General features: G+C 41.4%; 68 protein-coding genes and 1 pseudogene (1 of these 69 only partly in view). 14 read left to right on the top strand and 55 right to left on the bottom strand.

The annotated features are described in order from the left end of the window. The coding region (locus ABJV04_RS04020) for an Ig-like domain-containing protein (protein ID WP_348490017.1) at positions 1–1,302 on the top strand (1,302 nt) is incomplete at its 5' end. A 93-nt stretch (positions 1,303–1,395) separates the two neighbouring features. Here the strand turns inward: ABJV04_RS04020 and ABJV04_RS04015 are convergent. Further along, complete coding sequence (locus tag ABJV04_RS04015; protein ID WP_348490016.1) at positions 1,396–2,244, bottom strand: transporter substrate-binding domain-containing protein; 849 nt, start codon at positions 2,242–2,244, stop codon at positions 1,396–1,398. Between the two features lie 195 nt (positions 2,245–2,439). On the opposite strand from ABJV04_RS04015, the gene ABJV04_RS04010 reads away from it, so the two are divergent. Both ABJV04_RS04010 and hemN read left to right on the top strand, forming a co-directional pair. Further along, positions 2,440–3,855: a TonB-dependent receptor gene (locus tag ABJV04_RS04010; protein ID WP_348490015.1), complete on the top strand. Its 1,416-nt coding sequence runs from the start codon at positions 2,440–2,442 to the stop codon at positions 3,853–3,855. Positions 3,856–4,029: 174 nt separating this feature from the next. Continuing rightward, positions 4,030–5,397 carry an oxygen-independent coproporphyrinogen III oxidase gene (gene hemN / locus ABJV04_RS04005; protein ID WP_348490014.1) on the top strand — a complete coding sequence of 456 codons (1,368 nt, stop codon included), beginning with the start codon at positions 4,030–4,032 and terminating at the stop codon, positions 5,395–5,397. 22 nt (positions 5,398–5,419) lie between these two features. Here hemN and ABJV04_RS04000 read toward each other — a convergent pair whose 3' ends face one another. Genes ABJV04_RS04000 through ABJV04_RS03965 form a run of 8 tightly spaced genes read right to left on the bottom strand, consistent with a single transcriptional unit; the run spans position 5,420 to position 14,042 of the window. Continuing rightward, positions 5,420–6,757 (bottom strand): DUF58 domain-containing protein, encoded by a 1,338-nt coding sequence (locus tag ABJV04_RS04000; protein WP_348490013.1) that lies wholly within the window; start codon positions 6,755–6,757, stop codon positions 5,420–5,422. Continuing rightward, positions 6,754–7,800, bottom strand: coding sequence for a MoxR family ATPase (locus tag ABJV04_RS03995; protein WP_348490012.1), 1,047 nt, complete (start codon positions 7,798–7,800; stop codon positions 6,754–6,756). The genes ABJV04_RS04000 and ABJV04_RS03995 overlap by 4 nt, the downstream gene beginning before the upstream one ends. Then, positions 7,797–8,972, bottom strand: coding sequence for a DUF4350 domain-containing protein (locus tag ABJV04_RS03990; RefSeq protein ID WP_348490011.1), 1,176 nt, complete (start codon positions 8,970–8,972; stop codon positions 7,797–7,799). Before ABJV04_RS03990 ends, ABJV04_RS03995 begins: the two co-directional genes overlap by 4 nt. Continuing rightward, the gene (locus ABJV04_RS03985; RefSeq protein WP_348490010.1) at positions 8,969–10,531 is read right to left on the bottom strand and encodes a hypothetical protein; all 1,563 of its coding nucleotides are present in this window, start codon (positions 10,529–10,531) and stop codon (positions 8,969–8,971) included. Before ABJV04_RS03985 ends, ABJV04_RS03990 begins: the two co-directional genes overlap by 4 nt. After that, positions 10,528–11,514: a stage II sporulation protein M gene (locus ABJV04_RS03980; RefSeq protein WP_348490009.1), complete on the bottom strand. Its 987-nt coding sequence runs from the start codon at positions 11,512–11,514 to the stop codon at positions 10,528–10,530. The genes ABJV04_RS03985 and ABJV04_RS03980 overlap by 4 nt, the downstream gene beginning before the upstream one ends. Continuing rightward, the gene (locus tag ABJV04_RS03975; protein ID WP_348490008.1) at positions 11,511–12,191 is read right to left on the bottom strand and encodes an RDD family protein; all 681 of its coding nucleotides are present in this window, start codon (positions 12,189–12,191) and stop codon (positions 11,511–11,513) included. The genes ABJV04_RS03980 and ABJV04_RS03975 overlap by 4 nt, the downstream gene beginning before the upstream one ends. 15 nt (positions 12,192–12,206) lie before the next feature. After that, entirely contained in the window at positions 12,207–12,902 is a 696-nt protein-coding gene (locus ABJV04_RS03970; RefSeq protein WP_348490007.1) for a hypothetical protein, read from the bottom strand. 21 nt (positions 12,903–12,923) lie between these two features. Further along, a complete protein-coding gene (locus tag ABJV04_RS03965; RefSeq protein ID WP_348490006.1) occupies positions 12,924–14,042 on the bottom strand; it encodes a succinylglutamate desuccinylase/aspartoacylase family protein in 1,119 nt (372 codons plus the stop codon). Positions 14,043–14,196: 154 nt separating this feature from the next. Here ABJV04_RS03965 and ABJV04_RS03960 point away from each other — a divergent pair, with 154 nt between their 5' ends. Together ABJV04_RS03960 and ABJV04_RS03955 are read left to right on the top strand one after the other, a co-directional pair. Next, positions 14,197–15,627, top strand: a complete 1,431-nt coding sequence (locus ABJV04_RS03960; RefSeq protein WP_348490005.1) for a deoxyribodipyrimidine photo-lyase — start codon at positions 14,197–14,199, stop codon at positions 15,625–15,627. 23 nt (positions 15,628–15,650) lie between these two features. Then, the gene (locus ABJV04_RS03955) at positions 15,651–17,192 is read left to right on the top strand and encodes a cryptochrome/photolyase family protein (RefSeq protein WP_348490004.1); all 1,542 of its coding nucleotides are present in this window, start codon (positions 15,651–15,653) and stop codon (positions 17,190–17,192) included. A gap of 317 nt (positions 17,193–17,509) precedes the next feature. Here ABJV04_RS03955 and ABJV04_RS03950 read toward each other — a convergent pair whose 3' ends face one another. The 3 genes from ABJV04_RS03950 to ABJV04_RS03940 all read right to left on the bottom strand — a co-directional run bounded on the left by ABJV04_RS03950 (position 17,510) and on the right by ABJV04_RS03940 (position 20,255). Beyond that, positions 17,510–19,753 (bottom strand): YgiQ family radical SAM protein, encoded by a 2,244-nt coding sequence (locus ABJV04_RS03950; RefSeq protein ID WP_348490003.1) that lies wholly within the window; start codon positions 19,751–19,753, stop codon positions 17,510–17,512. A gap of 57 nt (positions 19,754–19,810) precedes the next feature. Continuing rightward, on the bottom strand, positions 19,811–19,951 hold the full coding sequence (locus ABJV04_RS03945; protein ID WP_348490002.1) for a hypothetical protein: 141 nt from the start codon (positions 19,949–19,951) through the stop codon (positions 19,811–19,813). A gap of 112 nt (positions 19,952–20,063) precedes the next feature. After that, the gene (locus ABJV04_RS03940; RefSeq protein WP_348490001.1) at positions 20,064–20,255 is read right to left on the bottom strand and encodes a CPXCG motif-containing cysteine-rich protein; all 192 of its coding nucleotides are present in this window, start codon (positions 20,253–20,255) and stop codon (positions 20,064–20,066) included. 142 nt (positions 20,256–20,397) lie between these two features. Between ABJV04_RS03940 and ABJV04_RS03935 the strand changes: the two genes are divergently transcribed. Both ABJV04_RS03935 and ABJV04_RS03930 read left to right on the top strand, forming a co-directional pair. After that, complete coding sequence (locus ABJV04_RS03935; RefSeq protein ID WP_348490000.1) at positions 20,398–22,557, top strand: exonuclease domain-containing protein; 2,160 nt, start codon at positions 20,398–20,400, stop codon at positions 22,555–22,557. Positions 22,558–22,821: 264 nt separating this feature from the next. After that, positions 22,822–23,448 carry a hypothetical protein gene (locus ABJV04_RS03930; RefSeq protein WP_348489999.1) on the top strand — a complete coding sequence of 209 codons (627 nt, stop codon included), beginning with the start codon at positions 22,822–22,824 and terminating at the stop codon, positions 23,446–23,448. A 32-nt stretch (positions 23,449–23,480) separates the two neighbouring features. On the opposite strand, the gene yjjX is transcribed toward ABJV04_RS03930, so the two are convergent. The 10 genes from yjjX to ABJV04_RS03880 all read right to left on the bottom strand — a co-directional run bounded on the left by yjjX (position 23,481) and on the right by ABJV04_RS03880 (position 34,666). Next, positions 23,481–24,023: an inosine/xanthosine triphosphatase gene (gene yjjX / locus ABJV04_RS03925; RefSeq protein ID WP_348489998.1), complete on the bottom strand. Its 543-nt coding sequence runs from the start codon at positions 24,021–24,023 to the stop codon at positions 23,481–23,483. A gap of 16 nt (positions 24,024–24,039) precedes the next feature. After that, the gene (locus ABJV04_RS03920) at positions 24,040–25,278 is read right to left on the bottom strand and encodes an ABC transporter permease (RefSeq protein ID WP_348489997.1); all 1,239 of its coding nucleotides are present in this window, start codon (positions 25,276–25,278) and stop codon (positions 24,040–24,042) included. Next, the gene (locus ABJV04_RS03915; RefSeq protein ID WP_348489996.1) at positions 25,275–26,465 is read right to left on the bottom strand and encodes an efflux RND transporter periplasmic adaptor subunit; all 1,191 of its coding nucleotides are present in this window, start codon (positions 26,463–26,465) and stop codon (positions 25,275–25,277) included. The genes ABJV04_RS03920 and ABJV04_RS03915 overlap by 4 nt, the downstream gene beginning before the upstream one ends. Further along, positions 26,462–27,466, bottom strand: coding sequence for an HlyD family efflux transporter periplasmic adaptor subunit (locus tag ABJV04_RS03910; RefSeq protein WP_348489995.1), 1,005 nt, complete (start codon positions 27,464–27,466; stop codon positions 26,462–26,464). Before ABJV04_RS03910 ends, ABJV04_RS03915 begins: the two co-directional genes overlap by 4 nt. Position 27,467: 1 nt before the next feature. Continuing rightward, positions 27,468–28,478 (bottom strand): HlyD family efflux transporter periplasmic adaptor subunit, encoded by a 1,011-nt coding sequence (locus ABJV04_RS03905; protein WP_348489994.1) that lies wholly within the window; start codon positions 28,476–28,478, stop codon positions 27,468–27,470. After that, positions 28,468–29,136, bottom strand: a complete 669-nt coding sequence (locus tag ABJV04_RS03900) for an ABC transporter ATP-binding protein (RefSeq protein WP_348489993.1) — start codon at positions 29,134–29,136, stop codon at positions 28,468–28,470. The genes ABJV04_RS03905 and ABJV04_RS03900 overlap by 11 nt, the downstream gene beginning before the upstream one ends. Positions 29,137–29,257: 121 nt before the next feature. Then, positions 29,258–31,012, bottom strand: coding sequence for an ABC transporter transmembrane domain-containing protein (locus ABJV04_RS03895; RefSeq protein ID WP_348489992.1), 1,755 nt, complete (start codon positions 31,010–31,012; stop codon positions 29,258–29,260). Between the two features lie 137 nt (positions 31,013–31,149). Then, positions 31,150–32,172, bottom strand: a complete 1,023-nt coding sequence (locus tag ABJV04_RS03890; protein ID WP_348489991.1) for a hypothetical protein — start codon at positions 32,170–32,172, stop codon at positions 31,150–31,152. 103 nt (positions 32,173–32,275) lie between these two features. Further along, complete coding sequence (locus tag ABJV04_RS03885) at positions 32,276–33,088, bottom strand: transporter substrate-binding domain-containing protein (RefSeq protein WP_348489990.1); 813 nt, start codon at positions 33,086–33,088, stop codon at positions 32,276–32,278. A gap of 399 nt (positions 33,089–33,487) precedes the next feature. Further along, a complete protein-coding gene (locus tag ABJV04_RS03880) occupies positions 33,488–34,666 on the bottom strand; it encodes a thiolase family protein (RefSeq protein WP_348489989.1) in 1,179 nt (392 codons plus the stop codon). Positions 34,667–34,935: 269 nt separating this feature from the next. Here ABJV04_RS03880 and ABJV04_RS03875 point away from each other — a divergent pair, with 269 nt between their 5' ends. Both ABJV04_RS03875 and ABJV04_RS03870 read left to right on the top strand, forming a co-directional pair. Continuing rightward, entirely contained in the window at positions 34,936–35,610 is a 675-nt protein-coding gene (locus ABJV04_RS03875; protein ID WP_348489988.1) for a nitroreductase family protein, read from the top strand. A gap of 63 nt (positions 35,611–35,673) precedes the next feature. Continuing rightward, positions 35,674–36,141, top strand: a complete 468-nt coding sequence (locus ABJV04_RS03870; protein ID WP_348489987.1) for a CreA family protein — start codon at positions 35,674–35,676, stop codon at positions 36,139–36,141. A 103-nt stretch (positions 36,142–36,244) separates the two neighbouring features. Here ABJV04_RS03870 and ABJV04_RS03865 read toward each other — a convergent pair whose 3' ends face one another. The 11 genes from ABJV04_RS03865 to ABJV04_RS03815 all read right to left on the bottom strand — a co-directional run bounded on the left by ABJV04_RS03865 (position 36,245) and on the right by ABJV04_RS03815 (position 53,669). Further along, positions 36,245–38,536: a DnaJ C-terminal domain-containing protein gene (locus ABJV04_RS03865; protein WP_348489986.1), complete on the bottom strand. Its 2,292-nt coding sequence runs from the start codon at positions 38,534–38,536 to the stop codon at positions 36,245–36,247. A 336-nt stretch (positions 38,537–38,872) separates the two neighbouring features. Next, a complete protein-coding gene (locus tag ABJV04_RS03860) occupies positions 38,873–41,335 on the bottom strand; it encodes a protein kinase (protein WP_348489985.1) in 2,463 nt (820 codons plus the stop codon). Between the two features lie 93 nt (positions 41,336–41,428). Next, a complete protein-coding gene (locus ABJV04_RS03855) occupies positions 41,429–43,999 on the bottom strand; it encodes a M4 family metallopeptidase (protein ID WP_348489984.1) in 2,571 nt (856 codons plus the stop codon). Between the two features lie 12 nt (positions 44,000–44,011). Next, positions 44,012–46,012 carry a PP2C family serine/threonine-protein phosphatase gene (locus ABJV04_RS03850; RefSeq protein WP_348489983.1) on the bottom strand — a complete coding sequence of 667 codons (2,001 nt, stop codon included), beginning with the start codon at positions 46,010–46,012 and terminating at the stop codon, positions 44,012–44,014. A gap of 23 nt (positions 46,013–46,035) precedes the next feature. Beyond that, on the bottom strand, positions 46,036–46,923 hold the full coding sequence (locus ABJV04_RS03845; RefSeq protein WP_348489982.1) for a serine/threonine-protein kinase: 888 nt from the start codon (positions 46,921–46,923) through the stop codon (positions 46,036–46,038). A gap of 15 nt (positions 46,924–46,938) precedes the next feature. Then, positions 46,939–47,754 (bottom strand): vWA domain-containing protein, encoded by an 816-nt coding sequence (locus tag ABJV04_RS03840; protein WP_348489981.1) that lies wholly within the window; start codon positions 47,752–47,754, stop codon positions 46,939–46,941. A gap of 60 nt (positions 47,755–47,814) precedes the next feature. Then, the gene (locus ABJV04_RS03835; RefSeq protein WP_348489980.1) at positions 47,815–49,332 is read right to left on the bottom strand and encodes an FHA domain-containing protein; all 1,518 of its coding nucleotides are present in this window, start codon (positions 49,330–49,332) and stop codon (positions 47,815–47,817) included. Between the two features lie 19 nt (positions 49,333–49,351). Next, positions 49,352–50,125 (bottom strand): protein phosphatase 2C domain-containing protein, encoded by a 774-nt coding sequence (locus ABJV04_RS03830; protein ID WP_348489979.1) that lies wholly within the window; start codon positions 50,123–50,125, stop codon positions 49,352–49,354. 2 nt (positions 50,126–50,127) lie between these two features. Continuing rightward, positions 50,128–50,889, bottom strand: coding sequence for a hypothetical protein (locus ABJV04_RS03825; RefSeq protein ID WP_348489978.1), 762 nt, complete (start codon positions 50,887–50,889; stop codon positions 50,128–50,130). Between the two features lie 18 nt (positions 50,890–50,907). After that, a complete protein-coding gene (locus ABJV04_RS03820) occupies positions 50,908–51,717 on the bottom strand; it encodes a MotA/TolQ/ExbB proton channel family protein (protein WP_348489977.1) in 810 nt (269 codons plus the stop codon). Positions 51,718–52,286: 569 nt separating this feature from the next. Beyond that, the gene (locus ABJV04_RS03815; protein ID WP_348489976.1) at positions 52,287–53,669 is read right to left on the bottom strand and encodes an MFS transporter; all 1,383 of its coding nucleotides are present in this window, start codon (positions 53,667–53,669) and stop codon (positions 52,287–52,289) included. 236 nt (positions 53,670–53,905) lie between these two features. Here ABJV04_RS03815 and ABJV04_RS03810 point away from each other — a divergent pair, with 236 nt between their 5' ends. Beyond that, positions 53,906–54,595 carry a VIT family protein gene (locus ABJV04_RS03810; protein ID WP_348489975.1) on the top strand — a complete coding sequence of 230 codons (690 nt, stop codon included), beginning with the start codon at positions 53,906–53,908 and terminating at the stop codon, positions 54,593–54,595. 47 nt (positions 54,596–54,642) lie between these two features. After that, positions 54,643–55,173 (top strand): DUF3750 domain-containing protein, encoded by a 531-nt coding sequence (locus tag ABJV04_RS03805; protein ID WP_348489974.1) that lies wholly within the window; start codon positions 54,643–54,645, stop codon positions 55,171–55,173. Between the two features lie 20 nt (positions 55,174–55,193). On the opposite strand, the gene ABJV04_RS03800 is transcribed toward ABJV04_RS03805, so the two are convergent. From ABJV04_RS03800 to ABJV04_RS03730, 15 genes are all read right to left on the bottom strand, one after another. Then, positions 55,194–57,386 carry an ATP-binding protein gene (locus ABJV04_RS03800; RefSeq protein WP_348489973.1) on the bottom strand — a complete coding sequence of 731 codons (2,193 nt, stop codon included), beginning with the start codon at positions 57,384–57,386 and terminating at the stop codon, positions 55,194–55,196. Positions 57,387–57,647: 261 nt separating this feature from the next. Further along, positions 57,648–58,877, bottom strand: a complete 1,230-nt coding sequence (gene nhaD, locus ABJV04_RS03795) for a sodium:proton antiporter NhaD (protein ID WP_348490022.1) — start codon at positions 58,875–58,877, stop codon at positions 57,648–57,650. A 103-nt stretch (positions 58,878–58,980) separates the two neighbouring features. Continuing rightward, entirely contained in the window at positions 58,981–59,517 is a 537-nt protein-coding gene (locus ABJV04_RS03790; RefSeq protein ID WP_348489972.1) for a hypothetical protein, read from the bottom strand. A 39-nt stretch (positions 59,518–59,556) separates the two neighbouring features. Further along, on the bottom strand, positions 59,557–60,723 hold the full coding sequence (locus ABJV04_RS03785) for a DUF6607 family protein (protein ID WP_348489971.1): 1,167 nt from the start codon (positions 60,721–60,723) through the stop codon (positions 59,557–59,559). 57 nt (positions 60,724–60,780) lie between these two features. Then, on the bottom strand, positions 60,781–62,130 hold the full coding sequence (locus ABJV04_RS03780) for a tetratricopeptide repeat protein (RefSeq protein WP_348489970.1): 1,350 nt from the start codon (positions 62,128–62,130) through the stop codon (positions 60,781–60,783). Next, positions 62,127–62,780: a hypothetical protein gene (locus tag ABJV04_RS03775; RefSeq protein ID WP_348489969.1), complete on the bottom strand. Its 654-nt coding sequence runs from the start codon at positions 62,778–62,780 to the stop codon at positions 62,127–62,129. The genes ABJV04_RS03780 and ABJV04_RS03775 overlap by 4 nt, the downstream gene beginning before the upstream one ends. Position 62,781: 1 nt before the next feature. Next, positions 62,782–63,186: a biopolymer transporter ExbD gene (locus ABJV04_RS03770; RefSeq protein WP_348489968.1), complete on the bottom strand. Its 405-nt coding sequence runs from the start codon at positions 63,184–63,186 to the stop codon at positions 62,782–62,784. Beyond that, on the bottom strand, positions 63,176–63,565 hold the full coding sequence (locus ABJV04_RS03765) for a MotA/TolQ/ExbB proton channel family protein (RefSeq protein WP_348489967.1): 390 nt from the start codon (positions 63,563–63,565) through the stop codon (positions 63,176–63,178). Before ABJV04_RS03765 ends, ABJV04_RS03770 begins: the two co-directional genes overlap by 11 nt. Before the next feature lie 19 nt (positions 63,566–63,584). Then, a complete protein-coding gene (locus ABJV04_RS03760; protein WP_348489966.1) occupies positions 63,585–64,922 on the bottom strand; it encodes a MotA/TolQ/ExbB proton channel family protein in 1,338 nt (445 codons plus the stop codon). Continuing rightward, the gene (locus ABJV04_RS03755) at positions 64,912–65,664 is read right to left on the bottom strand and encodes a DUF3450 family protein (protein ID WP_348489965.1); all 753 of its coding nucleotides are present in this window, start codon (positions 65,662–65,664) and stop codon (positions 64,912–64,914) included. Before ABJV04_RS03755 ends, ABJV04_RS03760 begins: the two co-directional genes overlap by 11 nt. Before the next feature lie 92 nt (positions 65,665–65,756). After that, entirely contained in the window at positions 65,757–66,185 is a 429-nt protein-coding gene (locus tag ABJV04_RS03750) for a transcriptional repressor (protein WP_348489964.1), read from the bottom strand. A gap of 85 nt (positions 66,186–66,270) precedes the next feature. Continuing rightward, positions 66,271–68,658 (bottom strand): TonB-dependent hemoglobin/transferrin/lactoferrin family receptor, encoded by a 2,388-nt coding sequence (locus ABJV04_RS03745; protein WP_348489963.1) that lies wholly within the window; start codon positions 68,656–68,658, stop codon positions 66,271–66,273. A 146-nt stretch (positions 68,659–68,804) separates the two neighbouring features. Beyond that, entirely contained in the window at positions 68,805–70,145 is a 1,341-nt protein-coding gene (locus ABJV04_RS03740) for a DUF2271 domain-containing protein (RefSeq protein ID WP_348489962.1), read from the bottom strand. Positions 70,146–70,263: 118 nt separating this feature from the next. Next, a complete protein-coding gene (locus tag ABJV04_RS03735) occupies positions 70,264–71,205 on the bottom strand; it encodes a hypothetical protein (RefSeq protein ID WP_348489961.1) in 942 nt (313 codons plus the stop codon). A 35-nt stretch (positions 71,206–71,240) separates the two neighbouring features. Then, positions 71,241–72,032 carry a DUF4198 domain-containing protein gene (locus tag ABJV04_RS03730; protein ID WP_348489960.1) on the bottom strand — a complete coding sequence of 264 codons (792 nt, stop codon included), beginning with the start codon at positions 72,030–72,032 and terminating at the stop codon, positions 71,241–71,243. 136 nt (positions 72,033–72,168) lie between these two features. Here ABJV04_RS03730 and ABJV04_RS03725 point away from each other — a divergent pair. Then, positions 72,169–72,806 (top strand): annotated as a pseudogene (locus ABJV04_RS03725) (ferredoxin--NADP reductase); the annotation flags it as partial. Positions 72,807–72,844: 38 nt separating this feature from the next. Here the strand turns inward: ABJV04_RS03725 and ABJV04_RS03720 are convergent. The 7 genes from ABJV04_RS03720 to ABJV04_RS03690 form a co-directional block, all read right to left on the bottom strand. Further along, positions 72,845–74,221 carry a class II fumarate hydratase gene (locus ABJV04_RS03720; protein ID WP_348489959.1) on the bottom strand — a complete coding sequence of 459 codons (1,377 nt, stop codon included), beginning with the start codon at positions 74,219–74,221 and terminating at the stop codon, positions 72,845–72,847. A 13-nt stretch (positions 74,222–74,234) separates the two neighbouring features. Further along, complete coding sequence (locus ABJV04_RS03715; RefSeq protein WP_348489958.1) at positions 74,235–74,576, bottom strand: hypothetical protein; 342 nt, start codon at positions 74,574–74,576, stop codon at positions 74,235–74,237. A 716-nt stretch (positions 74,577–75,292) separates the two neighbouring features. After that, positions 75,293–75,859, bottom strand: a complete 567-nt coding sequence (locus tag ABJV04_RS03710) for an ankyrin repeat domain-containing protein (RefSeq protein ID WP_348489957.1) — start codon at positions 75,857–75,859, stop codon at positions 75,293–75,295. A gap of 67 nt (positions 75,860–75,926) precedes the next feature. Then, positions 75,927–77,516, bottom strand: a complete 1,590-nt coding sequence (locus ABJV04_RS03705) for a catalase (RefSeq protein WP_348489956.1) — start codon at positions 77,514–77,516, stop codon at positions 75,927–75,929. A gap of 112 nt (positions 77,517–77,628) precedes the next feature. After that, a complete protein-coding gene (locus ABJV04_RS03700) occupies positions 77,629–78,891 on the bottom strand; it encodes an alanine racemase (RefSeq protein WP_348489955.1) in 1,263 nt (420 codons plus the stop codon). A gap of 34 nt (positions 78,892–78,925) precedes the next feature. After that, positions 78,926–81,967, bottom strand: a complete 3,042-nt coding sequence (amt, locus tag ABJV04_RS03695; protein WP_348489954.1) for an ammonium transporter — start codon at positions 81,965–81,967, stop codon at positions 78,926–78,928. Positions 81,968–82,208: 241 nt separating this feature from the next. After that, positions 82,209–83,168: a hydrogen peroxide-inducible genes activator gene (locus ABJV04_RS03690; RefSeq protein ID WP_348489953.1), complete on the bottom strand. Its 960-nt coding sequence runs from the start codon at positions 83,166–83,168 to the stop codon at positions 82,209–82,211. Between the two features lie 152 nt (positions 83,169–83,320). Here ABJV04_RS03690 and ABJV04_RS03685 point away from each other — a divergent pair, with 152 nt between their 5' ends. Together ABJV04_RS03685 and ABJV04_RS03680 are read left to right on the top strand one after the other, a co-directional pair. Then, entirely contained in the window at positions 83,321–83,965 is a 645-nt protein-coding gene (locus ABJV04_RS03685; protein ID WP_348489952.1) for a carbonic anhydrase, read from the top strand. 19 nt (positions 83,966–83,984) lie between these two features. Next, positions 83,985–84,526, top strand: partial view of a SulP family inorganic anion transporter gene (locus ABJV04_RS03680; protein WP_348489950.1) — the 5' portion only. The gene runs 1,105 nt beyond the window's last position; 542 of the gene's 1,647 nt are visible here — the first part of the coding sequence; it begins with the start codon at positions 83,985–83,987; its stop codon lies beyond the right edge, outside the window.

Raw genomic sequence — 84,526 nt, 5'->3', positions numbered from 1 at the left:
TTGGACGATGCAGGTAACTTGGCCACCGCTTCCACCTCAGGTTTAATTGACTTAACGCTTCCAGAGCTGGCGATCAATCCGCTTTCTGCCCTCAACAGTGCTAACCCAATCATCAGCGGAACTTGTGATGAAGTTGGCGCGACCATATCAATTAGCTTAACCGACGGTGATGGGGATATTCAGTCCTTTACCACGACGGTATTGGCGAACAATACCTATAGTATTGCGGTTCCCGATGCCATCTCCGAAGGCTTGCTAAACGTTGAAGTCTCAGTGTTAGACGATGCGGGTAATTTGGCGACGGCTTCCACCTCAGGTTTAATTGACTTAACGCTTCCAGAGCTGGCCATCAACCCTTTGTCGGCACTCAACAGTGCAAATCCGGTGATCAGCGGAACTTGTGATGAAGTTGGTGCCACCGTATCAATTAGCTTAACCGATGGTGATGGGGATATTCAGTCCTTTACCACCACCGTGTTAGCCAACAATACCTATAGTATCGCGGTACCCGATGCCATCTCCGAAGGCTTGCTAAACGTTGAAGTGTCAGTATTGGACGATGCGGGTAATTTGGCCACCGCTTCTACCTCAGGTTTAATTGACTTGAGTATTCCTACATTAGATATTGCAGCGTTGGGTTTAATCAATGACGCTACACCAACAATTTTTGGTACATCTGATGAAATTGGCGGGACGGTTACAATTACCACCACAGATTTCGCCGGTGATGAACAAACTACCTCTGCGATAGTTGACGAAAATGGAGACTTTGAAACTGACTTACTGTTTGATGTTTCAGAAGGTCTACTTAATATAGATTTGTCAATTTTTGACGCTGCTAATAATGAGGCAACTGCATCAACTACTGCAACGATAGATACAATAGCCCCTAATCTAGAGATCTCCTCCTTCCCAACAATTTTGAGTCCAATATTAACAGGAACTACAGATACGGATATGAGTGGCAGAACGCTGAATATAGATTTAGCGGTCAAAGTGCTCGGTGTTGATGTGATACTCGAGCTATCTACGACAGTTTTAGCTAACGGCACTTGGTCAACAGGTCCAATAGCAAATCTTTCAGTAGGACCAGTATCTGCTGACGTATATATTGAGGATGAAGCTGGCAACTTAGCCACCGTTTCGGGAAGCTCAACAGTTACACTATCGAGTTCCGAGAGTTCAAGTACCAGTCCTTTCAATATGTCAAACGAAACAGAGGCCCCTGTTAGTAATAGCTCACCAATAGAGCAGGACATAATAAAATCGATTACAGAGTCTGCCTTCATATTGGACGTATAACGGTTACAAGAACACTAGTGAAAAAGTAGCACTTTGCCCATATCTATTAGCGTTAGGTATGGGCGAAGTTAACACGAGTTAATATTATGAAGGTTATCTACTGTATTTATGCAACGTTTGTTTGTAGCTATCCTTTTGCACATAGTCATCTAATGCAGAATTAAATTTCTGAACATCTGCCTCAGGTACACTAGATTGGCTGAACATGACGTAAATATCTCCAGTAGTGACTGTAAAGCCATGTTCAACAATGTAGTTATCTAACCCTTTTCTGCGCAACATCGATGCTCCCACAAAACTATCTTCTATAAATCCGTCAATATCCATATCGAGTAATCGTGCAATATTTAATTCCCCCATAATACTACTTACAAAGTTCTTAGATGACGCTTTGCTATCTTGCAAAATGGTGATCTGTGGCCCGTAATAGTAGTCACCTACAACGCCAATTTTGCTGCCATTGGCAATAAACTCATCTATATCATTGTAGGCGGCACGCTTTTTATCATCATTGCGTATATATAAAGAAAACTGTTCGGTACGGTAAGGTTCACTAAAATACGCAAACTCTTCCCTTGCAGGGGTTTTAGACGCGCCAATAAGTATGTCGACGTTACCCAAGCGCAAATCTTCCAATAAGGATACCCAAGTGCCTTGCACGTAAGATACCGAGCATCCCATTTCATTCAGCACTCCAGTGACAATATGAATATCGACGCCACTTACCTCGCCATCAACGTTGATATACTGGTAGGGTTCCCAGACATCAAAGCCTAAACTATATGAACAAGATGGATATTCAACTTCATTCTCAGCGGATTGTTCAGAATCTTTCAAGGGTGGTTCTTCAGATGTTTGACTTGACAACTTTGCCTGTTGTGGACTGCATGCAATTAAGGCAAAAGACAAACTCATTACTAATAGCATTTTAAGCGTTTTCATAATGGTGTCCTCCATAAATAATCCACCTTAAGTTTAAGCGAGATTTCCAATTTTGCTATTTTCGATGTCCTTATACTCACACTAAAACTAAAGTACTGATGTAAGTTTCAGTTATTTAATACAAATTTTCTCTGTAACTCTTTTTGCGGATATTCTACTATTCTTCTGAGAAGCACATCAGTTGGGGTAAAATCAATGGATAAACAAGTCAGTTCTAGATCAACTAGTCAAAAAGCACTACGAATTAACCTCGACGAAAAAAAATATGGGACTATTGTTGAAATAGGCGCTGGGCAAGAGGTTGCCAGACAATTTTTTATTGCTGGTGCAGCAGCCGGGACAATAGCAAAAACTATGTCAGCCTATGACATGGTTTTTTCAGATGCTATCTACGGCGTGCAACAAGATGGGCGTTATGTGAGTCAAGCCCGTGTTCAAGCGATGATGGAACAAGAGTTCGACTTAGTTGTCGATCGAGTAGGTAATATTCGCTCTAAAAGTTCACGTTATTTTGCTTATGCAGCTACGGTGGCAGCGAAAAGTTTTGGCCGCAAAAACGAATGTCATGCTTGGCTAGGGGTTCGTATTCAAATGTACCCTGGTGCAGAACCTTCTGATATTAAAGTCCATGTACGAATGCTTGATGACAATGCTGAAGCCCAGCAACAAGCATTAGGCGTGATTGGCGTGAATTTAATATACGCTGCTTATTTCTATTTTGAAGATCCAAAAATGATTATCGACTCACTCACCGATAACATGAAACCCAATCGAGTTGAAATTGACTTTATCGACTTCAAAGGCCCCTACTTCCTTGATGTGGATAATCGAATTAAAAATTTGCACCTGATCCGCAGCTGGAAAACCCGCGCAGTCATGTTCAAACCCGATGGCAGTGTGGCGATCCCCGCAGAACTACTGTACAAAAAGAATATTCTCACCATTCGAGGTTCATTCAGGCCAGTCACCAAGCTCAATGTCGATATGATTGAACAAGGCCAAACATCTTTTTACGAACTAAAAGGTGTGGATAAATCGAATACAGCGGTCATTGCAGAAATATCCTTAAATGATATGAAAGGGAACGACGCGCAAATGCCTGAAAAAGACATAGTCGCGCGAGTACAACTGCTTAACTCTTTAGGTTATAACGTGATGGTGTCAGACTATACTCGTTATTTCTCGTTACGGGCTTATTTCCGTCAATACACCAAGATGCAAATAGGCATTGTGGTGGGTATGGTAAATATCAAACAGATTTTTGATGAAGCCAGCTATAAAGGTGTTGAAGGCGGAATTATGGAAGGCTTCGGAAAACTGTTTCCGGACAATACCCGCATGTATATCTATCCAGAGATAGATGAAAATGGCGAACTCAATGACTTCACCTTGGTAAAAGTTCCAGAACACTTACGTTTCCTTTATCGACATCTACTGGAAAATGGTTTCCTTGCCGGAATTGAATGCAGTGATAGCGAATTATTTTCAATCTATTCCCGAGATTTATTGAGGCAACTACCGTTAGGTCGCGGGGAGTGGGAAAGTGCAGTTCCCGAAAGTGTTGCTGAGGAAATTATAGCGAATAAGTTTTTTGGTTACCGTGAACGTTAAAGTTTTAATCATTTGATAGGCATAAAAATGGCAGTTAATCTGCCATTTTTTACGTCTACTCCCTCACAAATTTAACCACAATTTTCAAGTTGGCAAAATATTGCGCAAGATCAATAAAGCTCAAATGTAAAAAAACTAAACTGCAATAACTAAATGATTATTGCGAATTACACCATGAACTCAAAACGATTCTTCGACCCCAATTTACTTGAAAAATACAACACAAATGGGCCACGTTATACCTCCTACCCTACGGCATTGTCCTTTAGTGAATCTTTTTACAATGATGATTTAATCAAAGCGGTAAAGACTTCACCGAATACGGATCTGTCACTTTATATTCATATCCCCTTTTGTCACAGTCTATGTTACTACTGTGGATGCAACAAAGTTGTCACCCGCCACCCAGAAAAGGCGGAGGATTATATGTTTCATTTACTGGCTGAAATTACTCAGCGTCAGGAGTTGTTTAAGAAGTACGTAGTTCGTCAAATTCATTTAGGAGGAGGTACCCCAAGTTTCTTAAGCAAACAACAGCTTTCAAACTTAATAGCGGTATTGAAAAGTCACTTCAAACTTAGCGAAGACGTAGAGATTGGTATAGAAATAGACCCTAGAAACTTAACCTTAGATTACATTGACCACCTTGCTAATATTGGTTTTAACCGACTCAGTATCGGTGTTCAAGATATTGATCCCCAGGTGCAAAAAGCTATAAATAGGGTGCAATCTACAGAATTGATCGAACAAATTGTTGAACGAGCAAATAAAATTGGCTTTAACTCAGTTAATTTAGATCTGATTTATGGGCTTCCCCATCAAACCCCAGAACGATTTGAACGCACTGTTGATAAAGTAATTCAAATGGGTGTGCAAAGAATATCTCTGTTTAGTTATGCCCATTTACCGGAACGCTTTCCTGCCCAACGAAAACTACGTGATGAGTGGCTGCCTAATGTAAATCAAAAACTGGAACTGATGAAGTTAGCAATTGAACGTTTTCTAGATGCAGGTTACAACATGATTGGTATGGATCATTTTGCTAAACCAAATGACGAACTAGCCAAGGCACAAAAGCAACAAAAACTGCACCGTAATTTTCAAGGCTACACCACCCACGCAGATTGCGATCTACTTGGTTTTGGAGTATCCGCAATCAGCAATATCGGTGATTGTTTCAGTCAAAACTACAAACAATTAGGCGAGTATTATCAAGGATTAAATGAAACCCATAGTGCGGTTCACAAAGGCGTCAAATTAAACCTTGATGACCAAATTAGAGGCTTCGTTATTAGCCAATTAATGTGTAACTTCACCCTAGATAAATCCCAAGTGGAAAACCTGTATGACATCCAGTTTGACCATTATTTCAAGCACAGTTTGCGTGCTTTACAGCCGTTTGAGGAAGATAATCTAGTTGAAAACTCAGCTACGCAAATTGTCGTTAAAGACAAAGCTAGGCTACTGATCCGTAATATTTGTATGAGCTTTGATGCCTATATTAAGAATCAGCAAATAGGTCGCTATTCTCGGGTGATATAAAGCAATATAGTCAAGGTAAGTCTTACAGTAAACCGGCCTTCTTAATACTCAAATACGTGTTTAGCACATTGGGTGTTAGGTGGGAAGCGGGTGCATTGATACAAATCACGCCTTCTCGTTTTAGCCGTTGTACATTACGATCTATGGACTTTTTAATTTTATGGGCTGACGCATATACAATGGCGTCCTCGAAAGTTTCTACAGTGTGATCATCTATCTGTTTATAGATGGGTTCTTCGATACTGATCACCGCAACTAAATGTTTGCCTTTGAGTAATTCTACCGCTTTAAGTAAATCGTCAAAATCTTCATCTCGCAGACAACTAACTAAGAGTATCAATGCCCGCTTAGGTTGTTTGACTAACAACTCCTGTGCTGCGCTTAGGTAATCACTGGCAATCTTTTGAGGATATAGGTCATAAAAATGCTGCATAACTTTACTGACATTTTGCGCACCACGCACATGACTTAACCAACGAGATTCGCTACCAAAACTTTGTAAACTTAGATTGTCGCCATTTTTTAATGCGGTGTAAGACAACATGATCAGTGAATTAAGGGCATGGTCAAAATAACTCAGATCATCATCCTGCACGTGCATACGTCGGCCAGAGTCGAGCATGATAATTACATGCTGATTTTTTTCTTCCTGATATTCTCGTGAAATCAGTTTGTTAAATCGGCTAGTGGCGCGCCAGTCTATTTGCTTGATACTTTCGCCTTCACGGTAATCTCGCAATTGCAGAAAATCCATGCCACTGCCGCGCTTGTTAAACTTCTTTAACCCCGCCTGTGTCAGGTTCACGCTTCCATGTAAACCAGCCAAATCTGAAATGGCGGTAAAATTAGGAAAGACTTTATGTTCGCTAACATGTTCTATCCAGTACACAAAATCCCAAAAGCCCAACCTAGATTCGACTTTAATTTCAGTGGCGCTAATTTGCGAAGGTCCCCTTCTGCTGGGTGTAACCTGATATTCAAACTCAGCGATTTGACCAGGCTCTAATTGGCAACGGTGAAAATTATTAGAACAATGCCAATGTTCAGGGACAATTTCACTGCATTGCAAATTCAAATTCCGATACCCGCGGTTGGCAATGGCAATGCTTACCGTTTGCGGCACGTGCACCGATAAATTGTTAGGCACTTCTCTTTTCACCGCCACTTGGGGAGCATGACGGCTGATGATTAAGTCGTATCCCACTAGTGCAATTGCAACTAATGCCAACGCCATCGGTAAGCCAGAAAACTGCCCTAAACCATTAAAATAAATGACAATTGGCAATACCAAACCGATAACGCACAGTGTAGCGACCCATTTAAGTAATCGCTTTGAAGGGGCTAGCCTGATCAGTTTCATTGCCTTGGAGATGCCGCCTGTTGAATAATTTCCGAGAGCACTTGTTCTGCCGAAGAACCAGATATTTCTCGCTCTGCAGATAAGATTATGCGGTGTCGTAAAACCGGTAACAGCATGGCTTTTATATGATCCGGCGTGACAAACCCTTGGCCTTCACAAAGGGCTTTCACCTTAGCAGCCTGTACTAATGCAATACTCGCTCGAATTCCTGCTCCGTGGACAATTCCGTCCCATTCTCGGGTTGCCCGCACTAACCCAACAGCATAATCCACCACTTTGTCATCAATCAGCACCCGACTAACCAGTTCTTTAAGCTCTAGTACATCCTGCTTGCTCAATACACTTTGAATTGCCGCGTTAACAATACCGGTTTGGTTTTCGGTATTGAGTTTGGTTAAGGTGATCTCGTCGTGATGTTCAGGATAACTAACCAACACCTTCAACATAAAACGATCCAACTCTGCCTCAGGCAAAGGGTAAGTCCCTTCATTGTCGATGGGGTTTTGAGTAGCCAATACCATAAAAGGCGTTTCAAGTGGCATACTCTGACCATCAATGGTTATTTGATATTCTTGCATAACTTCTAACAGGGCAGCCTGAGTTTTGGCCGGTGCTCGGTTAATTTCATCAGCCAATAATAAATGCGTAAATGCAGGCCCTTTACGCAATGTAAATTTCCCTGTAGCCATGTCTAACATGGAATGACCCGTGACATCGGCGGGCATCAAATCCGGTGTAAATTGCACCCGCTTATAGTCAAGGTCAATACTCTTTGCCAATGCTCTTATTAATAAGGTTTTCCCGAGTCCTGGTACACCTTCAAGTAATACATGTCCACCCGCCAAAAACGCAATAATCACTTGCTCTACTACGTCATTTTGACCAATCAATAAGCGCTGAACATTGCTTTTTAAGCCATTGATTTGTGCATAGGCTTGATTCAGTGTTTGCTGATCAATTAGCGATTCATTTTGCCCTTCATCTATGGCTGGTTGTGGGGAGATCTCTGGTGATTGATTGGGATCTAATTCAGCGTCATTCATAACATTTTCCTGAGAGTCTGTAGACTCGCTATTCTTTGGGTAAATTGTGTTTCATTCATTTGTGTTTGACTAAACATCAACGAATTAATCGTATCTGTTGGCCAACCGCTTAACTGGGACAATTGTTCAAGTAATTGTTGTCTTTCGGCACTCTTGGTTGCCGGTCGTTTTTTGTGTAAGGCCACAATAACGGAGTGACGAATTTCTTCGATTAACGCCTGTTGACGTTTATGTCGCCAATAAAATTCGCCCGCAGCTTTGATGTGCAATGAAAACGGCGTGCTAGTATCTTCCGATGTGCGAAAAATAGGTCCAAAACGCATGGACCAATGCCACATACTTAAAGCAAGCAGAACCGCTGCAAACCAAATAAAGTAGGGAGCAAAATCGTACAACAGGCTGAACCAATGGGGTAATTCACGACTAGAAAAAATGTAGACCTTAGATGAATTACCGCCTAATTGCGCCAATAACTCTACATTGTCTTCAACACCGATTTGATAATTATTCCAAATATAGACATCAGTAAGCATGGTTATGAGGCCATCGCCCATTTCCATCTGAGCAAAAGTAGGACCGTTTATATCCCCTGCGGTATAAAAGATATTGGGATCCTCAGGTAACACCAAGCGATATCTAGTTTCGAGATTGACCATTAAAGGTTGCTCGTCAGGATTGATTATCTCCGTTGCCACAAACTGATATTCTGTTTCTTCTGACAACCAATAAACACTGAGGTTTAATTGTTGAATCAGTGAATTAGCGCGAAAAACATCGGCGTCCTGACTGGCGTTAAGGGCGATAACTAAATGGCCGCCAGAATTTACCCAGTCGAGTAATTGCTCAGCGATACTACTAGATAGGGCGATTTCCCCCTCTGATAAAACAATAGTGTCGTCAGTATTGGGAAAAATCGCAGCGTCAGTGTTGGCGTACAACAAACGATAATCTTCAAGTAATTGTACATCTGTTCCTTGTTGTTCGAGAAACAACTTGGCCGCTAAAAAGGGTTGTTTACGGGCTTCTTCATTAAAGCCGATATCCGTTACTTTTTCGTAAGTTTCAAAGCCCTTATATATATACACACCGGCAATCAAAATGATCAGTGCCGATAAAATCCTGACTGTCCAGGTTTGTTTAGCTTCTACAGGCTGCAAGTTCGCACTGCTCATGGGCTCACCTCAGTTTCAGCAAACAAGGTTTTCCACTTATCACATAACCATTGCATGGTGGTTTTTTCAGGCCATTCATGTGCCCAAGCTAAATGAACCCAAGTGTCCACCAGCCGCTGCATAAACTCACTACGCTCACCAACAACAGAGGCTTTAATTACTTCAAGACACTCCCGTTCGGTCATAGACTTGGTCAAAGGTAAGGCCTGCTTTTTACTGATTTCCAATAAACTGGTTATCAACATTAACGACATCAATTTCCGATAAGCCTGAGCATCAAACAAAAGATCCATTTCTGAGGCAACATCATCAGGCAAGGTATCCCCTTGATAGACTTGACTAAAAAGAGGCATTTCTAATTCCTCTACGGGGGCTTGTTTGGGGGATTGTTTAAAAAATCCTTTAATATTGTCTTTGCTCAGATAGACCAACAATAGCAGCACAACGCCAAACGCTAACCACATTAAAACTTCGGCAAAATTTGCAAAAAACAATAAACCAGCAGTTAACCATGCGGGTAAATCAGTAGATGAGTTCTGACTTTCCTTTTCTGTCTCATCGTCGTCATCCCAGCCTACCCATCGATAACCCGTTTCGGTTTTTTGACCATTAAACGGCGGCGCATCCAATATTGCTTGTACCTTTGCTTCACTTTCAAATTCAATATTCTGTTGGTTGGCCGGATCTGTGTCCTCGCGTTGTAATTCTTGTTCGCTCTCGAACTGGGGCACTGAAACTTCCTGAGGATCACCTTCTGCCCAAGTTTCTGATACCGTTGAAAAACATAACATCAAGGCCAAAATACAACTGGCTGCGGTTCCCATTGCAGGTTTGGCAACTTTGTTCACGGCGCGCTTAAAACCAATTTCAATATCCCAACCTTCTAAAATCACTCTGCGATTTAAATAAGCGGCAAAGCTACCGGCGATATAAATAGGCCCTATGAGCAAATAAGCCAAGTAAGAAAATAGGTTAAAGGTCAACTCTATCCCCCAAGCATCACTTGAGATGGCCTGCCAATAATCAAACTCAACGCCAGCCGGAACAACGTAACTAATCAGTGCCACTAAACCGAAAATAATGATCAATTCCCAGCCCAAACAGATAAATGTCCACCAAGCGGTATTATCATCAGTAGTACGATGTAAGATGTTTAAGCGTTTACTTCGCGCCACACCATCTAAGCCTTCTAATTGTTGAATGGCTAAATCAAAGCCACGAGTGGGCGATAACCTTCGCCAGGTAATACTGGCAAACCACTGTTTTTTTAGGAGTTGCGGCCAAGCTTTAATGGCCTCTTTGGCTGTCACCCTTTGGCCAAACACTTGACGACTTAATATATGTAACAAGCCTCTTTCATATAGCGGCTTTAACCACCAAAAAGCCACGACTCCCCAAACAATATCTATGGCGCAAGCTAAGACGAAAATGGGTAAGGTAACCACCAGCCAGAAACTGACCAGTGACGAATACCAACGCAGCGCCATGCGACAACCTAAGTCGAAGGATCGCCAACTGTTGCGAGGGCGAATTTCCAAGGTCATATTATCGATATTCACGATGCTTTCCCGCTCTTTCGAGGGGTTCGCGGGAAGGTATAGAGTAACACCCACACCCAACATACCGCGCCCACTGTGTATTTCACTGCATTGGGAACTAAGGTACTACTTGACCAAAAGGCTTCAATAAATGCCGCCACTACTAACATTAAAAACGCCCCAAAAATAATCGGAAACGTCACTTTCCCCGCGTGTTTTAAGGCTGCGGTACGAGACAACTGTCCAGGTCGGATAATATGCATACCAATAACCCCACCAGCCGCTGCCGACAACACTATGGCGGTTAATTCAAAAGAACCATGGGTGATCACAAAGGAAAAAAACGTACTGGAGAACCCTACATTTACAATGTGCGCGCTCACTGCGCCAAAAAATATGGCGTTGAACATTAGGTAATAAAGGGTGCCAAAGCCCAATAAAAATCCCCCCACAAAACACTGAAAGGCAATGGAGATATTATTTTTTATATAAAACCCAAACATTAAAAAGTCGCTATCCGAGTCTCTTTCGTTGCGGTAATTTCCGGTACTTTCATCTATTCTCGATGCGGGGTCGTACATCTGTTCTAACTCGGTTACCTGAGAGTTTGGCATCACATTCCGCACAAATTCCGGTTCGATGATAGTGGCTGAAAACGTAATTAAGGCCAAACCGTAAAATAAGATATGGGCCCAAATAACGTAGGGACGAATAAGCCGTAGCTGGGCGGGAAAATCATACTTCACAAATTGCCAAAACGGTGCCCAAACGCGATTACTGGGTTTGTATAAACATTGCTGACCTTGCAGCAGCAAATCATTTAAGCGGGAAATTAAAGCCGGACTGTAAAGACGACTTTTGGCCACCGCTAAATCATGGGTGAGTTGTCTAAATGCATGGGGAAGATCAATATCGTATTCATGCAGCTTATTGGGATCTTTTACCGCTTCTGCAAACTCTTCCCACTGCTTTTGACGCAATTGTATAAAATCATGTTGCTTCATGCTTTACCCACCAAATTAGCTGCGATGGATTTAAGTTGACTAACGGCTTCAGGGCCTTGCACATTAAGAATCGGAGATAAAATATTGGCCAATTCTTGCTGTCGCTGAGCACTTAGGGTTTTACTGCGTTCGGCAAATGCAATTATCGATTTTTGCATGTCAGCATCGAGTGTTAGTTCGATATTTTTTTGTTTTTCAAAACTAAAATAGCTGAGCCTTTGGGGGGCTTCGTGATAAACCACCATAGTCCCACCAATATAATCCCCTACCCGTTTGTTGCGCTTAGAGAGAAGCAAGCAAGCTCCCCCCAACAAATAAAATGACGGTAGAAAATCTATCGCTCTAAATAGATTACGGATCAGCGAACCAGCAAAATTGATCGGCAAACCATTGTCATACACCACCGTTAATCCAAAGGATTTTTTGCCGGGTGTTTGGCCTTTAATCACTTCAAATATTACTGGGTAAAACCACTCAACTAAAAACATCACGATAAGCATTATCCCCACGCCTAAGTTACCGGCAAAGGTTAATGGGATTATGGCGGCTAGTACAATAACAACACGGATAAGAAAATCATAAATGAAGGCTAAGGTGCGCACACCAAGACCTGCTGGCGTGAGCTGTATATCGATACCTTCTGGGGTTTCTAAATTAATTTGATTATCTATTTTCACCACATCGACTCTTGTTTACTGCCAAAGATAAGACATAAATATTCCCACAAACACAAAACCCCAGTAGACAATACCCAGTAAAATAAACACCCAATTGAGCAAGCTTAATTGACTATTTTGTCTCCCTTGAGGATCATCACACACTTGATTGATGTGCCCTTGAACGTACCAAATAGGCAATATTTGTAGAGCTACTGTGGCAAAAAAAACCAATACAAAGGACGCAAGTTGCTCATCGGTGGGTTCCCATTGATTACTAAAAATCGACACTAAAATGGTTAGCAAATAGAAGGTAGCCATAAAACCAGAAGCTTTGCTGTGAATACTTTTAGACTGCAAAGCGTCATTAACCTGTGCATACAGAGAGTGAACAAAAAACAGATTAAAAATGGCCCGCAAAATGGGGATACAGGGAAAGTTAGCGTTGTCTTTTTGTAACTTCCAATTACGGTAAAACCAAAATATAAGATAAAGGTTAAAGGTACAAAACGATAAGATAATTAATTTACTGGGTGAAACTACATAGAAGGCATTGCGTTCAATGGCATTATCCAAGCCTGAGCTAGCCAATTCCGCTTGAGGGGGGGCATACAGGCTTCCTTCTATATTGTTTTCTGACAAACTTAAACTTCCTTGTACTAACGGCATGACCAACTGAGCACTCGCTCGCCTTGCTTTGAGTATGCCATAAACATCTCTCAAATCCAGCACTTTAAAGTTGACACCTTAGCCTTAGGTTAACTGAATATAATGGGTAAAACACTTATACAATTGTGTACCACTTAGCACTGAGGCTGAGGGAAAGTGCAAGATTGGAATGAGATCACAGGGGGCAAAAAGAGTTTCTGTTCCCCGTTCATTTTCTAGTTCGTCTACATTGAGCACTTTGGCCAATGGCTGCCCTTTTTTGACTTCCACCCCAGGTTTAGCCAAATATTCCACTATGCCTCCCTGATGGGTATATAAGATTTTGTAATTGTTTAATGTCACCGCCACTCGCTGCATCTCTTTGGGACTGTATTGAGCATCCACTAGGCAACCTTTGGCATTTAAATAAGACAAAATGCTTTGTGCATCATACAAACCTTCATCAAAACTAATGACTTCTTGTGACCCCATTTCTAAGGTAAAAGCTTCAACTTCAAATTGAATGGCATTCGCCCTTTTTGCAGACAATAAATCTTGTAAAGTCCACCAATGACAAAAGGTCGCTTCATCTAAAGCCCCGGCAAATTGATTGGGGATCGAGATAACATGTGGAATATTAAATAAAGTCGCTGAAGCCTTAGCATATTCAGGCACATAGATATGCCGTGTAGACACAGGGCCATTGTGCAAATCAATGACAATATCAGCATCAAAGGCCAGTTGTTGGAGTTTCAAGTTAAGCTGCTGCGCCAGCCCTAGACCCCAAGTATCCGTTAACTTTTCATCAATTTTCTGTTTAATGGCCTGACGAAAGCGTGATTTTATGGAGTTTAAGGGTTCATCTTCCGCCACCGTATCTACAAAGTCAGTTACCAAGTCTTGATCAAAATAGTACCCTCGATTCCAATTTGTTCCATTAATGGGATCAAACCGTCCTAAGGTATATTCACCCGCTTTGATATTGGTGCCCACTGGGTTGCAGTTTGGCACTAGGGTAATTTCCCCACAAATATCGAGATTTTTCAGGGTCTGAATTAAATGATAAATCACCACATTGCCCTGTACCTCAGCGCCATGAATTGAACTTTGCACATAGACTTTAGGACCTGTCTTGCTACCTTTAAAACGATACAAAGGCACATTCATATTTCTACCCGAGGCATTTTGTGCAACTACAAGGTACTCTTTGGAAAACTGGTTCATTGACTAACTCTAACTCTCTATACAACACGTGTGATTACGTTAATTGAATCGCAACCGTTGTACAAATTAATATGCGTATTTGCTGAGATCCATATTGGTCTAAAATGGGTATTAGTTACTTTACATCTTTGATTACAAAATAAGGACTTTGGCTTTGAGCAATCCAATTAGCATCATGTGGTTTCGTCAAGACCTTCGCCTCAGGGATAACCCTGCACTGCGCGAGGCTTGCCAAAATGGCGACGTGCTCCCCGTTTATATTTATGATAATTGTAATGCCGAAAGTTTTACTCCAGGGGCGGCCAGCAAATGGTGGCTTCACCATTCGTTGCACAGCTTAAACAAGTCCTTAGATGGAAAGTTACATATTGCTTGCGGTGATCCCCTAGAGATATTGCAAAACTTGATATCTGAGACTGGAGCTGAACAACTGGTTTGGAATCGTTGTTACGAGCCATGGCAAATCCACCGTGATAAACAGATAAAACAACAGTTACAAGAAGACGGTGTCACTGTGAATAGTTTTAATGGTTCCTTGTTATGGGAGCCATGGACGATTATGAACCAAAGCGGAACACCCTATAAAGTGTTCACCCCGTTTTACCGCAAAGGATGCTTAAAAGCGCCCTCTCCCCGTTCCGTAGAGGCTGCACCAAAACAAGCAACATTTATTTATCACAAGACACTAGATGCAGGAATAGACAGTCTTGAAATCATGCCCAAGATCAACTGGTACAAACAAATGCAGCAACAGTGGCAGCCTGGAGAAGAAGGCGCGGGAGTTGCGCTTAGCGACTTTTTAAACGAACCAGTAAACGACTACAAACAAGCCCGTGATGTGCCTAGCCTCAATGGCACCTCACATCTTTCGCCACATTTGCACTTCGGTGAAATATCTCCTAACCAAATTTGGTATGCCACTTTGCATAAGTTTGACGGCAGCATGGAAGACCCTCATATGGATTGTTTTTTAAGTGAAATTGGCTGGCGAGAATTTAGCTATTATTTGTTGTATCACTTTCCCACATTACCCAGTGAAAACTACAATGGAAAATTTAATCAATACCAGTGGCGGGGACGCAATAACGATTTAGAGGCTTGGCAGCAAGGGCAAACAGGTGTACCTATTGTGGATGCTGGCATGCGTGAACTTTGGCAAACCGGTTACATGCATAACCGTGTGCGCATGATAGTGGGCTCCTACCTAGTGAAAAATTTGCGAACACATTGGCATCATGGTGAAAGTTGGTTTTGGGATTGTTTGTTAGATGCTGATCTCGCTGCTAATAGCGCAAGTTGGCAATGGGTTGCGGGTTCAGGCGCGGATGCTTCGCCATTTTTTAGAATTTTTAATCCCGTCACCCAAGGGGAAAAGTTTGATACCGAAGGCGAATACGTCCGACATTATTGCCCTGAACTAAAAGACCTACCGAACAAATATATCCACAAACCTTGGGATGCACCTAAGGAAGTTTTATCTAAAGCCGGGATCTGTCTTGGAGAAGACTACCCTCACCCGTTAGTGGATTTAAAAGAGTCACGCCAACAGGCTTTAGACGCATATGAAGCCGTCAAAAATGCCTAAATTACAGAATTGAGATCAAGAGCATGGCAAATACCCTTAGATTAATTCTTGCAGATCAGCTCAGCATGTCTTTAGCTAGTTTGCGGGATTGTGACAAAAACAACGATTTAATTTTACTGGCGGAAGTAAAAACGGAAGCCAGTTACGTAAAGCATCACAAAAAGAAAATCGCTTTTTTATTTTCTGCCATGCGCCATTTTGCGCAACAACTGACAAACTCTGGTTATCAAGTTCGCTATATCAAATATGACGATCCAGACAACCAAGGATCGTTATACAAAGAAGTAAAACGTGTTCTAGAGAATAGCAATATTAAACAAATTGCCCTTACTTTTCCGGGTGAATATCGAGTACTGCAAGATTTCAAAAGCTGGCAAGAAAAGTTAAATATTCCCGTCTCAATAATGGATGATGACCGATTTTTGAGTCATATCGATGATTTTGCCCAGTGGGCAAAAGATAAAAAACAACTGCGAATGGAGTTTTTCTATCGGCAAATGCGTCAATCCACCATGACGTTAATGGAAGCTGACCAACCCAGTGGCGGAAAATGGAACTATGACAGCGCTAACCGCAATGCAATGGATAAAGATGTCGAAATTCCCAGCCACACCCAATTTGAACCAGACCAGATCACCCAAGAAGTATTAAAATTGGTGGAAACTGAGTTTGCCGACCATTTTGGCAATTTAGATAATTTTCATTTTGCCACCACGCGAAAACAAGCATTAATGGTATTGAAAAATTTTGTGACGGAAAGATTATACAACTTTGGCCAATATCAAGATGCCATGGTGCAAGGCAAACCTTGGTTGTTCCATTCCCATATTAGCTTTTATTTAAACTGTGGCTTACTAGTACCTAGAGAGGTCATCGAACTGGCCGAGAATGCTTATCATAATGGTGATGCGCCGCTGAACTCTGTTGAAGGGTTTATTCGGCAAGTACTTGGTTGGCGGGAGTATGTAAGAGGGATTTACTGGCTAAAAATGCCCGATTACAAAAAACAAAATACCCTCCATGCACAGCGACAATTACCGGAGTTTTTTTGGAGTGCTGATACTGATATGAATTGTTTACAACAATGTATCAGTGAAACCCGAGATAACGCCTATGCCCATCATATTCAACGATTAATGATTTTAGGAAATTTTTTGCTGTTAAGTGGTGTGCATCCGGATGATGTTAACCAATGGTATTTGATCGTTTACGCCGATGCCTATGAATGGGTGGAAATGCCCAATGTTAGCGGCATGATTTTATACGCCGATGGAGGCTTGTTAGCCAGTAAACCCTATGCGGCAAGTGGCAGTTATATCAATAAAATGTCCGATTACTGCCAACATTGCCATTATAACGTTAAGCAGAAAAACGGCCCACAAGCCTGCCCGTTTAATTATTTATATTGGGACTTTTTAGACCGCAACCGAGACAAGCTCGCCACCAACCCAAGACTCGGCATGCCATACGCCACCTTAAACAGAATGAAAGATGAAAAATTACGGCATATTCGCCAAGACAGCGAAATATTCTTCAAGGCAATAGATAACAACGAGCGTGTGTAGCACGGCATTTATGCCGTGAATATGACACCAAGGCTGTAGCATGGCATTTATGCCATGGAGAGGTTTATGCTGTGAGGGTTGTAGCATGGCATTTATGCCGTGGAGATGTTTGTGCCGTGGCGTTGTAGCATGGCATTTACGCCATGGAGATGTTTATGCTTTGGCGTTGTAGCATGGCATTCATGCCATGGGATGTTTACATGTAGAAATGAAACACTTTATGCCATGGAAACGGTGCCATAAACACAACACCGTAAACACACCACCTATGGTCAACCTAGGTTATTACGCGGGATACACTCCCGCGCTGAACTTGATTAACGTTTTTTGTTGGACTTACCGGCCGCTTTATTGTGGGGCTGATTATCACTAAAACGGGTTAACCCTTGCTGAGATTTAGCTTTTCCTTTGCCTTTGGCAAACGCCTTATTCCGCGACCGTTTGGCATAGTTATTATGAGCTTTCCCACTTAATTCATCTTTGCTTTCTGCGGGTACTAGATGTTTAGCTCCGTTTCCGATCAGGTGGGCTTTGCCCATTTCTTTTAATGCTTTGCGGATTACTGGCCAGTTCGCAGGATCGTGATAACGTAAAAATGCACGATGTAAACGGCGGTGAATCTCGCCTTTTGGCACTGTGACTTGTTCACTTTTGTGATTTACTTTGTGTATCGGGTTTTTACCTGTGTGATACATAGTAGTCGCGTTAGCCATGGGCGAAGGATAGAAGTTTTGTACCTGATCCAATTTGAAATTGTGCTCTTTAAGCCACATGGCTAAGCTCACCATATCCATATCTTCCGTGCCCGGGTGAGCAGAAATAAAATAGGGAATAAGATACTGAATTTTGCCCGCTTCTTTGGTGTACTTGTCGAACATTTCTTTAAAGCGCTCGTAAGTGCCCATGCCGGGTTTCATCATCTTATCCAGTGGCGCTTTCTCAGTATGTTCAGGGGCTATTTTTAGGTAGCCTCCCACATGATGGGTAACCAGTTCTTTGACATAATTGGGATCTTCTATGGCCAAGTCATAACGCACACCAGAAGCAATTAAAACTTTCTTCACCCCTTCAACTTTGCGAGCTTTTTTATACAGCTCTACTGTGGGCGTTTGATCGGTATCTAAATGGCCACAAATATCTGGCCACACACAGGAAAGACGACGGCAAGTTTGTTCAGCTTTGGCACTTTTACAACGCAATTTATACATATTGGCTGTAGGACCGCCTAAATCGGAGATTACCCCGGTAAAGCCTGGTACTTTGTCGCGAATTTGCTCGATCTCACGAATAATCGAATCTTCAGAGCGACTTTGAATCACCCGCCCTTCATGCTCGGTAATAGAACAGAAGGTACAACCACCAAAACAACCACGCATGATATTCACCGACGTTTTAATCATGTCGTATGCAGGAATTTTGGCTTTGCCATAACTAGGGTGAGGCACACGGGCATAGGGTAAATCAAACACCGCATCCATCTCTTCGGTTTCCAATGGAAACGCCGGCGGATTTATCCAAATAATACGATCGCCATGACGCTGAGCCAACGCGCGAGCACAACCTGGATTGGTTTCTTGATGCAAGATCCGTGATGTATGAGCATAGTGAGTTTTCTCAGCTCGCACCACATCATAGGGTGGCAACATCACATAAGTCTTTTCCCAAGGTTTTCTGCGCTGGGTTTTAGAGGTAAATGGTTGCACCACCACAGGTTTGGCTTTTTGAGCATCATCAATGGCTTTGTTTTGCTCATCTTCAGCCACAGCACACTTATCTTCAATGTATTCATAAGGGCTAGGAATAGGGTCAATTTTGCCAATTACATCTACGTGGGTTGAATCAACACCTTGCCACTCAGGCAATGGTTCTTTGCGTATCACCGCAGTCCCGCGAATATCCTGCATATCTGCGATGCTCTCGCCTGCCGCAAATCGATGGGCCATTTCTAACAAGGGGCGTTCGGCATTACCAAACATCAACATGTCGGCTTTAGAATCAAACAGCACTGAACGTTTAACTTTGTCTGACCAATAATCGTAATGGGCGATGCGGCGCAAACTTGCTTCGATACCACCAATGACTACTGGCTTTTTGTAGGCTTCTTTACAACGTTGGGTATACACGGTGACGGCTCTGTCAGGACGTTTACCACCTTCATTATTTGGCGTGTAAGCATCGTCATGACGTAATTTACGATCCGCTGTGTAGCGGTTGATCATAGAGTCCATATTGCCCGCAGTTACACCAAAAAATAAGTTTGGTTCACCTAGCTTCATGAAGTCTTTTTTGCTGGTCCAGTCTGGTTGAGAAATTATCCCTACTCGGAATCCTTGAGATTCGAGTACGCGGCCGATTACCGCCATGCCAAAACTAGGATGATCAACATAGGCATCCCCGGTCACAATAATAATGTCACAGCTATCCCAGCCTAATTGATCCATTTCCTTTCGAGACATAGGCAGAAACGGCGCTGGACCAAAACATTCGGCCCAATATTTAGGATAGGAAAATAGCCCTTTTTCAGCTTTCATTCGCTGAACAGGCTGTCGCATAACAGTCATGTATTGTACCAAGAAGTTAAGGGTTTAAAATTTTGCGGAGTATACCAGAAAAAGCCTTTAGACAAGAACATTATCACTATTAAGTGGGTTAACCGAGCAAGACAAAGTGTCAACAAAACTGCTCACTCTTTGTACATTTTGATGTTTATGTTGCACTGCTAACTTTATAAGTAACGGAATACTTTCCGTATCCGTCATGCTCATTTACTCCCTAGCTCGTTACTTATCAACTCCCTTGCTGCTTATTCGCATCGCGCTTGCTCTCTACTCGTCATCCCGCTTGCTCTCTACTCGTCGTCCCGCTTGCTCTTTACTCATCGTCTCGCTTCGCGATCACCTCAATACCAAAGCCGTTATCAATGACTTGTAATTCAATGGGTTGGCAACATATCTGGCAGTCGACGATTTGCTGTTGATTGATATCGTTGGCTTCATCGATTTCTAAATCGTTGATTGTCATGCAATACGGACATTCAAATTTACTGGCGACTGTGAGGCTCATGGTGACTCCTTATTTGTTAAGATATTATGGTTTACGAAAAAAACACTGAAAAAGTTTGAAAAACCAACCAGTACTGACTGGATATACAGTAGTTTTTAAAATACACTAAAATAGTGTCCAATCAATATGATTATATGCTTTGATGAAAGAGCTCCCGAGCAAATATTATTTAACCCATTTTCATGAGTTTCTGGGGTTTATTACTGGCCCCTGTGCACATTTACTCTCTACTGAAGATAGTGCCTTTATTGATAAATTTCATACTCTTTGTGAAGATGCTCAATGTTTGTATGTTCGCGGGCTTAATCGAAAATCTCCCATCATTAAACGTACTTCACTGTTTTACGAAGAAATTAACCATCACCAATTGCATTTAGACACACTAATAGCAGAGGGTTTTTACACACAAGTGAACCAGTGCCACCTTGCAGAATTAACCAATAACCTCACCAAACCAGAATTAGCGCAAGTATTGCGTAATGCAGATATCAGTTTTAAAACCTCCCAAAGTAAAGCCGACTATTTACAGTTAGTGCATGAATATTGTCAATTTGAAGACTTCTCCCCGTTGCTCGAACACAGTACGGTTTTGCACCGAGGGAAAGACCAGCATATACACTACTTTTTATTTTTGTTTTTTGGGGATCTCAACAGTAACTTATCCAAATTTTCCATGCGCGACCTCGGAATTATGCCAACGCAGCGGGGAGTAAGTACTGACAATGCAAGATTCGACTTCATCGACGAGGCTAAAAGTGCGTTTTTCTATGCTCATCAGCGCCGCCAAGTGTCTACCCTAACGGCTAGTCAACAAGTTTCACTTGCCCAGCAATTTACCTCTTTTCCAGTGCCCCAAGGCACCCTTGCCAACGAATATTGTGACCGATTTTTATTAAAATTAGGTAAAGCCATTCTTCCCTATGATGTCCCCCTCGGGATCAACTTATTAGCAGCCTCCGCCGAGCCCCTAGCCCAAGAAAAAGTGATTCGGGAAAAATACAAATTGGGAGAAACTGATTGGGTAAAAAACCGCTTGCAGGAAATTATTGAAGAGCCTGAGTCAGAAGCCTTATTGACCTTTGCTGAAGACTTTTTGGCCCGTAAATTTCAACAAAAACGTACCAGTAGCCTCACCGACATGTTGCGGGAGCAATCCACTAAAGTATTGATTGATGAAATGTACATGGACTCGGTGGAGCAAGGGGTAAAACTGTATTATCAGAAGCAGAAGAAACAGGCCTTTCGCACTGAAAATAGGCTGTGGCGTGCATTGTTTGGTTTAGTGTTTTGGCATGAGCTTTTTGAAATGGATAGCAATGCATTGGTCACTGAATTCGATTACAAACCCCAGGCTATCAGTCAAAATAATTTTTATAACCTTTACGAGCAAGATATTGAGACGCGCCTTTACCGAATGACCAGTGCCCAACTCACCTTCAAACAATTATCCAAAGTTATGCTCGAAAAGTACGGCCGTCCTAACGGTATTTTTCGCTGGCACAAATCCTTGCTTGAGGTGTTGGCGGTATTTTTTGATCATGTGGACATCGAAGGCTTTAAAGACCACCTAAGAATGATGGCAAAAGACTTTAAAAACTATGCTGATGGTTATCCAGATATCATGGTGGTGGATGATAACGGGTTGCGCTTTGAAGAAATAAAAGCGCCTGGTGATCAATTACGTAAAAATCAGCTATTAACCATCAAACAGCTGAGAAAATCAGGGTTTAAGGTGGCAGTGACCCAAGTTGAGTGGTTTTTAGATCCCCAACAACCCTATGCTGTAGTTGATATCGAAACCACTGGCGGACGGGCAAATCAACATAGGATTACTGAAATTGGCATAGCCAAAGTTATCAACGGTAAAGTCATTGATAGTTGGCAAACTCTGGTCAATCCACAGCGTCATATTCCACAAAAAATCACTCAATTAACTGGAATTGATGATGAAATGGTCAGCGATGCCCCTTTATTTGTGGAAATAGCAGAAAGCTTACGCAGCTATTTGTCTGATTGTGTTTTTGTGGCCCATAACGTGAATTTTGATTATGGGTTTATCCGTGCGGAATTTGAACGCCTCGAACAAAATTTTCGTATGCCTAAGCTGTGTACCGTGCGTGAAATGCGCAAAGCAGTGCCGGGGCTACCTTCATATTCATTAGCCAATCTAACCCGACATTTTGGGATTGATATGAGCAGACATCACAGAGCCCTTTCAGATGCACAAGCCGCCGCAGAGCTGTTATTTATCATCAACGAAGTTCGCCATCAAAAAGCCAGCGATAGCCAATCGCGGGGCTAAAGCACCCGCCTACAAAATACATGTAGCATGGGCTTTAGCCCATGGAGTTTGCCCTCAAGCATCCAGTTCACAGCATAAATACCGTGTTACAAAAACCCGTGTAATTGACACTTAACTTTATCCATGCGTAAATCTGCGGCAAGATTGTTTATTTAACCTAAGATTATGATTAAAAAGCTCTTTCGTTTATCGCGGTTTGTGCACAAATGGGCAGGATTGTTTCTAGCATTACAAATTTTGTTATGGATTTTAGGTGGCGTGGTAATGAGTGTCATCCCCTTAGAAAAGGTGCACGGGGACCACCTAGCCAGTAAAAATCTGTACCATGTTATAGACAATCAACAGTATCTTTATTCTTTAGATACCCTTCGACTTAAGATTGCAGATCCAATTAATAGAATTTCTTATACCACTGTTTTAGGTGAGCCCTACTATTCGTTTCAAACAGCCTCTGGCGAGCGATTATTCCATGGGTTTAGCGGCGAATTAATGACGACTATCAATGCCGATGAAGCCGCTTTAATCGCTAAACAGCATTACCTTGGTGACGGCAACTTAGTTGAACAAAAGTTATTAGATAAAGCGCCCATGGAAGCGTCGCGCAATAAAGGGAAAGTTTGGCAATTAAGATTTGACGACACTTGGAACACCACTTTATATGTGTCACCAACAAATGGAAAACTCACCACCATCAGAAGCGATTTATGGCGTATTTTTGATTTCTTTTGGATGTTACATATTATGGATTATGATGATCGGGAAGATTTTAATAACCCATTATTGATCACCTTTTCCATTTCCGCGCTTGTGTTCACCCTCACAGGTATCATTTTGTTGTTTAAAAGCTTTAACATCATAGGCTTTAGCAGAAAAAAACCCAGAAACCTGTAGCATGGGCTTCAGCCCATGGAAAAGCAGCAGAACTAAAATCGATCGGCGTGGAGAAACGGCGCCATGGCTAAGGTTAATGCTTGGGTGTAATTGCCGCCACGGGTTTCCAGGCCATTGGTTAATAAGCCTATGGCACCACCTTTTTGTTTGACGTTACTGGTACCAAATAGTTGATCCATTAAGGGGCCGAGTTCCTCCCCTTGGCTTAACTGTTGAAAAACCGATTCTGGTATAGGCAGATTGGCACTTCTGCCCACTTGTAATTTAGCGTCAGTCGAGACCACCACAAAAGCAAATGTAGCTGGACCGTATGCAAAATTGTCGACGCCCCCTTCCATAGCGGCATAAAAATCCGCATCAAAATGAGACTGACAAAAGTTAACTCGGTTAACTGCCCCTTGGTAGGTTTCTTTTTCTGACATAGGCTGTTCAGACACCAAAGAAGGTGCATCCACGCCCCGACATTCGATTTGTTTATGGGGATAAATCCTAGCCAAGGTATCTTTAAACGCCTTAACTTTTACCGGATTTTTTGAGCCAACTACGGCGACTATTGTTTCTTTTTCAAATTCCATTCACTGGGCCTAAAGGTTAGTCTGAATGCAGGGCTTCGATGGGGTTAAGTTTTGATGCTTTAATCGCTGGAAATACCCCAAAGCCCACACCTACAATCATACAAATTGACAAGGATAAAAATATTGCTGGCATAGACCAACTCACAGCCCATCCAGAGTAAAAACCGATGATCTCTGAAAGCACTAAACCAAAAAATACGCCTAACAGTCCGCCCAACACAGAAATTGTAAAACTTTCAGCAAGAAACTGTTGTTTAATATCAATTTGACGCGCGCCCACGGCTCTCAGTAGACCAATTTCAGTGGTTCTTTCCATGACGTTGGCCAACATAATATTCATAATACCAATGCCACCCACTAACAAAGAAATCCCAGCGACACAGGCCATAACAATGTTAAATATCTCTTGAGTTTGTTTTTGCTGCTCCAACAACGCCGCGGGAATGATCAACTCATAATCCTGAACGCCACCATGGCGCATCTGCATTAACTCGGCAACGGCTTTGGAAGCCACTATGGGATCTGTGGTTTTTGCGATACTCAGCTTAATACTATCTAGTTCACTAGCTAAATTTCCACTTTTTAGTTTTTGTTCTGCCGTGGAGATAGGAATAAAAATCCGATAGCGATCACCGCCTATTTTTACCCCTTGGAACTCGTTTTTATTGCCCTCTGGTGGGGACAATACACCCACAACATGTAACCAAATATGGTTAACTTTGACGTATTTGCCAAGCGCTTGCTGTTTGGGAAACAACTCGTTAGCAACATCAATACCCAATACGGCCACTTGGGCTAAACTGTCATTGTCATGCTGATCGGTAAAACGTCCTGAGGTTAAGTGCATATTAGCATGTTTGTAATAGCTGCTAGAGACACCTAATAATTGTGCGTCGGATTTTCCATAATCACTATAAATATCATGCACTTTAATATTTTTACTGGCACTGTAATCATCAACAAAAGGTAAGGTTTTCAGGGCTGCCTGAACATCCCCCATGTTCAATCCAAGGCTTTCTTCGCGGATCTCGACCAATTCATCTTTATCATAGTTTACGCTTTGCACGATGATGTTGTTGACCCCCATGGAGTCGATTAACTTAAGCGCTTCGTTTTCAGCACCTTTGCCTATGTTGAGCATGGCAATCACTGCCCCTACCCCAAAGATCATACCTAAGAGTGTCAAAAACGTACGTAATTTTTGTGCCGATAATTCCGCTATGGCATCGCCGATTAAGCTTAAATAACGCTTCATGATGACAACTCCGGTAGACTCAAGGCGATGATATCCCCTTCTTCTAAACCGCTTTCAACTTCCACAAAATACAAATTCTTTTGTTTAGTGATAATAAGCCGCTGTTCGAAGGTCTGACCCGACTTGAGGTAAACATAGCTTTTACCATGTTGGTGATGAATAGCTTGCAAAGGCACCACTAAAGCAGGTTTGGCATCCTGTACCAATATTTCTGCTTTAAGTTTTCGACCTGGCTGCATTAAGCTAATATCTTGTTGAGTTAACTCAATAACCAATTCGTAATAAGTAACAGGGTTGCCTCTTTGTATTGATCTTGGGTAACCTGAAACACTTTGCACTTTGCCCATAAAGGTTTTGTTCGGGTAGGCATCTAAAGTAACGCTCACTGCAATACCCGATTTTAAACTAATAGCGTCTTTAGCCAATACAAATACCCGAGCTTGCATGTTATTTAGATTGGGGATTTTGGCAATTGCGCGACCAGGAAAAACCGTTTGCCCCACTGACGGCTTTTCCCCCATACGATCCCGCTCGTAGGTTAGTAATCCATCGTTAGGTGCAAAGACTTGTAACTGCGACAAAGCTTGTTGATGACGTAAATATTTAAGTTCATGGCCTCTGCGTTTAATTTCCAGCACGCCAACATTACTGTTATTTTGCTGCTCAACACTGTCCTTTTTCCAATCTAAAAACTCATCTTTAGCACCTAAAAAGTCACGATTTTGAAAGGAATCTATAATTTCTAGTTTGGAATAAACACGCAAATCATCAATGGCAAATTTATCTGCAAAATCAAATTCATAGTCAACAAATTCCTGCTCAGAGAGTATGTCATTTTGTTGCTGATAACGTTCTGCTTCACTTTGAATTATGTCTTGACTAAACAACGCCATTCGTAATTCTTCTTCTTGGCTATCAACCAATAATTGTTCAGCATCAAATCGGGCGATAATATCGCCCTTCTGCACTTGGGTATTTTCATCTGCTAACCATGAAAGAACCATTGGCCGTCTTCCTGGAGAGACTATTTTTTGTGCTTGAACGGCTTCAATTTCACCAAAACCACCAAGGGTAATTGCAAAGGGTTTTGCATGCACTTCGAAGGTGGGTATTTGCGTTACCTCCTCCTCGCAGCCTGTTAAAAACAGCACACTCAACATAGTAAAACAAAATAAGAATCTCTTCATGTGCGCTCCTTAATAAGCAGTTGCACATTTGCCTTCATGCCTGGCCGCATCATATCTAGATCGAGCTTCTCAAGTTTAACCCAAGCATCGAATACCACTTTTAGATTGTGTTGAGAGCGATTTCGATAGGCTTGCCCAAGGGACGTTATAGTGCCAGCAAAAGGCTTTTCCGGATGGGCGTCCAAAATGACTTTTACCTGCTGACCTACTTTGACAATTGATGAGTCGGATTCGTCAAATTCAACTTTCACTGCCAGTTTATCTAACGATGGTAAGGTTACTATTGGTCGCCCCATATAGACGGTTTCACCTACGGCAGGTTTGTTGTCGTTGTTATCCACTTGATAAACCACCAAGCCGTTTTTAGGCGCTTTTACGATTAACTTATCCAGGCTGTCTTGAATATTTTTGACTCTTAGCTGTAATTTTTTAATTCGCCCATTTTGCACCTCGCCATTGATCACCATTCGCTCTTTATGCTGGGCTAACTTCTGTATAGATTGTTGATATAAAACACGGTTTATTTCATATTCTGACACTTGCTTTAAACGTTCAACTTCCGAACGTGATGCATCGGTAATCGCCACTTTACGCTGAGAAATTTCCATATTCATTTTAGCTTCAGCCATGTTTAACTCGAGATCTTTTTGAGTTGCTTGCTCCTTAAGTTTACGCTTCTCGGACTCTTTTATTGCCGCCTCTAAGTCACTCTGTTTACTAACTAAATCTTCAGTTAGCTTATCCCCATCGAACTTAACGACTATTTCGCCTTTTGTAATCAACGCATTTTCTGGTGCTAAATATTCAATTTTAAATTGCCACATTCGGCGAATACTAGGAGGCCCTACAGGCGCATCTTGCAACGACACTAACTCAGCTGGGGCAATAATCCCTTCGTTGATCTCTTCACTATCATCGGCGGCAATAATGGCTTCGGAGCACCCCAACAAAGAATATACGCTTAGCCAAATGACACACCATATTAAACTTGGATTTTTCATATTATCGCTCTTCAATCACTGGTTGAGGAATGTCAACACGCACACTCATACCGGGTAGCAAAGTGAGGTCAGGAACATCCACAAATTGAAAAATAACGGGATAATAAACGCTGTTACTCCACTGCACTTTCTTTTCTGTTTGAGTCGATAGGAAGGTCAGCTTGCCTTTGAATTTTTTGCTGGGATAAGCATCTAACACTAGCTCAACATTTTTATTAGCCTTTACATGCTCAATATCGATTTCATGGACCCAACTTTCAATTTGGAAATCATCAGTGGCTTGCACATCAATAATGTTCCAAGCAGCACGAGCGTTCATTCCTGCCGCCATTTTCTCCCCCGTCCATGGATGAATAGCGTAGCTTATGGGTCCTTTAAAGTTGGCGGTAACACTCATTTTTTCCATTTGACCGCTTTGATAGCGAATTTCATCTTCGATTAAACGTATTTGAATTCGCTGCTTTTCAACGCCTGTTTGCAAAGCACGTTCAGCTAGTTTGAGATTTTCGTTAGCTTTAATAAGCTCCATTTGGGTCCTTTGCAAGGTTAACTCAAACTTACCTTTATCTAGCTGACTAACTTGTGACTCTGGCACATTGGCCTCAATTTTCGCTTGTTCCACCCGCATTTGAGCAATCGTTAACGCGCCTTTTGCTTCTAAATACCCTTGCTCCAACTCCATTTTTATTTGCGTCAATTCTAACTGTTCAGTCTCGAGTATCTCTTCGTTGGCTTCCAACTGACTTTGGATTAAGGAACCATCAAACACTGCGATCAAATCACCAGCATCCACAACCTTGCCTTCTTCTTCTAACCATTGGATCTGGATGTTCCATGTCCGTCCACGGGGTGCGGTAACAACTTGTTTTTTGGCCGAACTAATTTTCCCCGTTAATAATAATGATTCACCCGATGCCAGAGCAAAGTGGTTAAACGACAATAGAATAAAAAAGCCCACAAACAGTTTAAAGTGGCTTAACTTAACAGCAAAAACTGACATATTAATCTTCATTAATGATCCGCCCATCTTTCATTCTGATCACCCGTTGAGCGTAAGTAGCAATATCCTCTTCATGGGTAACCATCACGATAGTTTGCCCAGCTTGATGTAACTCTGTCAGTAACGCCATAATTTCAAGGGAGGTTTTGCTATCTAAGTTTCCTGTAGGTTCATCAGCCAATATTACTTTAGGCTGATTGATCAGCGCACGGGCAATGGCTACTCGCTGTCTTTGACCACCAGACATTTCAAAGGGCTTGTGATGTTTTCGCTGACTTATCCCCACTCTGTCGATGAGAGATAACGCCCGTTGCATAGCTTCTTCTTCACTGGTATCAGCGTAGCGCAAAGGTAAGAGTACGTTTCCTATGGCATCTAATTTGGGGAGTAAGTGAAAGGTCTGAAAGATAAATCCGATGTGGCTATTGCGAATAGCTGATAACGTATCATCGTCGAGCTTGGCAACGTCTTGTCCCGCTAGTAAGTACTGACCTTGATTGGGTGTATCTAAACACCCAAGCACATTCATTAAGGTAGATTTTCCTGAACCTGAACTGCCCATTACGGCCACAAATTCATTTTCCTTAATCGTCAGGGATACCCCATCTAGGGCGGTGACGATCTCCTCTCCGTTTTGAAACTGTCTTTTTACATCAATGAGTTGCAACATTGTTTAGTTTGGTTCCTAGTAATGTGCTAGTGATTAAGTCACTTAGGCTAAATTAAAGTGAAAATTGGCGTATTTTCACTTTAACTGCATTCATATCTCATCATTTAATAATAGCTATTGGCTAACTAACCAGTTGTAATTCAGCGAATTGTCGATAAACACTGTTACCTTGCATCAATTCCTGATGGCTACCTATAGCTACCACTTCGCCTCTATCCATGACCACAATCCGGTCGGCATTTACCACTGTAGATAATCGATGGGCGATAATCAAAGTCGTTTTACCATCCATTAGTTTATCCAGAGCAAGTTTGACCAATTGTTCGTTGCTGGCGTCCAACGCACTAGTGGCCTCATCGAGTAGTAAAATAGGCCGATCAGCTAGAATTGCTCTGGCAATGGCAATACGCTGTTTTTGTCCACCTGATAATCTAACACCTCTTTCACCTAAATCCGTAAAATATCCGTCTTGTAATTCACTAATGAATTTATCTGCCCTTGCCGCTTTTGCCGCCTCAATCACTTCTTCCATACTCGCATCAGGCCGTCCATAACGGATATTCTCTAAGGCATTGGTTGCGAATATTACGGACTCTTGGGACACCAACGCAAATTGTTTACGTAAAACATCTGGTGATAACATCTGACTATTAATACCGTCAATTTGAATACTGCCGCTGTTTATATCGTAAAACCTTAACAACAGTTGGAACAAGGTAGACTTCCCAGCGCCACTAGGGCCAACCAAGGCTACCCGCTCTCCCGCTTGAATGTGTAAATTCAGCTGTTTAAGAACTGGTACTTGGTCCGCTGTAGGATAAGCAAAATTAACATCTAAAATATCTAAGCGTCCGCTAATTACCTCAGGCAATGTCTCTGGATTCGCAGGCGCTTCAACCAGAGGACGGGTGCTTAACAACTCTAACAAACGCTCACTGGCCCCTGCTGCTTTTTGAATCTCTCCAATCACTTCACTTATAGTAGCCACTGCACCACCGGCCAACACGGCATAAAACATAAATGCCGCGAGCTCTCCAGCGCTAACCCCGGCACTTAATACTTCTTTTGCACCTAACCAAGCAACGATAGTAATAGCGACGATACTAATGCCCATCACCAAGGAAATCATTAATGCACGGTATTTGATTCGATGACTTGCTGCTAACATTACCGCTTCAATGCGTTCGCCAAATAAACTGCGATCAATATCTTCATGGGTATAAGCTTGTACCGTTTGAATTTCATGTAAACTTTCATCAACATATGCTCCCATATCAGCCACTCTATCCTGACTAGTTCGAGCATAAGTCCGCACCCGGGAGCCTAAGAATTTAATTGGCAATAACACTAAGGGCACAGCAATCAAAACATATAGGGTCAATAGTGGACTGGTTATTAACATCAGTAACATTGAACCAATAAAGGTAATAGAGGCACGTAAGGCCATGGAAAGCCCCATACCTACGACTGTTTGTAGAACAGTTGTATCTGCGGTAAAGCGCGAAATGACTTCGCCGGTGCGGGTAGATTCGAAAAAGCCTGGTGAAAGATTCAATAGATGATAAAAGACTTGTTTGCGGATATCGGCACTAACCCGCTCACCGAGCCATATCATTAAATAGAATCTGATAAAGGTCGCAACACTGCCTACCAAAGCAATGCCCAAAACTGCAAACACCATTTGATTTAATTTATCACTGTTATTGGCTAGGAAACCGTCATCTACAACGACTTTTACCCCTTGCCCCAGCATTAACCAAGATACAGCGCCAACCACTAACGCTAGTATGGCCAGAATCACTTTTCGACGATAAGGTTTAAGTTGACTAAAAATCCATCTAGTTAATTGACGGGTTTCAATTTTTCCTGCTGACATGTTTTCTCATTCTTTTAAAGTTTGGGATATCCTACTCAAACTAATTTGAGTTGTAATGGTAATTCAGTCCAAATGCCTTTAAAACCAGTGGAATCAACGTGCTTTCCACCGCTAAAGGTTAATAAAACACCTTAAGGTTATTCACCTTGCAAAGGGGCTAATTTAGTACTGAGGTGATTAGCTAAGGCTTGGCAATCTTCCACCGCTAAGTAGATTTTATCAAAGGGCTCGTTGAGCATCCCCATCATCGAAAAACAACTGATATCTCGATCAAAGCTGATCAAAACATTAGCCCTTTTACCTCTGCCTAGAAATAATGATTCAGGCAATTGTTGTTTGCTCCAACTACCTGTTTCAAACGTTTTTATATTTGAGATTGGTAACACCATCATAGATAAAAAAGAGGCGTTCAAAACCAAGTTATCATCTAAAAAATAAACTGAGTGATAACGACTTATGCGGTAATTTGCAACAATGGAAATCAGGGTATAAGCAACAATTGATGCCACAATTAATGCAAGTAATTCACTAATATTTGCAAGCACAATATAGGTAAGACTAGATACTAGAAATAAACCAATGAGCATAAAAACAAGATGCAAAGGATAAGCGGATAATAGCTTTAGATGAGTCGCTGAGGGAGGATGGTTGCGGGATAAAAATGGTAGGCAGTAATACCAACTGGCTGGCTCATAGGAAAGGGTAATAGAGAGTTGTTGCTTTTTCTCATCAACATCGCCTTTGATGGTATTGAGCATGTGAACTCTGGGATCACCTTTAAGTTTTCGCGCTTGCCATAGGGATCTAACCACGTGGGCAATGAGGGCAAACTCAATAACCAACAAAATACCGATAATCGGAATCCGCAACCACATAATAAATTCAAAATAATCAGCTATTTGTGGTGCAAAGCTGAACCTAGCAATCGCGGCACTGAGGGAAAAGATTAAAATTATCTTCCAAGGCTTTTGTTTACCTACCTTGATGATCATCCACCAATATAAAACTGGCAAAACTAAGAAGTAAATAAGCGCGAAACTAGCCGTTATAATACGCTCAAGTTCGCTGTCTATTTGTTGAGGTAAAAAGTAAAAGCCTGCGCTATAGCAACCAATAGCAATAACTAAAAAAATAAGACGACTCTTTACAGCTTTGCGCACAGCGATTCCTACAGCTAATCCTTTAGAATATACGCAATTCTACTTGAGATTAACTAAAATCACTATAAGTTGTTGAATTTAAAGTAAACAAGAAGCAGCTTAGTTAATACCCTAAACCAATAAGAGACTCTGGTGCGCTTAGAAATTTTTCAAACCTTTGATCTATTTCACGCCTAACCCCTGACTGTTCAATTTGTTCTAAGGCCTCATTGAATTGATCGATCTGCTGCTGTGCATTTTTTAACTGACGAGAAACAATATAAAATAAAGGGACATTAGCCACTGGGATTTGCAATATATTGACTTTTGTTAGGCTTTCAAACAGTTCGGTGTTTTTTTCACTTTGCAGGTAACCATTAATAAAACCCAAATCACTCCACCCCTTTGCGACTTGCAGTACGCATCCCCCAGCATTTGTCGCATTGTGAATAACCAACTGATACTTTTCGATTAGCTCTCGTTGTTCGCGACTCAAACTGTAGCCATATGGCAAACATAAGCGGGCTTTTTGTAGTTCAGCTAAAGACTTAACAACCTTACTTTTGTTGGTATAGATTCTTACAGGGATTAGATTTATAGGATTTGAATAGACAAAGGACTCTGCCCGCTGCTCAGTAAATACATATGGAAATGTTCCTGCATATTGCCCGTCTGCCGTCCATTTATAACCTCTTTGCCATGGCAGTATATCAATATCAACCTGTTTACCCATTTGTTGAAATACCGCTTCGACTATTGATACCGACCAGCCGTTATTCATTGCCTTAGGATCAACATAAGGGTAATAGTTAGACCCCGTGGTTAATGCTATTTTTTTATTCAATTGTGACGGCGAATTAGCTTGCTGCCCAATTCCAAAACTTGAATAAGCTGATAAAAAAATAGTGATTAAACTAACAACAATATATCTACCCATTCGCACATTCCCTGCGGCTTTCGCTATTTACAACGTTGTTTCAATCAAAGGTAATAGGCGATCAGAATATAATAAAATGAAGTGCATTTGAAATTTTAGAAATAAAATACCCGAAAATTATATGTAGCATGGCCTTTAGGCCATGGATTAGCAGATTTAAACACCCGCCTACACATCCTGTAGCATGGCCTTTAGGCCATGGATTAGCGGGTTCAAACACCCGCTTACACACCCTGTAGCATGGACTTTAGGCCATGGATTAGCGGGTTCAAACACCCGCTCACACATTCTGTAGCATGGCCTTTAGGCCATGGATTAGCGGGTTCAAACACCCGCTTACACATCCTGTAGCACGGGCTTTAGCCCGTGGCCATCAGGTCATGGTTCTAACTCGCGATGTTAGGAATACATTTCCACTGCAACAGCCGTTGCTTCACCACCGCCGATACACAATGAGGCAACCCCTTTTTTCAAGCCTTTATTTTCTAGGGCATGAAGAAGAGTCACTATCAATCGTGCACCTGATGCGCCAATTGGATGACCCAGGGCACAAGCACCACCGTTAATATTCACTTTATTGCTGTCTAATCCTAATTTATTGATGGCTAACATGGTTACCATGGCAAAGGCTTCATTGATTTCAAATAAATCAATATCCTCTTTTGTCCAACCGGTTTTAGCAAATAACTTTTCCATGGCTCCAACGGGCGCTACGGTAAAATCTTCAGGTTTAATAGAGTTAGTAGCATGTCCGACAATCTTAGCCAAAGGTGCCAAACCTAGCTCTTGCGCTTTAGATTCAGTCATAATCATCAGTGCCGCCGCACCATCGGATATTGAGCTCGAATTAGCCGCAGTGACGGTTCCATCTTTTTTAAATGCAGGGCGAAGTTTAGGAATTTTGTCCGGCATGGCATTACCGGGACCTTCGTCGGTATCTACGACGATGTCACCTTTACGGGTTTTCACCGTGACAGGGGTAATTTCATTTTTAAAAGCGCCACTTTCAATGGCCTTTGATGCTTTGGTTAACGAAGAAAGTGCAAATTCATCCATTTGTTCGCGGGTAATTGATTCTGCATCAGCAGTATCTTGGGCAAAGCAGCCCATGGCCTTCCCATCATAGGCATTTTCAAGACCATCCAACATCATATGATCAAGCACTTGGCCGTGTCCCATTCGATAACCTGCACGGGCTTTAGGCAAAATGTAAGGGGCATTGCTCATGCTCTCCATGCCACCAGCGATAACCACTTGTGCCGAACCTGAAGTAACCAGATCATTAGCTAACATAACGGCTTTCATGCCAGAGCCACACACTTTGTTGATGGTTAGGGCACCAGTACTTAGTGGTAAACCCGCTTTTAAGGTCGCTTGTCGGGCGGGTGCTTGGCCTAAACCTGCCGGTAACACACAACCCATTATGACTTCGTCGATAATATTTTTATCGACATCGCCCAAAGCAGCCTTAACTGCTGTGGCACCTAATTCAGTTGAATCTACTGCAGATAAGCTGCCCATAAAACCGCCCATGGCAGTACGTTTAGCCGATACAATAACAATAGGATCATTGCTCATTTTTATAACCTCTTATGCTGAATTAGCAGCATAAAATGCCCTGAGAACAAGACTTTTAATGGCTGCCAAAAATTTACCTTTAAAAATTGTAGAAGCAAATTAGAGCAATAATACCGAGAGATCAATGATCTTTGTCATATTAGAAGCTATAACTTTGGTACTATTTCACTCTATGCAACAGATGCTAAATTTGCCGTCTCAATCAATAACTCGATATACTCATCAGTGAAAAATCGGCTTAAATACACTTATACAAAAATTGGATATTGATGAAACAACATGATGCGACACCATTGAGTGATTATATTGTGTATTCTGTAGAGGATATGCAAAAACGCTCAGAAGACTTCTACGAAAATATAAAACGCCGTCATAGCGTCCGTCAGTTTAGTGACCGTGATGTGCCCCAATCCATTATTGAAAATTGTATAAAAGCAGCGGGCACTGCACCAAGTGGCGCTAACCACCAACCTTGGCATTTTGTTGCTATTCATTCAACAGACGTAAAAAAACAAGTTCGACAACAAGCCGAACAACATGAACAGGGGTTTTATGCAGGTCGAGCTGGGGAAGAATGGCTTGATGCCTTAAAACCTCTAGGTACAGATGCACAAAAACCTTATTTAGAGCATGCCCCTTGGTTAATCGCCATTTTTAGTCAGAAAAAAGGTGGTGTCTCAGCAGGTGAAAAACACACCAATTACTATGTACATGAATCTGTGGGCATCGCCACGGGAATGTTAATTACAGCATTACATCATGCCGGATTAGTGACCCTAACCCATACCCCAAAACCCATGTCTTTTTTATCGAAAATTTGTAACCGTCCAGACGATGAGCGCCCCTATATGTTGCTTATAACTGGCTACCCTGAAGAATCTGCCACTGTGCCTAAACACGCACAAAATAAAAAAGCACTTTCAGAAATCAGCAGCTTTTTATAACTTGCAATTAAGTAAATAGCGCTTATAAGCAACGCTATAAAAGTACCCAAAAGGACCAACAGAATGAAAAAATTGATTACCCTGTTACTCGCATCACTGACTATATCTGCATGCAGTGACAATGAAGTAGGTGATGTGTCATTGGGTGTATTCACTACCAAAGACATTAAGTTAGACGCCTTACAAGATCCCATAGTGACAGGGGTTACTTGTCATATATCTAGTATTGAGGCTAATTTGGATTTATCCGATCCTTCCGATAGCTCCATTGCGTGTCGGCAAACCGGTGAAATTACCGCGGAAATGATAAATCAAATTGATAAGTCTGATTCTGGTGAGGTGGTATTTAAAAAATCTAAAAGCATTTTCTTTAAAAACATGAAAGTAAGACGCATTTTTGATCCCCAGTCGCAAACTCTGATGTACCTTTCTTATTCAACCAAAGAAACCTCTGGCAGTTACAAACACAGTTTATCTACAGTGCCTTTATGGGGAACAGCAGCCTTTCCTAAACAGCTGCCAAGTAATTAATTAACTAACTAATCAATAAAAATTTCTATTTAAAGACTTTCCCCCAAATTACTTATTACAACTATTTGGGGGAAGTTTAATCTCTTTATTAAATTATCAAATACTAATTCATCATCACAGAAATTAGCATTTTCACGCTCAAAACCAACAGCACCCAAATTAAGATCCGTCCAAAAATCCCCGCCTTAGTAAACTTTTTATCATCAGCAGATTTTTCAGCGGTTTGTGTCGGTGTAGGATTATTCGCTGATTTAGCACTTTGGGACTTGATGGTTTGTGGCTCTACCGGATTCTCACTGGTTAAACGCAGTTTATCGCCATCGACACTTTTCACCTTCATTAAAATATCGTTATTTTCACAATACACAGATACTTCAATTTGTGGAGCGCCTTTGCTAGCCGGCGAAATATCGCTGATATCAAAGGTTCCTAAAAATATCCCTTTGCTCAGTGTTTCGCTATTTCCGCGGTACATGTTAAGAGATACCACAGTCTGATTATCTTCTGAGGTGGAAAAAGTTTGCGAAACCGGGTTCACCAAATTAGTCCCCTTGAAAACCAAAGGTGTTAAGGTGCTTCCCAATGTTTCTATGCCGATATTTTCTTGAGCGATACCCTGGCTAATGGCTGGGCTGTTCTTTTCTAACACAATGACGATAGAGCCATCTTGAGTCACAGTGCTCTTGGCTTTACGAGGTGGCTTCGGTAATAAACTAAGGAACAAACTACCCCGTAAATGACTTTCACCACCAAAAGGCAAACCAATACCGTTTAAGCGAATAGCTTGCCCTTGTTTATAGCCTTCAGGAACTTTCAATTTGAATTGTCTATCTATGGCATTGAAGGGTATCTGATTTCCGGTAAATAACTCTTCTTCGTCAACTGTTATAGAGGCATATAGATCTTGCCCCTGGATGTTAAACACTGGGTGGGGTTCAATGGCTATCACCACATACAAATCACCAGGACTTTGCCCAAAGCCGGTGACATTGCCTTCCCCTCGTAAACGAATACGATCAGCTGTCATTACTCCCTGAGGAATTTTAACCCGTAACTTCTGCTCTTTTTTCACTACCCCGTGACCACCACAAACAGAACAGCTGGAGTTCACGGCTCCAGAGGCGGCACAGGTTTCGCAGGAAATCATTTTACTGACATTAATATCCACCACACTTTCCTGAGCGGAGCTTTCCAATGAATAAGCTAGGGTATGATTGATATCTTTTGAAATCTCATCTACGGTTGGTTCCTGGGTTGAACCAGTACCTTTTTTAGTACCTGTATTTGTGCCAGCTTCAAGACGCCAACCATTGCGCGTTGCTTCCTCAACAACATATTGTCGAACTGTGGACTCATCCGCACCAAAACTTATGCCTTTACTAATCAGTAAGGCCATTTCCGTCTCGCTTATTATCCCATCAGAACCCGCTAGTTCTAACATATCCTCTAACGGTGCTAAGGGGTTTCCTTGAGGCTTAACGTCATTGCCATCAATTTCTACACTGGCTAATAAACGAGCCTTAATTTCTTGCATTGTTTGCGGACGTTCTAGGGGTTTAAACTTCAAACAATCATCAATTAAGGTGAGCAATTTAGTGGAATAACCTAAATCGGAAAAGCTAGTTGCTGGTTTAAGGGGATCCTCGCGGCCGCTGACAATTGCCAAAATCCGACTTTCGGCTTTGATGCCGCCGGTTCCGGTAACGATTCGGTACATAAGGGCACCAAAGGCATGAATATCCACCGTGGGTTTAGCTTCCCCAGTACCTTCAATTTGCTCCATAGGTGCATAAAAATCAGAATAAGGCGCTTGGGATTGGGATGCCAAAGCAAAGTTTTGTTTAGCCGCACCAAAATCAATTAATACTGGCGAGCCATCTGAGCGACGAATAAAGACATTAGCCGGTTTAATATCGCGATGTAAAACACCCTGTTGATGCACATAGGCCAAACCATCGGCCATGGGTATTAAAAAGTGAAGTAACTGTTCTTGGGAATATCGTTGACCTTGGGCTTCCAAACTTAGAATCAATTCATCTAGGGCTAAACCATCTTCAAAATCCATCACCAAATAAGCCGTACCATTGGCGGTGAACAGGTCACGGCATCGCACTACATTTTGGTGGCGCAATTTGACTAAGGTGCGCCCCTCCTCCATAAACCGTCGTAAACAGTCACTGTATACATCTTGTTTAGACGCGCCATGGGGAAGCACTGTCATGCCTTGTCGACTAGCAAGTTCCACAGGCAGAAATTCTTTAATTACCACTTGCTCATTCAAATGGGCATGATGGGCTTTATACACCACACCAAAGCCACCTTGGCCTAACACGGACTCGATAACATAGTGATTTAACGGGGTGCCTTGAGGCAATGCTAAAATATTTTCATCCATTAATAACTACACCCTAACGTTCCCGTTTTTATCATTTTATATTCCACTACTTTGATATGTTTTTGCAGTAAATTACGAGTTTTCGCGACTTTTCACTACTGTTAACGACTTTTTATTTTGCATGTTTGCATTCATTGTTATGCCAACAAACGTTTATCAATCCTATTCGTCACCTTAAAGGCTGCATTTGTATCTCTACTAAAAACGTTTTTATCATAAAATAAAACCAACTTAGCTACAGTATGTAGTTTTATACATAATTCAAATTGTGTTCATCTTAATTCTTCTAACAGATCAAAAGGTTGGTGAACACTGTACGATATATGCTTAATCACCTTACCAAGTGTATCCGTTGTTGGTTAACCTATTTTGCGAGTCGGTATGACCTTGTTTGGCCGCTTTTTGATACCACTCAACTGCCTTTGACATTGACTTCTCCACGCCTCGGCCAAACTCGTAACTTAGACCTAAATCGTATTGACCCCATTGATTACCCTGTTCGGCCGCTTTTCTATACCAATAAACAGCATCCGCATTGGAAACCGCTACGCCGTCGCCCCGTTCGTACTGAATTCCTAAACTAACTTGAGCACTGGCATGTCCTTGATCAGCAGCTTTGCGGTACCATTCAATAGCTTTTGTGTGTGACTGTGTTACACCTTTACCGTCTCGATACAAATTACCCAAGTTATGTTGAGCACTTGCATGATTTTGTTCAGCTGATTTACGGATCCAATACAAGGCCTTGGAGAAGGATTGAGTTACACCGTCACCGTCTCGGTACAAAACACCAATGTTATTCTGTCCATACTCGCTTCCCAGTTCCGCCGATTTTAAATACCATTTTGCAGCCTCCGAAAATGATTTGTCTATTCCATAACCATTTTCATACATATATCCTAAGTTATTTGCTGAATCAGCATGATCTTGTACTGCAGAGCGTTTATACCAATACACAGAATGCGCATATGACACCGGAATATCGGCATTCTCGCCGGTACGATACTCGTTACCTAATACAAATTGCTCCTTAGGGTCTGAGGGATTTAAGCCCTCTTTACTCAATTGTCGCAATGCAGCCTCAGCTTGCGACCGATAAGTGCCAGAAGGATATCGCTCCAAAAAGCCATCATAATCCATTGCAGTATTCGCGGCTTTTGCTTTATTCCAAGCTTTCGTCTCAGCCGCATCACTTTGGCGTTGTTTGGCAACTCTTTCGAATTGATCGATTCGGTTTTGCGCCGAGGTGCGGTAGCGCCCTTCCGTTTGCATATCGAGATAATGTTGGTAAGAAGTACGGGAATTTAATTTTGCAGCGGCTTCCCATGCTCTATCATCCTCTTCTTTTTTATCTTTTTCTGCTTGCTGCTGAGCCAGTAATTCTGCTTGTTGCTGTTTTTCTTTATCTAACTCACGTTGTTTATGTGCTAGGTAACGCTCGTGTCTTGCTAATTCGTCTTGCTTTTCTTGATAAGCCGTATAACCAAAATAGCCCCCACCAGATGCCAGAGTTAGCACCACTAGAATGGCAAACCACTTCAAACCACCGGATGATTCAACTTCATCATTGGCAGGCCAAACAGGCTTTTTTTCGCCAGCTGGTTTAGGAGCCTCGGGTGTGGGCTTTGGAGATTCTGTTGCCTTCGTTTTCGGCTGTTTGACCTTGGCTGGTTCGTCGGGCTTGGGTTGTTCAATTGTACTTTCGAAACTCCAACCGTGTTTAGTTGCTTTTAAAAACACATATTGCTGCGCTTCAACAGGATCAATGGTCAAGATCACGGCCTTCTCTAAAATCAGTTTCATTTCAGCTTCACTGATTTCACCATCACTGCCCGCAAGCATAATTAAGTCGTCTAGTTTTGCCAGTAGATTCTGTGGCTTTTCTGGCTCTCCCTCTACTTTGTTCGAGCTTTTTAGTAATCGCTCTTTCACTTCTTGCATAGATTGCGGACGATCCATTGCTCTAAATTGCAGACAATCATCCACTAGACCAAGTAATGATTGACTAAACTCTCCTTTTTGCAGTTTACTCGCCGGCACTAATGGATCAGGCTTGCCCATGGCAAATGCTAAAGTACGGCTCTCTGCCTTAGTGCCCTTCTCCCCCGTTACGATTCGATAGATTAATGCGCCAAACGCGTGGATGTCGATGGTAGGTTTGGCCTCACCTCCTCCTTCAATTTGCTCCATGGGTGCATAAAACTCGGTATAAGGTGCTTGGGATTGCGAAGCTAACGCAAAGTTTTGTTTAGCCGCGCCAAAGTCAATTAAAACTGGGGAGCCATCACTGCGGCGAATAAAAATGTTAGCAGGCTTTATATCGCGATGCAGTACGCCTTTGCTATGAATATAATTTAAGCCATCAGCTAGTGGCAGTAAAAAATGCATCAATTGTTCTTGGGAGTAATGTTGACCTTGGGATTCTAAGCTGTTGATGAGTTCATCTAAGGCTAATCCATCTTCAAAGTCCATAACCAAATAAGCGGTGCCGTTGGACGTAAACAGATCACGACATCGAACTACATTTGGGTGGCGTAACTTTACCAAAGTACGCCCCTCTTCCATGAAACGTCTTAAACAATCGCCGTATACATCTTGTTTGGAGGTCCCATGAGGGGTGACGGTTTCTCCTTGGCGACTTGCTAGCTCAACCGGTAAAAACTCTTTAATGACCACTTCTTCGTCTAAATGAGCATGATGAGCTTTATACACCACACCAAATCCACCTTGTCCAAGGACGGATTCAATTACATAGTGATTAATTTCAGTTCCAGTTGGAAGCGCTAGTATGTTTTCCATATTCAATGCTCTTATTATTAGTAAAATTGACGACTAATTATGGTTAGTAATTTTCACCAAAATGTGATTCTTTATTCTAATTTCATTGGTTAATTACAGCCTAACTTTGGCTTCATTTTGATCAATATTCACTTCAACTTTAAAGTCTGCCAAAAACAAAATACTGCCACTTTTAATTTCCTGTTCGGTGTGTTGTTCAAGAGGTTCAAGCTTGTTATTTTTCTGCAAGAATGATCCATAAGACGAACCTAAATCTTGAAAATACCAATGTCCCTTTTTAAACAAAAATTTGCCATGGGTGCTTGAAACGGAATCGTGAGGGATCACCAGTGAACAACTTTCATTGCGGCCAATTTTCAACCCATCACCTAGGGCTTTTTCACTGTCGAGTTGAAAACGTCCTTTAGCCGTTAATAAGGTTAAGGTGGATGAGCCCTTAGGTTGTTCCGATGTATCTTGAGGCGAAGAGGATTGTTTCTTAGTTAAACCGCAAGGCAAGTCAGCAAGAACAATTTTGTCACTTATTTCTATTTTTATCTCTTGGTGTTTATTAACTTTTTCACCATTGATAAAGGTACCGTAACTCGAACCTAAATCTTCTACATGCAATTGTTTATTACTTAAAAATAAACGAATATGAAAACTAGAGACCGATGGGTGATCAAGAGAGATAGTAGCCGACTCGGCACGACCTACAGTGATTCCCTTACCCGATAAAGCCGCATTTTCTAGTGGGTAAGCTTTTTTGTTAACCACAAAAAATCCATAATTCCCGATAGCAACTGGAGCTGATTTAGGCTCTTTGTGTTGGCGACTTTTGGCAGACTCAGAGCCTGTATTGATGTTGTAAGGTGCATATTCTGGATTTTCAGGTTTGCCCGGACGAGAACGTTTGAGCACCATAAACAAAATCACCAACAGTAAGAATAAACATCCACCAGCCAACAACAGCACTTCCGTCGTTAATTTAGAACTAACTTCAGACGTTGTATCTGGTTTAGGGTCAGGCTTTGGATCTGGCTTAGGGTCAGGTTTGGGATCAGGTTTAGGATCGGGTTTTAGATCCGGTTTGGGATCGGGTTTAGGTACAGGTGCTGGCGGCACATTCTTAGTCCAACGCCCTTTTACCCCGACGGCATCAAAGGCCATGTGCACAGCGGTTCTTTCTTCGCCATATTTACCGTAAATAATCTCAGCTGATCTGGCAAATGCATAACGGGCATCTTCAAAATCAGAGGTTTGTGTCAAAATCTTTGTCGCAGCATACTGCCATATTTGAAGTGCTTTTTTCATTCCGATTTTAGGCACGTTGTCGCTACCTAGGCGTCGGTGCGCCCCACCTTCAGATAACAAATAAAAAGCATGGTTAATAATTGATGAATTAATATGTACACCACCATGATCTTCGCTACCAGTATAGCGTTCACTATAGTGATCAGGCATGCCTTGAACACGCGTGGGATGACTAAAATCGCGTATAACTTCACTTCCTAACTTTAGCTTCCAATCACTTGAGGCGGGAGCGTGCAAGCGTTTATTTTTCCAACTTACAAACCCTATACCAATAGCATCGCCAATGGCTTCGTTTAGTGCTCCCGATTGCTGTTGATAAACCAGTCCTGCCCCATATGCGACAATACCGTGTGTAAGTTCGTGCATAATGACTTCCGGGTTTTGCAATAAGGGAGCATGGATTTGCATTAGCCCCAGAGTGTCACTCAGTTCAGTCCAAAATGCGTTAGTTGTATTATTACCAGCACAGCTCAAACTTTCTTCATAAAATTGCTGCCCAACAAATGCTAAAACTTGCACCTTGTTATTCCTATCAATACCGGGGTGACCAAATTGGTCTTTCATATAGGCATTGGCCTCATCCAACATAGTCGCTAATTTGCGCTCATTGGCGGTACTTGCCATAGATGGAGATTCTGCAGGTGGATAAGTTTGAATATACCCGCTTTCGGCCATTATCAGTAATTGCACAATGGTAGTTGGGGACTGGTAACCCACCGCGTTGCACATTTCATCAACATCAATTAATCCGTAACTAAAATCAAGATGATTGGGGATTGTCTGTAAAACCGTTCCAGCACTGGAGATAACCAGCGTATACAAATAATCTAACTTGTCTTTTTGGAATTTGCCTTTTACTACGGCCGCTGATACCAACTTTTTTGCGCTTTTAAAATAAACCGGTTTAAGTGTAGGCTTGTCCTGATATTCAATTTCTAAGTTAGCTAAAGTACTGTTCACTGTTTGTTCTAAACTTGCCAAAGCAGGCGGTGCTGGAGCAGGTAAATCTGTGGTGACTAAATGCGCACTAATAGGTTGTCCTTGAGACAATATCACCACTGATTGGTGGGTAAACACATCAATATCATTTAATTGTTGTTGAATGCGATAGACACTGTAACCGTTGTCTTCAAAGGTACTTTGCAACACTTGTATTTGTGCTGCATCCGACATTCCTAAACGTTGTTTATTACCCTTTACCCAATTGCTGAAAGCATGTTCTGATTGAATGGGTGCCTTTACCGGTTCAAAAGACCTTTCTATGCGAGGCGCTTGCAAAACTGTGCCACCAGCAAGAGTGTCACTTTCTAAACCTTCATGGGCGGTGCTGCAGAAGCTAATAAAAACAGCAATTAAGGTTAAGTATTTCACAACTTATGGTCCTTAATGACTGACGTGTTTAGGCACTAGGCGTAGTGACTCACAGCTTTTATCTAGCAAAAACAAATCGAACGCCTGTCCTGTTTCTGTGACGATAATGTCGGCTAACCAAAAATAGCCAGAACTGGCGGCATCAATATAAAGCACAGGTTCAGATTGACCTTTTTCAATCGCTTTTCCCTGTTGTTCTTGTGCATTCTGATATTGACTAAAGCAACTCATAAAATCGTGGGTAGGCGCCTCAGGAACATTAGGTAAATTACTGACTTTGCCAGCGATAACTTCGATACCTGAACTGGTTTTTTGGTACCGCAATACTGCACCGTACACAGGTGTGTCTTTGACTTTTAATTGCACAGTGATGATTTCTGTATATTGATCTTTCATCTCATCAGTTTTGTCTAATTTACTGCCTTTGGAGACACTACCATCTTGGCTTAGGCGCGCTTCAAGTTTCGCAATGGGATCTTCTCCAGGAGCTACGTCTAATGACAAACTCGGTGCAGAGTCTAAATTTGCATTCAAATCTGCCGGCCCAGAGACGTTACCTTGCTCATCCATAGCGGCATCTGGCACTACCTCATCACTATTGACAAAGTTTTTCAGCGCGGATGATGACGATTCTAGATCATTCGAATCCTCAGCTTCTGGTAAAGAGCCTTCAGCTTGAGGTAAAGAGCCCTCAGTTTGAGGTAAAGAGCCTTCAGCGTCGGAAAAAGCATCTTCAGCATCGGATAAAGAGCCTTCAGCCTCAGATAGAACTTCTTCAGCATCGGGTAAAGCTTCCTCAAGGGTATGTTTAGCATCACTTAGCGGCTCTTTTAAATCTTCCGACGTAGGCGGTTCAACTTGCTCTAATATTTCCCCCACATCCCCCACTGTTTTTTCTACTTGCTCAATAACCTGTTCCCCGGCTTGCGCTGGTTTTTGCGCTTCTCCAGCCACGTTAGATTCGAGCTCAGAGCTGGGGTTAGTAATGACAGGCGCAGGGAAATCATCTCCGTTAGAGGAAGAGTCGAGCTGCTCTTCAACTGCTAAGGGTGATTCAGCCGAACAACAGCTTTGCATGTAATTACGATAGGTAAAATACAGCAACACTATCAACATTAATGCAACCAGCCCTAAAACAATTATTTTCCAATTGAGTAACGGCTTGGCGTCATCTTGTGCAACAGTTTTAGATGGTGACGAGGCCGGAGTATTATTGGAAGGTGAATTTTGTGGCAACCCTTCACTTGCTTCGGCATTTGCAACAGGTGCAATTGGCACCGCTTTAGATTTATCGAGTTGGGATAACACCACTGTGGTGTTGTCTTGACCGGGTTTTGTTTGCAAGGTTTCGTCAATTCGATTGGCGAAGATGTACTCTCGATTGTCATTTTTGATTAATTCTAAAATTTCATCATTGTCGAATATTTCCCAAAAACCATCGGTACACAAAGCAAAATATTCGCCTTCATTTATTTGCCAATGATTAATTTCACAATGGGCGCTTTCACTACCATCTAGGCAATTTAATAATTGAGTTTGACTGGGGTGTGTTGCCAATTCATCTTCACTAATTTCCCCCATTAAGAATTTAGCGTAAGCTAGTGAATGATCTTTACTTTGTTTGACTTTACCAGAGTGATCGTATTGGTAAATTCGCGAATCTCCTGCATGGGCAGAAACCAATTCCCCATTTAATTGCAGTAACGCCGTTAAGGTTGCCGCTGTGGATGTACCTTGTTCACAGGTTTGTTTAATGGCCAAATTACATTCATCAGCAAAAGCGTTTAAAAAATCTTCGCCATTTGCAAACTCTTCGCGTTTTTGCCAAAAATCACCACTTTTGTCAGCAATAATCTCGGCAGCTAATTCACCTTGTTTGGTACCACCCACGCCATCAGCAACGACAATTAAAATATCACTGTTATCTTCACTTAAATGATAAGCATAACGGTCTTGATTATACTTTCTGCCTGCTTGTTCAGATTTTTCAAAAATAATACGGTTATTAGACATTTATAATTCCCTTGCAAGCCTATTTATAGTGACAACGCGGCTTTAAATTCGCTGATATTTTGATATCGATGTTCTGGTTGCAGTTGCGTTGCATAAAACAATGCATTGGCAAGGTCTTCGCCACAGCTGTGGGATACCTGTTCTAACAACATTAAAATTGGATCACTGCCATCGGTGCCCGACTGGGTGTACCGATCAAAAGCTTTAATTGGCCGTTGTCCAGTTAATAATTCGATGATCATTACCCCTAGGGCATGGATATCAGTCCAAGGGCCGATGGGGAAAATGTTATATTCTTGCTCCAATGCAGCATAAGACTGGGTATTTTGAGCTTGTTGACTCACATAACCACCAGCCACTTTTACTGCACCAAAATCTATTAATATCGGATGTAGTTGTGAACCAGAACGCAAAAATACGTTACTGGCTTTCATATCTCTGTGCACTAAATTTTGTTGGTGCAAATAGTCTAGGCCAGCTAAAACGCCAGGCAATACCGCACTAACCTGCTGCCAGGTGAATGGCTGATTATGGTGTTCAATTTGCTGCACATAACTTTCCCATAAGGTATTACCAATCTCTTGGTGCATAACCATATAGGCGGTACCGGCTTCATAAAAGCAATCGTAAACATAAACAATGTTGTCATGATCTAGGGTCAGCAGAGTTTCACATTCATGTTTAAACTGCTGTAAAGCGGTTTCATATACTTCCACTAAATCGGCCATAAATGGCATAACCACGCCATCAACGCGATGGGCAATTTGATTGGGTAGATATTCTTTGATCACCACCCGGTACTCAAGTGAGGCATGATGAGCTAGATACACCACACCAAAGCCCCCGCTCCCCAGCACTTCTTCAATCACATAACGATGTATTCGATTGCCAGGTTGCAGTGCTCGCGTCATGTTATTTCTCTCGCGCTACTTGGGCATGAGCGCTATGAGTAACGCCGCAGTTAAGGAGCCATCGGAAACATCTAAATAATTACCTAAGCCCGTTTTCACCAACTCCTGATAAAACTCTCTTTCGTGATCCTCATCACCAGAGTAACGCACTGAAACACTGTATTTGTCGTTTGCAAAATTTTGAACTTTGCTCATCAAAGGTCGAGATTCACCAGAATGAGCCTCGTCATCGGTGATAATAAAAATCACTCGGCGCTGTGCTTCTGAACGCCACTTGGTTTCCAATGCCTCTTCAAATCCGGCATACACAGATTCCCCGTTGTCGCCTGGATTGAATCCCCTGCCTATGCCCAAGTTAAGATTCACTTGGTCTAAGTAAGATTTTAAGACCGCAATATCTTTGGTTAAAGTAAGGGGAAATTGCGATACGGGTCGATCAAAGTTTTTATCACCAAAAGCGACAATACGCATAGCAGCGGAATCAGATAACATCTCAATGATGCGGGCAATATTGCCAATTTCAGCGCGCAATCCATTGATTTCTTGCCCCATACTGCCGGTCACATCAAGGACAACGACCAAGTCCAGTGTTTGCATTTTTTGGAAGCCTGATGGGGCTGGAGCGGGAACAGGATCAGGTTTTGGCGCACTCGGCGGTGGACACACTTTTACTTCTGGACAAGTTTGTGGTGCAGGGGTCGGAATTTTCGATACATTCCCAAAGAAAGGAAGTGAAATAACGGCAAGTAATATAAATGCCCCCATTCCAGAAGCAAACAAATCTAAAGCAGACATGCTAAAGATATTGATTTCCCTACTTTTGAGCTTCATGTATCGATTTCCCTTTTAATTACATCATCGACAATGCATAGCACTGCCGATTAAGTAAATTTAAAGTACAGTCACTTTAAACGTTATCGTGCTTAAGCGAAGTTCCATGCCATTGGATAGTTCCATCGGTTGACCAGGAGTAAGTGGCACCTCATTTATCCAGCTACCGTTTTGGCTCCCCATGTCTTCCACATAGATTTTGTTTTCGTGCAATCGAATCATTAAGTGCTTTCTAGAAATTTCGTTTTCACCTAATACGTAATCCACTTGCGCGCTCTCGCGACCTATCACTTGGCCTTCACTTTGAGCCAGAGCTTTACCATTTATTTTGATTCTGACACTGTCTCCTTTGATAGTAGTGCCATCAAACAAAATGTCGTTAAAGGACTTTTCCATTTCTGCGATTTTACCCGCAAGATTATCTTTTTCTTGAGCCAAGCCAGTTGCTTCTTTTACTTTATTCTGCAACTCGTCAGTTTGCGCTTGCATCGCCTCTTTGCGCTTACGCATAAGAATGACAAACAATAACAACATGACTAACAACAACACTCCACCACCTAACATGATGTAAGTTTTTTGCTGTTCCGATTTAAGTTGCTTTTGCGCTTCTAACTCTGCAGCTTGCTCTGCTTTTTTCTTTTCCTCTTCTAACGCTAAACGTTCCTCTTCGGCTTTTTTAATGGCTTCATCGGTTTGCTTTTGTTTCTCTAAATTCTCAGCTTCAATGCGAGCGGCTTCATCTTTTGCTTCTTGCAAAGCTTTTTCAGCTTCTGCTTTTGCTTCTTGAGCTTTCTTTTCTGCTTCTTCTAATTGCGCTTTCGCGGCCAAATCTGCATCTTCTTTTTCCTTTTGAGCAAGTTCGGCAAGCTTAGCCGCTTCTTCTGCATCTTTTGCCGCTTTGTCGGCTTTCGCTTTAGCTTGCTCCACATCAGAAAGACACACTTCGTCGGCAACCGTAAAACTGATCTTATTTTCAGTCAAAAAGGATTTCAGGGTGTCAGTGGACAAGGCGTATGCGATGTTTTCAGGGGCTTTCATTCCAGCAAATAAAGCCGTTTCAAAAATACTAACCCCCACTAGCTGGTGACAATTATTCAGTAATGGTGCTGCCCACTGGCCTTCTTTGTATAGGGCTGTGTGAACATAGATATCACCTTGTGATAGGTTTTTTACCGGCTCTAAACGCTGAACAATTGAAGCGGTCTCAGCAGAATCAGTTTTTAGAATCAATTGCTCGCCAAGGGTTTGAGCTTCTTTGCCCAAAGTAATAGGTTCCCCTGTTACATTACTGGCAGACAAAATCGCTAAGCGTTTATCTTCATTTTCGACAATGACAGTTGCCAGTATTTTAGCTGCAGGAGTTACCGAGTTATCGACAATAAACAACGATTTGGCACCATCAATAACTTCAGCGTCGGTGACAAACTGATGGTCATTCACTTTGGTTGCTAGGGCGGATATGGTCTTACCATTTTTGCGTTCTATTTCAACTTGATAGACGTATTCTGCAGAAGCAGAAAAAATCGTCGAACTAAAACCCAGTGTCAGTAGTGCAATCAATTTAGGTGACAAAAACATGCCGATTTCCTTACGTATTTTATTCTGTTGTTTCTTCCGAGTCGGCTTCCTGAGAAACCTTCAGTACCATGACAGTGGCATTGTCTTGGTAATCTTTATCGAGACTATCTACATAGCTAACAATGTGTTCCGCCAATATCTGTGGATCGGATTGATTAAACCGATGACAGATGGCTGCGATGTCTTGTTCTGGAATACTTTCGATTCCATCGCTGGCCAAAAGCACAATATCACCCACTTTTAATGCAATACTATTAATATCAACCATGTCGACGTCGTAACCCATAACAGCCGAAGTTAACTGGTTGCGTTGGGGATGAACGGCAACGTCTTGTTCGGTCATCACACCTTCTTCGACCAACTGCATTAATTCAGATTTTTTTGAATGATCTTGATTAATTCGTTGTAGGGAATTTTCTCTACAAAGCCACAAGGGGCTATCACCAACACTGATAAAATCTAAGTGTTCGCCGGTAAACGCAGCAGCTATTAAGGTTCCCCCCATGCCATTGCATTCGGGATTCTCAACAATGTAGTCAGCTAGATGTTGATTTGTGGCATTTAAACTTAGCTGCAAACGTGTTTCCATTTGCTGCTCTTCACTGTTGCAAAACGCATCATTGAAAGCTTGAAGAATTTGCTGACTAGCAACTTCCCCGTGTACTGCCCCACCCATACCATCTGATAACACTGTTAATGCAAATCCATTGGGCCAAACCAATTTGGTAACACCGTCTTGCTGATAGTCTCGTTTGCCAACGGTTTGAGCCCATCCTACGGAGATTTGTAGCATCATTATTCCCAATTAAAGTTTTGGTCACAAAACGCCACAAACCTTAGGGTCGTTGCGCCAACTTTTAATAGGCTTCCTGTCTGCAATACAGTTTGCCCTGCGACAATTTGCCCATTCACACGATTCAAACTGGAACCATTGCCTGGAGCGACAATAAATTCTCGGTTTTCATCATCATAAATAACCAACAATTGCTGCTTTGAAGTAATTGAGGTATCACCAAAGTTCAAGGTGATACGTTCAGTAGGAGAGCGCGAAATAGCACTTTGACCTGGCCCTACTACCACACTTTTACCTTTTCCAGGACCGTCAACCACCACTAACCATCCACATACAAAGGACTCTGCGCTAGCATTAGATGTATTCCCACCGGCATTAGCAGCAGCGCCCGCCCCACCAAAGTTAATGGAGGTTTTAGGCTCTTCTGCTATAGGTTTGGCTGCCGGTTGCTGCCCTGTAGGTGGAACTGTACCTTGATCTGAGCTACCCGCTGGATTGTTAGCACCCGGAATATTCGCTGGTCGAGTTGGCGGCTCTGGTGAAACAGCCACTCCACCAGGACGCATTGCCGGACCTGAGGATTTCATGTGATTGAATAAGTCGACACTAGGCGGTTGTGTTGCCCCTTCTTTAGGCCCACCAAACTGACCTTGTGGCGGTTTAGTTCCTCCATCAGGAGCCGAGTGAGTTGGTTTGTCATCACTTTTAACGAAACTGGATTCTATTTCCACTGGTTTCCCATCTGGACCACGTCTAAAGCTCATGGTGTATTCTCCTTAATTTTAATCTGCCGCGATTAAGCGGTTCACTAATCTGTCTAAACAATATTGACCAACCAGGTTTAACGCTTTTTCTTCGCGCCCTTGAGCCAAATGCATAAAAAATACTAAAGCGGCTGACATGATTAACGCTAATAAAGTAGTGTTAAACGCAACCCCTAGTTTGATAGTAATCACAGCAACCCAATCTTTGATGGCGTCAGAATCAGATAAAGGTGGCATATCACCAGCACTAGACAATGCCATGGCAATACCAATAACAGTGCCGATGAAACCTAGCGTAGGAATCAGCCAAACCAGATAGCGCACCATGGTGTACTTAAGGTCGACTTCGTGCTGCATTAATTCCAATGAGGAATTCATAAGATTGTTAGCTTGTTCAGTACTTCTGGACAGTTGAAACTGTAAAATAATTCGTTTGATTAGGCGTTGCAGGTAAAAACGACTGCCGAGATTATCGGCTTTAATGGCTTGGTAAATGGGGCCTAAATCTTTAGGGCGATACAGCGCATCTTCATCATCACTGATTAAACCTCGGTTTATCTGGTTAATTTCTTGAGTAGCTCTTTGCCAACGAACCCAGATTTCACCTGCACATACAAAGAAAAACAACCACATGACATTTTGAATAGTGAAAGGATAAGAAGGCCCGCTGCGGTCAAAAAGAATATCCGCCAAACGCATTTCTGTGCTGGTACTAGGTTGCTTTTCTGTTAGTACAAATCCAACAATAATGATTACAAAGGCAATGAATGACATTGCTAGTAACACAACCAGACGATAGTAAGACTCTTCTTTCTCCAAACTGGTCATATACCACGGCTCCTGCTCTTTATTTGATATGCGATCATGATTTCCATTATGCGAAGTTTCGTTTCACCCACCACGATATAATCGTTAGCAGTTAACGTCACAACGTCAAATTGAAGCCATTGACTCCCTTCCCAATAAAATGACCCATATGAAGATCCACAATCCCTGACCTCAATAAAGTCTAGGTTATTGAATGTTAGTTGTAAGTGGTTACGAGAAACACTTGGATCGTTTAAATGAACGTCATTTGTTTGCGCGCAACGACCCACACTAATAACAGTGTCACTAGTAAACATATGAAAAATTATGCACTTTTATACAATGAATATTGGGTTCCAAAATTTATATTAGCGGTAGTTTAAAAGTCGAACAAGCATTAATTTAATGAAGAGCAACAAATACTTAAACGATGGCAAGCTCGAAGTGTTTTTCCTTTAAAGACAATGATATAAGAATTTACCTGAGGATTTTGACATGAGGGGTGGAATTTTACACTAAGCAGCAATTGATTATTTTGCGTACAGTCATATATTTACGGGGCGCAACATAAAAATCGTTCACAGCTAAGTTTATTTGCTTTGTTGATTCGCTTTTCCCCGAAAGCCTGATAGAAAGGTGGCGACAATTACGCTGATAAGAGAAATGTAAAACGCGAACGATATAGTGCTCATTAGCGCTGGAATCTGTTCAGCATTAATTTTACTGTCGCCAAGATAATAGTGCACTAATAAGTTGACTGTACTCATCCCCACTAGATTGCCCACCGTACGCGCTAAATTTAAGGTTGCCGAAGCAACACCTAATTCGCTTTCTTGCACTGCTCCCATGATGGCATTGTTATTTGGAGACGAAAATAAACCAAAGCCAATGCCAATCAGCAGCAAAGAGCCTCCTATGTACGTGGTACCTGTCGCCGTTGTCATTTGCGATAGCACCAAAAATCCGCAGGCAACAATAGCACAACCGAAAGTCGCTAAAAATCGAGGTTGAACTTTGTCAGAAAGCCGCCCTGACATGGGTGCTAAAAAGGCCATAGCAAAGGCTTGTAACAATAAGATTTGACCCGCTTCTGCAGGACTGTAACCTTGCACCACTTGTAAATACAAACTTAGCAGAAATGCTAAGGGAAAATTACTACCGTACATTAACAGTGATGTAATTAATGACATGGAAAAGACTCTGCTTTCCCGAAACATTTGAACGCGAATTAAGGGGGTATGATGCTGACTTTGGTGGTAAACAAATAAAATCATTGTGAGTACTGAAAAAATCAACAGTAAAAAACCATGGAGTTTAGGAAGAGAACTAAAACCGAATACTAGTGAAGTAGAAGAAACGGCAAAAATAAAACTTCCTCGCCAATCAAATGAAGCAATATGTTCATTTTTCCATTCGCCGTGCAATCCCCATTTAATTAACCCTAAGAGGATCACAATTAACGGAAGTTGAAATAAAAACACCGCTCGCCAACTCCACATTTCAGTGAGTAAGCCGCCAATAGCGGGTGCTAGTGTTAAACCAATATAAACACAAGCTGCCGCCAAACCAAGGGCAGCACCGCGCTTATGGGAAGGGGTTACTGAGGTTAGAATAGCCACCCCGGTTCCAAAAATCATCGCCGAAGCCGCACCTTGAACAAACCGCCAAAACAGTACCCACTCCACCTGTTGGCCTAAAGCACACATCAAAGAAGTAAAAGCGTTTAACGCCAAACCAATGGTATAAATACGTTTTCGACCGTAATTGTCAGCCAATTTGCCAAATGGCAACATGAAAACCACGCTACTGAGCAGAAAAAGTGTAGGCAACCAACTCACCATTTTCGCGTTTGCGTGCAAGTCTGCAGCTAAGTTGGGGATTGCGACATTAACCGACGCCATGCCTAATGGCCCAATAAAAGAACCAAGACAAACGACAATGAGAGCGACTGTGGTTACGGGGAGCTTGTTCAAAAACTTAGTTTACCTACTGCAAAAAATCGTAAAAAAGATCATACTGAACATCCATGACTTGTACAGTAATTCTAAGATCCATTTAATATAATGCCTTAGTTAACAATATAGCCAACACCGGAAAATATTAAATCGGCTTCTGCTGTTGGCCTGTCATAGTATTTACAATAGTATGAGCTGAAGCACGTTATTAATTCGACAAGCAATTCCTTTGCTGAAATAGAGATAAATTTCATATGGATTACAACCACGAACACAAGGCAGACCGAATAGGCTGGATAAGAGCCGTTGTTTTAGGCGCTAATGATGGCATAGTCTCAACGGCAAGTCTGATTGTTGGTATCGCCGCTTCACAAGTGGCCCCGGAACATTTATTTATTGTGGGTTTGGCCGCATTGGTAGCTGGAGCCATGTCGATGGCCGCAGGGGAATTTGTATCTGTAAGTTCGCAAACCGACATAGAACACGCCGAAATCTCGTTAGAACAAAAACATATTGATCGCCACTGGGCGGCAGAAGAAAAAGAACTTGCCAACATTTATGTAGAACGAGGTTTAGAAGGTGATTTAGCCATGCAAGTTGCCAAACAGTTGATGGCTAAAGATGCCATAGGTAGTCATGTTAGAGATGAACTAGGTATTACTGAACAATCCCAAGGCAACCCTTTTCAAGCCGCGTTGTTTTCAGCACTGTCATTTACCGCAGGAGCACTTTTACCTTTATTAACCGTGTTAGTGGTCAATGGCTCTTTGTTAATCCCTTCAATAGTGATCGTTTCATTGTTGTCATTGGTATTATTAGGAAGCGTGTCTGCCAAAATTGGTGGAGCCTCCATTTTTAAAGGTTCACTGCGCGTGCTTATTTGGGGCTCATTGGCTATGGCGGTATCCATTGCTGTTGGTAATATATTTCAAGTCTCTGGGTAAAAGCACACTGCCAACAGTCGACAAACTCTACTCGCGAAAGGTATTAAATGAAAAAGATCCTATGTGTAATTTTGCTTGGCTTGCTGATAAATGCCTGCTCAAACAACAGTTGGCGTACGGCAAGTAGAGAATCTGCGGGGATTGCACCTAAGCCCGAACTAATTAAAGATGCGGTGATTGAAGTCTATGCAGCAGATGCATACAGTTGGCGTGGTTGGTTTGCCGTACATACTTGGATCGCTATAAAAACCGAAAATGCAGCGGACTACACGGTATATGAGGTGGTCGGTTGGCGTGTCAAAAGTGGGCTGCCTGCGTTACGCAGATACCAAACCCCTATTCCCGATCGATTTTGGTATGGCGCAAAACCTGAAAAGCTGCTGTCCATTCAAGGTGAAAAAGCCAACACACTGATCCCCAAAATATCAGCAGCTATCGAACGCTACCCTTGGGCAAATGAATATACAGTATTCCCTGGTCCCAACAGTAATACCTTTCCTGCTTGGATTGCCCTGCAAGTACCCGAATTAGAGTTGAGTATGCCATTTAATGCCATTGGCAGTGGCTATGCCGATTAGGCAATCCTAGATACGCCAAACTATAGGCTAGATTGAAGTTCTTTGTTGGTGACGTATTGTTGTACCTTAGATAATAAAGCTTCTCGCGAGAAAGGTTTTCCCAAATGGGCGGTAAACCCCAGCTTTTCATAATGGGCGACTTCTTCTGCAAAAACGTTCGCCGTTAACGCGATTACAGGTAAACCAATCCATTGTTTATTCTTACGTAGTGCTTTCAGGGCACTACAACCATCCATAATCGGCATCTGAATATCCATTAAAACTAAATCAAAATTCTGCCGAGCAAGGAAATCTAGAGACTCTTGACCATTGTTAGCAACGGTCACAATCATATGGCTTTGCTCTAACATGCTTTTAGCAATTTGCTGGTTAATCAGGTTATCTTCTACCAGTAAAATACGTCTATTGGTTAGATTTTGTTTGAAATCAATTTGTGGGACTTCTATGCGTTGTTCTTTGGCGAGAGGAAGCTGCAACATAAAACTAAATTCAGTTCCCTTTGCTAACTCACTTTTCACCTTGATAGCAGACCCCATGGCTTCAACTAGTTGTTTAACAATAGAAAGCCCTAAACCTGTTCCACCATACTTTCGCGTTATGCTTTCATCAACCTGAGTAAATTTGTTAAACAGGTTTTTAATTGACTTGCTTTCGATTCCGACTCCCGTATCTAGCACCGATACTTTTACTTTTGCAAAATCATCATTTGTTACCAGTTTAACTGTTACACCCACGCTTCCGGTATGCGTAAACTTGACTGCATTTGAGGTCAAATTCATTAATATTTGCATAACGCGAGTTGGGTCGCCCATTACCCTAATATTCTGCTTACCCAAAATCTTAGTATGTAACTCAATATTTTTAATATCAGCCTGACTCGAAAATAAATTTTCAACTTGAGTGAGAATATCTTCAAAGCAAAAATGGTGATTTTCTAGTTTAAAATGGCCAGATTCAATCTTAGATAAATCGAGAACATCGTTAACTATTTGCATTAACAGTTTGGCGGAAAAGTTAGCCCGATTTAAGTATTCGGTTTGTTGTTTGTCTAACTTAGTATGCAAACACAAATCTAACAGCCCTAGAACGCCGTTTATTGGCGTGCGGATTTCATGTGACATATTAGCTAAAAACTGAGATTTAGTTTGGTTTGCCTGTTCTGCTAGGACTCTTGCTCGTTGGGCTTTTAATTCTAAATTTTTACTTTTAGTAATATCATTGTAGAAAATAAGCACACCAATCAAGTCTTGTTTTTTAGAATGTAGGGCTACGTGAGTTACTTCTTTATATTTAACTTGGGCATCTTCTTGAGCCGTGTTTTCTTGGCTTTCTTTTTCCTGGCTTTCTTTTTCTTGGCTTTCTTTTTCCTGGTAATGAATATCAGTTTCATCGCCATAGAGGATGCGTCGATCGATATTTACGATCTTTTTGGCGTGCTCTTCATTGCTGATATCAAAATCAGTTTTTCCTTTCAATTGATTGATATTCTCTACTTTAGCGTCGTCAATAAAGGCATGGTTTGCACCTAAATATCGTAATTGTTTATCTTTCCATGAAATCCCATAGGGTAAGTGATTAATAACCGTTTGAAAGATAGCCTCTGAGTGTTCAATTTTATTGGTTTGACTATCAATAGTAGTTTGTTTATCAAGTAATAACGTTTGTAAATAATGTAAAAAGTGCTGAATCAAAAACAAAACAATACTTATGATAAATACATAGGTCAGTAATGCTGTAATCCAAGCAGTTACACTTAAACTGTAAGCACTTTGTCTTACTGAAAACTCAAATTCACTTAGCCACATTAGGTTCATGTAATAAAATAAAAACATACCACCAGAGATAGCAATAGCAACCGCCACTCTCATACTGAGCATGAAACTACTAAATATAGACGCAGCCATAATCAGGTAGATTCCATTTCCGGCTAGGCCAAATGTGTGAATTCCTGCAAACCCCATAATAAAAAATAGGCAGGTAACTAAACTCGCTTTTAAATTGTTGGTTAAGCGAGTTCGAAACAAATAAAAACTCAATAGCACACAGGTGCTGGCAATATGCACCCACATCACCGGCAGAAAACCAATTTCAGGGACACGAGAAAGGGAACCAGCTAACGCAACACCAGCAAATGCCATGGTGGCCATCAAAACGGTATTTGTTAGTTTCTCACGAATATATTCAATGGAACTATCTTGAGACTCTAAAGACATAGAGATTCATTAGCTTTTATAATAATTGGACAATATTATGTTGTGTCGGAACCCCATTAAAACCTTGTCTGTACTTAAAGTGTATTAGACTTTTGTATAATAACCGAAGCAGGATTTACCGAATAAGGTTTATATATGGCACTTATCGATTTGAGCTTAGCAAATCCACAACTGCCCAAGAGAGCGTCCACCAACGCTAACCTAATTAGCAGCGGCCAGGTTTTATACTAGGAGTCTGCAAGGGAAGTTAGTCAACGGCGATTAGACGTTGACTAAACATAATACATATCCCACGGTGTAAGCCGCCAATAGGTGCACGATATATTTACTGTAACTAACAAAAGTCAGTTCTTTCACACGACTCATGGCCACAATCCCTGCCGCTGAACCTATCACCAACATTGATCCTCCCACGCCAACTGCGTAGGTAAGGGATAACCATTGAATATTGGTTAACTCCGGCTGAGCTTTAAGTAAGGCTGCGGTCAATGGCACGTTATCTAAAAAGGCTGATAAGATCCCCACCAAGTAGTTGGAATAATCAGGATCCACCATAAAGTAGATATTGGTCATCCAAATTAATACCCCGATTTCTTTAAGAGAACCAACTATCAACAATATCCCTAGGAAGAACATTAAAGTATCAAATTGAATTTTACGGACATAATCCAATAAATGAATTTCGTACTTAAATTTATTCACCATTCCACCGATTAGGAACATCACCGACAAGCCTAATAAAAAGGTCAAAACCGGCGGGATTTCAAACAATAAATTAAACAGCATGGTGCAACATATGGTGCTAAAAAATAGCCCAGCGATAACAAAATCTAAGGATTTAAACTTTTCACTGCCAATGGTTGCTTCTACTCTGCGGTTTTTGCCAAAGCTCATCAATATTGCCAACACAATCACCCCAGACACAGCGGGTAAAACTAAGCCTAACAATTCAACTATAGAGACATGTTTTTCACTGAATATCATTAGTGTCGTCACATCCCCGGTTATCAAAACAACCCCACCGGAGTTCACGGCGAATATAATTAAAACACAGAGTTTTACTTTTTCTGCCACGTTCAATTTGAACGCTAGTATCACACTGATGGAAACGAGAGTGGCAGTAATATTGTCGCACAACATCGACAACACTAGCGCAAACAGAGCCACCAGCAAGGTCAATTTCCTCAACGACAATTCACCAGGTAAGAGTCGATTAACCATAGCGCCTATCAATCCTCTGGCATTAAGGTAAGCCACAAAAGTCATAGTCGCCATGAGGAACAGCCACAGTTTGGCTATATCGAGTAAATTTTCGTTCAGCGCATTTTCTATCTCGGCCTGCCCAGAACCGTGACCTCGAATGAACAACAAGCACCATACTAAACACCCTAAAAACAGGGTAGTTTTTGCTTTATTGATATGGGTAACTTCTTCAAAGACGATGGATAACAAGGCCAAAATAGCCAAGCCAATAATGGATATTTCAAACATATCGAACATGATGTGCGTTCCAGAATACTAACAATAGAATATGCGCCCCATTGCAGGACACTAAAATAACGCGGGAATTATAGCGTAAAGAGGCAGTTGGGTACTATTTTTTTAGAAAATGTTGAGTAATTAATTCAAGCATAAAGAGTATTTTATGATTGGATAGTTGGCGGTAGTCGAAGTACGGGCACACAATTATCCGATGGCTTAGGTCAATGGCAAATTCTTGGTTAATCCACTCAAGAGTATTGGGTAAATCTAACGACTTTGCATAGGTGCGCCCCATAATAATCTGCAACGTATCGGATTGTTCAAATTTAGGTGGCGTAAACCACAAGGCGGTATGACTGCCGGATTGCAACAGCTCTTCATCACGATATTGTTGCCAAGTCGAATAACGCTGGTCAACTCCATGAAAATGCCCCAACAGCGGAAATAGCAACTTGGCATACACATTAAATACCTTTCGCCAACCGTTACCGCACGCCTGCCCAATGGCGTAAATTTCACCTTTTTGAAGGGGGTATAGTTCTTGTTCCTGTACTTCAAAGGAAAAGCTCGGGCGATTTTGGGTATACACATTAATCAGCGCATCCTTATCACCCAATCCAGTTAGTGCCGTTAGCTTGTTTCTTGTCATAAGATCCTTTAAAAAATCAATAATCCAACCTATTGAGAGTTATTCTACTTCAATAAAAGGTGACAACATCTTTTTAATCTGTAGCTTACCGCTAGTGGATTCGTAATCTTGCCCATCGACTATGTTTTGCGCTAAGGTAAAAAACGGCATAAACATAAAGTTACCATCCACTTTTTTATGGATAATTATGCTCTCATTTTCATCAATGGTTTGACGCCAAACGGCTCTAACATCCGACCAAAACTGCTCTGATTTATTCCAGTATGTATTGCCAGCGCTAAAATCATGATCAACTATAAGCTCATAACGGGCTAGTCCTAACTCTTTAGCTAGATAGGGCGTTTGCGCGGTTATCTTGCCGTCAGAATCCAAAGCAAGTTTATAGTTTTCTTCTTCTTGCACCCAACCACTGGGTAAAATCGTATGTCGGTTTGTGCCTTCTAACACCTGATAATCATTTCTGACACTGCTTTCACGACGAGGCAATGGACGCCATGTTTTCGCGCTCAACCAAGTGGAAAAATTATCGTTATGTTGCCATTTACCAAAGGATTCGTAACGTGGGGAATCATCGACCTGAAATACTGACTGCGACCAAGTACCTTTAACCATTTTGCGGCCAAATTTTTTGTGCTGCCATTTGTTATGTCCTGTATATACAAATAAATCACGCTTTTGGAATTGCCAATCTTGTCGCCAATGTTTCATTACCATAGGCTCAGAAGTCGTTCCATCCTCTTGGATAAAATACATCACCATAACATGTTGTAAACTGATGAAATCACCTTTGTCTTCGGCCACATAGACATATTCGGTTCCCCACGACTGATATGGACGACTAGGCAAATAGCCAGGAGTAAAACCAACTGTTTCAAGAAAGTCGAAGCTAACTCGATATGGGCCAGCCATAGCTAAAATAGCTCGTCGATCTTTTTCAAAGTCACTAATACCCTCTTGTTGCAAAGATAACCAACCTGAATGAGGTTCAGTATCAAGGGTTATAGGCACACCTTTGCTGGTTCCACCTCGAGGTAGAAAATCGCAGTTATCGATAAATGACCAGCTAAAAATAAACTGGCTTTGTTGATCACAAAGGGGGTTTCCATCACTTTTTCCAGTATCGGCATTGGTAGTAAATGACAGCATGATAAAAATAAACACCAGTGTAAACGTATGAATGGTTGAGGAGGATTGACTATTTTTCATGAGCTTTCTCTTTTTCGATGATGTCTCTAATGACGTAGTTTTTGTCTAAGATATATATCAGATATTATTTTGACTATTGACCAAATTGGTTAATATTCGAATATTTTTGAGCAAATCGTGACGATGGGGGTATTCAGAATGAGTGCGTTGCAACATGGCTAAAGCAGCGCCATAGTCCTGTTGGTCAATATATAATTGAGCTCTACCTAATTTAGCAGGGAGTGCCACAGCGTCTAGGGTTTCCGCTCGTTGATAATAGAGATCAGCCTCAGCAAAAAATGCACTATTTGTCTTTAATTTTGCTAACGCCAAAAGCGCATCACCATTTCCAGGATCGGATTTGATCCCTTTTATCCATAGCCGTTCGGCTAACGGTAGATTTTGATTTTTCTGTGCGACCAGCCCTTGATAGTAAAATAATCGACTGCGTTTAGAATTTGCTGGTTCAGTGACAAGTTCGGATACACCTTGCAGTAACTCATTGAGATAAACCCACTCTCGTTGAGAGGCTAACCAATGTAGAAGTTTGTCCGTTTCAACAAAACTTAGCTGCTGATCTTGCAACATCATTAGGCTCAAAGCCAATGCTCGTTTATAGTTTTTCGACTGAATATTTAATTGCATCCCCATTTGCCGAGCTTGCTTGCTGTTATCACCCAACCTTAAGGCTACCTCTATACTGCTTAGCGCTGTGTTTTTATCACCAGAATGCATGGCTAAATTGGCTCTTTGTAGCCAAAACTGACGGTTTTCAGGGTGCTTGTCTAGCATACCAGAGAGGAGATTACGTGCAGCGGCATGTTGATCACTTTGTACAAAAGCAAATAACAATCCTTGACGGATATCATCATTTTCAGGCGCTAGCATAAGCGCTTGTTGATAGGCCGCGATAGCGCTTTGAGGATCATTGTTTTGCATATTTAAATAACCCAACTGAGCAAAGTGGGTTGCCCCCGAAGCCCCTAAACTCATCGCTTGACTGAGGGATTTTTGCGCTTCTTGCGTTTTATCTAATGATTGATTGACGGTGGCTAAAGCAAGATGCCCTCGAATTAACTCTGGCATTTCTTGCAATACCGTTTTTAATATTGCTTCAGCCTCGCGCCATTGATTTTGTTGCATCCATAACTGCGCTTCTAACAATAACAAAGCTGGACTTTTCGCCTCTTGATATTGTTCTAATATCGTGAGCGCAGCTGCATAATCATTATTTAGCAGCAAAGGTTTAAGACTTTGTGCTATCGGGTACTCCTGGGCAGTAATTTTTGTTTCACGTTGTAAAAAAGGGGTATTGATTGAAGGCAATACAACAGGAACTTTGCTTAAGTCAATTGGTTGGGCATTCAGATTACTTTGAAAGCTTGCCCAACACGTCATCAAGACTAAATAGCGTTGAAGTGATTTCATGAGTCCGCAAACTCCAAAGGCCAATTGAAACTCGCTCGTACCGCAATTCCGTCCTTTCTTGGAATACTAAAGCGTGCTTGTTTAACCAGTTTTTTGATTGCAACATTAAGTTCAGGGTATTTATTTTGCTTAATATTTTTCAACAATACGCTTCCTTGCTCATCAATAAGAACGGCTAACTCAACTGCAGCATTAGTCACACCTTGCCGCTTCAAACTATCCGGAAATTTAATTTTTAGCTCAGTTAATAGTTTCGGCATTTCGTCTAAATCAGACAAACCAAAGGCTTGCCAATCAAAACTCAGCATGTCCAAAAGGTTATTTTGACTATTATGAATCTTGACCTCAGGTAACTCAGAAATTTGTATATCTTGCAACGTGTCCGTATATTGAATTTCCATATTCGCTCCTTCTCCATCCACCGATAATTGAATGTTGGGTGCACTATTTATTTGAGATTTTAGTTGCTGACGCTTTGGTGTTGGAGGCGGAGGTAAAACTGCTAAATTTACCTTTCTAATGGTTAATCCAGTTTGCAAACCTGGATTTTGAATCAGCACATTTAATACAACACTAACTAAACTTGCGATTAACAAAGAGGCCAATAGTGGCGCTATTAAAAAGCGTTTAAACAAACTTTTCATAATCATTTCAATTTCCCTGAGTAGCTATATTTACCTGTGTAGCACCCGCTAATTTAGCCTGATCGATAACCTTTACTAACTGCTCAGTCATCACCCTTTTGTCTGCTTGAATCACTACAGCCATTTGCTTTTGTTTAAGCAGTTGAACAACCGTAGCTCTAACCCCAGACACACCAATATTAGTGTTGTCATACATCACTTCACCTTCTGCGGTAATTGCAATTAGGATCACATTTTGTTTTAACTGTTGGCTGGAAACGGCTTGAGGTTTATCAACTTCCACTCCTGTTTCTCTAACAAACACCGTTGTAACAATAAAAAAAATCAACAAAATAAACACCACATCTAAAAGTGGCGACAAATCAATATTTTGCGGTGGTTGCGTTAATTGTTGCTCCAACTTACTGCGCATTTCTCATTTCCAATCGCTGTTGCTTACGTTGTAAAGCAGATAGCATCACCCACCCTGGAATGACCATTAATAGACCCACTTGCGTTGTCAACATGGCATCGGCGATTGAGCGACTAAGCAACTCTTGAATATCCATGCCACCTCTGGCCATTTGGGAAAATGTTTGTAGCAAACCAATAATAGTTCCAAGTAAACCAAGTAGTGGCAAGGCGCTTAACATTGCTGGCAAGGTGTGCAACCAACTCGATGTTTTAGATAATCCCGCGGGTGTGGATTCACGGACAATAATCAAACCTAACAAAATGCTATAACACAGCAGTGCTAAGCCTAAAATTAGCCAGATTATTGGATTACTTAACGCCTGTTGTATGGGATTCATATACAGTTCCTATTCTTATTTAAGCTGCTTGTGTTTGAAATTCAGCTTGCTCACGTTCATTCACTGATAATTTGCCCAGTCGTATCGCTGTCGTATCCAACTGAGTATTATGATTACGAATAAAGCGACTAAGCAACGCATGAATAACCAGCGCGGGTATTGCAACGACTAAACCTAATTCAGTTGTAATCAATGCTTTGGAAATGCCACCGGAAACAATAGCCGGATCGCCGGTACCAAATAAACTCATCATTTTAAAGGTTTCAATCATTCCAGAAACCGTCCCAAGCAAACCGATCAAGGGAGCAACAGCTGCGGTGATTGCTACCGCCCCCAAATTCGATTGTAGTTTTTGTCGATACTCCAATAAAAATGCCAATAGTTTATTATCTCGCTCTTCGCCGCTGGCACTAGAAAGCGCGATATAGACCAATTCCTTTTGAGCCCCTTTTAATTTAGCTAATAGCGCTGTCAATTGCGCCAATACCTTAGGTGATGTTTGCAGTAGCTCTATCCGTTCTGCCAACATGGGTTGTAGCTTTGGTAAACGATATAGCTGAACACTTTTATAGATTCCAATTATCAGCGCAAATAAACCGAAGCCAACAATTGGTATAACCCAAATCCCCCCGCGTATTAGGTGCTGGCTTGGGGTTTCCTGTTGCTGTTGTTGTTTCACAACGGAGCCGAGAGTAGGGTCAAAAGTAATAACACCGCTTTGCGACTCGTACAGTGTCATTATCTGTGCTGCATCATCTGTTTCAAAAAACAACTGCACTTGATTTTCTTTATCTAGTAGACCTGTTTGATGAGTGTCTTTGATTAAAAACCATTTCACCGGACCGGCTTGCAATACATTGGCATTAACATATTGCCCACTGGGTAATATGATTTGCTGTTCTAACCATTGCAACTTGAGTGAGTCTGCTTGTTGTTGGGCAACTGTCTGTAAATATTGTTGAGAATTGGCTAGACCTAAGCTCATCGAAGTCAATCGTTCCAGAGAGACGCCGTACCTTTGCGCAACATCCATTAACATATTATGTTGGTAATTTTCTTGTCGTTGCCATTCATCCACACGCGAAGTGATTTTCGACATTGCTAAAGTCTGATCGTCTAGTACTCTGCGTTTTGCCGCAGCTTGTTGCCTAAGGGCCAACACCTGCTTTTGTTGTTTTTGAATTTCTGCCGCCAAAGCATGTGATTCCTTTGCAATACTCGACTCTAAAAGCGTCAGTCTATGCTGCGCGTCTCGTATGTCTTGCATTAAACTTTTGGCAACCGCCTCTTGTGCAACTGCGGCGTGCTCCGCAAAAGCTAAAAACAACAACAAACCTATCCAAAATCTACTTTTCATTTTGTTCAGTACCTATTGTGAGTGGCAATCGAATAAGTTGTGCTTGGTTAACATTTTCAATTGCTTTCACAAAATCGAGCAAAATAGAGGGAGACAAATCTGTTCCTTGATGTTGCCATTGCCAGCCTCGAGGGCTGCTGTAGCCACTCCCCCAAAACTGCCCATCCTGACTCACATACCACCCTTTTGATGTGCCTAAATATACCTGCTCTACTTGTACTTCAACTTGATTGTCAAACGTCATACTAGTTTGATAAGTGACAATTCGATTGTTGTACTTCTGCATGCTATCTAGCAGAAAAAGCTGTTTTTCAAGACGTTCGTTGTTATCCGTCAAGGACGTGAGCAACACCAGCTCAGTTTCCCATTGTTGCTTGAGTGGAGGTGGGAGTTGTGGATAGATGCGTAAAAGGTGTTGTTTCACGTTTGCCAGTTGTATAGAAACGCCAGCTTGAGTTTGCTCCAGTTCAGTCTGTTGCTTAAGCAATGCTAAACGTTGCTTATCTATTTCATCAGTATCTTCTAAATCTTCTGCCAATAAGGTGTTAAGGGTGTGGCTCTGAGCCTTTAATAATTGTAACTGTTGTTTTAACAAAGGCTTACGTTCTTGCCAATTGGCCTTAATAGTAGATATCTGCTGTTCTAACTGAACCCATTGTTGGGTCAGTTTATCTAGATCAGACGGGCTTGCGGACGCAGTGCAACAAAATAACCAACACGTATTAAATACTAAGACTCGCATATTGACCTATTTGAGATAGTTGAAATAAGAGAATGATAAAACAACATGATACATGCAAATGATAACGATTACCATTTAGATTTAAGGGTGTTTTATTTATTTTTACGGACATACAAAACTAAAGCATCCTGCACAATATGGCAGTCATAATCTCGTTCAATTTCAAGCTTTAGGTGTTTCCAATGTGGATGATTAAATTCGGTGATATCGCCAGTTTCAGAATCGATAATATGGCCATGAGTCCCCTGATCCGTAAGTTCATAAATTAATGAACTTTCATCAAAGTGATGTTTAATTGTTATGCCGGAATCAAAAAACTGTCCTAGAATTCGATGCACTGAGGCCAAACTGACAGAACTATCATGTTTAAGTAAATAGCGATATATTTGGTCAGCAGACAAATGTGAATCTTGATGTTTTTGAAACACTTCTAGCATCACGAGACGCTGGCTAGTGACCTTTAACCCTGCTTTTTTTAACAATAACTGATTAGATTGATTGGTTTCTATTTTTGTCTGCATTTTTATAGCACTCCAATGTTCAGTTTAGGCTTCCTTGCCCATGAACTATCCTTTTTTCTGCCGTTATAGACTGTCAAATCTGTACTTAGAATGCATAACTTAAGTTTACAGCAAATTCCCTACCCGGTTCGTTGAAGCGTTGAATCCCATTTTCCGACACTCCGCCAAAGAAGCCTCCTGTGCCCTCTCGGACCAATCTAACCCGTTGCCAGGTTGTATATTCTTCATTAAATAAATTGGTAATGTTGGCACGTAGCACAAGGTTATTGGTTATTTCGTAAAAGGCACTCAAATCTAAGACAATGGCACTTTCACTATAAAAAGTAGCGGAAAAATACTCTTGTTCATCTTTGCCATCGATAAACCTAGCAAATACTGAGCCTCCCCATTGTTGTGAAGGTACACGATAATTAAGCCCCAATACCGTTGTATCCGGAGCAATACTCTCTAATTCATCGCCCTCCGAGTAAGTTGCGTCTACATTGCTTTCAATAGAACCTTCTACAGAATTTCTATATTCGCCACTTGTGTGAGAATGAGATAACGTCACTAACAAACCTTGGGAAAGTTGATAGCCCGCATCAAGTTCATAACCTGTCACTTTTACTTTACCTACATTGGTTGGTACTCCCCAAGTGTCTTCTGAAATCTGAGAAACCGTCCAACATGAGTCGTCTACTACCGCCTCTGCACATTGCGGCAGCCACCAATTGGAACTCGCTTGCGTGATAGGTTCATCGAAACTACGTGATTGATTTAAATTAATAATAAAATCATCATAATCAGCACGGAATACTGAAAGGTTAACGTAGCCATTATCTCCTTGCCATTGATAAGCTAATTCATAGTTAGTGGCAGTTTCTGCATCAAGGTTAGGGTTAGTAACCGTATCCAGATCTGTCTCAGTGCGGCCATTAGCAACATAACTCACACTGCCGTTTTCATCCACTACACGAACGCTGTCTTCTAATACACTAGTAGCATTGGTATTCAAGTATAACTGCTGAGTAGTGGGTGCTTTAAATCCCGTGCCTATACTGGCAGTTAAACTGTGATTTGGAATAAACTCGTACCTTAAATTCGCAGCCCATGTGAGAGCGCTAAATTCTAAGTCGTTAACACTATTACCAGTTTGATCGATAAAATCATCAGACGTTTTAGGGGAATAACTGACGTTGTCGTAGCGAATACCACCTTGAAAGGTGAATTGCTCATTAAGCTCTATTTTATCCGTAATATAGAGTGACCAAATATCACTTTCTGTATTAGGAACCCATGCAGGATCGATAATAGGGTAGCCTGCACGAAATCCGCTATCCTCGGTTTCCCCTAAATAACGTTTATCGTATAGTTGGTTATCTACTTCCTTAGCTTCTATTGCGATACCATAGGCAACAAAATGGTTTGTCTTAGATACAAATATATCCTTAGAGAAGTCGAGATTAACGCTATCCATTTCCTGCTCGTAATAACGATCTTCATCTCTTAAATAATCACTATATAAAAACTTAGTTGAACCGTGGGTGTCGACTTTTTGATGATTTATTTTCAGTGCAGCTGTATCAAATAAGAAATTGTTACCTTGATAGTCATAGAACATGCCTAATCTCGTCCGATTAGATTCATCGAACGTAGAAAAATTGTAGTAGCTGGTAGACTCACGAGATAGCGGTGTGCCCACGTTTTCACTTTCGAACTTTTCAAATACCAAACCAATCTGATGATTTTCATCGATTTGAAAGCCAAGCTTTGCTAACACATTCAATTTATCAGAATCGAAGGGATCCGCTTGCCCTCTAGATGATCCTTCCACATCTTCGCCATTTTCGTGGGTTTTGGTTTCGCTGCCGTTTCGCTTTGTAACAACTAATAGGCCTTCTAAATCACCTATGCGTTTGGCTAATGTTAAGCTAGCTAAGGTTTCATTGTTCCGACCATCAAAACCTAATTTGATATTGCCCGCGAAATCATCGCCACTTGCTGATAGGAAGTCGTCGGCATCTTTAGTGGTATACATTACTGCACCACCTAAGGCACCGCTTCCGGCCATCACTGAGCTAGCACCCTTTATGACTTCTATACTTTTAACACTTTCAGGTTCTATAGCATTGCGCGTAGAGCTAAACATACCATAGCGGCTATACGTTGTAGGATTGAGACTCTCCCCTTGAGACAACCCATCGATAGTAATAGCCACTGCATCGCCTTCCATGCCGCGAATATTAAAACCATTATCACCAAAACGGTTTCCTGTGTTGTTCACGTTAACACCGGGAATATATCTCACAGTGTCATACACATCTTGAATCATTTCAGCATCGATTTGCTGAGCATCAATCACTTTTAAGGACGCTTCATGTTGGACTTCTGATTCACTTGCAACCTTAGTAACCGACAAGGTTTCTTGAGCTAATAAGGATGGTGACAAGGCCAAAGTAACAGCAGCTGTCACTATATTAAGTTTAATTTTCATTTTCTCTCCATGCGTTAATACTAATGCAAATGATTTTTATTCACCAAGTTAGGTGTTATTTCAGTAAGCATTAAGTTTTTCTTATAATTGAGCCGTACTAAGTAAATTAAATTTGAGGTTTTAGTGTTTCTACAAGTTCACGGATTCTAGGTTCCAATGGACTGGCTTATATTTATCTGACCTAATTCACCTTTTGCTGGTAATTGAATAGGTTTCTGCATGTCACGGGTATCGAAATGTATTTTTTGATAGTCATGCCCGCCTCCCTCTCGAGCAGCTTCAACATGCAATATAAATTCACCTGGTTTTACGGATTCTCCTTGGTTATTTAAACCATCCCAACTTAAGTGGTACTTTCCTGGTAATCGAGTAGGCCTAGCTACGGCATCGAGTAAGCCAGGAAGCTTGCGGCCAACCCGTCTCCACCAACGATTGTTTTCTTTCGCCCAGCGTTCACTTTCCCCCAATAACAATAGCTGACGGAGCGTGTTGTTATTAGAGTCCGAAATCCACAGAGCTAAGTAAGGTCGGTGATATTTAGCGGTATCAAAACTAGGGATCTGATATTCGATATTTAGGCTTTCCTTAGCCTGATTGTCTTCCTGCCAAGGTGTTGGTACAAATTGATGCCATCCACCTGAAGTCACGACTATGCCTTCACTTCGCACTAACGCTTCTACCCCCTGCAACTTGTTCACCCATTCGATACCTTTACTAGCGGATTGCGTACTTAGCGCCGTGGCAACAGCATCTGCGGTTGTGGCATTCTTTGCTATAACGATCGCGCTGGGTGCACTATCCATCGGCCACCCCTGATCGGGGTCGAGGATATGGCTAAATTTTCTACGCTCTATTTCATAAAAACGACTCTGATGGCCACTGGATGCAACTGCGTGATGCGAAATTTCAATATAACGATTAACAAGGTTATCTGCATAGTTCCCCAGGCCAACTTTCCAATGATGTTGCTTATCAGGCACTCCATAGAATGAAATATCTCCACCGATATCGAGTTTGATGCCTGTGGCAGAAGGTAATAACTTACGCAAAATACCCATGCCAGTATCGATAATATATCCCTTAGCCAACCCTGCTGGATCCAGTTGTATATCGCTGGCTAAATGCACTTTATCCATGTGAAATGAAATCGGATTTTCACGCTTTTGAATTGCTCTCGCGAGATAACGCATTTCTACTCTATCGAGCAGTTTTTGAGTATTCTCAGCTTCAACCCAACGCTGTCGAATGCCCCCCATTCGACAACTAAACTTACCTTCAGACTGGTTATGCCATTGCTCACACAATTGCAAAACGTCGGTGAGTTCATTTGAGCGTTGCGAAATAACTAACGTTTGATTTAATTGATTGATTTCACTGTCTTCTAACCAAGTAGACAACTTTCCCTCTAAAGCCTGAATGTTATTCACCAACTCATCTAAGGCTCGATTAACCTGCGTTCTGTCGGCACCATAAATGGTGATATCCATTGATGTGCCCAAAACATTGTCGAAGTGAAATTGGTGACTTGCCAAACTTGTAAAACTGTAAAGTCCTACGCACAAAACCACGGGTTTTATAACACCGCGTAAAGCTATTTTAAGGCGACTAATCACGAGTTGTAGCAACTGTTAAGTTATTTTTATTTGTTTTAACTTTCCGCTTCCGCGGCTCTGGCATCGCTTCTTCCAGGCTGACTATGTCATCTTGATTGGTATCCCATCGGGCAAAGATGCGATGGCCGGATGTTTGATATTCGGCAATCGTCATTTTGCCATCTTCGTTTTTATCTAGTACCTTGAAACGCACATGGGTCTGTTTAATGGCCGCCGTTCGCGTTTTAGCAATTTGCGTATCCAAGCGATTTTGATATTCAAAAAGATATTCGGCTGCGCTAACCCAGCCATCTCCATTTTCGTCAGTGAGATTGAAGGTCGCTTGGCGCTGTTGATTGTGCTCCTGTTGGGTAACGACTTCGTCTTGGTTGAGGTCGTACTTAACCAACATACCTTCTTGATTGTGAGTGGTAGGCATTTTTAAAATTCGTTGAGCAAAGCGCAGTTGGCTTTCTCTTTTTTGCTCTTTTTCCTCTTGGGTTAAGGTACCTTCCTGTTTGCTTTTCCTGCTTTTTTTAGTGTCAGGATCGTGTTGATCTATACGATTATCTTTATTGGTATCGTAATGACTAAAATTGCGTTCCCCAGATGCTTTATATTCAGCCCATTCCAAACGGTCGTTTTGGTTTTTATCTAACGCTTTAAAGCGTACCTTTGTTTGACGAATTTGGGATTTTCTATCTTCTTTTAGCTGCGCATCCAGTTTATTTTGATATTCAAATACATATTCATCTTCACTAACCGTCGCATCTTTATTCTCATCGGTTTTTTCAAATCGCAGCTGTCTTGTTTTGTCAAATTCATCTTTAAACAGTTTCCAGTTTCCGTCTAAATCATACTGATTAACAAACACAATTTTTTGATGGGATGCCGCAATACTAACGGCTTGAAAAAGCGTAAGAGAAAGTACTAATGGTATTATTATTTTGTTCACGAATTTATTTCCTTAAAATTAGAGAATAACGAGGTTTATTCAAACGCTTCTACAACTAGTGTATAGGTGTTACTGATTTGATTAGCTTGGGATGAAGTCGGAGCTTCACTGCGATGTCGAGCTAATAGAAGATATGTACCAGCAGTCTCTGGGGTGAATATAAACTTTCCGTTTGCATCTGAATGTAGTTCAACGTTGGCCTTATCTTGGGTAAATTGATCTTTGGCTAGAAAGACATCAACTTTTAAATCAGCTAAGGGTTGACCATTAAATAGGCTTAACAAAGCCAGTGGTTCACCAACAAACAACTCATTAGGATGTGTTGTAGCTACAAATTCCAAGCCTTCGCCATGAGGTTGAAGGGCGGTATCGTTAGGTCCACCTTTACTCACATAGGTTTCAGCTAACGTTAGAGATTGGAAAAATGAAAGTAACTTTGCCCCCTCAGGAATTTCTTGAGTAGGGTCTTTCATTGCCTTGCGCTTGCCGTCAAGTTCATAAAATTTAAATAGTCGTCCTAATCGACGGCCGGTACTAAAGCGGTAAGTCCCGTCTTTTTCTAGTCCATGCTCTACTACCACTCTTGATTTGAATTGAGCTAACGAGTCTGGGGTCGAAGTTTTGCCATCTGGCGCTGTAACTAGATAAATACTGTTGGCAAATGCAACTTCAGGCACAAAAAACTTTTCAGCAAAAGCAGCATCTAGGGTGATTATGTCGCCTCTCACAGGCTCGAAAGAATGGGGTTTAAAATATGGGGTATGCCCTGCAGCCTGCATACTAAATAAGTAAAAGTGTAAAAGCGCGATACATATTATGTATTTCATTGGATCTCCAATTTGACAAAGAGGATATTAAAACGAGGAGAGATTATATACGAATGATAATGATTCGCAATAGCGTTTGAATATTTTTGTCAACGATGAAATACTTAAGCAATGTTATGTATTAGATAAATTATTTTTGCGAAACTTGGTTAAAGAACAAGTGACTCACGTTCATCATTGGAATAGCAGTTTATTTACTTTTAAAACAACTCGTCAGAAATCACTTAGCTATGAAAACTGACAACTCATTATGATTGGCCTAGAGATAGATGGTAAACCCCTGATGATGCACTTACATCTAAACTTCAAATGATTCAAACAGGTGACGAACTCGTATTAAGTACTAGACCCACTGGCATAAAGTTAGCTGCATTTATGAGTATCATTCGAGACCCTGATATTTGCGAACAATTTTATAAAGTCATTTTGGTCCACGGTGTGCGCGAAGTTTCCGAGTTGGCCTATCAAAACGAAATTGAATGTGATTTAGCTAACAATCCGTATTTGGGTGATTTAGTTAAACAAAAGTTACTTTATTACCCAACGGATACCCGCGAAAAATACCAATACAACAGTTAAGAAAGCAGGGATGGTCTCAAACCACATGAAGGCAGAATTAAGCATTTATCAGCCACCAATGAACTCAACCAAAACTTAAATATGCCGAACTTCAACCTAGACAAAGATCGATTTATGATCTTTGGTAACGATGCCATGTTGCAGGACTTAATGCAGATGTTTGATCAACATGGTTTTATAAAAGCAACATCCCGCAAGCACGACACAAAGCTTGTTGTGCTGGCAATGTTCTTTTATTCATTTTTGGTCAATTTCACCGGATCAAGTAAATCCGTTAATTCTTCTTTTGAAATATCCGTATTTTCAGCTGCTACATCAATAATAGGACGGTTTTCTTTGTATGCCTTTTTAGCAATTTCCGCGGCTTTGGCGTAGCCGATGATGGGATTTAGCGCAGTGACTAAAATCGGGTTTTTGTGCAGAGGCTTTTCAAGGTTCTGTTGATTCACCTCAAAATCACGAATGGCATTATCTGCCAATGAAATTGCTCCGTTGGATAGCAACTCAATACTCGACAATAAATTTAACGCAATCATGGGTAACATTACGTTTAATTCAAAATTTCCTGATTGGCCACCAATAGTAATAGCAGCATCATTGCCAATAACTTGTGCCGACAACATCGCCACCGCCTCAGGTATCACCGGGTTAACTTTACCCGGCATAATCGATGAGCCTGGTTGTAAAGCAGGTAGCGCAATTTCACCTAGTCCTGCCAGCGGCCCTGAATTCATCCAACGTAGATCGTTAGCGATCTTCATAAAACTCACAGCTGTAGACTTACATAAACCAGATAAACTCACCGCCGTATCTTGTGCCGCGATACCAGCAAAGAAGTTTTCCGCTTTAACAAAAGACAACCCAGTTTCTTTACTTAGAATGTCAGAAAATTGTTCGGCGAATTGAGGGTGGGAATTGATCCCTGTACCCACTGCAGTACCACCTAAAACCAATGATTGAATGGATGGTTGAATACTGTTGAGATGGAGGATTTGTTGTCTTATCTGTGCCGACCAAGCAGACATACTTTGATCCATTCTAATCGGCATAGCATCCATTAAGTGAGTTCGTCCAGTTTTACAATAACCACTCAGGCTTGCTGATTTTTCATCAATGATTTTCCCTAAGTGCGTTAACGCAGGTTTAAGCTCATGATGAATTGCTAAAGAGGCGCTAACATGGATACAGGTTGGGATGACATCATTACTGCTTTGTCCATAATTAACATGGTCATTAGGGTGAATCTGCATATTAGATTGCGCGGACGCTAGGTTAGCAATCACCTCATTAGCATTCATATTGGTGCTGGTACCAGAGCCAGTTTGAAATACATCAACGGGAAAATGCTGCATTAAGTTTTTATCGTCTAATAAGGTGCTACAGGCTTGTTTAATTGCATCGGCGGTAGCCTTATCGATCCCCTCAAGATTAACGTTTACCGTGGCAGCAGCAGACTTTATCTGAATCAGCGCTCGAATAAAGGCCTCGGGCATAGGAGTGTGACTGATTTTGAAGTTATTAATCGCTCTTTGAGTTTGCGCGCCATATAACGCGTTTTTGGGAACCTCAAGTTCGCCCATACTATCTTTTTCGATTCTTACTTCAGTCATGTTTACCCCTTTTCTATAAAAAATACGTTCCTAATAAAGACAATTCATACTTAAAGCGTCGTGTTTCTGCCCTTTGCCCATCGGTACAATCAAACTTCTCCACCTGATTTAGTGGTTTATAAATATTATCCAAACATAAATAACGCCAGTGAAAGCTAATACTAGTATCACAAATGGTATCTAACAAAGTGTTCAATACCCGTTTTAAAATAGCTCTTTTCACTTTATCAGTATTTTCGGCAGCCAAACGCTCTTCGAGCATATCTAAATAATGATAAAGAGTATGAGGGTTATCTGGCTGTAACCCATGCCGTATGGTCAATTCTAGCGTGCCAAATGCCAATTCTTTATTCACAGAAACATCCTAAGATTAGCTGCATTTCTTATAAACCCAAATAGTAATAATTCTCATTATCATCATAGGTAAATAAATTGTCAACCTACACTTTATGTTTATCACAATTATAAACAGTTGTATTTCATAAGGTAACTTATTGAAGAAAAACATAATTTTCAAAATAATAGAAAAAAACAACAAACGCTATTGATAATGATTTTCATTTACACTATTATGGTTCTGCCTGGAATCGTTAAGTTTCACTGGTCCTGGCTTAACGCAACCAACCGGGTAGGCATTTTCTCCAAGGTGCCTACCCACCTCCCTACCCTTTCCGTATCTACAAGATTAAAACCTGTTAGTTCAGATCCTTGCATAAGCTTTAAAAGTCAAAACCTAACTGATTAAGTGTTACCAAAACGTAGTTCATTTTTTATTACGGTTACTTTCGATTATAAAATGAGGGTTATTTATTTAAGTTGTTTTGATGGTTTTACTGAGATTGCTTAACCTCAAAGTACGTAGCCATAGACTTTGAGTGTAATCTAGTTGCTTAGGATAAATAAGTGATCGGGGGTTTAACTCACCAGCGTCTGCGCATTATTTAATTGAAGTGATCAAACACAGTAATAATAATGGCGTTAAACTCAAATTAATTTAACCATGCTAGGCACTATTAATACTAGGTGCTATTAACACTAGACACTATTAATAATCTAGTCTTTTTTTGCTCTTTAAGGTTTAGCTTGCTTGAACTTGTCAGCTAGAGTCTGATTACCTTGGCTTGCGGCAATATCGCTTAAACTGCGACTATGGTTATCTTTTAGGCTAATGTTAGCACCTTGGTCAATAAGCTCTTGGATAATATCTTGTCTGTCAAATAAGGTAGCAAACATCAATGCGGTTTGACCATTTTGATTGCTTTGATCTACTTCGCAGTCTACTCCCATTAGTGATCTAGCTATGCGAAGATTACCTTTGAATATCGCCCCCATTAACGCCGTGTTACCTCTTGCATCCTCTTGGCACGGATTAATATCTTCCAGCCCCAATAAAAAGTTAACGGTTTCAGTTTGGCCATTGTAAGCGGATAAAATTAGTGCAGTATATCCCTTTTCATTTGCAATATTGACTGACAAACCAGCATTGTAAAAGGTCGTTAATAATTCAATATCCCCCGTTCTAGCTGCATCAAAATACAGGGTTTTAAGTTGCTGGCTTTGTTCATTTTCATTGGCATTCGCGGGATGAAAAGCAACGCTCAGAAGTACGATTAAAAATGCTATGAATAGGGTTTTCATTGGTCTTTCCTTATAAACACACTGCCTGCAATTGCAGGCAGTGAAACTTATTTAGTGGATAATCAAATTAGAACAATTTGCTGAGTTTAAGGGCAATCTTCTCGCCTTCGGCTGCCAAAGCTTGTTGCTCTGCCATTAGCGCTTTTGCTCTTGCTTTCACTTTGCTCAAGTTAGTACCTGAACGTTTAGCGATAGCCATACCGTAATCTTTGTCCGCGTTGTACATAAATGCACTAATATTGATTCGAACTAACTCTTTATCAGATGTTGCTAAGGCTCCGCCTAATACTTCAATCAGTCTAGCTTGCTCGTCTTTACTAAATGAGCGGTACAAATCACCTGCTTGTCTAAAGTTCAATTGCTTGTAGAAAGGTATTTGTTGATAGCTTCCTAACAATGGCATAGCTGAATATTTGTATTGTGTATCTTCTGCCAAATCAAGGTACTCACTTGGCTGATAATTCACTTCACGCTGTGTATTAGTTGGACGTAATTTACCGTGTTGCATGTGGTTGTTAATCTCGACATTTTTAGGTGCGTTGATTGGAATACGGTAAGAGTTCACGCCTAAACGGTAACGCTGGGTATCTGCATAGGCAAACACTCGGCCTTGTAACAATCTATCTTCTGATGGCTCTATGCCTGGAATTACATTACTTGGTGCAAATGCAGCTTGTTCAGTTTCTTCAAAAAAATTGTCAGGCACGCGGTTTAATACCATTCTGCCTACTTTGCGAAGAGGTAACTTATCTTCTGGCCATACTTTAGTGGCATCAAGAGGGTTGAAATCAAAGTTATTCACGTCTTTTGGAGACAATACTTGAATGTATAGGTCCCAAGATGCAGTTTCGCCTTTTTCACCGATACGCGTATAAACATCTGTAGTATGAGGTTGCATGTCTTGACCTTGCATAGTCGAAGCTTCTTCATAGGTGAAGTTCTTCACGCCCTGGTTGGTTTTCCAGACAAATTTCACATAGTTCATTTCACCTTTAGCATTAACAAATTTGTAGGCGTGAACGCTAGATCCGTCCATGTTTAAATAACTTTTTGGCGTGCCATAGTCAGAAAACAACATGGTTAGCATTTGTGTTGATTCTGGTACATGAGAAAAGAAATCGAACACTCTTGATGCTTTTTGCACATTGTCATAGGGCGATGGTTTTAAACTGTGAACCATATCTGGAAATTTAATCGCATCACGAATAAAGAAAATTGGGAAGTTGTTACCGACTAAATCCCAGTTGCCTTGTTCGGTATAGAACTTCACTGCGAATCCACGAGGGTCACGCAAAGTCTCTGGAGATTGGTGACCGTGAATTACCGCTGAGAAACGCGTAAATACTTCGGTATTTTTACCCTTTTCTTGGAAAGGGGCAGCCATGGTTATGTCAGATAAATCCGCGTAGTTTTCGTAATATCCGTGGATACCTACACCGCGGGCATGCACCACTCTTTCAGGAACACGCTCTCTATCAAAGGCCGCTAATTTTTCAATTAGATGACTGTCTTGAAGTAGCACACCACCCCAAGGACCAGCAGTTTGAGAGTTTTGGTTATCGCCAATAGGCGCACCATTTTGTCTTGTTATTGTGGTGTTAGCGACTGCACTAAGGGACAACAAAATTAAACTTGATAGGGTTATTAATTTTTTCATTTTCGTTTCACATCCTATTTATCTATAACTTGGGAAGCCCCAATAGAGTGCTAGAATAGAAACTTAGTGAAAGTTAGTACATTTGATAAAAACGAAGTCCATGTACCATTTTTTAGAACCATGCCTGAATAGCATCAATAACATTGTATTGCTTATCAACTATCAGCATTTTTCGCCATTTGTCAAAAGTGGTACAGGGATGTGAGATACCAATAGCTACCATATCGCCAGGTTTTAGTTCATCATCAATAGGCACTTTTAAAAAACAATGTTGATCATTAATTCGAGTAATTCGATAACTATCTTGGTCAATTTTAGTCAAATTCGTAGCCAATCTCGATTTAGTGTACAAAGGTTTGGGCAACCCCTTATCATAGGAAAAATCACGTTTTCCCGCCCCTAAAATTACCACTCCAGCTTCAGGTTTAGACAACACATAACACCACACTTCAATTGCAGCCTCAGAGGCAGGTAAGGTAATTTGTTCATTCGCTAACCTTTCATCAATGGCCAATGATGCTTTGTCGTAAACCCCTGAGTCACTGAATAGATAACAACCACTTCTAAGTACCACTTTAACATCAAAGTTTTGCTGTAAATCTGCTAAAGTTGCAGCGCAGATATCGTAATATTCAGAGCCACCAATGGTTATAACGAATGACTCAGTAGGAAGGATAACTTGTTGCTCAATAAAGACCTTAACGGTCGTTTCTAACAAGTTCAAAAAATCACGAACCCGCTGTTCTTTTTGTTCCGTAGAGCCTTCAAAAACCGCTTCATAGGCACTAAAACCGGCAACCTCCCATTGATTAGCACAAATACTCTCGATTAACTCTTTGGCTTTACTGGGTTCTCGTACTCCACATCGTCCACCTTCTGCGCCTAATTCGATAAGTAATTTAAGCTGCTTATGATGTTGTATATTTGCCGCTTTTAATAATTCAAAAACATCCAATGAATCGATAAAAAGGTAGAGAGTCAAATCAGGGTATTGGCTAAGTAGTTGTTCAACGTCATTGATATTGCCACGGCCCACTAATTGATTAGCAAATATGATGTGACTTGCCCCCATCTCAGCAGCTAAGCGCAAATTAGTCACATTCGCAACAGTTAAGCCCCAAGCGCCATCGGCTAATTGTTGTGAAATTAATTCCGGACTCATAGTTGTTTTAATATGAGGCGCAAGCAGCAGGTTATTGCGTTGCAGCCATTGTTCCATGCGCTTACTATTTTGTTGTAAAGCAGCTTGTTTGATTATGCCGCAGGGCAAAGGCAGGTCTTCTTGCAAGATATTCCAGCCAGCATTAGCGATTTGTTCACGATTAAAATGCTGCGCGTAAAAAGGCAGCCCCTTAAACAACGGTCTAGTTTCCATGTGAGTCCTTTTGATTGCAAAGTAGAATCTACGATCAATCCTGTGGGTTTAATAATGCATATACCATGTTGGCGCTTTGGGGTAGATGAAAAAAGTAACCTTGGTAAAGATGGCATCCCATGTCTTGTAATGTATCAAATTGAGATTGCGTTTCTACACCTTCGGCAACCGTTGTTAAACTCAAGCTTTTGGCTAAATTGATAATAGTGGCGCAGATTTCCGCATCTTCGGTTTTAGTGTCACAGTCATGGACAAAAGAACGGTCTATTTTCAAAATATCTAATGGCAGTTTCTTAAGGTAGCTTAAGGATGAGTAGCCTGTCCCAAAATCATCAATGGACACTTTAATATTAAGGCTTTTTAACTCATGCAGAATTGCCACACAATTTTCGATATCTTGAATCAAAATACCTTCTGTAATTTCAAACTCCAATAGCTCACCTGGAATTGCATAAGCCGCTAGTTGCTGCTTAACATGATGTATAAAGTCTTCTGCGACTAATTGTCTTCCAGAAATATTTATTGCAATGGGCACAACGTTGAGCTTCTCATCGAGCCAAAAACGTAATTGGCTAAGTACCTTAGCAATCATGACCTCACCAATATGCACAATTAAATTACTTTGTTCTGCAACTGGAATAAACTCACTGGGGGATATTTCACCTATATCTCGCCGTTGCCATCGAATCAAAGCTTCTAACGACACCACCTCACCCTGGCCAGTGACTTTTGGTTGATATGCAACGCTGAATTCATCGTTATCAATTGCTTGTTTAATTTTTCGTTCAAAGCTCACTTCTTCTTGTGCTTTTTGACCCATCTCATCTGTATACAATTTGAAATTATCACGACCATGAAACTTGGCGTTGTACATGGCAATGTCAGCCCTTTGAATCAACTCTTCAGTAGCAATATCACCATTTACTGAAACAGAGACCCCAATACTGGTAGCAATTTGATAATTTTTACCACTCAAAGTAATGGGTTCTCGCAGTTTAGCTAGGATCCCTTGGGCTTTTTGCGCGATCAATTGCTGAGTGAGTTCACCTGTTATTACCACAATAAACTCATCACCACCTAAACGGGCAATAATATCTTCTTCGCGGCAAACTACTTTTAGTTTCTTTGCCACCTGACACAATAAATAGTCACCGGCTTTATGCCCTAGGGTGTCGTTAATTTTTTTAAATCTATCTAAATCCAAAAAGAAGACGGCTATTACACCAGCGGATTTTTTAGACTTTGCAACTTGATAATTGAGTTCAGAAATCAAATGAATGCGATTGGATAAATGGGTTAATGGGTCGTGATATGCCAAAAAATTCAATCGCGCTTGAATTTTTTGTTGTTTGGTTACGTCTCGCAAATGCAAAGTAAATTCGTTGATGTGACTGTCATTCAACTTACTGCTAGTGATAGTCACCTCAGCGGGAAAAGTTTGTCCTGCAGCACGTTTTAATTCGATTTCACTTCGTCGATTCAGTACCAACCCAGTTGCAGATACAAACTGCAGCGCTAAGCTCTGTGAAAATCGCTCCAGATCTTTGTTCAGGGCAAATATTTCAAAAAAGTTTTGTTTTAAAACCTCGGCTTTTAAACAACCAAAAGTACGTTCCGCAGCGGGGTTGAACTCAATAATATTTCCTTGCCAATCGATGGAAACAATACAATCCATGGAAGAGTCTAAAATAGCGCTTTTGCGTTTTTCGCTTATTTTAAACTGAGTGATAGCACTTTCACGCTGATTCATTTCTTTGGAGACTTTGCTAATCACTTGGTTGTATTTTTGCGCTATTTGCCCAACCTCGGTAAAAGGCTCTTCTTTAACTTGAAGGGTAAAATCACCTTTATTTTGATGATTTTGCATATCATTTAATAGTTCTATTAATTCCGTTGATGCTTGGTGTTCACTGACATTTAAACCACTAAGTTCGTCTTCCTTTGATACTCGCAATGGTGAGACTTTATTAAGTAGATAAAGAATTAAAAAACAAGTGAGAAAACTGAACAGACCAATCACAATGACACCAAAAACTTGGATAGTGAGTTGCGAAACAAATGACAACCCAGTTGCTAACTTTTCAGGATCGCCAAATAAGGCCACCGCTATTGTTCCCCAGACTCCAGCAAACAGATGTGCGGGGATCACTTTTAGTGCATCATCAAGCTTAATGATATCCATTAACTCAGAGCCATAGTGCACCACCAAACCCGCAACTATACCAATGACTGTAGCCTCAATGGTTGATACCGCATGACAGCTCGCAGTTATGGCTACTAGACCGGCTATAACACCGTTCAAACTAGCGCCTACATCAACATATTTTTGCCGTTGAAAATAGATAAGTGTGGCGGTTAATCCCCCCCAAATCGCAGCAAGACAGGTGTTTAAAATAATATAAGGTACCTGTGCATTGAATGTTAAAGTGCTACCGCCATTAAACCCGAACCAACCAAACCAAATAAGTAAGGTTCCCATGGCTGCCATAGGTAAATTACTACCTGATGGAAACTTAGTATTGGCTTTAAAGCGATCAATCCTAGGACCCACAATGATTACACTTGCCAAGGCTACCCAACCGCCGACCGAGTGCACTACTGTTGAACCAGCAAAATCCACGAACCCCAGTGACTCCAACCAACCTTGATTATCCGGAGTGTAAATTCCAGCCCACACCCAATGACCGACTAAGGGATAAATTAATCCACTTAAAATAAGGGTAATGTACATATAACTAGAAAAGCGTGTGCGCTCTGCAATTGCACCAGAAGTTAGGGTTGCAGCCGTGCTGCAGAACATCATTTGGAATAAGAAAAAAGTAATTTGAAATGGCGTGTTACCATCACCAAAAGTAAAATCTCCAGTGCCGAACCACCCAGCTAAACTTGGTCCAAACATAATGCCAAAACCAAACAACCAAAAAACACCGGCAGATACAATAAAGTCACCAATATTCTTTGCGGCCACGTTGATACTGTTTTTACTTCGTGTTCTGCCACTCTCTAAACACAAAAAACCCACTTGCATTAAAAACACAAACATTGCAGATAAGAGTAGCCAAAAATGATTAGACAACCTATGACCCTAAAACTTGTTTATTTCAGTTAATAGGTGAGCGCCGATGCAAAGAATGTTCCGCCTTCATTTCCCGCCTACTTAACATTAATGCACGCTAATACCTCATGAAATACTAATTTAGTGCAATCAAGATCTTTTTAAAGTGCATTAGGATTAAATTGGTGCAAAAAACACATTAGTGATTGAACGGCTAGATCTCCATTAGTCTTAAAGGTTAAGTGAGAAAAGATCTATAAAATCAAATTTTTCGTGTGGGTGAATTTTTCACATGGACTGCACTTGCTAATTTTTCCGCCACGATCTCCCTAAAAAATTGTGCTAACTCTCGGAAAAACACCCTACCAGGCGCGGTATTTCGCCAAATCAAATGTTGCACGCGGGTAATAGGAATATTTTGCAGTTCACATACATGAAGCTCGTTTGGTCGATGTAATTCTGAGTGCACATAAAGCCCTGGTAAAAATGAAATGCCGACTCCCATCACCACCATTTGTCTTAGGGTATCTAAACTGGTTCCCTCATAGTCTCGATACATTTGTGCACCAATTTGAGTACAAATGGTCTGAACTTGATGATGAAAATGATGGTGTCCTTCTAAAGTTAGTACTTTTTCCCCCTGCACATCAGATGGCTTAACAAATTCCTGACCAGCAAGGGCGTGATCCTTTGGCATCACTAGTTTTAGCGGTTCCGTAAAGAGCTCAGATACGATGAACTGCGAGGATTCATGATTTGATGGTGAAATTATTAAATCATACTGGCCATTGAGCAAACCTTCTTCTAATTGCTGTGGAAACTCTTCACGCACATAGAACTTTAATTGACTAAATCGACGATGTAATTCAGGCAATACAAATGGCAATAAATAAGGCCCTAATGTTGGCGGAACACCTAACCGGTAGGTAGTTGAGGTGCCATCAATAAGTTCACGGGCTGTGTCATTAAATCGTTGACCGGCCCGCAATACCTCTTCGGCAAGGGGCAAAAGTGTATTGCCCTGAGGGGTAAGTAAAGTGCCGCTTCGGTTGCGTTCAAACAAGCTCAGGTTCATGTTTTTTTCTAGAGATTGAACCTGTGTTGTGAGTGTAGGTTGGCTGATCCCTAAGGCTTGTGCGGCTCGTCGAAAACTTAAACTTTTGGCTACCGCCACAAAGTACTTTAGTTGGTTAATTGAAGGAAACTTATTGTCTGAAGTCATTTTAAACCTTATGTCAATTTGAGTGTTCAAAGCACCCACTGATAGCCAAACACTATCACGACATAAAGTATACTTCTATATGGCTATCAGGTAAAACTGTTTGCGTATTCGTTTTTAAGAATAAATTTTAAAATTAAATAGGAGTGACTATCATGGACCACGTAATTACTGGTGTAGCTAAATTTCAAAAAGAAGTCTTTCCTGGAAAGAAGGCAACGTTTAAAAAGTTAGCAAACGGGCAAAACCCAGAAGTTTTATTTATTACCTGCGCAGATTCTCGCATCGACCCAAATTTATTGACTCAGACCGAACCTGGTGAACTTTTCATTTGTCGTAATGCTGGCAACATTGTTCCTCCTCATAGCAATGTGACTGGTGGAATTACTGCATCCATTGAATTTGCAGTAGCAGCCCTAGGCGTTTCACACATTATCGTGTGTGGTCATTCTGACTGTGGTGCGATGAAAGGTGCATTAAACACCGACAAACTAGATGGGCTTCCCCACGTAAAAGAGTGGTTGTCTCATAGTCGTTGTGCATCAGAGGTTGTGAAAGAAAAATACGGTAGCTTGTGTATGGATCATTTAGACAAACTAACCGAAGAAAATGTTGTTCAACAACTTCAGCACCTTCGCACTCACCCGTCTGTAGCAGCTAAATTAGCCACTGGCCAAGTAAAACTTCATGGCTGGGTCTATAATATTGAAAGCGGTCAAGTAGTTAGTTATGACCCAGAAACAGCTAAGTTCATGCCTCTGGGACAATCAAAAACAGAAAAAGAATTATCAGTCGCATAGAAGTGATTAAGGTACATATATGAAATTCGATTTGTCAAACCTAAAGGGTGATATTACTGGTGGTCTTACCGCTGGTATAGTCGCTCTTCCTTTAGCCTTAGCGTTGGGTGTAGCTTCGGGTCTTGGCCCCATGGCTGGTCTATACGGCGCTATCGCTCTGGGCTTTTTAGCAGCCTTATTTGGCGGCACACCGTCACAAATATCAGGCCCAACCGGTCCAATGGTGGTGGTTTTAGCTGGCTTGTTCGCCAGCTTATCAGGCGATGTTGCACTCATTTTTACTGCTGTTATGCTGGCAGGTCTTTTCCAAATCGCATTTGGTTTTTTGGGAATAGGTCAGTACATTCGACTCGTTCCCTACCCGGTAATCTCTGGATTTATGACAGGGATTGGCGCAATTATTATTATTCTCCAGTTCGGCAGACTATTAGGTCATGAGCCACCAAGTGGCACCATAGGCGCTTTGAGTTACATGCCCACAGCCTTGGCAGATATCAACTTTGCTACCCTAATTCTCGGGTTAGGAACCTTGATAATAGCGTACAAATGGCCAGCCGCTCT

Origin of the sequence: Aliiglaciecola sp. (assembly GCF_039982535.1) — a bacterium.
In the GTDB taxonomy this organism is placed as follows: domain Bacteria; phylum Pseudomonadota; class Gammaproteobacteria; order Enterobacterales; family Alteromonadaceae; genus Aliiglaciecola.
The sequence above is the reverse complement of the archived record's forward strand: the minus strand, read 5'-3'. Positions and strand labels throughout refer to the sequence as shown.

Excerpts from the sequence above, each read along its gene's own strand:
- ABJV04_RS04015 (WP_348490016.1), bottom strand. The coding sequence starts at position 2,244 with ATGAAAACGCTTAAAATGCTATTAGTAATGAGTTTGTCTTTTGCCTTA.
- ABJV04_RS04010 (WP_348490015.1), top strand. The coding sequence starts at position 2,440 with ATGGATAAACAAGTCAGTTCTAGATCAACTAGTCAAAAAGCACTACGA.
- hemN (WP_348490014.1), top strand. The coding sequence starts at position 4,030 with ATGAACTCAAAACGATTCTTCGACCCCAATTTACTTGAAAAATACAAC.
- ABJV04_RS04000 (WP_348490013.1), bottom strand. The coding sequence starts at position 6,757 with ATGAAACTGATCAGGCTAGCCCCTTCAAAGCGATTACTTAAATGGGTC.
- ABJV04_RS03995 (WP_348490012.1), bottom strand. The coding sequence starts at position 7,800 with ATGAATGACGCTGAATTAGATCCCAATCAATCACCAGAGATCTCCCCA.
- ABJV04_RS03990 (WP_348490011.1), bottom strand. The coding sequence starts at position 8,972 with ATGAGCAGTGCGAACTTGCAGCCTGTAGAAGCTAAACAAACCTGGACA.
- ABJV04_RS03980 (WP_348490009.1), bottom strand. The coding sequence starts at position 11,514 with ATGAAGCAACATGATTTTATACAATTGCGTCAAAAGCAGTGGGAAGAG.
- ABJV04_RS03965 (WP_348490006.1), bottom strand. The coding sequence starts at position 14,042 with ATGAACCAGTTTTCCAAAGAGTACCTTGTAGTTGCACAAAATGCCTCG.
- ABJV04_RS03955 (WP_348490004.1), top strand. The coding sequence starts at position 15,651 with ATGGCAAATACCCTTAGATTAATTCTTGCAGATCAGCTCAGCATGTCT.
- ABJV04_RS03950 (WP_348490003.1), bottom strand. The coding sequence starts at position 19,753 with ATGACTGTTATGCGACAGCCTGTTCAGCGAATGAAAGCTGAAAAAGGG.
- ABJV04_RS03945 (WP_348490002.1), bottom strand. The coding sequence starts at position 19,951 with ATGACGGATACGGAAAGTATTCCGTTACTTATAAAGTTAGCAGTGCAA.
- ABJV04_RS03940 (WP_348490001.1), bottom strand. The coding sequence starts at position 20,255 with ATGAGCCTCACAGTCGCCAGTAAATTTGAATGTCCGTATTGCATGACA.
- ABJV04_RS03935 (WP_348490000.1), top strand. The coding sequence starts at position 20,398 with ATGAAAGAGCTCCCGAGCAAATATTATTTAACCCATTTTCATGAGTTT.
- ABJV04_RS03930 (WP_348489999.1), top strand. The coding sequence starts at position 22,822 with ATGAGTGTCATCCCCTTAGAAAAGGTGCACGGGGACCACCTAGCCAGT.
- yjjX (WP_348489998.1), bottom strand. The coding sequence starts at position 24,023 with ATGGAATTTGAAAAAGAAACAATAGTCGCCGTAGTTGGCTCAAAAAAT.
- ABJV04_RS03920 (WP_348489997.1), bottom strand. The coding sequence starts at position 25,278 with ATGAAGCGTTATTTAAGCTTAATCGGCGATGCCATAGCGGAATTATCG.
- ABJV04_RS03915 (WP_348489996.1), bottom strand. The coding sequence starts at position 26,465 with ATGAAGAGATTCTTATTTTGTTTTACTATGTTGAGTGTGCTGTTTTTA.
- ABJV04_RS03910 (WP_348489995.1), bottom strand. The coding sequence starts at position 27,466 with ATGAAAAATCCAAGTTTAATATGGTGTGTCATTTGGCTAAGCGTATAT.
- ABJV04_RS03905 (WP_348489994.1), bottom strand. The coding sequence starts at position 28,478 with ATGAAGATTAATATGTCAGTTTTTGCTGTTAAGTTAAGCCACTTTAAA.
- ABJV04_RS03900 (WP_348489993.1), bottom strand. The coding sequence starts at position 29,136 with ATGTTGCAACTCATTGATGTAAAAAGACAGTTTCAAAACGGAGAGGAG.
- ABJV04_RS03895 (WP_348489992.1), bottom strand. The coding sequence starts at position 31,012 with ATGTCAGCAGGAAAAATTGAAACCCGTCAATTAACTAGATGGATTTTT.
- ABJV04_RS03885 (WP_348489990.1), bottom strand. The coding sequence starts at position 33,088 with ATGGGTAGATATATTGTTGTTAGTTTAATCACTATTTTTTTATCAGCT.
- ABJV04_RS03880 (WP_348489989.1), bottom strand. The coding sequence starts at position 34,666 with ATGAGCAATGATCCTATTGTTATTGTATCGGCTAAACGTACTGCCATG.
- ABJV04_RS03875 (WP_348489988.1), top strand. The coding sequence starts at position 34,936 with ATGAAACAACATGATGCGACACCATTGAGTGATTATATTGTGTATTCT.
- ABJV04_RS03870 (WP_348489987.1), top strand. The coding sequence starts at position 35,674 with ATGAAAAAATTGATTACCCTGTTACTCGCATCACTGACTATATCTGCA.
- ABJV04_RS03865 (WP_348489986.1), bottom strand. The coding sequence starts at position 38,536 with ATGGATGAAAATATTTTAGCATTGCCTCAAGGCACCCCGTTAAATCAC.
- ABJV04_RS03860 (WP_348489985.1), bottom strand. The coding sequence starts at position 41,335 with ATGGAAAACATACTAGCGCTTCCAACTGGAACTGAAATTAATCACTAT.
- ABJV04_RS03850 (WP_348489983.1), bottom strand. The coding sequence starts at position 46,012 with ATGTCTAATAACCGTATTATTTTTGAAAAATCTGAACAAGCAGGCAGA.
- ABJV04_RS03845 (WP_348489982.1), bottom strand. The coding sequence starts at position 46,923 with ATGACGCGAGCACTGCAACCTGGCAATCGAATACATCGTTATGTGATT.
- ABJV04_RS03840 (WP_348489981.1), bottom strand. The coding sequence starts at position 47,754 with ATGAAGCTCAAAAGTAGGGAAATCAATATCTTTAGCATGTCTGCTTTA.
- ABJV04_RS03835 (WP_348489980.1), bottom strand. The coding sequence starts at position 49,332 with ATGTTTTTGTCACCTAAATTGATTGCACTACTGACACTGGGTTTTAGT.
- ABJV04_RS03830 (WP_348489979.1), bottom strand. The coding sequence starts at position 50,125 with ATGCTACAAATCTCCGTAGGATGGGCTCAAACCGTTGGCAAACGAGAC.
- ABJV04_RS03825 (WP_348489978.1), bottom strand. The coding sequence starts at position 50,889 with ATGAGCTTTAGACGTGGTCCAGATGGGAAACCAGTGGAAATAGAATCC.
- ABJV04_RS03820 (WP_348489977.1), bottom strand. The coding sequence starts at position 51,717 with ATGACCAGTTTGGAGAAAGAAGAGTCTTACTATCGTCTGGTTGTGTTA.
- ABJV04_RS03810 (WP_348489975.1), top strand. The coding sequence starts at position 53,906 with ATGGATTACAACCACGAACACAAGGCAGACCGAATAGGCTGGATAAGA.
- ABJV04_RS03805 (WP_348489974.1), top strand. The coding sequence starts at position 54,643 with ATGAAAAAGATCCTATGTGTAATTTTGCTTGGCTTGCTGATAAATGCC.
- ABJV04_RS03800 (WP_348489973.1), bottom strand. The coding sequence starts at position 57,386 with ATGTCTTTAGAGTCTCAAGATAGTTCCATTGAATATATTCGTGAGAAA.
- nhaD (WP_348490022.1), bottom strand. The coding sequence starts at position 58,877 with ATGTTTGAAATATCCATTATTGGCTTGGCTATTTTGGCCTTGTTATCC.
- ABJV04_RS03790 (WP_348489972.1), bottom strand. The coding sequence starts at position 59,517 with ATGACAAGAAACAAGCTAACGGCACTAACTGGATTGGGTGATAAGGAT.
- ABJV04_RS03785 (WP_348489971.1), bottom strand. The coding sequence starts at position 60,723 with ATGAAAAATAGTCAATCCTCCTCAACCATTCATACGTTTACACTGGTG.
- ABJV04_RS03780 (WP_348489970.1), bottom strand. The coding sequence starts at position 62,130 with ATGAAATCACTTCAACGCTATTTAGTCTTGATGACGTGTTGGGCAAGC.
- ABJV04_RS03775 (WP_348489969.1), bottom strand. The coding sequence starts at position 62,780 with ATGATTATGAAAAGTTTGTTTAAACGCTTTTTAATAGCGCCACTATTG.
- ABJV04_RS03770 (WP_348489968.1), bottom strand. The coding sequence starts at position 63,186 with ATGCGCAGTAAGTTGGAGCAACAATTAACGCAACCACCGCAAAATATT.
- ABJV04_RS03765 (WP_348489967.1), bottom strand. The coding sequence starts at position 63,565 with ATGAATCCCATACAACAGGCGTTAAGTAATCCAATAATCTGGCTAATT.
- ABJV04_RS03760 (WP_348489966.1), bottom strand. The coding sequence starts at position 64,922 with ATGAAAAGTAGATTTTGGATAGGTTTGTTGTTGTTTTTAGCTTTTGCG.
- ABJV04_RS03755 (WP_348489965.1), bottom strand. The coding sequence starts at position 65,664 with ATGCGAGTCTTAGTATTTAATACGTGTTGGTTATTTTGTTGCACTGCG.
- ABJV04_RS03750 (WP_348489964.1), bottom strand. The coding sequence starts at position 66,185 with ATGCAGACAAAAATAGAAACCAATCAATCTAATCAGTTATTGTTAAAA.
- ABJV04_RS03745 (WP_348489963.1), bottom strand. The coding sequence starts at position 68,658 with ATGAAAATTAAACTTAATATAGTGACAGCTGCTGTTACTTTGGCCTTG.
- ABJV04_RS03740 (WP_348489962.1), bottom strand. The coding sequence starts at position 70,145 with ATGGATATCACCATTTATGGTGCCGACAGAACGCAGGTTAATCGAGCC.
- ABJV04_RS03730 (WP_348489960.1), bottom strand. The coding sequence starts at position 72,032 with ATGAAATACATAATATGTATCGCGCTTTTACACTTTTACTTATTTAGT.
- ABJV04_RS03720 (WP_348489959.1), bottom strand. The coding sequence starts at position 74,221 with ATGACTGAAGTAAGAATCGAAAAAGATAGTATGGGCGAACTTGAGGTT.
- ABJV04_RS03710 (WP_348489957.1), bottom strand. The coding sequence starts at position 75,859 with ATGAAAACCCTATTCATAGCATTTTTAATCGTACTTCTGAGCGTTGCT.
- ABJV04_RS03705 (WP_348489956.1), bottom strand. The coding sequence starts at position 77,516 with ATGAAAAAATTAATAACCCTATCAAGTTTAATTTTGTTGTCCCTTAGT.
- ABJV04_RS03700 (WP_348489955.1), bottom strand. The coding sequence starts at position 78,891 with ATGGAAACTAGACCGTTGTTTAAGGGGCTGCCTTTTTACGCGCAGCAT.
- ABJV04_RS03690 (WP_348489953.1), bottom strand. The coding sequence starts at position 83,168 with ATGACTTCAGACAATAAGTTTCCTTCAATTAACCAACTAAAGTACTTT.
- ABJV04_RS03685 (WP_348489952.1), top strand. The coding sequence starts at position 83,321 with ATGGACCACGTAATTACTGGTGTAGCTAAATTTCAAAAAGAAGTCTTT.